Here is a 115,343-nt window from a genome sequence, read left to right on the forward strand (position 1 = left end):
AGCTTTCAACTTTTGCCAGTGTTGATCTGTTAACATGGTACGAGGCATAGCGAATAGTAGAATTGGGTTTGGCGATTTAATTTTACTACTTCGCTATTTTTTAATCTAAAAGTGTCAACACACCCTAGTTTTAAGCCCCAAACCGGATAAAAAACAGGACTATTCTCTTTTAAATCGGGTTGAATACACAACGTTCTGTTTTTAACACGCCATAAACCTATTTTTCTACTTGGTTTATTTTTTCATATCGCTCAAAATACCCGTTCAATTTAACAACGTGAGACGTTTATGACTGATGCTTTGGTGTTGAGCGATTTGTCCAAAACTTATCGTAATGGTTTTCAGGCGTTAAAAGGTATTAATTTAACCGTACCTGAGGGTGAATTTTATGCATTATTAGGCCCTAATGGTGCAGGAAAATCGACGACGATCAGTATCATTAGCTCTTTAGCCAAAAAAACATCTGGTTCAGTTGAGATTTTTGGACATAACTTAGATACCCATCCTTCTCAAGCAAAACAATGTCTTGGTGTTGTTCCTCAAGAATTTAACTTTGGTCAATTCGAAAAAACCTTCGATATTCTAGTGACCCAGGCCGGTTATTACGGCATTCCTAAAAAAGTGGCAGAACAACGTGCCGAACATTATTTAGAAAAGCTGGGCCTATGGGAAAAACGTAATATTCAATCACGTATGCTTTCAGGCGGTATGAAACGCCGTTTGATGATTGCACGCGCCATGATGCATGAGCCGAAGCTGCTGATTCTGGATGAGCCAACCGCAGGTGTTGATATTGAGCTGCGTCGTTCGATGTGGGACTTTCTTACCGAAATGAATGACAACGGTACCTCTATCATTCTGACCACGCACTATCTAGAAGAAGCAGAAATGTTGTGTCGTCGTATTGCAATTATCGATCGTGGTGTGATTAAAGAAGATACCACCATGAAAGGCTTCCTTAATCAGTTGAATGAAGAATCATTCATTTGTGATCTGGCTGAACCGATTAGTGGTTTTGATCTGAATATTATTGGCTTCAAATTTAATCTGATTGATCCTGTGACTCTCGAAGTCACCATGGATAAAGCACACAGCATGAATGACCTGTTCCTGTTATTGCAGTCTCAGAACATTCAAGTAAACAGTATGCGGAATAAATCCAATCGTCTGGAAGAGTTATTCGTGAAAATGGTCGAGAAAAATCTTGCAGGAGCGAATGAATGAACTTCAGTCAATTAAAAACAGCACTCTGGACTTTAGTTGTTAAAGAAATTCGTCGTTTCATGCGCATCTGGCCACAAACCTTGCTGCCACCAGCGATCACCATGAGTCTGTACTTTGTGATCTTCGGAAATCTGGTCGGTTCACGTATTGGTGAAATGGGTGGCTTTAGCTATATGCAGTTCATCGTGCCTGGTTTGATCATGATGGCTGTCATTACCAATAGTTATGCCAACGTTTCTTCGAGTTTCTTTAGTGCAAAATTCCAGAAAAGTATTGAAGAACTGATTATGAGTCCCGTGCCACTGCACTTAATCCTGTGGGGTTATGTGATTGGTGGTGTCAGCCGTGGCGTTCTGGTTGGCCTGATTGTAACCATCATGAGTTTGTTCTTTACACATTTAGAAATTTATAATTTATTTGTGACGATCTACACCGTCATTATTACTTCATTATTATTTTCTCTGGGTGGCTTTATTAATGCCGTGTATGCGAAGTCTTTTGATGATATTTCCATTATCCCGACTTTCGTATTGACCCCGCTCACCTATTTAGGTGGTGTGTTCTATGCCATCAGTGCATTAAGCCCTTTTTGGCAAAACGTCTCTTTAGTTAATCCGATTGTATATATGGTCAATGCCTTCCGTTACGGCATTTTAGGACACAGTGACGTCAATGTGGCCTTCTCTTTAGGTGTTGTGACCCTGTGCTGTGTTGTCCTCTATGCAATTGCCTATCATTTATTAGCTCGTGGTTCAGGAATGCGTGAATGAGTGTTGAACTTTCTTTATTGGGTAAAGACACCCAATACCCGACTCAATATCAACCGGAAGTTTTATTTCCAATTGCCCGTGCTGAGTCTCGTCAACAATATGCGCATATTGAAGGCATTACTCAAGGTAAAGACTGGTGGCATGTTTTTGAAATTTCATGGTTGAATCAGCTAGGTTTGCCTCAAGTGGCGATTGGCCGTTTAACCTTGCCAGCCAGCTCACCGAACTTAATTGAATCAAAGTCACTCAAGCTGTATTTCAATAGCATGAACTTTACACAATTTGATTCGAAACAAGCCTTTATTGCAACAGTTGAACAGGATCTGTCCAAAGCTGCGGGTGCTCAAGTTGAATTACAGCTATTTCAAGTTGATGACTTGGAGATTTCAAAACCGCAAGGCATTTGCATTGATGATTTGGTTCCTGAGCGTCTTTCAGAACATCCGGATTCAACCTTATTGCAATTCGATGCTACCGCCGAAGAAAACGTAGAAATTGAACTTTACTCTCATCTTTTAAGAAGTAATTGCCCGGTCACAGGTCAACCAGACTGGGGTACAGTTTTTATTCGCTTGCAAGGTAAAAAGCCTTGTTATCGCAGCGTTTTAGCTTATATTATCTCGTACCGTCAGCATAATGGTTTCCATGAGCAATGTGTCGAGCAAATCTTTGCCGATATCTGGCAACTTTTGCAACCTGAAAAACTGATGGTTTATGCAACTTATACTCGTCGCGGGGGCTTGGATATTAACCCATGCCGAGTATCAGATTTGTCATGGATGCCCGAGCCAATTCGCTTGGCACGACAATAAAACGAATAAATTTGATATATAGAGGACGTTCTTCAATGACCAGTTATTTCGGTATTCTTCCGTCAGCAAGTTTGAGTCAGGACATTCAGCTTGCACAAGCCAATCGTGACAGTAAAGAGCCTCAATACCCTTTACGTGACAAAATCTCTCTACAGCTTACTGATGAGTTAATTGACACCATGTTGGTTCACCTGGTTCAGCAGTTTCCACCAAGTGATAAACGGGATACGACCGAAGGTCTGGCGATTAAAATTCGCGGCATTGTTGAAACACTCATGAAACAGTTGTTAGGCAAAGCGTCAAATGATCAGGTGCGTGAATCTTTAGCCTTTATGGAAAAGAGCCTGTTCATTGACAATGACGGTAAACAACGCATCGGTACAGTATTACCAGATAGCCTTGTGACTGACATGAAAAAGAGCTTTGCCGAAGTGGCTGCCGGAAACGGTAAAGAGCAACGCGATGTATTAACACAACAGTTTAAGACTTTCGCTGATGCGCTGATTCATCACTTTATGACTGAATATAACAAGACTCTGGGTCTAGGTATGGTCAAACGTGGCGTTGCCAGTGTGGCAACCAGTGGGGTTGAAACCGCCGTGCATATCGTGATCAAGAAATTGATTCCAAGCTTAAGCCAGGTCGAACTTGAAGTCTTCACCAAGCACTTTGATCAATTATTGGTTCAAAAATAAGCTTTGTCTCTGAAGACAAGCGACGATTGCAAAATCGTCGCTTTTTTTATGCCGATTTTATGCAAAATTAAGCGCTTATAAATGTCACAAATTCTAAATTTGCATTGTCTAAATCGGCGATTATGTTAGCATGCGCGAAGCGTTGATTTACTTGATTTAGAATCGCATGTCTCCAAGCTCACAATACAAATTTTTGCGTCAAGCACCACGTGATGGCTTGAGCACAGCCAATCAACTTTCCCGTTGGCAACAACTTCACCTTGATCCCTGGCTCTGTCTGTTTTTAATTCTCAATGCCATACTCGGACTGACGGTTTTATATAGTGCATCTGCCCAAGACGTCGGGCTTGTTACCAAACAGGCGATGAGTTTCGGGATCGGCTTTGCCGTGATGTTTGGTTTGGCCCAGATTCCACCCAAAGTCTATCAGGCATTCTCACCTTACTTTTATGTATTCGGTGTCTTGTGCCTGATTGCAGTGATGGTCTTTGGTGAAGTGCGTATGGGTGCACAACGCTGGATTGACATTCCCGGCTTTGGTAGTGTGCAGCCGAGTGAGTTTATGAAGATCGGCATGCCAATGATGGTGGCCTGGTTCTTGTCACGCAAGGCCCTGCCGCCAAGCTTCTCTCAGGTTATTCTATCGTTAATGCTGATTGTGGTGCCTTTCCTCCTGATTGCAGAACAACCTGACTTAGGCACCTCCTTGCTGGTCCTTGCCAGCGGGATCTTTGTGCTTTTCCTCAGCGGCCTGTCATGGAAATTGATTGCGGCAGCCGCAGGTGCTGCAGGGATTGTTATTCCAATCGCTTGGGAATTCTTGCTGCATGACTATCAACGTCAACGGGTATTAACACTTTTTAATCCTGAGGCAGATGCCTTAGGCACAGGCTGGAACATTATCCAGTCCAAAACTGCGATTGGTTCTGGTGGTTTTTCGGGTAAAGGCTTCCTTGAAGGTACACAATCACATTTACACTTTTTACCAGAAGGTCATACTGACTTTATTATTGCAGCCTATTCAGAAGAGTTTGGCCTGATTGGTGTTACCCTGCTGATTCTTCTTTACTGTGCAATTATTTTCAGGACCTTCCAGATTGGCCTACAAAGCTTTCATAACTACGGTCGCTTAGTAGCGGGCGCCTTTGGTTTGTCATTTTTTGTTTATGTATTTGTAAACGCAGGCATGGTCAGTGGTATTTTACCTGTAGTAGGTGTGCCTTTGCCGTTCATGAGTTATGGCGGAACTGCAATTATTACCCTTATGTCAACTTTTGGACTGGTTATGTCTATTCATACACATCGATAATGAGGAATTTTATAAACTTATGTTTCTTCCTACTTTAAATAACACTTTTAAATTTTTAACTTTAAGTGCTGGTTTATTCTTGAGCAGTAATTGGGCACAAGCAAATGAATTTTATAATCACCCGAATTACTTTGCGTTTAAACAAAAAGCCATGACCACTTATGGCTTAAGCAGCGAACAAATTGACGCTGCCATGAGCGGTGCGCGCAACCTGCCTAATATTCTAAATATCATGACCCGCCCGGGTGAAAGCAAACCTTGGTATCAATACCGCTCGATGTTTTTAGTCGAAGGTACCATTCAACGTGGTGTCCGCTTCAAAAACGAGTATGAAGATGTGCTTAATCGCGCAGAACAGCAGTATGGCGTCCCTAAAGCGGTCATTTTAGGTATTCTCGGCGTAGAAACCGGTTACGGCGCAAATAAAGGCTCTTTCATCACACGTGATGCCCTTGCAACGCTCGCTTTTGGCTATCCACGTCGTGCCGACTATTTTAGTGATGAACTCGCAGCACTCATTTCCTGGACCTATAAAGAAGGTTATCCGACGAATAGCATCGTTGGCTCTTACGCAGGTGCAATTGGATATCCACAATTCATGCCAAGTAACATCCAGAAACTTGGGGTCGATTACGATGGCAATGGACACATTGATCTTAGAAATTCTGCTGCTGATGCGATTGGATCAATTGCAAACTATTTAGCTCAGTATGGCTGGGAACGTGATCGTCCAATTGGCTTCCCTGCACGCTACTCAGGCAATAATCCTGACAGCGTAATTGCCAAGGACCTTACCCAGCCAACGCCTTATGGTGAGCTGAAAAGACTGGGTATTACCCCCGTTAACCCATTGGTAAAAATTGATGATCTCGATCTGGTCAATGTGATTCAGTTACAAGATCAGTTTGGTCCGATTTACTATATTACTTATCCAAATTTTCAGGTGATCACCACCTACAATAAGAGCCGTATGTATGCGACAGCAGTATGGTTATTAGGTACAGAAGTAGCTAGCCGATAGGCTAGCTTTTTTACAAGATTATGGAAAGTCAATAATTTTTTAATAAAAAACGAACACAGAATCAGCAAAATTCATTTCTTGTTACAATATTGATTATTATTTAACCGCAAACTGTAAGTTTTTGCCCTTTTTGTAACTATTTATCGTTAAAGACTAGACACACTTCGTAAGCGATGAATATTATCGCCGCAAGTTAAAAGTAATTGCAAAAGTGAATAATTAGACATGTGCACTATATTTCAGGCAGTTTTGATGAAATAGAAAAGCATGTTCTCTAGGAGTTTATACAATGCAGTTTTCGCTAAAATATATTCTAGCGCTGACGGCAGGCTTAAGTTTAAGCCCGTTACATGCTGAAATGGTACAGTCTTCATCATTATCAAATGATGTGGATGGTTCTAATTTGGCTGCCCGCGTTCTAAGCAAAGATTCTCAAAATTTTAATTCTCGTTTCTCTAACGTTAATAGTCTTTCAATCACTGAGAGTTCAGGTGACAAAGTACGTCGCCAGACGATTGCTGCAAAGATCGATATCCCTGAAGAAGAGCCTTCAGTGATTGAAAAACTGAATACTGTTGCTTCGAACACAGTTCGTAAATTCAGCCAAAGCGGCGTTGCCTCATGGTATGGTCGTCAATTCCATGGCCGTAAAACAGCAAGCGGTGAAACATTCGATATGAATGCCATGACTGCTGCACACCGTAGCCTGCCTTTGAACTGTTACATCCGTGTAACTAACAAAGACAATGGCAAGAGTGTGGTTGTGAAGGTCAACGATCGTGGCCCATTCCATGGTAACCGTGTATTAGACTTATCTTATGGTGCTGCAAAGCAACTCGGTATGTCTAGCGCTGGTACGGGTAATGTCAGCATTGAACGTGTTGATGGTCCTAACTCTTAAGCGTTAAACCACAGCATTCAAAAAAAGTCGCTTCATGCGGCTTTTTTTTATTTTTATCGGCAATCTTTTTTAACGCTTTACGCCCTGTTCTTTTGTTCGGTATATTGAAGCCATAAAAATGAATATAGCGAGGAGCGCATTGTGAAATCAATTGAAGAGTGGTTTGATGAATATAGCGATAGCCATCAGAACCAGACCAACAAAAAAATTCACTGGGTTTGTGTTCCTGCCATCTTATTTTCGATTATTGGTATCCTTGCGCACTTTAGCATCTTACTCACCGCATTGTTGCTGGTTTTAACTTTAGTCTTTTATGCTCGTTTAGACCTGGTACTTGCAATTGCAATGGCAGCTTTATTGGCCATGATGGCATGGCTGATTGTGATCTTGCCAGTCGGTGTCGGATTCTATATCGGGGTATTTGTAATTGCCTGGATCGGTCAATTTTATGGTCATAAAGTTGAAGGCAAGAAGCCTTCTTTCTTTAAAGACTTACAATTCCTTCTGATTGGCCCTGTATGGTGCATGGACGCGTATTTAGCTAAAGTCCTACCTAAATGGAAAATTCGTCAAAAATTGGCGCTTACACGCTAATTTAGCGCCTATCTTGCAAGTAACCGATCAAGGAAAAATGTTATTGATAGATTTTTCCTTGATATTTTAGCCATCCATCCATGTGTTTTCCGCGTGGATCATGATGCGTCCAGTGAATTACGCCACCTTTCTGGCTATATTCATATTCACCATAGAACTCCACGACATCACCCTTTTTAAGCCCCTCAATTCTTGGCGCCAAATCAATATTGTGCGCAATCAGCACAGTTAATCCATTGTCCAACTTAAGAATCATTTTCTGATGTCTTGAGCCATCATTATCATCAGGCAAAATCGCTTTCACTACGCCCTGAGCTTGCACCTGAACATTACTGCGTTGCTGCTGATAAGCCTGCATGATCTTGTGCTGATCATCGACAGAAACCGTATTTCCTGTATTCGAAGTCTGAATACCAGCACCAGTATTTTGTTTTTGCTTAAAATCCAGACCAAAATAAGCCGCGACCAACAAGACGATGGCAACAATGATCAGATTATTTTTTTGATTTTTCATATTTCCCTTTTATTCAACTCAAGATAGCAAAATGCCAATCAAGGTGATTGGCATTTGCATCATACAAGGACTGACTGGCTTAGAACAAACGATTCATACCATTTAAAGACGCAACACGATAGGCTTCAGCCATGGTTGGATAGTTGAAAGTAGTCTCAACAAAATACTTCAAGGTATTGTTCGGACTATGCATCACCACTTGTCCAATGTGGATAATCTCTGCCGCATTATTCCCAAAGCAATGAATACCTAATACTTCTAAAGTATCACGGTGGAACAGAATCTTTAATTCACCCACCGTATCACCAGTAATCTGCGCACGCGCCAGATGACGGAAAGAAGCCTGCCCCACTTCATAAGGGACTTTCTCTTCCGTTAACTCCTGTTCGGTCTTACCAATCGAAGAAATCTCTGGAATGGTATAAATACCAGTTGGAACGTCACGGATTGGCTTGACATTTTTCTCGCCAACCATGTTCGCACCTGCGCAACGACCTTGGTCATATGCCGCTGATGCCAATGATGGCCAGCCAATCACATCACCCGCTGCATAAATATTTTCTGCTTCGGTCTGGTATTGATCATTGACCATCAACTGACCACGACCATTTGGTACTAAGCCTACATTTTCAAGACCTAAACCATCGGTATTGCCTGAACGGCCATTACACCACAAGATCGCATCTGCCTTGATCTTCTTGCCACTTAATAAATGCAGAACCACGTGATCATCAAACGTCTCTAAATGATCAATCTGCTCATTGTGACGGATCAATACGCCTTGCTCACGTAAGTGGTATGACAATGCATCGGCAATTTCATCATCCAGATAGCTTAAAAGCTTTTGCTGGGTATTGATCAGATCAACCTTATGATCTAATCCAATGAAAATTGACGCATATTCACAACCGATCACGCCTGCACCATAAATGATGATTTTCTGGATGGCGAAATCAAGATCGAGAATCTTGTCTGAATCAAATACACGTGGATGATTAAAATCCAGACCTTTTGGCTGATATGGACGGCTACCGGTTGCAATCACAATCTGCTTGCAAATAATGGTGTCTTTAATACCATCCTGACCAAAAATCAGAACCGTGTTCTTATCCTGAATATAAGCACGTCCATGAAAGACTTCGATTTTATTGCGATCATAGAAACGTGTATGCGTGTCAACTTGCTGTTGAATCACTTTATGCGCATTACGTAATACCTGTTTCATGGTGAATTGCTTCCATTCACCGACTTTCTGAAACATTGGATCACGTTGATAACGAATGATACTTGAAACTGTTTGACGCAAAGCTTTACTTGGAATTGTGCCTACATGTGCGCAGTTACCGCCGAGTTGATCACGAACATCAACGATTGCAACTTTTTTACCTGCTTTTGCAAGCTTCATTGCCGCGCCTTCGCCAGCTGGGCCAGAACCGAGAATTACTGCATCATATTTAACAATATTCCCACCAACGACCTCTTTCTTACGTGGCATTCAAAGCTCCTTTGTCTCTTAACCGTTTTTGCTCTCTATATGATAACCAATATGCAGCGAGATGATGTATTTCACAACTATATATTTTTATATATTTACATTTTCAAAATGAATACCACTTTTCCTGCTTTAATGCGGTAAATTTGACTATAATATTCACATATCTCAAATCAAAGGCTGTAGGAAGTATATGTCTGAACACCGTAAACCTGAACAGGGTATAAAACTTCGTGGCGCGGAAAAAGTCGCAAGAATTCCTGTAAAAGTTATCCCTACGGTTGAAGTACCTCGCAAACCTGACTGGATTCGAGTCAAGATGACCGCTCCAGAAGAAGTTCAGCGTATCAAAACAACCTTGCGTTCACAAAAACTGCATACCGTATGTGAAGAAGCTGCCTGCCCTAACCTGCCTGAATGCTTCGGTGGTGGTACAGCAACCTTCATGATCATGGGCGATATCTGTACCCGTCGCTGTCCTTTCTGTGATGTTGCACACGGTCGTCCAAATGCATTGGACCCGGATGAACCGCGTCACATGGCTGAAACCATTTCTAATCTTGGCTTAAAATATGCCGTGATTACCTCGGTTGACCGTGATGACCTGCTTGATGGTGGTGCTCAACACTTTGTTGACTGTATCAAGGAAGCACGTGCATTAAGTCCAAAAACCTTATTGGAAATTCTGGTACCTGACTTCCGTGGTCGTATGGATATCGCCTTACGCATCATGACTGAATGTCCGCCAGATGTATTCAACCACAATATTGAAACTGTACCTCGCCTTTATAAAGCGATGCGTCCAGGCTCTGACTATCAGCACTCTTTAAACCTGTTAAAAATGTTTAAAGAATACTGCCCTGATGTACCAACCAAATGTGGTTTGATGGTGGGTATTGGTGAAACTGAAGAAGAAGTGATTTCGTTACTGGATGATCTGCGTGCACACGATGTGGATTACGTGACCATTGGTCAATATCTGCAACCGTCTAAACAACATGCCCCAATTGACCGCTTTGTTACGCCAGAAGAATTCGAGCGTTATGCTGAACATGGCCGTAAACTCGGTTTCAGAAATATCTGGTCTGCGCCAATGGTTCGTTCAAGCTACTTTGCTGATCGCCAATATCATGGTGAGCCAGTGCCTGCGGTACGCCGTAAGGCAGATCCTGCCAAGAAAATTGCAGTTCAAGCGATTGAAGCTTAAAGTTTCATAAGGCATAAAAAACACCACAATCGTGGTGTTTTTTTATATTCTAGCCAAAAGCTTAAGCAATATGCTTTTGTACCACAATCGAACCGACTGAATAGCCCGCACCGAAAGAAGAAATTACAGCAAATTCGCCATTATCGACCTGTTCACCAGTACGATGCATCGCAATGATAACCCCTGCTGAGGAAGTATTGGCAAACTCATCCAGAATGATCGGTGCACGCTCAAGATCAGCGTCTTTACCAACAACCAATTTTAAAATCAGTTCATTCATGTTGGCATTGGCTTGATGCAACCAGAAACGCTTGATTTGTTCAGGCGTTAATTCAAGTTTTTCCAGCTGTGCAGTAATGATCTTCGCAACAAGCGGACAAACTTCTTTAAATACTTTACGACCGTCTTGACGGAACAGTTTGTCATCTACAACCGCATCTTCACTGCGATTCAAGAAACCAAAGTTATTACGGATATTATTTGAGAACTGGGTAAACAAATGAATATCTAAAATTTCGAAACCTGATTTGGTTTCAGTGTCTTCAATAATTGACGCTGTCGCCACATCACCAAAAATAAAGTGGGCATCACGGGTACGATAATCCAGATGGCCTGAGGTGATTTCAACATTGAGCAATAATACACGGCGAGCGCCACATTTCACCGCATCATAAGCTTGCTTCAAACCGAATGTTGCAGCAGAACATGCCACATTCATATCATAGGCATAGCCTTTAATCCCAAGAGCTGTCTGGATCTCAATCGCAACCGCAGGATAAGCACGTTGCATGTTTGAACATGCCAAAATCACTACATCGATGTCGTCAGCGGTTACACCTGCATTTTCCATCGCCTGTTTAGCCGCAATCACGCCCCACTCCGCTTGAAGTGAAAGCTCATCGTTGCTACGTTCCTGCAAACGCGGGCGCAAGCGGGTTGGATCTAAAATACCTGATTTTTCGACCACATAACGACGTTTAATTCCTGATGCTTTTTCAATAAATTCAGGGCTTGAACCACGTAAAGCCTCGATTTCGCCTGCTTCGATCTGAGCGGCGTTGTCTTGGTTATATTGTTCTACATAAGCATTTAAACTTTCAACCAACTCTTCATTGGAAATCGATTCGGTTGGGTGAAATAAACCTGTACCTGTTATACGGATGCCCATGTAAAACTCCTGTAAAGAATGCTTCTAACTTTCATATTTCTCAGTTTAACCGATTGCTAATCGATCCCATAGTTTTTGTAATCTAGTTGGTGAAATAGGCAGCTTTGTTTTCATCGGTTGAGAAAACAAGGAAATTCTGAGTTCTTCCAACATCAAATACAATTCTTTGATTTTAGGATCTTTTTTAAATTTAAATACTTTGTCCATCCATGGATCGACATCATCAATTGCAGCAAGATCACGTTGTAGATTATTTGGCAAACGGTCTAAACGCAATAGCAGTGCTTTCAAATAACGCGGGTATTCCTGCCAAATCTCGGGCGATTGGCTGTAAACAAAGTCTGCCAATGACATTAAATCAAGCTGATCTTCAATATCATCCACACTGCGACCAAAGATACTTTGGTCGAGTACCAGCAACTCACGGCGAATTTGCTGCCATTGGGTAAATATTTCAGTTAAATCAGCTAATGTCTGTTGACCATTTGCTAAAAACTGCTTTTTGGTTTCAGTCAATAACTGCTGAAATTCATCAGCATTTTTAGGCAATTGCTGGATCGACACCTGCAAAGTTGCATACACCAGCATCTGCTCCAGTTTAGCCCGCTCACCTAAAGGTGAATAAGCCAGTGCCAGCGGCTTGGAAATCTGCTTTTTGAGCTGACGGATTAAATCCCCCAACTGCATATGCACCAGCCGGATCACCCCTTCACGATGTTGCTTGATTGCTTCATCCTGATCATTAAAGGTTTGAATCACCACACCGGACTCATCCTTAGCATCCAGCTCGGCAAAAAGCTTGGTTGGCACCAACGCTTGATATTGCTTGACCACAACGCCCGTGACCTTCTGCGAAGCTTCGAAGATGAAATTTTCAGGGAAGGTCTTAAACTCACCTTTTTGCTGTTTCACTGGACGATGGGTTTCAACACGACAGCGTGCTTTTAGCTCATCCAGATCACGCCCTTGCGCAATCAATTTGCCTTTTTCATCCAGCACCTTAATAAAAGGCACCAGATACTGGTCAATCCGTTCAAAAGAAAAATCTTTTTCCGTGATTTGCTCACCACGCAAAGCAAATGCCAGATAACTAAACAGATGTTCACGTAAATGCGTTGCATCGACGCCTTGCATCAGTTTTCTCGCAGTATCAGGAATCGGCACCAGATTACGGCGCTTATCTTTCGGTAATGCTTTCAGTAATGCTTCGATCAGGTCTTGACGCCAGCCAGGGATTCCCCATGACCATTGCTTTTCATCCACTTGTGGTAGCGCCTGTACCGGAATCTTGACCGTTGCCCCATCTTCATCATGGCTTGGGTCAAATCGATAGCTGGCCGCCAAGCGCAATTGACCATTATGCAAATAGTCAGGAAATTGTTGCGTGGTCGGACGATCGTTCATCCATAATGCATCATCTTCGACAAACAGATAACGGGGCTGATCAGGTTCAATGGTTGCACGCCAATCTTCGAAACTACGACGGCTGGCAATTTCCTCAGGCACTTTCGCTGCATAAAACTGGTAAATGGTCTCTTCATCGACCACCAAGTCACGGCGACGCAACTTATCTTCAACGCGCTCCACTTCTTCAAGCTTTAACAAGTTATGCTTCAAGAACGGTGGTGTAATCCCCAGATTCCCGGTGGTCAGAGCATCGCGTAAAAAGATTTCATGGGCCGCAGGCTGATCCACCTTTTCAAAGTTAATCAAACGCTTCGGCTCAATGATTAAACCAAACAGAGAAATCTGCGCATAGGCATTCACAATACCCGCTTTCTTGGACCAGTGCGGTTCAAAATAGTGGTATTTCAATAAATCACGGGCAGCCAGCAAAATCCATTCAGGATCAATTTTGGCCAAAGTCCGTAAATACACCTGAGAGGTTTCCACCATTTCAAAGGCCATCACCCAAGCGGTATTGGTTTTATGCAAGGTACTGGCTGGGAACACTTTGGCTTTCTGCTGGCGTACTGCCATAAAGGTATTACGTTCATCGGTTTTATTGGCAATGAATGAAAGTAAACCAGTCAATAAAGCGCGGTGTAAATTTTCATAATTGGCGCCCTTTTCATTAAAACTCAGTTTTAATCCTTCTGCCAACTCAACCAGTTGCTGATGGGTCTGCTTCCATTCACGTAAACGCAACCAGCTTAAGAAATGCTGACGTGCAAATTGACGGCGCTTGTTCTCCGTCTGCGTATCCGGGCTGGTTTGCAGGGTATTCCAGAGCTTTAGGTAGAATAAAAAATCTGAATCCGCTTCTTTGAATAATGCGTGCTTCTGATCGGCCTGCATTTGTTTATCTGCAGGACGTTCACGCGGATCTTGAATCGCCAAGGCACTGACAATAATCAGGGTTTCTTTGAGCACACCAAAATGTGCCCCACCGATAATCATACGAGCTAAACGCGGATCAATCGGCATACGTGCCATCATCTGACCGACTTTGGTCAAATCATTCTTGCGCTCACTCAGTGCACCCAACTCGATCAGCAGTTTACGGCCATCATTGACCAGACGAAAATCAGGTGGCTCGATAAAATCAAAATCTTCAAGACTACCTAGTCCAAGGCTTTGCATTTGCAAAATCACAGAGGCCAAGTTGGTTCGTTTAATTTCTGGTTCGGTAAACTCAGGACGGCTTAAAAAGTCTTCTTCACTATATAAGCGAATACACACACCCGCCGCAATACGACCACAACGACCTTTACGCTGGTTGGCAGCAGCCTGTGAAATCGCTTCAATTGGAAGGCGTTGAACCCGCGAACGATAGTTATAACGCGAAATACGGGCAAAACCGCTATCAATCACATAGCGAATATTCGGAACTGTCAGTGCTGTTTCAGCCACGTTGGTCGCAATAATGATACGGCGACCTTTACCACCTGGACTGAAAATCTTTTGCTGTTCAGCCAGTGCCAAACGTGCATATAAAGGCAACACTTCGGTATGACGAGGGCCATACTTCTGTAAGGTTTCCTGTAACTCACGAATTTCCTGTTCGGTACTGGCGAAAACCAGAATATCGGCATGCTCAGGATGGCCCTTGCTCTCTGCATCGGCAAAACATTCTTCGACAGCCTGTACCACGGCACGCGGTAAATTTTCTTCGAAGTCATCAAACTCATCATCGTCACTGCCAACGATGCTCAGTTCTGAAATCGGACGATAACGCACTTCAACAGGGAAACTACGCCCTTCTACTTCAAAAATCGGTGCATCATAGAAATACTGGCTAAAGCGATTCACATCGAGCGTTGCCGAAGTAACAATGACTTTTAAATCAGGGCGCTTTGGTAAAAGCTGCTTGAGATAGCCCATAATAAAATCAATATTGAGAGAGCGTTCGTGCGCCTCATCAATAATAATGGTGTCGTATTTTGACAGGAACCGGTCATTGGTCAGTTCAGCTAACAAGATACCATCGGTCATCAAACGAACAATTGAGTCTTGTGAGCCCTGCTCGTTAAAACGGATTTTAAAACCGATTGATTCGCCGAGTTTCTCACCAACTTCTTCGGCGATACGCTGCGAAACACTACGTGCAGCCAGACGACGTGGCTGGGTGTGACCAATCATGCCCGTCAGTCCACGCCCTGCCAGCATAGCAATCTGCGGGAGCTGTGTGGTTTTACCGGAACCGGTTTCACCCGCCACAATAATGACCTGATGCTTTTGAATCGCTTCAATCAAACGATCTGCATACTGGGTAACAGGTAAATCCTGATTGAGTTTGATCTTTGGAAGGCGTGCAAGGCGTTGCTTAACCTTGTGGTTAGACTGTTCAAACAGTTTTTCGATATCTGCTGGTTGTGTTTTCTTATCCTTGCGCAGTCGATTTAAACGGTGACGGTCACGTGCCATAACCAATTGATCTACATTTAAATGACTCTGCACTGAACAGCTTTCCTGAAAAATAAACTAATCGGCTATTTTACGCCTTAAAGCCTTGCTATGCAAAGAAACTGCATCAATCTGTTCAGACTAAGCGGTAAAAATGAAGGAATGCTTCCATCATCTTGCTCTGTCACTGCTCTCATTCAAAGCCTTTATTGAATGAAGAAATTTTAATCGTATATCTTGGTTTTTTATATATTTTTAGATTTTTTCAATTTTACCCTTGAATTTTGATCACGTAGACTTCATGTTGTTATGCACATTAGTTTTCAGATGTTTTGTCATGTTGGCTTCATTTGTATGTCGTCAAATAGAGCAGATATCTTTGGGTGAAAGTCGTTTTTGATTGAGTTATTCAATTTTCCGATTTTAGTCATGTAAAAATACTATTTCCCCAATAACTAAAAATTATTTATTCTAGACCTCGTAAACAAGTAAGGCGTTAGCCTCTCAATAAAACCTCAATCATGGAGACAATGATGAGCTTAATTAATACTGAAGTTAAACCATTTAAAGCAACTGCGTACCACAACGGTCAATTTGTTGACGTATCTGAAGCAGATCTTAAAGGCAAATGGTCTGTTGTATTCTTCTACCCAGCTGACTTTACTTTCGTATGTCCAACTGAGTTAGGCGACCTTGCTGATAACTATGCTGAATTCCAAAAATTAGGCGTTGAAATCTATGGCGTGTCTACTGACACTCACTTCACGCACAAAGCTTGGCACGACACTTCAGACGTTATTGGTAAAATCCAATACCCATTGATCGGCGATCCAACTTGGACTCTTTCTAAAAACTTCGACGTATTAATCGAAGCTGCTGGTCTTGCTGACCGTGGTACTTTCGTTATCGATCCAGAAGGTAAAATCCAAATCGTTGAAATCAACGCTGGTGGTATCGGCCGTGACGCATCTGAACTTCTTCGTAAAGTAAAAGCTGCTCAATACGTTCACGCTCACCCAGGTGAAGTTTGCCCGGCTAAATGGAAAGAAGGCGAAGCAACGCTTGCTCCATCTATCGACTTAGTTGGTAAAATCTAATTATTTAGATTAGACCCAATGGTCCGAAACCACCCTTTTTAGGGTGGTTTCTTTTTGCCTGCATTATTTTAAAAATTTCCCATTTCTTGTAGCCAAATTTTATAGCTAATTTTTTACAATTCTTATACTTATAAATTTATAGCCAGCTTCATTTATCAATTGTCACAGGGGCTGAGTTGGAGTACTGTCAAAGAATGAAGGATAAAAGTTGTTCAAAAATGTACTAAAAGATCAAATCAATATGGGGACGAATCTATGGAAAAATCTGTTGTTGTAACCTCCTGGAAATATGATGTTTCTTCACGCTATTTAAAAATTTTCTATAGCAATGGCTCAGGCGAGCTTTACCATCCAGTTCCAGAGTTTATCTACAATAATTTACTTCGTACCCATGATAAAACGGCCTTTGTACATAAATATCTTGAGTTTGATCTGCACTTTAAACGACTGTGTATTTCAGCTTAAAGTATAAAAAAATCAGCCCGCTCGGGCTGATTTAAGCTATTTCACTTGCCTATTCAGGCAGCATCTCCTGCTGACTATATTTTTCTAACATCTTCTGTCTGGCTTCAGGATGGACATTAATTCTGTCTAAGTTACCTTGATAGTGTTGCACCACCCGATCATCCATAATTTTTGACCACCACGATGGAATAAATGCGGGCAGAATCATGGCCCCATAACCTGCAGGTAACTGCGGCGCATCTTCAAAGTGGCGTAAGGTCTGAAAGCTTCTGGTCGGATTGGCGTGATGATCAGAGTGGCGTTGTAATTGATACAAGAATAAATTGGTCACCACATTATTATTGTTCCAGCTATGCTCAGGCAACGTCCGTTCATACTGACCATTTTCTTTCTTTGCCCGCTTTAAACCATAGTGTTCAATATAATTGACCGACTCAAACAAGGTAATCGCATAAGCCGCTTGCGTGACTTGGAATGGGACTGAGCGCATACCAAACTTCGTAAACATGGCAGCATGGTACAGAGCCGACATGGCCCAACCATGGATCAACTCATTTTCCTTACATAAGAAAGGCAATTTCTTGCGTTGTAAACGATTCTTTTCAATCTCGATCGCCGATTTAAAGCTACCCATCACGGTACGCGGTAAAAACTTCCAGAAGCTTTCGCCAAATTGTGACGATGCCGGATCTTCAGGTGTGGCTACACGACGGTGGTGACCATAAGGATGCTCGATGCGAAAATGGTTATAACCCGATGGCGCCAAAGCCAGATGTGACAGATAATGTTCCAGTCGTCCTGATTTATGGCTCAATTCATGTGCGGTATTAATCGCAATACCATTGACCATCCCGACCAAGCTTCCCAATAACAGTTGATCCGCAAGCGAAGTATCTTTACGACTGGCTAAATACGCGCCATAGATATTGGTCACGTATTGCAAAGGAATAAAAAGTTTAACAATACGGGCATAATACGGATCGGCTTCTAAATCCGCGATTGCGTCTAATGGCGGGTTTTCCGTATCTTCACCAATCAATTTATCTAATGTTGGAATAACAGCATGAATAAATAAGGGACCAAATGAAGCGAAGAATTTTTTGGTTTTTTTAGGGCCAAACTGATATCCCGCCAAACCACTCATTGCAATGGTCGGTACAGCCAGACCCAATAACCATAAATGCCGTTTTTTATCCTTAAATATTGTTGCCGCTTGCTCGACATCCAGTTGAGTATGCATATTCATTAGAATCTCCTCAATCAAACACAAACTCTTTTGCTTGAGGTAATTGTGTAATTTTACAGCAGCACTATATTATCATTTTAAGACTTGCTATTATCATTTTAAGACTTTACTGAGTTTTTCTTGTGCAAAAGCAACAGATTCCGGTGATTCCAGCACGCTACTATTTGCGTCTGATTGAAATTTTAATCGGCACACATCAATACGATAATCATGTGTTGAGTGCATTGCAGCAGCAACTGGCACAAACAGAGCTATTGTCTCTTCAGCAGATAGAGCAATTTATTGAAATGGGTTTAAGCCTACCTAATACCCAGGATCTGGCCTTTGTACTTGGAAAAAATCTTAAACTTAGTTCGCATAGTCTGGTGGGTTATGCCCTGATGACCAGCCCGAATCTGGAACATGCGCTCAGACTCATTGCACAATACTTTAGGCTGATAATGCCAAGTTTCAAGCTCAGTATTCAGTTTCCAGCCCATCAACAAAAAGTTGAGCTGTTATTTGAGCCAATATTGCAAATGAATAAACAATGTCTGGCTTTTCATATCGAAGCCATTGCAGTCGCTTTTTACTACAGTCTGCTAGAACTTGCAGGTCAGCAATTACAACGTTATCAAATCTATTTAAGTATCCCCGAACCGACTTATCAGGAACGTTATCTATCCTTAGTCAAAGCCAGTTTCCAGTTTAACTATAGCTGGCTATCCGGTATACGGGTCGTGATTGACCAGCAACAATTGGCACTGCCCTTACCGTTGGCAGACGCGCATAGCTTAAAAGTGGTTGAGCAACGCTGCCAGGAACAAATCCAGAAGATCTACCATCAAGGTGAAATTGTGGAATGGGTCAGCATGATGTTGCGACAAGCCAATCAAGTGCCCACCTTAACCGAATGTGCCAGAGTCCTGAATATTTCGACAAAAACCCTGCAACGCTATTTGCAGCAACAAGGTGTCGAGTTTCAGGAATTAAAGCAACAGATCAGCACAGAACGCGCCATTGATTTATTAGAGAATTCTAGCCTTACCATTACAGCGATAGCGTATGAACTGGGTTATTCCAATCCTGCCAATTTTACCCGTGCCTTTAACAAGGTCATGGGTTGTAGTCCGCAAGCGTATCGCTTAAAACATCAGGATCAAATCCGTTCACTTTAACACCACCATACACAAGCCCGCGCCAATCGGTAAAATCGTAGTCATGTAATCGTCATCTTGCTTAATCAATTCCAGAAAGCTTTTCACTTCGGCGGCATGAGAAATCACATTATCGATTACCAAGGTGCTACCAGATGTTTGTAATAAACGCTTTAAATCGGCCCAGTAACTCACATAATTGCCACGCTCTGCATCCAGTAAAATAAAATCAAACGGTTGACTGGCCTGAGCTAGAAAATCCGCCGCATCTCCTATCCAGAAATCAATGTGCTGTGCCAGCTCAAACGCTTCCGCATATTTTTTCGCTTGGGCACTGCGTAAAGGATCAATTTCCAGCGTTTGAACTTTTCCGCCGACCGCTTGGGCAGCCTCAGCCAGCCACAAGGTTGAATAACCAGTCGAAGTGCCGATTTCCAGTATACGCTTTGATTGCTGACAACGAATCAGCATCGCCAATAACTTTGCCGACTCGGCTTCTATATTGCGGTAACGGCTCAGACGATCAGACTGTTGCGCATCGTGTTGCTTGAACTGATCATATAAATCAGCAATACGCTGTAAAAACACACTATTGGTCATCACTGCCCCTCCAGATGTTAAGTCGGCAATTCCGCTTAAGTCGCTTGAATCAATTTAAAACGGGGCTGGATTTGACCATCCGCCAGTTCAACCGTTTCAGTAAACATTGCCAATGGGCGTACCCACATTGAATAATCGCCATATAAGCATTGATACACGACCAGTTGCTCTTCAGTTTCACTATGACGGGCAACATGAAAGACCTGATAAAGTTGCCCTTTATAATGTTGATAGATGCCGCGCTGTAATGCCATATTGCTTACCCTTTCTTTATGTCATGCAATGATTGCAGTTGTATAACAAGTATGATTGTACTGATTTTTTTATCGAAAGATATATTTCAAAATTCAACTGATGAATTAAAAATTCAAAAAACCGATCAAAACAATAAAAACATACTGTTTTACCTATTTATCATTTTTACGTAATATAGCCTTATTGAATGAATTGACCGATTTAAAAGTCTTAGGGTTTGGAGAAATACATGTTAGATCAAAATATTAAAACTCAATTAAAAGCTTATTTAGAACGTTTAGAAAGTCCGATCGAACTGGTTGCTGCTTTAGATGTCTCAGACAAAGCAGAGAAAATCAAAGAACTGGTGACTGAAATCGCAGAACTTTCTGATCAGGTTACGGCGCGTTTTGACGGTTCAAACGCTCGCCGTCCTAGCTTCGGTGTCGCCAAAGCAGGAGAACAACCGCGTGTGTTCTTTGCTGGTTTGCCAATGGGCCATGAGTTTACTTCTTTGATTCTGGCATTATTGCAAGTATCGGGTTATGCGCCAAAAGTCTCTGATGAAGTCTTGGCTCAAATCAAAGGCCTCAACTTGACTGCCAACTTTGATGTGTTTGTGTCATTGAGCTGTCACAACTGTCCAGATGTGGTGCAGGCACTTAACCTGATTGCGATCAACAACCCGAACACCACGGCAACCATGATTGATGGTGCTTTCTTCCAGGATGAAGTGGAAGAGCGCAAAATCTTGGCCGTACCAATGGTGTTCCAAGACAATGAACATATCGGTCAAGGTCGTATGACTTTGGAAGAAATCGTGGCCAAGTTAGATACCCATTCTGCTGAGAAAGATGCAGCAGCAATCAATGCCAAAGATGCATTTGATGTGTTGGTGATTGGTGGTGGGCCTGCCGGTGGTACTGCGGCAATCTATGCAGCGCGTAAAGGCATCAAGACCGGTATTGTGGCTGAACGCTTTGGCGGTCAGGTGATGGATACCATGGACATTGAAAACTTCACCACAGTGCAAAAAACTGTCGGTCCGAAGTTTGCTCAGGATATGGAAGCACATGTCCGTGAATACGGCGTGGATATCATGAACTTGCAACGTGTCAGCAAGATCACAGGTGCAGATCAGACCGCCAACGGTCTGGTTGAAGTTGAACTGGAAAATGGTGCCAAGCTGGAATCCAAAACCATCATTCTTTCAACTGGCGCACGCTGGAGAGAGATGAATGTTCCGGGTGAAGCTGAATACCGTACCCGTGGTGTGGCTTACTGCCCGCACTGTGATGGCCCATTATTCAAAGGCAAACGTGTTGCAGTGATTGGTGGCGGTAACTCGGGTGTAGAAGCAGCGATTGACCTTGCCGGTATTGTTGAGCATGTCACACTGGTTGAATTCGATACCAAACTTCGTGCCGACCAAGTGTTGCAAGACAAGTTAAACAGCTTGCCAAATACCACCGTGATCATGAATGCATTGAGTACAGAAGTGGTCGGTGATGGCGCTCAGGTGACAGCACTGAAATATAAAGACCGTGCTACTGATGTTGAACATACGGTTGAGCTGGCAGGGATCTTTGTACAGATCGGCTTATTGCCAAACACTGACTTCTTAAAGAACAGTGCGGTTGAGTTGAGCAACCGTGGCGAGATCGTGATCAACGACCGTAACGAAACCAGTGTCAAGGGTGTATTTGCCGCAGGTGACTGTACCACCGTGCCGTACAAGCAAATTATCATTGCTACTGGTGAAGGTGCCAAAGCTTCACTCTCCGCCTTTGATTACATGATCCGTTCAGGCGTTTAAATGCTTTAAAAAATGAAACACGCACTTATGTTTTCCGATGTAAGTGCGTGTTTTTACAAATTTTCAACTTTATTCTTTATGCAGTTTATGGTTATATTTTTGCTATCCATTCCTATTGGATGCCACAAAGAAAAGGAAATAGACAATGAATAAATTACTTGTTGCATTAGGTCTTGCTGCTACTGTTGCGCTTGTAGGCTGTAATAAAGATAAAGCACCTGAAACTGGCGCGACCACAGGTGAACATTTAGAACACGCGGCTGATCAGGCTGGTGCTGATATTAAAGATGCTACTCAAAACGCAACTAGCGATGTTGCAACTGCGGTAGATACAGCGGGCGATCAAATTGATGCTGCTGCTGATCATACAGCAACTGCAACTGCTGAAGCTGCTGCAAAAACTGAAGCTGCTGCACGTGATGCGACAGCTAAAGTTGCGGGTGCAGTAGAGTCTGGTGCTGCTGACGTGAAAGAAAAAGCTCAACAATAATTGAGTTGACATAAAAAAGCCTCTGTTCACAGAGGCTTTTTTATTGGGTGTCCTAGCTCAACAGCCCTTCATCACGCATGGCAATCTGCACTGACTGACGTTCAGCCACTTTATTACGCAATGCAATCACATTGATATACGGGGTTAAATCATGCTCGATATGATTCGACCAGTTGGTGAGCACAAATAAATAGGCATCCGCCGGGCCAAAATTATCATCTACCAGATAATCACAGTCTGATTCAGCCAGATAGTTATCGATATATTTCAATAAACGGTCAACTTCAGCATAGGCCTTGGTCTTTTCATCATCGGTAAGTTTACCGGTAAAGAAAACCGCATAAGCATCATGCAATTCCGAGTTCAAATATCCCAACCATTCCAGAACTTTGGCACGTCCCATACCTGATGGTGGAATAAGGTCCTGCTTCGGATCGTGTTGCGCAAGAAACGGTAAAATCGCCACATTCTCGGTTAAAATCAAACCTGGATTAATTTCCAAAGCCGGTACATAACCCTTTGGATTAATCTCGTAATAATCTGCACCTTTTGAGGTTTTATGTGTTTTTAGATCAACTCGTTCTAAATCAAAATCTACATTGATTTCATTTAAAATAATGTGGGCTGCCAATGAGCATGCGCCAGGTGAATAATACAACTTCATAATTGATCCTTGTTATCTAACAACTTATGCTCTAGAACGTTCCTACGAAACTCGAGAACAGACAGAATTAAAATTTATAATCGCTTTCATGCTAAGAACATCTACACCACTACTATTAATAAATTTTTTTCGACCTTGCAAGTTATATTCCGTGACGATTGATTAATTTATGAAAAAACAACCAAACAATGCCACGGAAACCGGATTAGGCTCGACCAAAAAGCTTGCCTAACCATTCAAATAACGAATTTAGAAATTCCACGATCATGTGTTTCGGATGATCAGGTTCAAGTTGTGAATCTGCGGTTTTCATATCCAGATCAACAATCACAGGATCATGGTCTGAAGAACGGTAGGCATCGGCCGAAAAGAACATATCCTTTTGCGCATCGGTTTTATATTCCTCGTTATAATCCAATACCGTTGGCTCATCGGCATTGATATGCCAGGCAAAGGCTTTAATCACACGTTTATACAGATTGGCATCGGCAATAGCGTGATCAAGGTTACCTGCACCGCCATAGCCAGCTGCATCGCTCGATACACCAAAGACATAGCTATAAGCCTGATTGCCCTCACCGACCTTGCTGTCATTTAGCAAAACTTTATAGTTGGCTTTTTCAAAGCTCAGGATCGGATCTTCTTTGGCATAGCTGTTCATATCACCCAATAATAAAATATTCGGATTTTTGACCTGAGTTGGATTCTTGGCGATCCATTGCGTGAGTTGTTCAACTGCTTTCACGCGGGTTGGATTCCAGCATCCCTGTCCATCACGTTGATCCGCATCGAGAGAATTTTCATCGACACCTTTACAACCTTTCGATTTAAGATGGTTTGGAATCACCGTAAAGATTTGCCCACCTTGTACAGGCTTAAAGGATTGTGCAATGGTTGAACGGTTTTTATCACCCAGATCCAATACCGCAGCTTTATTCACGGGTTGAACACGTTTGCTGTTATAGATAATCGCAACCGCAATCACATCCGTACCCAGCTGATTAAGTCCTTCTGGAATGACATATTTCCAGTCTGGCCCTAAAGCCTTAGTTAAATTAGCAACTGCACTATCACTACCATAACCATTATTGGCAATCTCCATCAGGCCATATACATCAGCATTGATTGATTTTAATGCGCTCACAATTTTGGCATGCTGTTTGTCGAACTCAGCCTGACTGTTGGCGCCACGTTCGGTTGGGAAGCCAGTCTTGCCATTGTCATAGTTGAGTACATTAAATGCTGCAACACGAACATGTTTACTTTGCTTAGCCGCAATGGTTGGACGCGGATTGGTGCTGGTCACGACTTCCGGCAAGTTTGCCCCTGCAATCGGTTGTACACGCCAGGCATTAAAACGGTATTCCAAAATACCTTGTGCATTTTTTAACTGGTAGCCAGAGCGTAGTGTATTTAAAGCACTAAAGTTTTGTGGCAACCACGGCGCACGGTTTTGATTGTTATAGCCGTCATCAAAGATAATCTTGGACAGCAGATTTTGTTGTGCTAACGCCTTGGCTTCATTTGAAAGTGCCGGATACAGATTAGTTGGAATAAACAGGCGCCCCAGACTTAAAGACAACTCTCCATAACGACCGAAATTATAGTTTTCACTGACCGTCAACGTTTGCGGTAATTTTACCAACATACCCTGATAACGTTTCGGTGAGTTCCCCGTAGTATCGGTCAAGTTGCTAAAGGGTAAATTCAAATCCAGCGGTTGAATCAGCGATGCCATGTTCTGGTTACAGGTCTTAATATCCTGCTGCAATTGATCCAATTGAAGCTGGTTTTGATAACTGGTTAAACGACCACGCAAGATCACTTCATCGCCAACCTGTCCACCGTTTACGGCACTACTTGCAGGAATATAGACGAAGATGGCATTGCTGACATTTGGCGTGGCTTTGCTATCAAGTGTTTGCACATAGAAGCCGGAGAAACCGTTGCTATAACGATAGTCCGCTGTGATCACGCCACGAATGGTATAGTTTTGATTCTGAGCTGACTCGGCTAAACTGGCAATCGGTGTATCACGACTGCTACAGCTGATGGCATCGCTAACCGGCGGTGTGGTGGTTGAACCGCTTAAGTTCGAAAAGTCATTCCGGTCCGTCCAGGCCTGCCAGGATTGATCCAGGTCAAATGGACTGGTTGGGTCAACACTCACAACTGAATTGTCTGTTTGAATGCGTTTAAAGCTGTTACCCATACTCAGCACTGTGGTGCCCCAACCATTCGCTGGGCGCTCGCCAATGCGACCAAAACGATCTACAGGTGTCCCACGATACAGTAACACTACCGCATCATCACCATTAAAGGACAGACCAGCAACCTGATTGACCTTATTGCCTAATTGGACTTGTAATTCTGAACGGCCGATCAGATATTTCTGTTTGCTGGCTAAACTACCCTGTAAGGGAAATGCTGCGGTTTTAACGGTGCCGCCATTATTAAACTGCTGGATTTCATAATCTGCCAGATTGACCGTTGTGGCATCGGGGTTATAGATTTCCAGCCCCTTTTTATTGCTGCTGCCATCAACATACTGGCTAAACATCAGTTGTGCATGCGCCGCAGAAAAGATTGAAGATGCGCCTAATAGGCTTAAACAAATGGCGATCGAATGGTATTTAAAATTATGCATGGTTTTTTACTTAGTGTTTAAATTGCCATTAGGCTATGCAAGTTCTGTGACAGCACCATGAAGATTTTTTGACAAGTTTTCATCATTTTTAAAAATAAACGACTAAATAAAATCACTTAAAAGTTTGACTTGTCCACCTGAGCACTTAAAATACGGCATTTCTATATTTATATCTCCAGAATCATGTCAAACGATCAGTTAGAAACGCAAATTACGGAACTCGACAATTTGCCTGAGCACCGTGAAATTGTGACGTTTATGCGTCGTTCAGCTCCGCTCAATACTTCACAACGTACTGCTTTAGAAGATTATCGTGATTTAATTTTGGAATACCCTGTTGGTGATTTACGCCAGCATTTTGAACATCCTGAGCGTCCATTAACCGTTGAAATCGGTTTTGGTATGGGCCGTTCTTTGGTGTTAATGGCCAAAGCCAATCCTGAACGTAACTTTGTCGGTATCGAAGTGCATGTCCCTGGTATCGCACAGTGTGTCTATGAAGCAGGTATGGCAGGCTTAAAGAATCTGTTTGTACTGGATGCCGATGCCATTCAGGTATTACGTGAAATGCCAGACAACAGCATTAACTGTGTACAGCTTTACTTCCCTGATCCATGGCAGAAGAAACGTCACTTTAAACGCCGTTTTGTCATTCATGAGCGTATGCAACTGGTTGAACAAAAGCTTGAGCTGGGTGGGACTTTCCATGCAGCGACAGATTGGGAGCCGTATGCAGAATGGATGCTTGATATCCTAGATAACCGTCCTGATATGGAAAATCTGGCAGGTAAAGGCAATAGCTACCCTCGCCCAGACTGGCGTCCAGTCACCAAATTCGAGCGTCGTGGACTTGAATCTGGTCATAAGATTAATGACTTTATCTTTAAGAAAATTAAATAAGCCGATTTAGTTTTCGAAGGAAGCCACTCACTGTTTGTTGAGTGGCTTTTTTATTGCATAAACATTGACATGACTGAGATCAGGTTATGGCGAGTCATGCTCTAATTGTTTTAACACCTCTCCTGATTCTTTAACTCCATTTTCATAGGCTTTTTTAAACCAGTACTTGGCTTTTTCAAGGTTATGATATTCATTTATATAAAGGTAACCTAAATTATGCTGGGCCATAGAGAAATTCTGCTCGGCTGCACTTTCATATAGTTTTAAAGCCCTCTTCTCATTCTTGGGTACAAGCAGACCATCAGAATACATATTTGCCAGATTATATTGCGCTTCAGGCATATTCTGTTGGGCAGCCTTTTCATATAACTCCATGGCTAGACCAATATCTTTTTTCACCCCTCTCCCTGAAGAATAAGCATTTGCCAGATTATATTGAGCTTTAGCGTAGCCTTGATCTGCAGATAACCGATAAAAAGCTAAAGCCTTATTTCGGTCTTTTTTCACATAATGGCCATGGTCATACATAATGCCCAAATTATATTGTGCTTCCGGAAAATTTTTCTGTGCGGCTCGTTCATACCAGTAAAAAGCTTTTTCTTCGTTTTTCGCGGTCCCAAGTCCCTTGAAATACATACCGGCCAGATCATTTTGGGCAATCGCTGAGCCTTGCTGCGCTGCTTGTTCAAACAAAGCCTTAGCTTTTATATAATCTTGAGGTATATCTTGGCCCAAGAAGTATCGCCCGCCTTGCTGATAGAGCAATTCGGCTTGTACCTCCTGATTATCCCGAGTTACTTTTGTACAGGCACTGAATTGAAAAATGGTCAAAATAATCAAGATAACAATAAATTTTTCTTTCATTTCAATATCAATACCTTGTATAGATCAGACGAATGTATAGTCAGATTTTCATATCCATAGGAAAATTGAATGTACGATTACAACTTTAATTTCCTATAGTCTACCTATTTCTAGCAATAGATCGATTATTAAAAGAATATAAAACAAACTTTTGAGGAGATTTTACTTAATTTTTTAGAGAAATAATCAGGCCATAGCACCTTTTTTTTAAAATATGGATAAGAATAAAATGCTAAAAAAATTGGATTATATTGTTAAATACTAGAAATCAAATCCAAGGTCTAATATAGATCAATCGAAAATAATCAGCCTTATATATGGCTTTTGCACCAACAACATTATAATTGGTAAGAAGTTTTTAATTACCTCTTAATAGCAACTAACACAAATTAACTTCACTATTTTAATTAGATTGATTAAGATTTCTACCAATTAAATTTAAACAATTGATTTTTTATAATGAAAAAGCAGAAGCTATTCTTTATTTTATTCTCAGGGCTAGCATTAAGCGCTTGTGCCAAATCACCTGAAACCAATCAGAAAGTTGTAAAGAACTCCCCTGAACTGCAACAAAAAATCCAGCAATTAGTGGAAAAAACCAAAAAGAATATGATCTTTGTTGAAGGTGGGAGCTACCTGATGGGCGATTTTGGGCTAGTCACTCCTGAACTTGAAAAAACCGTACCTGACAGCATGGCGGTCAAGAATCCCAAAGGCAATACCGAAAAACCTGATCACCTGCCTTTCTCACCGGGAAATGACAATAAGGCTCTGCATAAAGTAACTCTGAGCAGCTTTAATATGAGTGCCTATAAAACTACATTAGAAGACTTTAATATTTTTACTGAGGCAACCGGACAACCTAAGAGCGATTACAATGAACTCTTTACTCCAGAGATCGCCCATGAAATTGCGGCAGGAATGGATTGGCAACAAGCCAAAGATTATTGCCAATGGCTGGGACAACAAGTAGGAACGCCTATGGACCTACCGACTGAAGCACAATGGGAATATGTTGCACGCAATAAAGGCCAATATACTGTCTTTGCAACCGATACAGGCAAAGTAGAGCCAGAAAAAAATCTATGGTCGAAAAAACAATATGATCAATATACTTTAAAATATAATCCAAACAGTTTAGTAAATATACCTGGGATTGGAAAAACACCTCCAAATCCGCTAGGTTTTTATGACCTTGTCACCAATAATTATGAATGGGTGAATGACTGGTACGATAAAGATTATTATAAATACTCACCTGTCGATAATCCTAAAGGGCCTAAGTCTGGAACTGAAAAAGTATTGCGTAGCACAGCTCCTATGGGTGCCGATAATTTAATAATGGCTGATGGTCTTAATATAGAAAGAGCACATGCCCGAACAAAATCAAATGAAGAAAATAAAATGACCTATCGTTTATATGGGGTACGTTGCGTCGCCAATCTTCCACATTCTTTTTAAGTCAGCATTCAATTTTAGGTTTTAAAAAATGATTAAACCCACCCTTATAGCTATTATATTTTCTAGTACAGCCTTAACCGCATGTGCAAAACCAGCTTCAGATTCTAGCCAAAAGACACAAACACCAGTTGCCCAGAAAAACCTGCCTGCCGAACAACAAAAGCAATTACAGCAACTCCTAGAAAAAACTAAAAAAAATCTCATTTTAGTCAAGGGTGGAACTTTTATGATGGGTGATTTCGGCCCTGAACATAGTGCCGATAAACTTCCTTACGATGGTAAAGGTGACAGCAAGCCCTTGCATAAAGTCACTTTAGATGACTTTCAATTAAGTGCTACCAAAGCCACTTATGCCGATTTTGATATCTATACCGATATCACAGGACAAAAAAAGGTTGGAGATTTTAAAGAACTTACACAAAAATATCGTATCCCAAGTTCTGCAGCTGGGATTAACTGGCAACAAGGCCGAGACTATTGCCAATGGCTTGGTCAGCAACTTAATTTAAAAATGGATTTACCTACAGAAGCCCAATGGGAATATGCTGCCCGTAATCGTGGCCAATATGTCCTTTTTGCAACCGACAATGGCAAAATCGATATTGGACGTAATATATGGAGCTTTGAACAAAGACAAGCATCTAAAAAACCATTTAAAGTAACTAAAAGTATTTCCTTATTACAAAAATTTCCACCAAGTCCTTTAGGTTTCTATGACATGCTTACCGACAACTATGAATGGATGCTGGACTGGTATGATCCTGAATATTACAGCAAGTCCCCTGAAAAGAATCCACAAGGCCCTGCTACAGGTACATTAAAAGTTGTACGTAGTTCTGCACCTGATGATGGCCAAAATATGCATATGGGTGGTAATGGCCTAACCATACAACGCTATGCTATGCATCCTGTAGCAGATCCAGAGTTAGTAAAAGAATCGAAAAATCAGAAGTATTATTTCGATTTTAATTTAAATAACTCAGTACGTTGTGCTGTAAATCCTTAATTCTCATACTTTCTAAGGTGTACCTTAAACATGGTGCACCTTAGCTCCATCTTCCTCCTACTTAAAACATCGAAGACCATCACATCAATTCAAGTAAAAATATGAGAAAATTTTAACTTCACATTTGGTTTTAATACTTAACACAATGTTTCTTTTCAATCCCGCAAAACTGTCTTAGAATTCTGACAATATCCGCAACCCAATGATTTTAAAAAAGATGATTAAACAAAACCTTGCGATTATTCTGCTTTCTAGCACTGCTTTAACCGCATGTGCAAAACCCACCTCAGATTCTAGCCAAAAGACACAAACACCAGTTGCCCAGAAAAATCTATCTGCCGAACAACAAAAGCAATTACAGCAGCTCCTAGAAAAAACTAAAAAAAATCTCATTTTTGTCAAGGGTGGAACTTTTATGATGGGTGATTTCGGCCCTGAACATAGTGCCGATAAACTTCCTTATGATGGTAAAGGTGACAGCAAGCCCTTGCATAAAGTCACTTTAGATGACTTTCAATTAAGTGCTACTAAAGCCACTTATGCTGATTTTGATATCTATACTGATGTCACAGGTCAAAAGAAGGTTGGAACGTTCGATGAATTTTCAATTCAAGAACGTGTTCCTACAGCCGCTGCAGGAATTAACTGGCAACAAGGCCGAGACTATTGCCAATGGCTTGGTCAACAACTTAACTTAAAAATGGATTTGCCTACAGAAGCCCAATGGGAATACGCCGCCCGTAATCGTGGCCAGTATGTTCTATATGCAACTGATAACGGCAAAATGGATATCGGCCGTAATATCTGGAGTTTTGAACAAAGAAAAGCAATTAATAAAAAATTTAAATCTCTTACTAATGTCCCAGTTTTACAACAATATCCTGCTAGTCCATTAGGTTTTTATGACATGATCACGGATAATTATGAATGGATGCTAGACTGGTATGATCCAGAATATTACAGTAAATCCCCTGAAAAAAATCCTCAAGGCCCTGCCTCAGGTACATTAAAAGTTGTACGTAGTTCAGAACCTGCTGGTGGACAAAACATATACATGGCCGCACAAGGTCTAACCATGCAACGCCATGCAATACATCCTGTGGAAGACCCTATAAAAGCAAAGGATCCTAGAACTAAGAAGTATAATATTGATTTAAACCAAAACAATTCAGTACGTTGCGCTGTAAATCCTTAATTTGCATACGTTCTAAGGTGTACCTTAAACATGGTACACCTTCTCTGATTCATCCTGCTCAAAAGGCGCTAAAATTTCAAGATTGCTGGCCATCAATACTTGCTCATCAAAACCTCTGGATATCCCTTGCTGTATCTTAAACTGTTCAAAACGCTGGTCATCCTGATTTCTTACTAACATATAATTCCAAGACGTACCAGTAACCGCTTTAGCACCCTTACGGTATTTTAAATAATCTCTTAACCATTGATTAATATTGGTTCCCGCATAATCAATACCCTGGTTAATACAACGAATGATATCTTCAGCATATTTAGGGTTTTCCCCATAATTTAAAAACCGAATCAGATCTCCTTCAACTTTACCGAATTGATCTCGGGTTAACTTTTCACCCATAGGATGAATATGTTGAATAGTATTTTGCCATTCTGCAATGGTAATACAGGTCTTCAGGATATTAATTACTGCAGTTTTGCGCGCAGGAAAAAACTTGATTTCTAAACTACTAAATGACACATGAATATCAAAAATTGGAGCCGTATGATCACTCCAATGAGTGACTGCATACAGCAAAATCCCCTTGGTTTCTGGTGGGGAAATGATTAGATCCTCTCGGCCTTTAGCAGAGTTCACATGATTCGCTGTTTTTAAACGACCTTGATCAACATCCAGCCTACGAACCCAGCCAGCATAATAACGTGCTACACCTTGAGCAACTTCAGTTATTGGATGATCATCGCCAATACAATAGGCCAATACTTGTGCCATTAATGAAAATGTCTCTGATTCAATATAGCGTAATGTTCTGAAACTGGCTTGTAACAATTGTAGTTTAATAAAACCTAGATAGTTAAGAATATGCTCGGTACCTACCGTAAAAGTTGCAACCCCCTTTGCCCCTACTCCCCAACATAAATGGGCAGCAACACGTACTTTAAAGCAACCATCGTGATAAATAATCTGAAACTGTCCTTGAGCCCCCGCCCCGATACTGACTGCGGCACCAGCAGTTGCGGCTGCAATAGTAACAAATTCGCCTTCACCGCCTTTATCTATATTCGGCTTAAACCATTCAATGCCACCTTTGAGCACACCTTGTATTTGAGCACCCACAAAGGCATTGATTCCAACCGTTGCTTGAGGCTTACCACTTTCCTGAGCAGCCGCAATTTCTTTTAAACTTCCTTTTTCTGGTTGAAACATGAGTTTACGCTCACGATTCAGCATATTTGACATCGATTGTTCAGGTTCTCGTACCACTGCAGATATCACCTGCGTTGTACCTTGATGACTAATATCTACTGATAAATTTCCAGCAATCCCAAGATTTGCCCCTGAAAAACCAGATAACTCTGCACCAATTAAAAAACGTATTGTGCCTAAATCATAGTTTCCATATTCAAGAGCCCAACCAGATTCACAAGGATAAAATTTACGCCACTCTTTTACACCTTCGAATAATGTCCATTTGGCGGATGCATCCCCGCTCAGTTTTGCTTTAACACCCTTTGGAGATGCACTGATCATGCCTTCGGCACTAGAACCGGCCACCATACGCATCCACTGAGCTTCCTGACTCACCGTTATATTACTACTACTAACATATTCTTCAGCGATTTCGCCCCCCAAACCACCAATCAGGTTATAAACGGCTTTATCCCCACCCACTGATTTTTTAGCAGTCAATAACTGTTTTGCGAGTTTATCAAATTCCTTTTTGATAAGACTTGGCGGAGCAACCTGACCATTTTCCTGCTTAATCTTGACTTCCTTTTCTTCATTTAAGCGCCTCTGGCTATAGCTCTTATAATCAGAAACACGCAGATAACGCCTTACCAAATTATATTTGGAAGCACTCTGATTCTTTTCACCAGTTGTCTCAACAATCCATACCTCTTTGAGGTCTGCAACTTGTTTAAATTCACCATTAATTTTTTCAATGGCTTTTTCCTGATTGATATTCAACCTTTTCTCGAGTTCCTTGATTTGCTCAAGATCTCTACTTTGAATTGCTCTTGTTAATTCACTATTAGAATGATGAACTTCCTTTATTGCATCAGATAAAATTTTTGTTTTTCGATCAAATTCCGCATAAAGTGCAGGAGGAAGTACCAAAACCTCATTGTCAGATGGATTGATGACAATGGGTGGTTTCTGATTCTCGCCTAAACTGGCTTTATTGTTAATATCTGGATTGGTATTCGCTGAGGCTGTTGGGAAAACAACCAACCTGATATCCTGCTTATCTACACAAGTAATTGGTTCATATAACTCACTTGTCTTTGATGTGCTTCCCATTTGATATTTAATTTGGCTTTTCAGATAAGTATCCGCTTGTTTGGTATAACCTTTTTGATCTGTTGGTGTTGGTCTAAAACCGACTAAGGGTTTACTTTGCCCCTCTCCAAAAATCTGATAGCTCATATTAGGAATACCTTTACCTCGGCTATCAACAAAGCGGTACAACACATACATTTTAAATTTCAAATATTTTCTGGACTTTATAATCGTAGTATTTTTCTTTTTATATTCCTCATAAGACATATCGAAACTTTGTTCAAGTTTTTGTACACCCTGATTAAATGTTGGTGGCATTTTAGATAAATTAAAAAAATTGCCTTTAGGATTTTTCTTCGCCTGCTCTTTTAGTTCAGCACGTAATTTTTTGGATTTTTCCTGCTGAAGCTCGAACTGCTCTTTTGTTATAAACTTGATATTGTTCTCTAAACGACTATCTTGAATTTCAATAACATTTGTCCCTTCAGCCAAAACAGGTTTAATCAGCTTTTTAGGGCTAAAAATGGTTTCATGACCCTGAACAAAAACATGTAACGTCCCATTTTCACTAATTTCAACTGGCTTAGTCTGCCCCTTATCATCGGTTACCCCAGTATAGGTAATACGACTCCCCTGTTTAGGAAAAAAAAAGAGTGTGTAATTCACATTTGGCAAGACTTTGTTTCTTTGGTTATAAAAAATAATCGTTTTTTCAATAACATTATATTTATTCATTATTTTCTAACCCTTTGTTACCAGCTTATATTTAGAAGCATTTTCATCATTAATATGAATCGAAATCTTCTCTGAACTCTCTGTTGTGAATCTTTGAGTTTGGCCTGCCGCATTTGTGCGACCAGTTTGCTGACTTCCGTCTGCTCTAAATGCAATATATTCTACATTTTTCGCAGGTTTACCTTCTAAATCCACAATCTCAAAAGTCAAATAACATGGAGAGCTATTAAATTTCCTTTCTGGGGCCTCAACCTTCGCTCCACCCATAAACAAATGCTGTCCCGCCTTGACCTCAAACTTGCCGCCTGTGGTTGGAAATATACCCGAACCATCCAACTTGATCTGGGAACCACCAGCGGTAATCACGATTTCTTTCGGACTGGTAATCTCAATGCGGTCTTCGGTTGAAATAATCTGAATACCTTGCTTGGCCAGTAAATCCATTCCCTCCGATTGTGCCTGAACTTCAAACTTACCTTTGGCAGCAACTTGTTTAATTCCATTCTGTACGGCAAACAGACTGGCTTTTCCACTGATGTGTGCCACCAAATTCTTCTGCGTGCTTAAGTTGATACTATCGCCTGCAAACTGGTTGATCTGCCCGTCCGCAGATAAATGAATATCTTCATTGGCGCTCAGGCCAATGCCTGCTGGCGAACTCAATAGCAGCATCGCCTTGTTAAACTTGGCAATATCCGCTTCAATTTCATCAGCAAACGCTTTCAGTTGATCAACTGATTCAATCTCATCGGTCTGCTGGTTCTTGGCCACTTCACTTAAGGCTTTGGCATTGCTTTGGTTACCTTCTAGCTGCTGCTTGGCAGGCTGTGCATCCAGATGTTCGCCTTGGGCTTGATCCTGTTTATGCGTGGAAACGAGTAAACCTTCTCCAGCTCGTACGGCTCCCCATTGATCGGTACGCAGTTCAAAACCTTCGCCCCGATCTTCACTTTCCGCTTTATCTTTCGGGTGGCTCAGTTTACCTAAGTTAAGTTGACTAGCAGCATGACTGCTCTGCAGTTGTGCGCTAATCTGTCCAGTGGTGTCATCAAAGCGTAACTGGTTAAAGCCTTCGCCCTGATATTCTTTCGATTTGATCCCTGCCAGTTTTTTGGTGTCTGGTAGCTTGCCTGCATTGTCGAATTTGCTTGGACTACGATGGGCTTCGTGGATACGTCCCACTACAAATGGACGGTCAATGTTGCCATCAAAGAAGTCGATGACTACGATTTCATCGATACGCGGCAGGAAGCGTGCGCCATAGCCTTCTCCAGCCCACGGGGTCAGCACATCGACCCAGGCTGAATCGGTATCGTTGTCATTGGCACCTGCACCGCCATCATGGCTATGATCTTCATTACGGGTAAACAGGAAACGGACTTTGATACGGCCCCATTCATCCACGTGAATTTCTTCGCCGCTTGGGCCAACTACTTTGGCCCGTTGCGGTGAAGCGGCTGGACGGTGTTGTAATGGGTTAAATTCAGGAACGGTTTTGATGCTACGTCGTTGCAGCGTCAGCTGATTGGCTTGGCGTTCTTCTGTATTGCTTTGTTGGCTTGGCTGCCAATTACTTTGGGCCAATAGCTGATGAATCTGCTGGTGCAAATCTTTAGGCAAGTTGTTCTGGTTATAAAAGTTTTTGCCTGTGATCAGGAATTCTTTATCATTGCCATCGTGTTGATCGATTTCAGGGTGTTCGGCCAGTTCAAACCAGTAACCGACATGGGTGTCACGGACGGTGGTCTTCGCCACGAACTGTTTGGATTGCAGATCGTAGTATTGTCCGAGGTTCTGATTGAGCTTTTCTATCTGGGCATTGCCGGACTGGGTTGCACCATCTTCACCATTCAGGTCTTGCATCCAGGCAGGTGAAAAATGCCAGACCTGTTCCAGCCCCAGACTGGCATTGTCATATTGTTCACTGTGTTTATGGGTGCTTTGTACACTGCCTGCACCGTCTTCCTGTTCCAGTGCATCAGCTTGCCAGCGTTGCACATGTACGCTGCTCGGTTGTAATGAGCGTTGTCCGACCAGACTGGTCATGCTATCGTATTGTTCGGTGGCACTGCTGCGGTGATAACGGATCTGGCGACGTTCCAGGGCCTGATACTGACTATTGTCATCAATCAGACGCAGTTTTTGCGGCTGAATCGCAGCACTACTTTGTGGAACGATTCGTTCTGCTTCATCCACCAGCCAGTTGATGCCTTCACTACGCAGTTAACGGGTAAGAAAGTCATAGTCGCTCTCATTGGACGGCATTATGAATGGGCGGACATCGTAGTCCTGACTGAGTCCACTGAGGTCCAGCGTTAGGCTGGAGGCAAATAAGGGGCTTTTTTGTTGCCATTCTTTAAAGACGACTTCCACTACATCGCGTACGCTTTTATTCATAAACACGCGGCTGTTACGGCGTTGTTTCCACAGTGCGGTTGGGTCTTCTAAAGTGAGTTTATAGAGGGTTAAACTACCGTCCGACTGGCCTTGCAAGGCTTGGGTGATAATGCCCGTGACACGGCTGAGTTGTCCCTGATCGGTGACGGTATCAATGGCGGCCTGGCTGCCGATGAACTGTTTCAGGGGAATGGTTGCATTGGTCGACAAACAGATCAGCTCAGCCTTAAAACCGGCATTCAGCGCATGCTGGCCATCAATGCGTTGCAGGAAAACTTGGGTATTTAAATTTTGATTCGAAAACTGAATATGAATGGCACGTTTTGGTGCTGTAAGGCCGAGACTCTCTAAAGCTTGAAATATATTAGCCAACATCTTTTTATAAAATATAAAATAAAATTTTATTAATATTATACAAAACAGACTGATTTGTCTATTTTGTATACTTATTGTTAAAAGGTGCTATTGATGCCGTTTTAATATCGCTTCACTCATTAAAGTATAGATATTCTGCAAGTCAGAACGATTAGAATCTCCCAATAACTGCTGATGCATATTTAATATATTGTGGTCTCCTCGCATTGCGGGGCCAGTCTGCATATCCTTGGGATCATTAGTCGTAGCTTTGTTTGCAGTCTCTAAAATCAGTGGATGGAGTAAGCTAAAATCCACCTGCTCGGCATCGACAATCTGCTTTGCCATGTCATAACAGTAATTACTGAAATTGCAAGCAAATACTGCTGCCAAGTGTAAAGTTTGACGTTGAGTAGAGCTATATTGATAGACACGATGGCTTAAACTGTTTGCTAATTCCGTCAAAGAGGTTAAATCCTGTGGCTCAACAGCTTCAACAAACACCGGCGTTTCTGCCCAGTTTACGTCCCTGTCAAAACTAAAAGTTTGCAAGGGATAAAACACACCTGCCCGATGATGACTATTTTGCAGAACCGACACACTGGTACTGCCCGAGGTATGCACAATCAGGTTGTCTGGTAGATAAGGTGTAATCGACTCAATTACACTGGAAATTGCCTGATCACTGACCGCAATAATCACCAAGTCTGTTTGCGGATCAAGCTGCCTCACATCATCAATTGCCTGAGCACTAACAAGATTAGCCAGGGTCTGGGCACGCTGTAAGTCTCGACTAAAGATCTGAACAATCTGGTTCTGTAACTGTAAGACTTTAGCTAAATGTGTGGCAACACGACCTGCACCGATCAATGTAATTTTCATAAACTTTATCTAAACACGTGATTTGCTTAAGCATGCCAATAAAAAAAGGACGAATCAATTCGTCCTTTTCTGCTTGTTCACTTAATTGACATTATTTAAGTAAACAACGCGTTCAATCGTGCGCTGAATAAAGCATTTGGTATATTGCATGTCCTGATCTTGCTTATGCATCGCGTCGTTCCAGTAACCCGCCTGCTTCTGATAGGTTTCACGGTCTTTCTCAGGCGTATCATAGACACTTTTCTGTGAGAGTACTTTACAATCCACATCGCGTTTCTCAAACCAGTCTGACTGGTCCTGCTGCAATTGTGTCTTCTGCTCGGCACTGAACTTGTCCCAGGTCTGGTTTAAACGCTCAACCTGCTTGCTCTTTTCCGCATCTAGCTCTTTTTTACGGATATCCATTGCTTTTTGCGCCAGCTCCATTTGAGCGGATGAATTTGCATCATACTCCTGCTGCGCCTTTTCGCTATTCTGTTCAATCAGGCGGTTTTCTTTGAGATAGGCCATGTAATGGACTGCTTTGGTTGCCATAAACACCACCCCATCAATCACGGCATTTTGATCCGGAATATTCAATACCACACCGTCTTTATCCGTCTTGGTCAGGTTATAAGTAAAGTCACCACGCAACTGGTCATCTTCAAGCTTTAATGGATAGTCGCTATCTGAGAAATAATCACCCAAGGTATAGGTTGACTGTCCTTCATCCTCGCCATCTCTTTGATATTTCTGCTCTTCCAGATAAGCATTTTCAGCACGTTTCTGTAAGCCTTTAGGGAATGAAATCACCAGCTGACTATCACAATCTAATAATGTTTTTGAAGCTTGCTCAGTGTCCGTATTATCTAAAGTACGCACATTTTTGATTTCAAATTTCAGACCTTTGTTAATCTTATCCAGCACATCATAATCTGCCTGATATTCACTTTCACGCAAGCTACGATCAATCTGCTTTAAATATGCCTTTTTTAATGCAGCCTGAATATTATTCAGGTTATCCTGATTGGTACAACTCCATTCGGACACTGCGGCTTCAACATTTTCAACTTTATCTTTAGGTTTGAATTTATCGCATCCTGTCAATAAAACTGCTGCGGTTAAAGAGGTGAATATAAAAAACTTATTCATATTAATTACCCTGTTATCTTGTTTTTTTCGGGCGTATTCTACTCAATTTAACTCGACTTATTCGAGTCTTTTCTTATATTTGATTTAAATAAATTAAGTGATCGGGTTTTTAATTCATTTATTAGATAAAATTAAAGGAGCTATCGACTGAATAGCTCCTTCATATTATGTTTTAACGCTGATTTTATGGCGTAACTGAGAACTCAATACGGCGGTTTTTAAAACGCCCTTCTTCAGTGGTATTATCAGCTACCGGATTATCTGCGCCATGACCTACCGCTGTAAGCTGATCAGCAGCGACACCCTGACTGACCAAATAATCCACCACAGCTTGAGCACGTTTTTGCGATAGGGTTTTATTGCTATTGGCATTACCGGTTGAGTCGGTATAGCCCGCTACCGTTAATTTTGCATCTTTGGTATTTTTCATTAAAGCTGCAGCTTTATCCAGAATGGCTTTATTTTCATCTGGAATCTGGTTTGATGCAGTTGCAAAATTGATAATCTGTAAATTTAAAGCCTTGATCACATCATTAATATCCACCTGACTGGCATCAATATTTGCCAAAGCATCCTGTGCGGCATTTAAACTATGGCTCACAGAGTCTGCCGCAGTCATAGGTGCTTCAACCACCACTTCGGTATTAGGTACAAGCCCTTTAATTTTCCCAAGTAGATCGTTCAGTTGATTCGCATCTCCACCTTTCAGGGTGATCTTGTCACCAATCCAGTCCAGAGAAACATTCGGTACACCTTTAAGCAGACCTAAAACACCAGCAAGGCCCGCCTGATCCATAAATGTTCCAGCATGCTTGGTTGTTGTATCAACGCTACATTGCTGATTTGCAGAAAATACTTCTTTCACTTTGGCCTGTATGGTTGCCAAAAACCCTTGATCACCTACGCCCACCTGACATTGCGCCAAGTTACCTGAAGCATCTGTGGTTAAGGATAAGCTTGCTGGTGCCGCATCTGTAGCCACTTGTGAAGCCGAATTCGCCTCATCATTTACCGGAGCAGTGGTTTGTTTATGCTGGCATGACTTCCACAACCAGGCCACCAGTAAACCGAGAATGATAATAGCTACAATCGGCAACCAGGCACGTGATTTGGTCGCTGGTGCTGCCGAGCCTTGGGCGAAATTTGATGTTGATGCAGAGGCGCTGGAGACCAGACCCAGAGGTGCTAACAGACCGACCGCCCATGCGGGTAACAGAGCGCGGATCGAATCCATATGCTGTTTTAAATAATTCACAATACTTTGTGTATCATTTCCCGCTTCATTGGTTAAAGCCGCCAGACTTTTTGGAATCGCCTGATTTAACGTCTGCTCTGTTTCGGCACTGGAAAGTTGCCCGTTACTTAAATTGGTCAGAAGTGCGTTCTTGACTTGTTCATTATGGCCTAATAAATCTGATAATGACGGTGAAATCGAATCTTTTAATTTCTGAATAAGTTCAGGCCTTGCCGCCAAGATAGAAAGTAAAATGGGATAAAACCTGGATAAAAGAGCACTTTTTTCATTTGCCAGACCGTCTTGATCATTTACGATCAACGAAGTCACTTTCTGCTTTAACAGTTCCATTGGGTTTATTGACATTGTTATTCACTCCAACACATTAAATTTATAATATTCAGAACACTCAAGAAATGCTAAAAAATTAAGCTCAAGTGGACTGCTGCTTTTTCATTCTAATCTTTTGTATTTTTTTTATTCGTTTTGATATCATTTAAATACAATACTTACATCACAATTTACAAATAAAAATATGAAATCTGCATGTTTATTTAACAGTTCAGGCCCTCGCGTTGGTATCACCAAGCACATCTACAACTACTTAATTTCTTTATTTTTACTTTAAAAATCAAAATAATATAAAATCTGATATTAATCGCATCCGACCTCATTTACTGAGATGGTATAAAAAGATCAGGGAAAAACCAAAAAGCAGCGTAAGAAACGGAAAAACCTTGTTGGTTTTTTTCGCATCGGGAACACTCGGAATTGCAGGAATGACATCGAGCACTTGCTCTTGTAGAGCACTTTCATTTAATTGCGACAAGACTTCAGTGGTCCAGCACGGTAATAAAGAATAAATAGAGGCCTTATGATCTCTTAAATAATAAATGATCCTGATCGCATCATTACCCACTTCATTGGAAAGAACGGCCAAACTTTTAGGAATTGCCCGATTTAAGGTAATTTCAACCTCAGCCACAGAAACTTTTCCGGCCGCCAGTCTTAACAGCAATGCATTTTTGACCCGTTCATTGTCTTCCAGCAGGTCTAAAATTGAAGGGGTTAATTTCTCTCTTAATTTATCGACCAGTTCCGGCTTTTCCAGAAAACGATATAATAAGACAGGGTAAAATCTTGATAAAACATCATTTTTTTCATTCACAAGACTGGTTTGATCATTCACAATCACAGATGAAACTTTTTGTTTAAGCAACTCCATCGGATGTATAGACATTGTTTAAGCTCCAATTATTAGAATGGATTATTTCTCTTTTTTATAATTTTATGTAAGACATCTCTCATTTATATCATCACTTTAAGCTGTTTTTCTTGTTTTTCATCAATTCTATAAAATTTAAATACAATATCTACATCACAGTTTACAAAGCGGAACAAGACTTAGCTCCTGTTCCGCTTGATATAAAAAAGACTTAATTTGTTATGCGAAGGTCTTCACAACCTTGCCGGTCAATTGCTGACCGATAAGTGGAGTATTCTTGCCTTGTGAAAGGATGGTCTCTTTAGACACCGTCCATTGCAGTTCCGGGTCAACCAATACCCAGCCTGCTTCCTGCATCCAGCGTTCTGTCATATTGGCAACTTGTGCTGGCGTCGAGGTTACTTTTGCGACCCATTCCAACGGCTCGAACAGTCCTTCCTGAATCAGTTGTACGCCTAGAGCGACATAGGTATCGAATGCCGTAATCCCCGGTTGGGTTTCTGCAAACGGTGCCATTTTCGCTGAGCTGCTCAAAGGTTCATGATGGGTACAGATGGCATCAATGACACCTTCTTTTACACCTTGACGTAATAATTGCTTATCCTGTTCCGAACGTAATGGCGGGCGCACATGTGCAAGCGCGTTAAAGCCGTCAGTCAATTGCTCGGTAAGATGCAATTGATGCATAGCCACATCTGCGGTTACCGGTAAGCCTTTGGCCTTTGCTGCACGGATTAAATCCACCGATGCACCGCAAGACAACAAACCAAAGTGTGCTCTTACCCCAGTTGCTTCAATCATCAGAAGATATTTGGCAATCGCAACGGTTTCTGCAATCGCAGGAATCATCGGTAAACCTTGGCGAGAAGCGATAAAACCTTCATGTGCACAACCGTCTTTGGCAATTTGTGGTTCTTCGGCATAGAACACTACGGTTAAACCCAAGCCAGCAGCATATTCAAGGGTACGGATCACCACATCATCATTTTCAAATGCCGCATTGGCATTTGAAACTGCGGTACAACCACCCTTCTTCAAACTGGCCATATTGGCAGGTTGCTTGCCATTTAAACCTTGGGTTTGTGCGCCAATGATATGCAAGTAGATGCCGCCGTCCAGTTGCGCTTTTTCAATCAGGCCATGAATCAGGGCACCATTGTCCTGCACAATCGGTTTTGAGTCTGGCGGTGTGATGACATGCAAAATACCGTTGGCACGTGCAGCCTTTCCTTCCGATTTCAAGGTGCCATGCTGTTGCTGGCCTGGCTCACGTAAACGTGCACACAAATCTACCATGGTCGGCATCAACCATTTGCCTTGACCATTGAGTGTTTCATCAACCTGGTCAACGGCATCAATGCGCTTACCATTTTTAATATAAACCGTTTGCACCTGATCAGTCTGTTGGATCGGATCGAGCACACGGACATTTTCAATTTTTACAATACTCATGTGATCTATCCCTTACAGTGCAATCGCTTCAATTAAACCTTGTTCTTGTAACTGCCCTTGCATCGCAAGTGCCAGTACTGCCATACGAACGGCAATACCGTTGGTGACCTGTTTTAAAATCACCGACTGATCGCCATCTGCCACGCTCGAGTCAATTTCCACACCACGGTTCATTGGTCCAGGATGCATCACGATACAATCCGGCTTCGCCAGTGCCAGACGCTCTTTGTTTAAGCCGTACATTTTGTAGAATTCAGCCTGTGATGATAAGGCTGGTGAGTCGATCCGTTCATTTTGAATACGTAAGGCAATAATCACATCACAATCTTTCACACCTTCATCCATTTTATTAAACAGGCGAACATGCTCACCATATTCATTAAAGCCGACGGGCAATAAGGTATTGGGTGCAATCACACGGATATCTTTACAACCCAATGTTTGCAATGCAGCGACATTCGAACGTGCCACACGTGAATGCTTGATGTCACCAATAATGGCAACTGTCAGCTCTTCAAAGGGTTTCTTGGTTTCACGGCGAATGGTCAGCATATCCAGCATGGCCTGAGTTGGATGCGCATGGCGACCATCCCCCGCATTGATAATCGCGACCTTTGGACAGACATCTTTGGCAATAAAATGTGCTGCCCCTGATGAGGAGTGACGTACCACGAAAATATCTGCCGCCATGGCTTCCAGATTCCACAAGGTATCGCGTAGCGTTTCACCTTTTGATGTACTTGAACGCGCAATATCGATATTCAAGACATTGGCAGACAGACGTTTTGCTGCCGCTTCAAAGGTGGTACGGGTACGGGTGGAGTTTTCAAAGAACAGATTCATGACCGTCAGTCCTTCAAGTAACGGACGGTTGATCAAATTATTATTTTCATCTAAAAAGCTTTGCGCTGTATCTAAAATCTTGGTCAAGGTTTCTTTAGAAAGACCCTCAATTGTTAAAAAGTGTTTTAGATTTCCTTGTTGGTTGAGCTGGATCTGACTCAAAGTATGCAATGCCGCCAAGTGCATAAGAGATTCCTAACACGTTAAGTTAAGGCATTATACAGACTTTAGTTTTGCTGCGTCGTTGAAGTTTTCAGCACTTAAGTAAAAAAGGATGTACTTCCCCTTACATCCTTTTTATTTTCTCTACTTTAAATGACTTACAACTTAGCGTAATGCACCAATATAGTGATGATGCACCTGAGCCTGATAAATTTCTTCCTCGGTCACTTCCATTGAGTAGGAATCTGAAACCATATTTTTTTCAACATTTAATTTATGCTCCAGTACAGGTGAAGAACAAGCTTCAGGATATAACGCAATCAATGGACTCAGGCGTGCCACAAAGCGCTGCAACTCTGGATCTTGCGTATCGAGAGCAATATCCAGTACATGTTTGGCATACTCCTGATTATTGACCAGATACATCACATCGATGACACGCCCACAAACACGTCTTAAGCGGACATACATTTGAGTTGCAATCGTAAAAGCTTCGGCATTGACCAGTACTTCATTGTTCATGCTTTCTTTCATAACATCCCCACAGCCTAAAATTAAAATTCTTAATTTTCATCAGCTTTAAGTAAAATTGCTCACTGATGTAGTGCTGATTTAGAAAGCAAAACATGTACCAACTTTTTAACAAGTCAATTCTCAGCACGACATCAACTGACATTAAAAAAGTTGAGGCCGACAACTTTTCGTCAAAAAAGTAGGATGAATTGCTGATAAAGCTAACAATCACACAAATATGCACCGACAGAACAAACAAAAATCAGTTAAAATAGCCGATTGCTGAACTGCTTTTTTGGAAATGTGCATGAATTCTACACAACGTCTGACAAACTATTGGGTGACCTGTGCGGATGGACTTGAAACCTTATTACAACAAGAACTCGAAGATTTAGGGATTCAGAACATTCAACGCTTCGCTGGACGTTTGGTTTTTAAAGGCACACTCGAAAATGCATATCGCATTTGTATGTGGTCGCGTCTTGCCTCTCGCGTACTGTTACCGATTCATACCCATGAACTTGAACATACCCATGACGCACGTGATGTTGCTGAAGAACTCTATGAAGGTGCGATCAGCTTTGACTGGTCTTTGATTTTCGCACCACAAAGTACTTTTGCCATTCGTTTGCATGTTGAACGTGAAATTAAGGTCAATACCCAGTTTGCGACACTCCGTGTTAAAGATGGTGTAGTCGACTCCTTTATGGAAGCTGTGGGCAAACGTCCAAGTATTGATATCAAGCAACCGGAAATCACACTCTATGTATTGGCGGGTAAGACCGAACATACCTATTGTCTGGACTTATCTGGTGATTCTTTACATAAACGTGGCTATCGCCGTTTTATGACCGATGCCCCAATTAAAGAAAATCTGGCTGCGGCAATTTTACAGAAAGCACAACTGGCACAATATCAACCCGATATTATCCTCGATCCAATGTGTGGTTCAGGTACCTTTATTATTGAATCACTTTTGATTCTGACGGATCGTGCACCTGGTCTGGTTCGCCGTTTTGGTTTTAATGGCTGGCATGGACATGACCATGAATTATGGATGACCCTCAAAGCCGAAGCCGCCGAGCGTCATGAAAAAGCCTTACAGCAACCCTTACCCCAATTCTATGCTTATGATGCCGACTGGGAAGCAGTTAAAGCGACACGCCAAAACATTATCGCTGCCGGTTTTGAAAAATTACTGGATCAGATCCAGATTGAAGAACGTACTTTGGCCGACTGGGATGATTTCCATGCCGAAGGTAAAAAAGCCTTCATCGTCACCAACCCTCCGTATGGTGAACGTTTAGGTGACAAAGCATCGAATCGTTCTTTATATCTCGGTTTATCAGCCTTACTGCAAAAAAACTTCCCAAATCAGCACGCAGCGATCATCGCCGCTCAAATTGAACAGGCAGACGTACTGGCATTTAACGACCCACAAACCTTGCGTTTGATGAACGGTAAATTACCGATCTATACCCGTTTTGGTACAGTCAAACCTGCGACTGTAACCCAGCCCTTCCTTGCCAATTGGCAACCACAACAATTTGAACCGATTGAAGGTGCCGAAGACTTTACCAACCGTTTGCAAAAGAATATGCAAACTTTGAAAAAGTGGGCAGTGAAAGAAAATATCTATTGCTTACGTTTATATGATGCTGATTTACCAGACTTTAATATTGCCGTTGATTTGTATGGTGACAAATTGCATGTACAAGAATATGCACCACCAAAGAAAATTGACCCAGAGAAAGCCAAAAAACGTTTTAACCTTGGTCTTGCTGCAATCCGAGCGGTCACAGGACTCAATCGTGATGCCATCTTTATTAAAACCCGTGCTCGCCAAGCCGGAACAAATCAGTACACCAAACAGAGTACGGCCTCTAAACGCTTTATCGTTCAGGAAGGCAATGCGCGTATTCTAGTGAATCTGACCGATTATCTGGATACGGGTTTATTCCTGGATCACCGCCAGATGCGTTTGCGTATTGCCAAAGAAGCACGCGGCAAGCATTTCCTGAATCTGTATAGCTACACGTCTACGGCCAGCTTACATGCTGCTTTAGGTGGCGCAGCCAGTACCACCAGTGTCGATTTATCTAATACTTATTTAAGCTGGTCAAAAGAGAACTTTGTTCTGAATGGTTTAACCGTAGATCATGCCGATGAACAACATATGTTCTTCGCCAGCGACTGCTTTGAATGGCTTAAAGAAGGTCATGAGCAATATGATCTGATCTTCATTGATCCACCAACCTTCTCTAACTCGAAGAAATTCTATGGTACCTTTGACGTACAGCGTGACCATGTTTCATTGCTTAAACGTGCCATGAACCGCCTAACCAGTGACGGTACGCTTTACTTCTCAAATAACTATCGTGGTTTTGAGCTAGATGAAGAGATTGAGGCCATGTATCAGGTCGAAGAAATCACTTCTGAAACCATTGGTCTGGATTTTAAACGCAATCAGAAAATCCATCGTGCCTGGAAAATTCAACATCCAGCTATTTAACTACGAGTTCTGCTTTAACGTCATCATTATAAGTTACGTGAACATTGCCTGATTCAAACTCATAAATCATGTAGCGATCAGGTGGCTGTTCATGTGGTTTAATTGTGGCTGTTCTCTTATCTCTAGGATCAACAGCCATGACTTTTTTCTGTTCTTCGTGTGGTGATAACACGCCATTTAAAATGGTACTGACACGGATTTCACTTAAATATTGATCACTAAGAGTACGTTGCGAACGCCAGCGTTCTTCTTCGGGTTTAAGAGCATCGTTTTGCGCTTTAATGATAATGCTGGGTAATGCGTTATTCAGCACGCCTGTTTGTAAAGCCAACGTTCCTTCACTTAAAGGCTGTGCGGCATTCACCATGGAAGAGAAGATCGTCATCAACAAAACTACACCTAGATGCGTGTAATGATGTCTATTTTTTTGCATTTTAATTCATCCTGAATCTTGTTCTTATTTATTTTGAAGCTATCAAGTTTTTATAGCAGTGGCAATGTCATTGGTAATATTCCTGTAAAAATCTGACCAGATGCACCAATACAAAAAAAGATGGTGATTTTCATCACCATCTTTGGGTCATACTCTCAGCTAGGTTTAGCTCAGTTTTAACTTATCAAACACCAGATGACCACTGTCACCTTTGATCAGGATATTATCGCCAGGCTGGAACTCACCAGACAGGATTTTCTGAGCCAGGCTGTTTTCCACCTGTTGCTGAATCGCCCGTTTCAATGGACGTGCACCATAGACAGGATCGAAACCAGCATCAATCAATAAATCAAAAGCAGTATCATCCACCGTTAAGCCCATATCACGTTCACTCAAACGTGTACGTAAACGATCTAACTGAATATCTGCAATACCACGAATCTGTGCTTTTTGCAGCGAATGGAAGATGACCAGCTCATCAATACGGTTGATAAACTCTGGGCGGAAATGTTGCGTAACCGCACTCATCACCACGGCCCGTACTTCATCATCGGTTGCACCTTCTCCAAGTTCACGTACATCTTGCGAACCCAGATTCGAGGTCATTACAATCACCGTATTCTTAAAGTCAACCACACGACCTTGAGAATCGGTTAGGCGTCCATCATCCAGGACTTGCAACAAGATATTGAAGACATCCGGATGCGCTTTTTCCACTTCATCGAATAACACCACACTATATGGCTTACGACGCACAGCTTCAGTTAAGACACCGCCTTCCTCATAACCGACATAGCCTGGAGGTGCACCGACCAAACGGCTCACGGAATGTTTTTCCATAAATTCGGACATATCAATACGAATCATGGCGTCATCGCTGTCAAACAGGAAGTTAGCCAATGCTTTGGTTAACTCGGTTTTACCTACCCCTGTCGGACCAAGGAACAGGAATGAGCCACTTGGACGATTCGGATCGGATAAGCCTGCACGTGAACGACGTACCGCATTGGAAACCGCGACCACAGCTTCATCCTGCCCAACCACACGGTTATGCAAAAACGCTTCCATATTGAGAAGTTTTTCACGTTCACCTTGTAGCATTTTCGCCACAGGAATGCCTGTTGCCGCACTCACGACTTCAGCAATTTCATTTTCAGTGACCTTGGTACGAATCAGCTTCGGCTCTTCATTTTCCTCAGCAACTTCAGCTTGTTCCAGACGTTTTTGCAACTCTGGAATGACACCATATTGCAAGCGTGCTGCTTCAGCCAGATCACCTTCACGTTTGGCCTTTTCCAAAGCGCTACGTGCCTGATCAAGTTCAACCTGTGCCTTCTTATCACCTTCTACCAGTGTTTTTTCAGCTTTCCAGATCTCTTCCAGATCATTGTACTCTTTTTGCTTTTCCGCAATCTGCTGCTCAAGATGATTCACTTCGGCTTTACTGCCCGCGTCTTCATCTTTTTTCACTGCTTCCAATTGCATTTTCAACTGGATTAAGCGGCGATCAAGTTTGTCCAGCGCTTCTGGCTTGGAATCGATTTCCATTTTGATGCGCGACGCAGCCTCATCAATCAGGTCAATCGCCTTATCGGGTAACTGGCGATCCGTGATATAACGATGCGACATCTTCGCCGCAGCGATAATGGCTGAGTCCAGAATCTGCACGCCGTGATGGGTTGCATATTTTTCTTTAAGACCACGCAAAATCGCAATGGTATCTTCGACACTCGGTTCATCCACCAACACTTTCTGGAAACGACGCTCAAGCGCAGCATCTTTCTCGATATATTGACGATACTCATCTAAAGTGGTCGCACCCACACAACGCAATTCACCACGTGCCAAAGCAGGTTTTAACATATTACCCGCATCCATCGCGCCATCACCTTTACCTGCGCCAACCAGCGTATGCAACTCGTCGATAAACAGGATGATCTCACCTTCGTGCTTGGCAAGGTCTTTGAGGACTGCTTTTAAACGCTCCTCAAATTCGCCACGATATTTTGCACCCGCAAGTAATGAACCCAAGTCAAGTGAAAGCACACGCTTGTTTTTTAAGCTCTCTGGAACTTCACCATTGACAATACGTTGCGCCAGACCTTCTACAATCGCGGTTTTACCGACCCCTGGCTCACCAATCAACACAGGGTTATTTTTGGTACGGCGTGATAATACCTGAATGGTACGGCGAATCTCGTCATCACGACCAATCACAGGATCCAGCTTGCCCGCCAAGGCACGCTCGGTTAAATCAATGGTATATTTATTCAGTGAGTCACGTTGATCTTCATGATTATTGCTCATGACTTTGTCATTTCCTCGAATATTTTCAATTACTTTACGTAAACTTTCAGGTGTAACCCCTACACTATTTAAAATGGTTTTGGTTTCACCGGTTTCTGCCAGACCAAGTAATACCCAGTCGGTTGATAAAAATTCATCGCCTGCTTTCTGTGCATAACGGTCAGCTAAATTCAGCGCCTTTACCGCTTCAGGATTGAGATTGATATCACCGGTAGGATTTGCCAAGGTTGGTGCATTTTGCACGGCTTGTTCCAGCTTTTGCTTTAACTCTGGTAAACGCGCGCCCGCTTGTTGCAACAAACTCAAATTGGCAGGTTCTTCCAATAAAGTAGCAAGAATATGAATACCTGCAATCGAGGTATGGTCTTTACCCATTGCCAATGATTGTGCATCTGAGAGTGCTTGCTGTAATCGGTTTGTAAATTTTTCAAAACGCATTCTTGTTATTCCTCACAACAAATTTCTAACTTATCACTTAGATGGGAACACTTTTTTAAATTTCAAATAGAAAATTATATATTTTTCAATATTTTATAAAACACAAAATGAATAAAACTCAGTAATAATATGGGTATATAAATAATCTATTTCAAGTATATTTTGTATAATTTTTCTGTCTGTTCCGTTCTAAACACAATTATGATTGTGATTTTTCACTGAACGATTTAGCTTAACCCTTTAGTTGATTCAAAATGACGCTCATGTACTTAAAAAAAATTTTATTGGGTGCAGCTTGCCTGCTGCCTCTTCATTCGGCATTTGCCCAACTTCCACAAGATTCACGTCGTGCTGGTGGGATTGCAGTCATTCCCTTAAGCGCAAATACCACTCAGGTCTTTTATGAGCAAAAGCCCGTAGTCATTACTCAGGAAGGCACACAGCGATATGCCGTGTTTGGTATTCCACTTTTTGCGCCATTAGGCAGTTTGAGCTTAACTACCAATACCACGCCGATTCAGATCGAAGTAACGCCATACCGTTATGCTGAGCAGCGTTTAAACGTCAAGAATCAGGACTATGTCAATCCGAATCAGGACCAGCTTGATCGCTATGCACGTGAAGCAAAAGAGCAAAATGATATTTATAATTCATTTACGCCGAGTAGCTGGCACAGCTTTCCTGCTTTCATCCGCCCTACCGCCGGTAAATTTAGCAACTCTTTTGGCAGAAAACGCTTTTTCAATGGTGAAGAACGTGCTCCGCATTCTGGCCTCGATATTCCCGCGCCAGTGGGACAAAAAGTCGTTGCGCCTGCAGAGGGAGTGGTTGTCGGGACAGGCAACTATTTTTTTAATGGCAATACCGTACTGATTGATCATGGGCAAGGACTGATCAGTATGTTCTGCCATCTCAGCAAAATTAATGTAGAAAAAGGTCAACACATCCAGCAAGGCGAAGTACTCGGACTGGTCGGTAAGACAGGACGAGTCACAGGTCCACATTTACATTGGGGAATGAGCCTGAACAATGCTCGGGTAGATCCACAATTATTTTTAAAATAAACAGTGCAACAAATAAAAAATGATCGGTGCAAAACCGATCATTTTTTAGCAAAACTTAATAGTTTAAGCCTTAAGCCGCTTCAATAATTTCGAAGTCGTGGGTAATTTCTACGCCACCATCAGACAGCATTTTACTGGCTGAACAATATTTCTCGGCAGACAATTCGACTGCTTTTTCTACCTGTTTAGATTTTACCGCTTTACCGGTAACGATAAAGTGCAAATGAATTTTGGTAAACACCGCTGGAATGCTATCCGCTCTTTCCGCTTTAAGCTGACATACGACATCGGTCACATCTTGACGAGATTTCTTTAAAATGGTCACAATATCAAACGAAGCACACCCACCAAGTCCCATTAAAATCAATTCCATAGGACGTGGACCACGGTTTTCACCGCCATATTCGGCAGAACCATCCATCACCACACTGTGGCCACTTTCTGATTTTGCTTCAAAAGCAACATTCTCTAACCAATGTACACTTGTTTGCATTGCAACTACCCGAAAAACGTTATAAATTTACTCTGTTCTTGTACACTAACATAAAATGAGTTGATAAGGAATTTCATCTCTTCTGTGTAGAAAAGGCTCTTCCAAGGGTCTGTGCGATCGGTTTTATCCAAATTCGGAAATTTTAAGCATGACTTCAAATTTTTCACAACTTAGCACTGATGCTTTATCACCAGGTCAACTCCCTGAATCAGTTAAAGCGCTGCTAAAACGTGCTCATATTAATAGATATCCTAAACGCACCACGATTGTTGACGCTGGAACGGAATCAAAATCACTGTATTTAATATTAAAAGGTTCAGTGTCAATTATCTTACGTGAAGATGACGAACGAGAAATCGTAGTTGCCTATCTAAACCCGGGCGACTTCTTTGGCGAAATGGGGCTTTTTGAAAAGAACCCTCAGCGTACCGCAGAAGTACGTACACGCGATGTCTGCGAAATCGCAGAAATCACTTACGACAATTTCCACGAGTTAAGCAAGCAATATCCAGATTTAAGCTATGCTGTGTTTGCTCAACTGGTTCGCCGTCTTAAAAATACCACACGTAAAGTAACCGATCTGGCATTTATTGATGTGTCTGGTCGTATTGCGCGTTGTTTGATTGACTTATCTGCTCAACCAGAGGCAATGATTTTACCGAATGGCCGTCAGATTCGTATTACCCGTCAAGAGATTGGTCGTATTGTCGGTTGTTCTCGTGAAATGGTTGGCCGTGTCCTCAAGACACTTGAAGATCAGGGCATGATTCAAACTGATGGTAAGGCTATCTTAATCTTTGATGCTTCTTTAGAAGAAAATGCCTTCCCTGAAGATGAGTATGATGACGAAGATTAATTTAATGCTCAACTAAATTGATCTATTTTAAAGCCAGTGCAATGCCACTGGCTTTTATTTGCTTAAATATAAATTATAAGCAATGCCGATTACATAATTACAATGATTATAGAGCTATTCAGAATGTTAACTGCTGTAAACATTTTTTATAATCCACCGTGATCATGACTATATTCATAAGATACTGATTTGGAGAGAATAAGTATGAAGAAATTAGCTTTAAGCCTATGTGCTGTAACTGTGATGACCATTTCTGGCTGTGCTTCGTTCGCAGATATGGCGGGTGCGGACAGCGCGACATTAAATGCGCAATCAGCACAAAGTTTCTCAAAAATGACGCAGGAAGCACGTGCTAAAAATCAGTTGGATAGCAGCTCAAGTACTTATCAACGTATTAATACCGTGTTTAACCGCTTAAAGCCTTATGCGGATCAGATGAACCAGACTGGTCAACGTTTTGACTGGCAGCTTGCGGTATTAAAATCTGACACGGTCAACGCTTATGTCGCGCCTGGCGGTAAAGTGGTGTTCTATACCGGTATTGTCAACAAACTTAACCTGACCAATGATGAAATTGCGGCGGTAATGGGCCATGAAATGACCCATGCCCTAGAAGAGCATGCAAAAAGCAAAATCGGTGCACAGGCTTTAACTAACCTTGCAATTGGTATTGGTAAATCATATGCAGGTAGCAGCATTGGCGATCTAGGTAGCGCTGCGATCGATCTAGGCAGCCAGGTTGGTATCGGTCTGCCTTATTCACGTAATCTGGAAAGTCGTGCCGATTACGGCGGTTTAATGTTAATGGCAAAAGCAGGTTATAACCCGAATGCAGCCATCAGCTTATGGGAAAAAATGAACCGTCTTGATGGCGCTGGTGGTGGATCATTCCTGTCTACTCACCCGTCAAACACTCAACGTATTGGCGACATGCGTAAGAACTTACCGGCAGCAATGGCGGTTTATAATAAACGCCGCTAATTCATAGTATCTGCATCAGCCCTTAAATACCTCTAGGTCTTTAAGGGCTTTTTTATGCATGCCGCTGAATACTCATGCCTGAGCTAAGCATAAATGCAGCATATGCGTTGCAATAGTATGCCGGATATGATCTGGTCGAGCATGAAAATAACGCTCACTTAAACCATCACCAGATAAATCCTCAATGACCTTATACCCCATGTGCTCAACAGCCTGATGCAGCATCTTAGGTCTAAATTGCCCCTTTAACGGTTCTTTTAGAAATCGGGTAAATTGGGAGACAAATAAGCTTCCGAAACGCTCTATCCCGTTCAGCTCCCGATAATCAATCGAATAGTCCAGAACCACTTCACTTCCCTGCGCAGCAATCTGTGCAATGCTGTGCAAAGTCTTTAAGGTTGTTTCTGGTTCCAGATAATGGGTTGTACCCAGCCACGAGAAAAAAGCGGCCTGATCCTGCTGAAAGGAACTACGTGCTAAAGCCTCTGCAATAGATTCTTTTTCAAAATCGATTGCAACAAACTCTACATTCGCTGGAAGCTCTCCCCATTGGCGTAATTTTTTTTGTTTAATCGCCTGGGTATCGGGATGATCCACCTCATAAATCTTGAGCTGTGGGAATCGCTGCGCCTGTCTCAAGGTAAATGAATCCAGACCTGCACCCACCAGTACATATTGCGCTACACCCCGTTCAATGGCGGCGTAGAGCTGATCTTCTGCATAGCGTGAGCGTCCCACCACCTGCCCGGTTAATAAACCCAAGGTGCGGTTAAATACCGAAGAATTCATCAGCTTGACGGTTAATGGCGTACTCAGCAACGTCTTCCAGCCTTGACTGGTCAGTTCGAATGCAAAGGGATCAGCAAACACCGGTTCTGCGGCATTGTTAAAATGATTGGCACGCAATGCGGCAGCGGCTTCTGCCGTTCGGCTTGATTGTCCTTCTTTCATTATTTTTCCCCATCTTTATTTCTATCTTGCAAAAAATAAGCAGCAAATTCCATCCTTAGATAAAATTTACTGCTGTTTTTATGACTACTCTAAACTCAGTTGGTTTTTTCAGTCTGATAGGTCACTTGATAATCATTGAGATCCATATGTTTTAAACGTTGCTTCAACTTTTTCAAAGACCACGGCCACGCAGCAAAGTTACGACCATTGGCATCTAAATAGTAGCTCTTGCATCCACCGGCATTAAACACGGTGGTTTTAAGATGTTTCTGTACCAGTTCATTATGCTGTTTAATCACTTCCGGTTTAATGTTCAGTTTGGCAATGCCTTGGTCTCTGATTTTAAGTAGACCATCAACGATATAATCCAGCTGAGCTTCAGCCAGACCGATAAATGAATCATAAACCAGTACGTTAGGCCCCAATACCAAGAATGCATTCGGCACATTTTCAATGCTGGTACCTAAATAAGCTTCTGGCGAACTGCTTTTCCAGAGATCATTGAGTATCTGGCCTTTTTCATTGGTCACACGTTTGCCAATTGGCGGGTGCGAGACTTCAAAGCCTGTGCCCCAAATGATTACATCCACTTCATGACGTTCACCATTTGCTGAAACCACGGTATTGCCCTCGACCTTCACCAATCCATGTGGAATCAGTTTGGTATTCGGTTGCTGTAAAGCAGGATAATAGTTGTTGGCGAACAATAAACGTTTACAGCCAATGGTAAAGTTCGGCGTCACATTTTTACGGAGTTCAGGATCTTCAATCTGGAAACGTAAAATCAGTTTGGCCAATTCGCCTACCGGTTTTAACACCGCTGGATTACGTAAACCAAAGTTAATCGCATTCAGAGACTGGGCGACTGTTTGACGCCAGGTTTTTTGGATCAGAGGAAACTTTTCAATCAGTGCTTTGCTGACATCACCCAAGTCAGTATCAGGTTTTGGTACCACCCACGGTGCTGTACGCTGGTAAACATACAGCTCTTTCGCCAAAGGTTGAATCTGCGGTACAAACTGAATCGCGGAGGCACCCGTGCCAATTACTGCAATACGTTTACCAGTCAAATCATAATCATGGTTCCATTTGGCGGAATGGAACATTTCACCTTTGAAGGTTTCCAGTCCTTCGAGTTTTGGAATTTGTGCTTCGGTAATCGGGCCTGTGGCAAAAACCACAGTTTTAGACAGGTACTGGCCTTTATTGGTGTCCATCACCCATAAATTACGTTCCTTGTCCCATGCAGCATTCACTAGTTCCGTACCAAACTCGATTTTCGGCTTTACGCCAAAGTTTTCACTGACTTCTTCTAAATAGTTCAAAATTTCAGGTTGGCGAGCAAATAAATGACTCCATTTGGCACTGGGCGCAAATGAATAGGAATATAGAGCCGATGGCACATCACAGCCGCAACCCGGATAGGTATTCTCACGCCAGGTTCCACCGACACGTGTCGCTTTTTCAATGATCTTGTAGTTGGTATAACCCACCTGATCCAGACGAATGGCTGTCGCAATCCCTGAAATACCTGCACCCACAATAAAGGTGTCATAAATATGTTGTGGGAGTGCCTTTCCTTCAGCTGAGTTTAATTTTTTTGCTTGAGCTGTCATTTAAAATGTCCTTTGTATCATGTAGCTGAAATAAATGATTACCCACAGGTTCTCTCTTCATTTCATTCATTCAGTTCTTTTGCCTAATCAGGGTTATTTCATAAACCGGTATGATGTACCTAAAAATTTTGCATATAAATTCGGTGCAGTACGTTTCATCAGCCAGAATAACTTGGCATCGATTTGTGGAATGGTATAAAGCTCGTTTTTATCCAGACGGTCCAGCGTCAGCTTTGCAACCTTGTCACTGGTGGTAAACGCCAGATTGGTCAATGCATAGTCCAGAATGCCTTTATGTGGTACTTTGCCATTCTTGATAATATTGGTTGGTACTAGCGTTGGACAGAGCACATTGACTTTAATGTTATGTTTACGAAGCTCGGCAGAAAGCGTTTCCGATAAGGCACGCACCCCCGCTTTAGTCACGTTATAGGCTGTCATTTCTGGTGCTGCGGTATACGATGCAGCAGATGCCACATTAATAATCGCGCCACGTCCTAGCTGTTTAAACTTCGGCACAAAATAATGGCAGCCATGAATTACGCCCCACAAGTTAATATCAGAAACCCACTTCCAGTCTTCCAGTGAGGTTTCATCAAACTTGCCGCCTAAACCCACGCCAGCATTATTGATGACCAGTGTGGTGGGATGTTGCATCAACTGCTCGGCCTGCTCTGCCAGCTTTTCTACTTGCTTGGCATTACCAACATCACATTTTACCGCAAACGCTTTCGCGCCTATGGCTTCAATCAGCGCGACCGTTTCTTTGGCCGCATCTAAATTGATATCTGAACACACCACAGTACCGCCACGTTTCGCCAGTTCGAGCGCAAAACTACGACCAATCCCGCTTCCTGCGCCTGTCACCACAGCAAATGCCTGTTGGCTTGGCTTGGCTTTCTTTGCAAATAATTTCATCATTGTTTTTCCAGCAATCTCGTATGAACTTGAACCAGGTTATGCAGAAGCTGTACGCACAGGCGGTACAAACTCTTTAAGGAAATAAGGACTTAATAAACCCGTTTCAGGATTCAAGAGACGCTCTTTGTAGTATTCCATATACGCGGTCGTATCATGATCATTTGGATGAAAGCTTGGACGCAGATATTCCAGAATATGCATAAAGCTACTTCCGAATACGCCACGTTCGCTACCAAATAACAGTGCAGTACTTTCGACAATATCTTTCATATAACGTGGATTAACCAAATTGCTCGGTTTACGTATAAATGGCATCAGATAACCACCCAGTGAAACACCGCCTAAAATCGTCAAGCTGGCCAACAGGAAACCTGTGATCCGTAGCCAGTAATCACCTGACAATTCCAGGAACACATCATAGGCAATATCTTTATGCTCTGACTCTTCCAGCATGTGCCACATCCACATGGCCCGTTGTCTTTCATCTTGTGACCCTAGCAAATACTCTTCATGCTGCATCATAAATTCAGCTAATACAGCCGTATAATGCTCAATACCAGCCATCAACGATAATTGTAAAGACTGTGGTAGTTTATAGATGCCATAATCAAAAACCTTGCCAGCAATGGCACGTAGCAATTCGACCGGATAGCCATTTTCTTTCAGCACTTCATCATTAAATTGATTATGGATTTTTGAATGAATCGCCTCTTGCCCAATCAGTGAGGTAAGTCTTTGTTTCAAGACAGGATCTTCAATAAAATCACGGTGATGACGTGCTGTTTCGATTACCACATCTTCACCAAAGGTCAAGAAAATAGACAAGGCATGAAAGTAAGATGTTGCAAGTTCTTTATTTAAGAAAAACCGCTCATCAAGTTCAGAAGGGTTAAACTTAAAATCAAAATGACGAATCGGAATCGGTGATTTACTCGCCAGATTTTGAATAATCCCTTGATATTTGGTACTGAATTTATCTGAAAAAACATGACGAAGAACTTGAGCGACCATATCTCGATCCCCTAAAACTGCATTACAACTTAAAAGGCTTAGCCAATTTGTATATCTCTACATACAGCGACTGGATAAGAGGGTTTATTTGCATAGTGCATGACGGCAATGTAGGCAACAAGAACCAAACTGCTCATCACACGCTGAGCTTTTTTGCCAACTCAGCAGGCAATGACTTACCTGCTGTGCCTGCTTTATTGCGCATTAAGCGGCCTGAACTTTAGGCGTAAACTCTTTTACAAAGAACGGATATAAGGCACCACCCTCTGAAAGAAGTTTCTTTTCGTAATATTCGAAATACGCAGATGCATCGTGATCGTTGGGATGGAAATCAGTACGTAAATAATCGAAGATTCGGCCTTGCGTACTTCCAAAAACACCATCTTTAGGACTAAAAATCAGCTTCACGCCACGACGTGCATCTTTCCAGAATTTTGCTGTCAGCATTTCTTGTGGCCTACGTAACACCGGCACCAATGTAGCTGAAAATGGAATCAGACCGAGAATGGTAAAGTACGCGAGGAAGAAACCTGAAATACGCAATGCATAGTTGCCATTCAAGGTTTGATACACATCGTAGGCGACATCTTTATGCTCAGATTCTTCCAGCATATGCCACATCCACAAAGCACGGGTTTTGGCATCATCGGAGAAATAAAAATTCTGCTCATGCGCCATCATGTATTCTGCTAACACCGCGGTAAAATGCTCGATTCCGGCCATCAGCGAAAGTTTTAGCGGTTGTGGAAATTTCAGGAAGATATATTCAAAGAATTGCTCGCCCAGAAAACGGTACAGTTTTACCGGATAATCAAGCTCAACAATTGCATCATTAAATTCATTATGTAATTTTGAATGAATCGCCTCTTGTCCAATCAACGAGGTAACACGTTGTTTTAAAATTGGATCTTTCAACTGATCACGATGATGGCGTGCTGTTTCAATCACCAGATCTTCGCCATAAGTTAAAAAGACTGACAGGGTGGCGAAAAAAATTGTGGCAAACTGATTATTCATATAGAAGGATAAATCAACTTCCTTCCCTTCAAATCCGATTGCCAAATGACGAATTGGAATCGTTTTTTTACTCGCAAAATCAATTTGCTCAGTGATGGGATTGGATTTAAACAAGCTTAAACCTTTTCTTAATGTGTTGCTAATCATGGCTACACCTATCTGGTTACTTGAGCGTCATTTGCCCTTTTACATTCTTTTCGTCTGGTTCATCTCTTTTCAACATTCCCAACTGCTCGGGAAGTGTGAAAAAATATTCGGGAGATTTTTTTAAACCTGATCCTGGTACAAAACAACTGTAAACCGATCTTATGTTCGGATTCAATTCGGGTATTTTTAATCATTATTTATCGAAAATTCGCACAGCATTATCAAAGATAAATTTGCACTAATAAGATTATTAGTTTTTATAAAATTATTATTTTTAATTTAAATATTAATAACTTAAATAAAATATATAAATTAATTTTTTCTAAAAAATGTATACCCATTTTTTAAAAATAATAATTCATTACAGCCTAACCAATAAATATTAAAAAGTCGTAATTTTATTTGTTCGGATTAGAGGGCTGGCTCTTTCATGCTATTCCAGCTCATGTTAATCTGACGTTATGTTCGGATTTTAATAATAATACTTTATGGCTACACGTAAACCCCGTCAGTCTCGTTCCAAAGTGACTGTCGATACGATTATTGAAGCAGGTTTTATTGCAGTTGCCACTAACGGTACCAGCGGCACCACCACACGACACATTGCCGACATTGCAGGTGTCAGCGTCGGTTCACTGTATGAATATTTCAAGAATAAAGAAGAAATCTATGATGCCATGGCCAAAACCTTTGTCAAAGAGGTTCTGGATATGGTCAAAGAGCTGACGCCTATCATTATCGAGCAAGAGCTGGAACCTTTATTCGAGATGATTTTTTATACTTTCCGGGATCTGCTCACCCGTGATGATGACCGTTATCTGATTTGCCTGCGCTATGCGACAGAGCTCAAATACGAAAAATATATCGGCCAGATCGAGATGGCGTTGATGGAAGTGCTAATGAAATACATGATTCGGCATCCGCGCTATTTAAAAGTGAACAATCTTAGTGTGACAGCGTATATCAGCATTAATAGCAGTATCTTTAATGTGGCACGCCACCTGATCTTGCCGAATCCACAAATCAGCTTTGATGAAATGGTCAAAGGTTTAAGTACCATGATTATTAGCTATATTGAAGCAGAACTGGCAAAAGCAGGAAATTAAAAGCCAGCTTTCGCTGGCTTAGTTTAACTTTAGAATGGTCTTGCACCCGCCAAACTAACACGTTTCAATAAACGACGTTGCTCGGCAGGAAAGGCTGTACGCGAATGTAAGGTCAGTTGGTTATCCCAATAGACAATATCTCCAATTTCCCACTGATGTTCATAACGATATTGTGGTTGCACAATGTGCGCTCTTAAGCGTTCAATCAATGCAGCACCTTTTTTGTCGTCGTAGCCCACAACCTCAACTTCTGTCTGTGCATCCAGATAAATACCACGGCGACCACTCTCAGAATGCGTACGCACCAATGGATGGGGAAATGCAGCGCCTAATACAGGTTGATCAGAGAAGCGATATTTGGGAATCGGGCTTTTATCCTTTAAGCGTAAAAATGGATTATAAGTAATCAGTTGCAGCCCCTCGATTTCATCTTTGGTTTCCTGATCAAGGTCTTCATAGGCCTGTACCGTATTATACCAACTGGTTGCGCCGCCATCTTTTGGCAGTTCAATTGCGTAAAGCAAGGATCCACTAGAAGGCTGTGGCGTCCAGTGATGGTCACTATGCGGGGTGAGTTCGCCATGACCGGTATAATCACCTTCTCCAACCGCATTGGATACGGGCACGATATCAGGTGGTGCATTGGTATCGTTGCGCGTTGCCAATACAGGTACATCTGTTGGCGGACGGAAAATACCGCCAAAATAACTCGCAAAGGCCAGTAGGTCATTGTCTTCTAGATCTTGCGCCTTGAAAACCAGAATTAAATGTTCATGCAATGCTTTTTTCAGCTTAAGAATCACTTCTCCACTTTGTGGCTTGCTGGCATCTAATCCAGTCACAATCGCTCCCAATGCGCCTTCGATTGGTGTGATTTGCACAGTATCTAAACTATGTTTCTTGTATTCATGCCAACGCGGTGCATTTTCGATCGCGGCTGAAAGCTGTGTGAGTACGGTCATTTTGTTTCCTATAGATCATTCATTATATTTTTCAAAGCATCGAGCTTTATTCATGATTCCCCAATCACAAAAATTAGTGATTCAGTTAAATATATGCAAACCGTGAAATATAAGAACCAATATTTTTATATTAATTTATTTATTTTTATGATGATAAAATTCAGCTTACCTGGGATTACCAAGCAAACTGAAACTGATTAAAATCGTTAACAACAGGGATAACTAAATGATCTTCGACTGCATGACTAAAATCAGTCAAAATATCATTTCTAATCGCAGCAAGTCGGACATCTTCACGAACACGTGGGTGTGGCAAATGAACAGGAACAATCCGCTTGATTCGACCTGGATTCGGTTGCATCACCACAACACGATCACCGAGGAAAACAGCCTCTTCCACATCATGCGTCACGATAATCATGGTAATTTTTTCGGTTTGCCAAATCCGTTGCAACTCCTTTTGTAGATTGGCGCGAGTCAGTGCATCCAATGCGCCAAAAGGTTCATCTAGCAACAATATTTTGGGTCGATTAATCAGACTTCGCGCAATCGCAACCCGTTGACTCATACCCCCTGAAAGCTGTGCGGGATAAGCGTCTTTAAACTTAGTCAAACCGACCAATTCAATATGCTCATCAATCAACTGATTTTGTTCAGCGACCGTTAATTTACGATTTAACAATGCAACCCGAATGTTATCTTGTACATTCAACCAAGGAAATAATCGATGATCTTGAAAGACAATGCCTCGCTCTAGACTGGTACCTTGAATCGGTTGTCCATCGACTAGAATCTTACCTTCAAATTGATCATCCAAACCGACCAGTAAACGTAATAAAGTTGATTTTCCACAGCCACTACTGCCAACGATACTGACAAATTCCCCCGATTTAATCTCCAAAGAAATATCATCCAATACAGTTAAGGCATGCTCTTGATAGTGTCCATACGATTTATTGAGATGATTAATTTTTACTGAACCAACATTTAATAATGTCATTTTAGCCCCCTAAAATAGAAATCAAAAATATAATAAGATCAATCTTTACTATATTTTTGATATGACTTTCTATAGTTTTGCCAAAGCAACTTCTGTAGACTTAATTAAAACAATGACTTCACTACCTAATTCTAAATTTAGATTTTTAACTGATCGTGTAGTAATCACTGAAGTAAAAACTCCCGCAGGTGTTTCTACATCTACCTCAGAAACTACACTTCCTTCAATAATTTCTTTAACCACACCACGAAATTGATTACGCACATTAATTTGAGGAATACTCATCTTTCACCACTTTGCATCTGTTTATTAAATTGTGTACCCCCATATTAGGAAAATTACGAATATTTAAAACTATTATTTTTGAATATTTTTCGATTAAAAAATTATATTTATTTTCAATCATTGATTATTATTTTTTTAGCAAAGTGATTTCCGATCAATAAAAAGGTGAACTTATGTCACCTAATTATTTAATATAATTAACCCAATAATTCTTCCAACATAATATTGACTACTTTATCGTTTCCCACTAAGCCATATTTGACCAATCGTGCACGCACAATGTTACGACTAATCCCTAAAAGCTTTGCTGTTTGCACCTGATTGCGATGGCAATATTCATAAGCGATACGAATCGTGGCTTCCTCAATCAAGCGATCAAGATTTTCATTTTTCAAGGCATGGGAGGACTCAAATAAATTCAGAAGCGCATGCTGCAACATTTGTTTAGGCAATAAATCTGTTCGTGGAATGGTTTGCGTACTTTTTTCCAAGTCAGAAATTTGCCGTAAATTCAGGCTACTGGACAAGGAGGCAAAGCAAAAATCTGTAGGTTGAATTTGATGATTCTTACAGACCAATAAAGCATGATGAATGGCATTTTCCAATTCTCGAATATTACCAGGATAGCCATAGGTCAATAATTTCTGAACTGCGCTTGGGCTCAGTGTCGCAATGGGATAACCCAAACGCTTGCAGTATTGGGCAATAAAAAAATTAGCCAACGGCAAAATATCGCCCGGACGTTCGGCCAATGGTGAAACCTTAAGCAGTGCCACATTCAGTCTATAAAATAAATCTTCTCTAAACTTGCCTGCTTGAACTGCCTCATCCAGATGGACATTGGTTGCAGCAATGACACGGACGTTCAGCTTAATTGGCTTGAGTGAACCGACGCGAACAATCTCACGCTCTTGCAAAACCCGTAATAATTTCACCTGCATCGCAGGAGATAAATCACCGACTTCATCCAAGAATAAAGTACCGTGATTGGCCGCTTCAAACCAACCCGCCTTGCTATTGATTGCACCAGTAAATGCACCTTTTTCATGTCCGAAAAGTTCACTTTCCGCCAATGATTCTGTAAACGCACCACAATTTACTGCCACAAAAGGACCTCGACTACGCTGGCTCATCATATGTACCTGACGGGCAACCAGTTCTTTCCCCGTCCCAGTATTGCCAATAATCAGGACGCTGGCCTCACTAGGTGCAATCTGTTCGATACGATCCAGTAAATCTCTTGATTTTTGATCTTCAAAAACCATTGCTGTGGCACGCTCAGTTCGCGTTAAAGTCTGATTTTGTGGATAAGTAATGAATGACATGCATTTACTTCCCTATTGTTCTAAAAGAGAAGTTATCTTGCATGACTATTTGCTTAAATAGAAATCAGTAATTCACCTTTGTTATTTCTATTTATTAAAATAGAAATAAACGCCAGTTAATCAAACCACAAAGATGATTTAATTTTGACTATATTCATTATATTGATTGCTATATATCTTTTTATAATCAATCTGATTTTGTTTTAACTGACCCTCTTCAATTAAATTATCTACCCATATTTTAAAATCATCATTTTTAAATTTTCCAGCAGTGCTTGGAATTCCCCACTGTGTCCAATATTTTAACATGGCATTATTTTCAGGACGTTTACGCTTTGCTAAAATCTGCTCGAAGCGTGCAATCACCTGATCTCTCGGTTGTTGTCTAGACCATTCAATCGCTTTGGCAATGCCTGTGACCACTTTACGTGTGGTATTCGGATGTTCAGCTATATAGCGATTTGCCATGACATAAGTTCCAGTTGTCAGATCGCCAACGAGATCATAATCACGATAAAGACGACGTACACCACCCCGTTCGATTGATGGGCCTGTCAATGGTGCTAAATCCACATGACCATTTCTTAGTGCTTGCTCTGAAGAACCTGGTGGCAAGACCACAAGCGTGACCTGATTGATTTCCTCAGGGCTGAGTCCTGCTTTTTTTAAGTACGTCTTGAGCATATATTCCACTTGTGCGCCCAGAATATTGGTGCCGACCTTTTTACCAATTAAGTCTCTGGCTGACTGAATAGGACTATTTTCAAGGACATAATAGCCAGCAAAAGGATCATCGAAAGTACCATAGGCAGCAATCACAACAGTGCCGGGTACGCCACTGGCGACCATTTTCACGGCGGAACCTGCAAAACTTGGACTACTAATATCACTATCACCGGACAAAGCAGATTGAATGCCCTGCGGCCCGCCTGTAGAAACACCCTGATAGCTCAATTTAATTGGCGCAAGATAACCCAAATCTTCGGCCAGTTCTAAGGGAGTAACGATGCCTGGCGAACCGAGGTATTTAAATTCTAAAGATTCCAGTCCATCCACTGTGTCCAGTCTCGATTCTTGTTTCACACATCCCAACAAGATCAGCGACATTGTCACCATACAACTCAGATCAAATAAATGCTTTCCCCAGCCTTGCTTAAACATGTCAATCTACTCCTGACTAGCGTTCGATTTTCCAAGCGGTCAAACGCTTTTCGATCGCAAGCAGACTGTAGTTAAACAGCAAGCCAATGGTGGTAATACTAATAATGCCAAAGAACATTTCGGGAATCTGAAAGTTATATTGTGCATAGTTAATCAAATAACCCAGACCTGCTTTTGCTCCAACCATTTCAGCAGCAATTAGCATCAATACTGAAAAAGACCCTGCCAAACGCACCCCCACAAAAATCGTTGGAATCGCTGCGGGTAAAATCACTTTACGAAAGAGTTGAATTGAGCTCAGTCCCATGGTTCGTGCAGACTTGATCAACAATGGATCGACATTACGAACACCACTAATCGTGTTCAGCAAAATTGGCCATGTGCAGGCATAGGTCACCAATGCAATTTTCGAACTTTCACCAATCCCAAGAAAAAGAATAAACACAGGCAATAAAGCTAAGGCAGCCGTGTTGCGGAACACTTCTAATAAAGGACTCAAAAACTCGGAAAAGCGTGTGTACCAACCAATCGCCAAACCTAAAGGAATCGCGACAATGATCGCAAAAATAAAACCACTGAGAGAACGGATCAAACTGGCCTGCAAATGCGTCAATAGTTGTCCATTTTGAATCAAGCCCCAACCACTGAGCAACACGGTAGAAAATGCTGGCAAGAAAGCGGAATCGACCAAACCAATCCGCGGTACGATTTCCCAGATGGCTAAAAAGAGTAAAATCGCGGCTGATCGTTTAAAACTTGTAGATAGCCAGCTTAGGTTGAGATCAGACCTAAAGGAACTCATCTTTGGCGGAGAAGAAATTGAACTGGACTGGATTGTTTTTGGAAACGTTAATGTCTCTTTTGTACTCGACATAATCACCTCTACTTCTTGTTAATCTTTAAAATACATTGTGCTTAAGCAACCAACTGCTTCTGTTTTTCCTGCTCTTGGGCTTTTAATACTTCTTCACGTAACAAGCTCCAGATCTGATGACGCAGTTGGCTGAATTCTGGGCTGGAACGTACATCCTCCTGATCGCTTCGTAGCTCAGCAGGAACTTCAATCACCTGTTTGATTCGCCCTGGACGTGAGGTCATGATGGCAATGCGCTGCCCCAAATAAATGGCTTCATCAATACTATGGGTGATAAAAATGATGGTTTTCTGGGTCTGTTGCCAGATTTTGACCAATTCCGCCTGTAAGGTTTCACGGGTCTGTGCATCGAGTGCAGCAAAAGGTTCATCCATCAATAGGATGTCTGGGTCATAGGCCAGACTCCGTGCAATTGCGACTCGCTGTTTCATGCCACCTGAAAGTTCATTGGGATAATGATGTTCAAACTCCGCAAGCCCCACTAAATTTAAGAAGTACTTTGCCGTTTGATACCGCTGTTGTTTCTCAACACCTTTTGCATCCAAGCCAAACTCTATGTTTTCTAGGGCCGTTAACCACGGAAATAAAGCATATTGCTGAAAGACGATACCGCGATCCAACCCCGGTTTTTTAATCGCATGCCCATCAATAGTGATTTGGCCTGAGCTTGGTATGGTTAAACCAGCCAGAAGATCCAGCAAGGTTGATTTGCCGCATCCACTCGGACCAACAATGGCGACAAACTCACCCGCCTTGACGTCTAAAGACAGATTTTCAACCGCTACAAAATCTTCTGCTTGGACTTTTGCTCCTTTGACTTTTTTGGCAGCAAAAGACTTATAAACATTTTCAATTTTTAATTTTGTACTCATTGGCTATGCTCCTTACTGCGCTGATCGTCAGCTAGATTTTTATTTTCACTTGCGTAGGGATTAAATTGGTTGGTGAATAAAGTATCTGCCTTGACCTGATTGGGTTTGAAGTCACCACGTTTTTCAAAGAGGTCAATCCAGCGTTGATATTGTGCTGCGTTTAACAACCCACCTTGGCTTACCACACCATAGCTGCGCCAGTACTGCATCAATACATCGCTTTCATTGCGTTTTCTTTTTTCAATAATGCTTTTAAAGCGGGCCAAGACTTGTTCTCGTGGCGTTTGTTTAGTCCACTCCACAGCTTTGGCAACACCTGTGACAAATTGCTTGACCACTTCTGGATGCTGCTGAATAAATTTCTCGGTAAAGACATAGCTGCCTGCGGTAAAACTGCCATACAGATCCGTATCTGAGACCAGTTTTCTTAGACCACCGCGTTCTAAGGCCTTGTCTTGGAAAATAGAAACCAGTGCGGCAGCATCTACCTGCCCAGCACGTAAAGCTTGTTCGGTATTGGTAGGCGGCAATACCACGAATTCAACCTGATTGATTTCATCATTACTTAAACCTTGGCGAGCTAAATAGTCTTTTAAGACAAATTCGTAATGTGCACCCAAAGTGTTTACTGCCACTTTTTTGCCAATCAAATCACGCGCTGAATGAATCTGACTATTATTCGGGACGTAATAGCCGACCCAGCTTTTATCGTCACTGCCATAAGAGGCAATCACTGCTTTGATCTTAATCCCTGCCGCAGCAAGCTTAATGATTGCACCGTCAAAAGCAGTTGCCACATCTACATCGCCCGTAGTTAATGCTTGTAAGTCCTGCGGCCCACCTTGCACACTCCCCACATATTTCAACTTTAAATCACCTAAATAACCCAAGTCTTCAGCCAGTTCTGGTAATGACACCACACTGGTCAAGGATTGATAGCGGAGTTCATGGACCTGATTGGCTGGAGTGTCAGCTTGTTTACTACATGCAATAAGACTGAGCGCCATTAAACTTAATACACTGAGCTGCCCAAGCGCTTTAAAACGACGTTTGAAAAACTGCCGAAAATTCTGTTGTTTCATTTTATTATTCTCCTAACGTCGCCAAACCAAAATACGACGCTCAGCTAAATTAGCTAAGCTATTCCACGCCACACCGATAAAACCAATCACGATTAAACCAAATACAATCAGACCAACATCTAAAGCAGCCCGTCCACGAATCACAATATTGCCCAGTCCAACACCATAGTTAGCCAACAGGAACTCTGCCCCGATGGTCGCCACCCAAGCGAAAATCAAACCCAGTTGTAAACCCAGAAAGATTTGACTGGCTGCCGCAGGTAAAATCAGTCTGCTCAAGGTCTGCCAAGCATTGAATTGATAGACTTTGGCAACTTCGTATTGATGCAATGGAATTTGTCTTACCCCATCGATGGTATGTAAGGCCACGGGATAAAAGACGGAAAGCACGATAAATAAGATTTTTGCACTATTGCCATAATCCAAAAAGGTGGTGATTAACGGTAACCAAGCAAACAAAGAAATTTGCCGCAACACATTAAAACTAGGTAAAAATAAATAATTGGCCCAGCGTGAGACGCCCACGACAATGCCAAAAGTAATGGCTAGAATGCTGCCCAAGACAAAACCCGTCAGATCACGGAACAAGCTTGCACCGAGACCTGTCCAAAACTCTTGCTGCTGAAATTGTTGAATTGCAATCTGCACCACCTCAAATGGTGCTGGAATGAGTTTAGGATTGACCCAATTCAACTTCGATGCGATCGCCCAAAACATAATGAAAGCAATCGGGAGCACCAAGCCGTAAACGTTTAAATAACTTAAATTAAATCTTGGTTTTGATGTAGACCTAATAGACATATTCAATCCCCCTTTAAAATGCACTGCGTTGCCAATGGCTAAACCAGCGTTCAACCCAGCCCAAGATATGATCTAAAACAAAACCAACAATCCCGATCACAATGACAGCCATAAAAATAATGTCGGGTTGGATCAGTTGCCGTCCCCATACGATGAGGTAACCAATCCCTTCACTACTGGCTAACAGTTCGACAAAAACCAGTGACAGCCACGCTTGCATAATCCCTTGGCGTAAACCACTAACAATATTTGGCAAAGCAGAAGGCAAAATGACACGGCGAAATCGCTGCCACGCACTAAAGCGATACACCTGCGAGACTTCTAATAAATGCGGAGGCACATTCAAAACACTGCGATAGGTCGCAACGAGCACAGGAACAAATACCGCCAGTGAAATCGCTGCAATTTTTAGGCTTTCATCGATGCCCAAAAAAATCATTAGTAATGGAATCCAGCCAATCACTGGAAATTGCGCAATCAGATTAAAAGTTGGATAAATAAACTTGTGTGCGATACGTGATAATCCAATCAGGAAACCCAAGAACAACCCGACGCTGCCCCCGACCAAGACACTCCAAGCAACCCGTTTTAAGCTGATCCATAAATTATCCTGTAACTCATGCGTATCTATGAGCTCCAAGGTGGTTTGCCAAACCAAGGCAGGACTTGGCAAAATTTGTTCAGGTAACCATTGCTTCTGAAAAGCATAATGCCAAACCGCCAATGCAATCGCAGGTAAAACCAAAGCCAATACAATACGAACTGCCCATATGCCGATTTGCTTGAAATAAGGGGCTAAATTGATTCGCTGCCATGTGTGTTCATTTTCTAATTGAGTTTCGATACTACTCATTTTATTGACCCTCTATTTCTGAATACATTTCAATCTCTACAGGCTGTGCTGTAAAAACTTGCGTAAGTTGCTGAGAAAAACCGATCAGCCCGCCAAATAAAACTGCTGAAATAAGGAACATCGACTGTAAACCCCAGTAGTGACCTAACCAGCCTCCTACAATACTTCCCAATAACGCCCCTGCAGGTCCTGCCATCGCGGTTAATCCAGACACCTTTGCCATTCCCAAGCGCTCACCCACATTGGCAAACATGGTAAAATTGACGATATGCAGCATCGCGAGACCCAAGCCCAGAATCACAGCACCCACCCAAAGCAGCACGGAAATTTTAGGTATGCCCAGCATCACAGATGCCACCGCAACAAAAGCAAAACCCGTTTGATAAAAGCGCTTTATTCCCCATCGTGTCAGCAAAGCTCCCGTCGTAAATAAGGCTATGACAAACACAGCTCCCTGTAGCGTCACCAAACTGGCAGCAATCGTTTCACTCAAACCAAAATCCTTGATTGCAATAACAATAATAAAAAAGCCGTAGTACGCCATCACCGCATTACTCGCCATTTCAATCAAACTGGTGCGGCGTAAAGCCTGATCTTGCTTTAATAAAACCAATTGCTTGGCAATTACAGCAAGGCTAAATGCCCCGTCCCGCTCTGCCTGATTAATTTCAGTTGGGCCTGCGCCAAAGGCCAAGGGTGCAAACAATATCGGTAAAACAAAAAGTCCAGCAATCCACCAAAACGCACCTGAGAATCCCACCGCACTTACCAAGCTCACTGCCAATAAAGGGCCAACCAGAAAGAACCCCATCATATGTGTGCCTCTAAACCATCCCGCCCGAGCCGCACCTATGCTTTTTAAATGCTGCATATAGACTGTATTGAGTGAAACAAACCGCATCGGCATGCATAACCCAACCAAGAAAGTAGCTAAAATCAGAGACCAAACCGCTGGATAAAATGGCACCGTGACATACACCACCGCTGCGAGAAAACTTCCTAATACAAACATTGTCTTAGGTCCATAGCGTTGTACTAACAAGCCAATTGGCAATCCGATCAACAAAATACCTAAACTCTGTACTGCGGCAATCAGTCCCATTTCAAATTCATTTGCGGCTAACTGCACTGCATATAAAGAAGTGACGATTTTCGCAATCCCAATGCCCAAGCCTGCACACAATGCCAAGCCAATAAAGCCCAATACAAAGTGCCCTTGACCCAATTCAACCTGAGCAACCGATTCCTGACGCATAGGTCATTCCTAAAATGATGAACAAATAAACTAGCTAGCCAAAGGCATACATGCCCTTGGCCTAACCCAAATCACAATTACTTTTTACGGTTGCCATTTACATCAAATTTTGGCCAGAAGTTTTCTAGTTTGAGTTCTTGAATCGCGGTATTCAGATATTTCGGTTCAATCCAAGAATCCACATCCACTGGACGGCGAATCAGTCTGTAATCAATTGATTGCTGAACCGATTTCTTTAAAGAATTCACCGCATAATCATCAAAATATGGTGAGTTACGGTCTTTCAGCGAGTAATCATCCCAGTCTTTTTTATAGTCTAGGTAAGGCACACCACTTTGAGCCCAGAGCTTATATTGGGTATCACGATTCTTTTCATCGGAGCTCCACACGTTATCTTTAATAAACGTGGTCACAACGCGTTGCACAATTTGTGGGTATTTCTTCTCAAAATCTTCGCTGACCCATGCCACCAATGGGCCATTCAGATTTGGATCTTTACGTACTTCTAAAATACGCTTTGCCACACCACGTGCTTCTAATGTCCATGGACTGGTAATCAAACCATCAATATCACCTGTAGACAGTGAGGTTTGAGCTGAATAAAAGTCCTGACTAATCACACGGAAATCTTTTTCAGTAAAACCATATTTCCGTAATAAGCGACCGAGGATTAACTGTTGGTTAGTCCCTTTAAACACAGAAATGGTTTTGCCTTTTAAATCCGCCAGGCTTTTCGCACCTGAATCTGATGGCACTGCAAAATACACAGGTCCAAAACGCCCAGTCACAAATAAAAGTTTGGATTTCAAACCCGTTGAACGTCCAACAATCGAAGGTAGATCACCATGCCCGATACCAAAATCAACCTTTTTATTGGCTAAAGCTTCATTTAGCGCGGGTCCCGCACCCGGGAAAAATGACCATTTCACCTTGATGCCATCTTTGGCAAATTCTTTTTCCAAAATGCCGCGTAGATTGGCACTGGCATAAGCACTCCCCCCAACTTTGGGTTTTCCGCCTACGCCTGCACCGGGAACCCCCAGTCGAATTTCGGTGGGGTTGGTTTCAGCAAAAACTGTGAAACTGGTAGCAACCAGCAAACCTGCCGCTACCCCGATAAATAAATGTTTGGTCAAAAATTTCATTGTGTCATTACTCATATTGGAAAATTAAAAGGTGTATTGGAATTGCGCTTGTACTTCCGAAAAGTCTTTTTGCGCAGCTGTCTCGTGGTCATAGCTCCAGCGATTCAGCCCTAATTGGAATTTGGTGGTTTGGGCGAAGAAGAAATTTAGACCTAAGGTATGAATATCGACTTTGCCTAGACCATGACCTGCAATGCCAACGACATCTCCACCTTTGTTCGGGTTGTAACTGTCATAGCGATAGAAGCTCTGAATGGATTTCGGCCAGAAGTCATCAAACTTCGCGACGGATTTCACACTGTTATAAAATTGATCGCCAAAGGTATAAAATAGCGTTGCGGTATGCCCTTCAGACTTTACTTCTGAGGTTGAACCTGTCGCAGTTGCATAATCACTGAGTCCTTTGACATATTCATAAGTCACGCCAAACGGTGCATGGTTATAGTAGATATCGAAGCCCAGACGATCATTGCGACCGTTACCATCGAGAACATTGCTGCCTGCGATGACGTTTTTACTGCCTTTGAGATACGAAGCACCAAATTTCAACTCACGGAACCAGCTGGCATAATCAACAGGTAAAGTGAAAGCCACCCGTCCGATATAATCTTTCTTGTCATTGTCATCGACTTTATTGGTGCCATTGCCATTGACCACACCCAAAGCATACTCAAATAACGGTGCTCGATAGTTTGATGAATAATCAACAAAGGGTTTTACATCACCACGAACTATCAGACCGGTCTGGCGATTGAATAGGCCCAATTGCGCCAGTCCTGTTGCAACATTAATGGTTGGTCGTAAATCCTCTGGAGATTGTGGGTCTAAGCCAAAGGGAATCAATTGTTGCCCCAGCGTCACGTTTAAACGTGGGACTTCAGGGCCACCATTGGTTGAAGTAAAGTTATAGCGCAAAAAAGCATCAGCCAAGTTCAAATCACTGGCACTGCCTGCTGTACCCGTACGCTTGCCGTAGCTAAAAGACAATTGGTAATCTAAGTTTTTACCTTCCTTATAATCTCGATATAAATTTCCTCGTACGCCAAATAAAGCCGTAGGGATATCAAACGTATTACGACGTGGTGTAACAGGTGCAGGATTCCCAGCAGAGGTATCTTGACTTTGTGTTTGTGCGCGAACTTGTACCGTGCCATACAAGGTTGTATCTCGGGTTGATTTCACCGAAGTACGCTCATATTGGCGTGATTGATCATATTTATAGTTTTCTAAATCACTTCGGAAACCCGCCAGCTCACTTTGAGTAGCAAAACTATGCTCCGTACTTTCTTCCTGAGACTCTGCCGATGCATCGTCTTGGGCTGCAAGTTGCGTTGTCTCACTCAGCTCCGTTGACGCTTGCTTCTTTTGCTTTAATGCATTGACCTGCTGCTGTAGAGCAGTCAATTGCGCCTGTAATTGCGCTAACGTGGTATCAATATCTTCTGCTGCTTGAGCTGTGCCGCTTCCCAACAGTGTTGCAATGCTCAAAGCAATCGATAAAGAGAGATAATGTTTTTTCACCAATAAAACCCCTAAAACTAAAACCATAAAATTTGAGTAAAAAAATCCTGTGTGTGACTGAATAAGCAATCACACCGAAAAAGATTCGAACTAAATGAATTAAAAAATGAGAGAGAAATTAACTTTCCATACAACAACACAACATCTTCATCCTGTGCTCCTCAGCCTGCATAAAATCAATCTTTGATTTATATACTTTGATCTTTGCAAGCAGCATGCCAACTATTAAACAATTGTTTTATATTAATATTTATAAAAACACACCTGCTTCTCTCTGTTGAAGCACTGTTGATTTTCCAACACCCTGCTTATACCAAAACAGCACATTTCAAGTTTTCTATTTCTTATTTTTTGATATACAGACTCAGTGGCTTTGTTCTGAAAATAAAAAAGACAGTTGGATTGACTCAACTGTCTTGAACAAAACGAAAATTAAATTGTAGGAGATGATCTATGCCTTAAGGTGCAGGATTAGGATGGGTTTGATGGATTTGCTCAATTCCCTGAATGACCTCATCAGCTAACTGTAGGTCAATACTCTCAATATTGGTTTTGAGCTGATTGAGATTGGTCGCCCCAATAATATTACTGGTGACAAAACGGCGACTGTTCACATAAGCCAAAGCCAATTGGGCAGGATCTAAATCATATTGTTTAGCCAAGGCCACATAACGACGAATTGCATCTTCAGAGGCTTGACCTTTATACCGCGCAAAGCGTTCCCATAAGGTTAAACGTGCGCCGGCTGGTTGTGCACCATCTAAGTATTTACCAGTCAAAGCACCAAAAGCCAAAGGTGAATAAGCCAATAATCCCACCTGCTCACGGATCGCAATTTCAGCATTGCCAATTTCAAAACTACGGTTCAATAAGTTATATGGATTTTGGATAGAAACGACCCGCGCTAAGCCCAATGATTCGGAATACTTTAAAAACTGACTCACGCCCCATGGTGTTTCATTGGATAAACCAATATGTCGGATCTTTCCTGCTTGGATCAGATCAGACAAAACGGTCAAGGTTTCTAAAATTGGCACCGTGTCTTCATTTTCGACATGGGTATAGCCCAATTCACCAAAATGATTGGTACTGCGATCAGGCCAATGAAGCTGATATAGATCAACATAGTCCGTCTGTAAACGTTTCAGACTATCATGTAACGCAGTTTCAATATTGGCTCGGTCTAACTTGGTTTGACCTGAACGAAAATGCGAGGCTTGGGTTAATTTCCCTGAACGACCTACCACTTTGGTTGCAATCAATATTTGGTCTCGTTTCTGTGACTGCTTTAACCATGTGCCAATATATTGTTCAGTTAAGCCTTGGGTCTCTGGTTTCGGTGGTACGGGGTACATTTCAGCCGTATCAATCAGATTTACGCCATGCTCCACTGCATAATCCAACTGCACATGCGCTTCGGATTCAGAATTCTGCTCACCCCAAGTCATGGTACCTAGGGCGATAACACTAACATCAATATCAGTTTGACCTAATTTTCTATATTGCATTTTTCACTCAATTCAATTGTGATGACACAAGAGTGACGCTTAAAAGTCACCCTTGTTACTTTGATTCATGATTTAGTTTTAACATGATTTTAACTGGCTTTGTTTTTTTCAGCCTGTCGAGCAAGGACATATTGATTTTCTGGACGTGCCAAACCTAGGTTTTCACGTAAGGTCGTTCCTTCATATTCGGTACGGAACAGGCCACGACGTTGTAGTTCTGGCACAATCAATTCAACAAAATCGTTTAACCCAGCAGGTGTACTTGGCGGCAAAATATTAAAACCATCCGCGGCTTCATTTTCAAACCATTGTTGTAATTGATCGACAATCTGCTCAGGTGTACCGATCAATTGCCAATGTCCACGTGCACCCGCTACCCATTCATACAACTGGCGGATACTGAAATTATTTTTCTTGGCAATATCTGCAATTAGAGCAGGACGACTCACCATGCCTTGGCCTTCACCCAATTCTGGGAATGGACCATCCAAATCATAGTCTGAAAAATCAAAGCCGCCACTTAATCCACTCAACAACGCAAGCCCCGCTTCTGGGTGAATCAAATCCGTAAGCTGTTGGTATTTGGCACGCGCTTCTTCTTCAGTACGACCCACAAAGGCAGAAACGCCCGGTAAAATTAAAAGCTCATCGGCTGAACGCCCATATTTGGCCAGACGACTTTTTACATCACGATAAAATTCTTGTGCATCTTCCAGCTTTTGATTGGCGGTAAAAATGACTTCGGCATAACGCGCTGCTAGATCACGTCCTGGCCCCGACTGTCCCGCTTGTACAATCACAGGATAACCTTGTGGTGTACGCGGCACATTCAAGGCACCTTTTACCGCATAGTATTTACCTTTGTGATTCGGATTATGAACTTTCTCTGGATCATAAAACACACCTGATGCCTTATCATGAATAAAAGCATCATCTTCCCAGCTGTCCCACAGTTTTTTAATCAGATCGACATATTCCTGCGCGCGCTCATAACGCTCTGCATGTGGGATCTGTTGCTCATAACCAAAATTGGCCGCAGCGGCTTCCGAAGCAGAAGTCACCACATTCCACCCTGCTCGACCATGGCTGAGATGGTCCAAAGAAGCAAACTTACGCGCCAATAAATACGGTTCTTCATAGGTAGTCGATGCCGTTGCAATAAATCCAATATGTTTGGTCACCGTTGATAACGCCGCGAATAGCGTGACAGGTTCAAAGCCTGCTACTTTATCACTAAAGCCTGTTTTCTCGGCTTGCCCGAAATTAACTGCGAGGCCATCTGCCAAAAAATAAGCATCAAATAAGCCTTTTTCAGCAAGTTGTACCTGCTCTTTAATAAAATCAAAATCCACTGCTTTGGTCGGTTGCGATTCAGGATGTCGCCATGCAGCGACATGTTGTCCAGTAGCTGGAATAAATGCACCTAATCGAATTTTTCTACTCATGTTCTGCTCCAAATTTGTTGTTAAACACAATTTATCTTTCACTGTGGTTAATACAAATTGAATGCCATATTTTTTATTTATAAATATCAATCAATTAAAAATTATTAATTTTATCAATGTTTCAGCAACAGCACGATTCTGTTGAGGGGGTGGTGCTAAATCAACACCTCTTCTTTTATTCATAGCAGATCTTTATGAGCATAGTCGAACACTAACAATCGGCTAAATCACTTAGATTAAACGTGAACAGGCAGATAAATCGTAAACACACTATTGTGATTCGGGTTGCTATATTCGATTGCACCTTTATGCGCAATGACAATCGCATGTACAACCGCCAAACCTAAGCCAGTCCCACCAAACTCTTTATTTCTAGACTGTTCCAATCTAAAGAAAGGATTGAATAAATCCTGTTGATATTCTTCAACAATACCTGGGCCTTCATCCTCGATTTGTAAGATCCATTCATCCGAGACTTGCTTTGAGGAAATTTTTAATGTGCCTGCATTGGCATAGCGAATTGCATTTTCAATCAAGGCAATCAGAACCTGCTCGATACGCCGACGATCACAATTTATAAATGTGGCGCTGACCTCCAATACAGGAATAAGTTGCGCTTTTGCCAAGCGATCTTCGAACAGTTTTAAAACTTTCTCCGCATGCAATTTAAAATCAATCTTTTCATAATTTAATCTCAGCTGCTGATTTTCCACCAAACTGAGTGTCCGCAGGTCTTCAACCAAATGTGATAAGCCTTCTACCTGATTGAGTAGGCTTTTAAATAATGCTTCGTCAGGTTGGAATACCCCATCTAAAACGCCTTGTAAACGCCCCTGCAAAATCGTGATTGGTGTTCTCAATTCATGTGCAATTGCGGCATTCCAGACCTGTGCATTTTCAACCGAGCTTTCTAGTTGCTGCGCCATATGATTAAAATTCTGCATCAACTCAGCTATTTCAGTGGAATGAATTTGACGGTCATCTGCCCGTGCGGAAAGATCACCTTGACTAATTTTTTTTGCTGCATCCGCCAAGAAATTAATCGGCTTAATAAAACGCTGGGCCAAATGCATCCCAATAATAATGGAAATGACACCCCCACAAAAAATCACTGTAGATAGCCAAATCCAGTCGACAAAATGAAATTCGGTCCAATCTTCCTGCAAGGAACTTAAAGTGATCCAACCCACATCAATCGCATAGTTATAAATAAAATAGCCAAGCAAAATAGAAAACAACGTCACACTTAAGTTGACAATACTTAAGGCAATAAATAGCTGCTTGCTAATCCCCGATTTATTTCTCATGCCGACTTTCCCGGTTCACCCGCTTTGTTGCTGTGTCATGATACGCTGATTTTTTTAGTGATTTACACACTTTTTCCACACTTTAAAGATCATTCCTCCTCAAACCTTTCCAAAAATAGCAGAGTCAAAATTTTATTGATGTGACCCAAATGCTTAAATCAAAACTCAATCTACGAAAGAAAATAGGCTTCTTTCTTTTGGCAATTGTAGGAGTTTACTGGATTGCCTTTCCGATTGTCCCTTTTCTGGATATTCCGCACAAAGCACTGGTCATGACCACAATGGCAATTGGTGGTGAAATCCTGTTATTGATCGTTATTGCACTATTAGGCAAAGAATATTGGGACAGAATCAAGACTGGATTTAAACGACTGTTTTCATCGTTTAAATCGCATAAGAAGAAATCTGATGATTTGAATTAAAAAAACCGTACACAATCAAAATATGCTCACTGCGCAGGGTGGTCCAGTCTATAGCCGACTCCGCGCACATTGATCAGCATATTTTGCAAACCTTGTTCTTCCAGTTTCTTCCTTAATTTACTGACATGACTGTCCACCGTCCGTTCCAGCGCATCGCTGTCAGGCAAGCAATGATTCATCAGTTCCCCGCGGGTAAAGACTTTATAGGGCTGATCGATCATCAGCAGCAAGATCTTATACTCGGTCAAGGTGAGATTGAGCATGATTTTTTTATCCTGCTGACGGATATAGACGCTGTGTAAATCCGAGTGAATCTCAATATTCTTATAAAGCAGATTTCTATTTTGTGCCTGCTGATTTTGTTGAGCCCTTCTCAGCACGGCTTGCACACGTGCCACCACCTCATTCGGATTGAACGGTTTGACCACAAAATCATCTGCACCAATGCGCAGGGCCATGACTTTATCAATATCCTGATCCAATGCGGTCAGCATAATGACGGGCGTTTGGGCTTTCTGGCGGATTTTGCTCAGCACTTCCCAGCCATTGAGCTCAGGTAATTTAATATCCAGCAAGATCAGGTCAATCGGCTGCGATGCATGGATTTCAATGGCTTGCTTGCCATTCATGGCGCGGAGTACGTGCATACCTTCGCGTTTTAAGTAATGCTCAATAATATCGCCAATATCATACTCATCTTCTACGACGAGAATCTGCTTATCACGGCAATCAAAAGAAAATGAGGCTTCAAACATGAATCAGTCATCGGATAATTTCAATCTCTTTCAATGATACGCCGATTTATCTCCGGATCTCCACACTTTTTCCACACTTCACCGATGGTCGTTACACACAGCGCGAAAATAATAGCAGCATCAAAAACTCCCAAGGTTTGGACAGCATGCAAAAGCAGCTCTTACTTCCATTATTTTTATCCATCGGACTTGTACTGCAAGGTTGTGGTTCCGAGCAGGCAAAACCCGCTGAAACACCGCCTGCCAAAGTCAGCATTTTAAATATCCAACCGCAATCGGTGAGCTTTAGCGAGAACCTGCCGGCACGTGTCCAGGCGTTCCGGACGGCAGAAATCCGTCCTCAGGTGGGCGGCATTATTGAAAAAGTCTTGTTCCGACAAGGCAGTGAAGTCAAAGCAGGACAAGCACTTTATAAAATTAATGCCGAAACCTTTCAGGCCGATGTAAACAACAACAAAGCCTCGCTGAACAAGGCCGAAGCTGAGGTCACACGTTTAAAAGTGCAGCTGGAACGCTATGAACAGTTATTGCCAAGCAACGCGATCAGTAAGCAGGAAGTCAGTAACGCCCAAGCTGAATACCGTCAGGCCTTGGCTGATGTCGCCCAGATGAAAGCGCTCCTCACCCGTCAGAATCTGAACCTACAATATGCCACAGTGCGTGCCCCGATTTCGGGACGTATTGGTCAATCTTTTGTGACCGAAGGTGCATTGGTCAGCCAAGGTGATGCCAATACCATGGCAACCGTACAGCAGATTGACAAGGTGTATGTCGATGTAAAACAGTCGATTGGTGAATACGAACGTTTGCAGGCCGCGCTACAAAGTGGCGAGTTGTCTGCCAATAATGAAAAAACTGTACGTATCTCCAATAGCCACGGACAAGCATATAACGTCACGGCGAAAATGCTATTTGAAGACATCAATGTGGATCCTGAAACCGGAGATGTGACCATCCGGATCGAGGTTCAGAATCCTGAAAGAAAATTGCTACCCGGCATGTATGTCCGTGTCAATATTGACCGTGCTTCTATCCCGCAAGCATTATTAATCCCGGCACAAGCGTTACAACGCAATATCAATGGTGAACCGCAAGTCTATGTACTTAATAACAAAGGTGCAGCAGAGATACGCCCAATTGAACTGGGACAACCCTATGACCAGTTTTATATCGCCAATAAAGGTTTAAAAGCCGGTGATAAAGTAATTGTAGAAGGTATTGACCGTATCCAGCCGAATCAAAAACTTGAGATTAGCAACTGGACAGTCCCAGCAGCACAGGGAGCTCAATGATGATGTCACAATTCTTCATTCGCCGTCCTGTATTTGCATGGGTGATTGCGATTTTTATTATATTGTTTGGGCTCCTGAGTATTCCGAAACTCCCGATTGCCCGCTTTCCAAGCGTGGCGCCGCCTCAGGTCAATATTAGTGCCACTTATCCGGGTGCAACACCCAAGACCATCAATGACAGTGTGGTCACCCTGATTGAGCGGGAATTATCCGGCGTAAAGAACCTGCTGTATTACAGCTCAACCACAGATACCTCGGGTACCGCAGAGATTTCGGCGACCTTTAAACCCGGTACAGATGTTGAAATGGCACAGGTGGATGTTCAGAACAAGATCAAGGCCGTTGAAGCACGTCTTCCCCAAGTGGTTCGCCAACAGGGTTTACAGGTCGAAGCCTCTTCATCAGGCTTCCTGATGCTGGTCGGAATCAACTCACCCAAAGGACAATATTCAGAAGTTGACCTGAGTGATTATCTGGTCCGTAACGTGGTGGAAGAACTGAAACGCGTTGAAGGCGTGGGTAAGGTTCAATCCTTCGGTGCTGAAAAAGCCATGCGTATTTGGGTTGACCCAAACAAACTGGTGTCTTATGGTCTGTCCATCAGTGATGTCAACAATGCGATTCGCGAGAACAATGTCGAGATTGCCCCTGGCCGACTCGGTGATCTCCCTGCGTTAAAAGGCCAATTGATTACCGTGCCCTTGTCTGCTGAAGGCCAGCTCGGTGACGTTGAACAATTTAAGAATATCAGTCTTAAAAGTAAAACCAGCGGCAGTGTCATCAGACTGTCGGATGTTGCCAAGGTAGAGATGGGATCGCAGGCCTATAACTTTGCAATTTTAGAAAATGGTCAACCCGCAACAGCGGCTGCAATCCAGCTCAGTCCGGGTGCCAATGCAGTGAAAACAGCCGAAGGGGTCAGAGCCAAGATTGAAGAATTAAAACTCAACCTGCCTGAAGGCATGCAGTTCAGTATTCCTTATGACACGGCGCCTTTTGTTAAAATTTCAATCGAAAAAGTGATTCATACCTTACTGGAAGCCATGGTACTGGTTTTCATCGTGATGTATCTGTTCTTGCACAATGTGCGTTATACCCTGATTCCGGCAATTGTTGCCCCCATTGCCCTGCTGGGTACCTTTGCAGTCATGCTCATGGCTGGCTTCTCGATTAACGTACTGACCATGTTTGGTATGGTGTTGGCCATTGGTATTATTGTCGATGATGCAATTGTGGTAGTGGAAAACGTCGAACGGATCATGGCAACTGAAGGGCTTCCACCCAAAGAAGCCACATCCAAGGCCATGAAGGAAATCACCAGTCCGATTATCGGGATTACCCTGGTCTTGGCTGCAGTATTCTTGCCCATGGCCTTTGCCAGTGGTTCGGTCGGCATCATCTATCAACAATTTACCCTGACCATGTCCGTATCGATTCTGTTCTCGGCATTATTGGCATTGATCCTGACCCCTGCGCTCTGTGCCACCATCCTGAAACCGATTGATGGGCATCATCAAAAGAAAGGTTTCTTTGCCTGGTTTGACCGTAGCTTCGATAAAGTCACCAAGAAGTATGAATTGATCCTGCTGAAAGTGATCAAGCATAGTCTTCCAATGATGGCGATCTTTGTGGTCATTACCGGTCTTACCTTTGCAGGCATGAAGTACTGGCCAACTGCCTTTATGCCAGAAGAAGATCAGGGCTGGTTTCTGACCACCTTCCAGTTACCTTCCGATGCCACAGCTGAAAGAACCCGAGCTGTAGTCAACGAATTTGAAAACAGTTTGAAAGACAACCCGAACGTGGAAAGCAATACCACCATTATGGGTTGGGGCTTTAGTGGCGCAGGCCAAAACGTGGGAATGGCGTTTACCACACTCAAAGATTTTAAAGAGCGGACTTCAAGTGCCAGCGAAATGACCAACGGCGTCAATGAAACCATGGCACACAGTAAAGAAGGTGCAACCATGGCGGTGCTTCCACCGGCTATTGATGAGTTGGGGACTTTTGCCGGTTTCAGCTTACGCTTACAAGACCGTGCCAACTTGGGTATGCCTGCACTTTTAGCTGCACAAGACCAGCTCATGGAAATGGCGGCAAAAAATAAAAAGTTCTATATGGTCTGGAATGAAGGCTTACCACAGGGCGACAATATTTCTTTAAAAATTGACCGTGCAAAATTGAATGTTCTCGGTGTGAAGTTCTCCGATGTTTCCGACATCATTTCAACGTCAATGGGATCAATGTATATCAATGACTTCCCCAATCAGGGACGTATGCAACAAGTGATTGTACAGGTTGAAGCCAAATCACGGATGCAATTAAAAGATATTTTAAACCTGAAAGTGATGGGCTCAAATGGACAGTTGGTATCTCTCTCTGAAGTGGTCACACCACAATGGAATAAAGCACCACAGCAATATAACCGCTATAACGGTCGTCCATCGTTGAGTATTGCCGGTATTCCGAACTTTGATACCTCATCGGGCGATGCCATGCGTGAAATGGAAAACCTGATTGCCAAATTACCGAAAGGCATTGGCTATGAATGGACCGGTATATCCTTACAGGAAAAGCAATCTGAATCTCAGATGGCATTCTTGCTGGCCCTCTCCATGCTGGTGGTATTTCTGGTACTTGCAGCACTTTATGAAAGTTGGGCCATTCCGCTTTCAGTGATGCTGGTGGTGCCTTTGGGTATCTTTGGTGCCGTGATTGCGATCATGTCCCGCGGACTGATGAACGATGTGTTCTTTAAAATTGGCCTGATTACCATTATTGGTTTATCCGCCAAGAACGCCATTTTGATCGTCGAATTTGCCAAGATGCTGAAAGAAGAAGGCTTGAGTTTAATTGAGGCCACAGTTGCCGCAGCCAAACTGCGTTTACGTCCGATTTTGATGACATCACTGGCCTTTACCTGTGGGGTGATTCCCTTGGTGATCGCTTCAGGGGCAAGTTCAGAAACCCAACATGCCTTAGGTACAGGTGTATTTGGCGGCATGATTTCCGCGACGATTCTGGCGATCTTCTTTGTACCCGTGTTCTTCATTTTTATTCTGGGCGCAGTTGAAAAGCTATTTTCTCCGAAACAGAAAAATCCATCTTAAATAACATTTAGCAGAGGGAATCAACGGATTGCCTCTGACTCCTCCTCTGTATTTATCCTCATCTTATTTGGAGAAGACCATGTCTAAAGCGACTGTCTTATCTCGTGGCTTACTAGTGTCTACGCTTTCGATTGCCCTAACGGCATGTATGAATCTGCAGGCACCCCAACCTGTAATTCAATCCGATATTCCACAAAATTTTTCTCAAACCACAACTGGAAATTCAATTGCCAATCAGGGTTATCAACAATTTTTTTCTGATTCACGTTTGTTACAAGTGATTGAAATCAGTTTAAATCATAACCGTGATTTACGTACTGCAACACTTAATATTCAGCGTGCGCAACAGCAATATCAGATCAGTAAAAATGAGCAGCTGTCTACCATTGGAGCAAATGGTAGTGCGGTACGACAGGTGAATCCATCTGTAAATCCAAACAATCCCTATTCAACTTTTCAAGTCGGACTAGGGATGACGGCTTATGAGCTGGATTTTTGGGGCCGTGTACAAAGTTTAAAAGATGCAGCACTGAATCATTACCTTGCCACCCAGAGTGCCAGAGATGCGACTCAGATTAGTCTGGTGAGTCAAGTCAGCCAAGCTTGGTTGAATTATGCCTTTGCCCAGGCCAATTTAAATCTTGCAGAGCAGACCTTAAAAGCCCAGCTTGATTCCTTTAACCTCAACAAAAAACGTTTTGATGTCGGAATTGATAGTGAAGTTCCGTTACGACAGGCACAGATATCGGTTGAAACAGCTCGTAATGATGTCGCGACGTATAAGACGCAGGTTGCACAGGCACAAAACTTACTGAACCTATTGGCTGGTCAAACGCTTCCTCAAAATCTTCTGCCCTATCAAGCCGTAAAAACCATTAGTGCTGAAAGTCGCTTTGCAACAGGCTTAAGCAGTGACTTACTGAATAACCGTCCGGACCTAAAAGCTGCTGAATATCAACTCCGTGCTGCTGGAGCAAATATCAGTGCAGCCAAAGCACGTATGTTCCCGACCATTAGCCTGACAGGTTCAGCCGGATATGCATCGACAGATCTCAAAGATTTATTTAAATCAGGAGGTTTCTCTTGGTCAGTTGGACCAAGTATTGATCTTCCAATCTTTGACTGGGGAACGCGTAAAGCCAATATTAAAATTTTAGAAACTGAGCAAAAAATTGCTGTTTCCGACTATGAAAAAGCCATTCAATCCGCTTTTCGTGAAGTGAATGATGCTCTTGCCGCCCGTGCTCATATTGATGAGCGTTTGAGTGCACAACGCCGTTTGGTTGCTGCAACTGAGACCACCTATAAATTATCCACGGCTCGCTTTAGAGCAGGCATTGACAGTTATCTGACCGTGCTGGATGCGCAACGTTCTGCTTATGCCGCCCAACAAGGCTTACTGATGCTGGAACAAACCAAGTTGAATAACCAGATCGAGCTCTATAAAGCCTTAGGCGGCGGATTGTCTCAACCAGCAGCGTAGATTTCCACTTTTTTGCACTCGATCTTTAGTTAAGGTATCTCACTTTTTTGTCTGAAATGAACAACCTGATGTTAACTAGAGATCGATTCTCGTAAATTGCGATATTGCTTTGGGGTCTGATTTGTCCAACGCTTAAATGCACGGGTGAAATGGGTAACATCAGAGTAGCCTAACTTCTCTGAAATAAAGGAAATACTATATTCATGATGATTCAGTAATTTTTTAGCATATCGCTCTCGGACTTGATCCATGAGCATCTGAAAAGTGGTTCCCTCTTTTGCCAATTGACGCTGTAACGTTCGCTCAGTCAGATGCAGCTTATCTGCAACCTCTTTCATTTTGAAAAAACCTTCCACCTCATCAAAAAGCAATTCACGCACCAAAGCCGTGAGTGGATGTTTCTCACCTCGTTTAGCCACCAACTTATTCAAATCATGTTTACATTGTTCTCGTGCCAAACGTGCAGCTAAAGGATCCGCCATAATCAGCGGCAGTGCCAAGTAACTTTCAGGGAAAATCAGTCGGTTATGGTCTTGATTAAAACTGATCTCACAAGGCAATAACTCTTGAACTTGCGCTAAAAATACAGGTTCAACATAATTCAGTTCGGCCTTAATCTTTAATTTAGTTCCAGTGATGGCATTCGACATCTGCGCAAAACCCACCATCAAAAAGGTCATGCCGACAATCCCCATCTTAAAATTTGTCATCGGCTGGTCTAAATAAAGTGAAGCCAGCCCATTTTCAACTTCAAGACGCGGTTTTAATGCAGGACAACGCAGACCAATAAACTGCTCCATGACATTCAGTGCTTCACCAAGATTTTGTGAAACCATGGCGGCCAGACCAACTGAGCCATGGCATGACACGGTCATTTGTAATCCGAGATAAACGCCCAACGCAGGTTCATGGGTGAGTTCAACCGCTCGATTCAATAAATTATTGAAAATATCGAAATCTAAATACCAAAACGGTTCTGAAAGTTGCTCGACGCCAACGCCACTTCCTTCCAGTAATTGCTCTGCAGAAATATTTAATTTTTGTACTACATCCGCCATCAGACTGACGTAGGTTCCAGGTAAAGATGGATTCACAAGCGTTATCTCATCAATGTTTTATACAGAATGTCGTAAAATGGTCAAAACTGTCATTTCAAGAACTATGACACATATCGGTGATTCGGCATAGTACCAACAACAAAATTGTCGCATTTTTATCCAGCTCGATTCTGGATACTAATTGAAGGAAGTTGGTGAAATATGAAAGCTCTGGTTACCGGTGGTGCTGGTTTTATTGGTTCGCATATTGTACGAACACTGCTCAATCAAAATTATGAAGTTCGCGTATTACATCTGCCTCAGGAAAAACTAAGCAATCTTGAGGGGCTGGATGTTGAACTGATTGCAGGCGATATTACCGACCCAATCAAAATGGATAAAGCTGTTGAAGGCTGTGATTTAGTCTTTCATACCGCTGCGATCTACGCCTTATGGCTGCCAAAACCAGAGTTGATGCGCAAGGTCAATGTGGAAGGCACGCGTATTGTGCTCAATGCCGCGAAAAAAGCCGGGATTAAACGGGTGGTTTATACCAGTACAGGTGCATGTTTTGCAGGCCAACCCAAAGGCATTCAGGCCACAGAACAAAGCCCTTTTGCTTTAGGTGCAACAGGTGATGCTTATGTATTGACCAAATTTGAAGCACACCAAATCGTCTTACAGTTTGCAGCAGGCGGTCTAGATGTGGTGATCGTTTGTCCAACAGGGCCAATTGGTCCCCAAGATATCGCGCCAACGCCAACAGGAAAATTACTGTTAACGATTGCCCAGATGCCAGCGCTCGCTGTGCCAGCTGCGATCAACAATATGATTGATGTCAGAGATGTTGCCAAAGGCCATGTGCTGGCTGCAGAAAAAGGCCTAGCAGGTGAAACCTATATTCTGGGAAATAGAGATCTGGATGGTGTTGCCATGGCGAAAACTGTTCATCATTTATTGGGCATTTGGCGACCGGTGATCACCATTCCCCACCTGATTGAAGGTGTTTCCTCCCAACTAGCAGGACATGCCGCGTTATGGGTGACCCAGCATATTACCCATAAAGCACCGTTGGTCACCCCATCAGCAGCAAAAATCGGGCAATTAGGCACCTCTTTTAATTGCGCCAAAGCGGTACAGGAATTGGGTTTACCACAAACTCCTGTCGAGATTGCTGTCCGAGATGCACTGCAATGGTTTGCTGCCAATGGTTATATCCAGTCCCGCAGCTTAATCAAAAAAATTGAAGCGATTTCAATCTGAGCCAAACAGACAGGAGTCGAACGATGAATAAGTTTATTGATCATCAGATTATTGCCCGTAAAGTACATTTTGATTTTTCCCAAACACCTCGCCATTGGGTTCCCGATGATGTATTGGCCACTCATGTACTCAACAGCATGCATGTGTTATTGCCTGCTGTTGAGCACTGGTTCTGTCGTCTTGCCAATAAAACCTTGCCCTATGTCAACGACAAAAATCTGAAAGCCGATATCCGTGGATTTATTGCTCAGGAAGCAGCCCATGCCAATGCACACAAGGGCGCTGAAATTTATTTCCAGACCCATGGTATCGACCCGACACCTTTTAAACATTTTTTAGAGTGGATGTTTAAAGATGGTTTTATGGGCGATACCCCCTTTGGAATTTATGGACCTTTTAAACGCTATTCGAAACAGTGGCTTGCCTTTCGTATGGGCATCATTGCCGGTTTGGAACATTATTTTTGCTTCTTCGGCACTTGGGTGCTAGATGCCGAAGGTCTCGAACATGCCGACCCTGCGATGCTGGATATTGTACGTTGGCATGGTGCCGAAGAAGTTGAACATCGTACTGTTGGTTATGATGCTTATCGTGCACTGGCTGGTGATCATCTCAAAGGCTATTTAGGTCGTCAGCTCAGTATGAGCTTCGCCTTTATTGCAATGGTCGGGTTCTGGTTAGGTGCATCTGTCTATCTGTGTAAGTTGGACAATACCCCTGAAGCAAAACGAATTTCCCGCAAGAATCCATTGGCGTTGATCTGGGCGTTTCAGCAAACCGCAAAGCAGAAAAAAAGCCTCCCCGATCTAGTGATGATTCTGACCGCACTGAAAGGCTGGAGTAAATTTAACTATCATCCGGAACATGATGGTGATGTGAAAAAGGCGCTGGCTTATATCGCTAATTCCCCTGCTGCCCAACAAGTTGCCGAAGCCTATGCTCAAGCGCTTGCAGCCAAAATGAATCGCTGAGGCCGTTATGAAAAGTGATCAACTCATTCTGCAACGTGACGGATTAAGCTTGCAGGCCAATCTGTATGGTCACCCTGATCATCCTCTAGTGGTGTTGCTACATGGCTTTCCAGATACACCGCATTGCTGGGACAAGCTTTACCCGATCCTGGTCGATGCAGGCTATCAAGTTCTCATCCCTTGGTTACGGGGTTATACACTCGATTCAGTAAGCAGCAATGCTCACTATGGCTTGGCCTCTGCAACTGCTGACTTAAAAGCTTGGTTAGAAATACTTGGTGCTCAAAAATTTCATCTGGTGGGACATGACTGGGGAGCAGCCATCGCCATGTGCTATGCCAATCAATATACGGCCTCGCTGTATAGTATGAGCTTGCTGGCCGTTCCTCCGATTCCTGCCATGCAGAATATTTTGACCAATTTAAAATATTTTCCAAAGCAACTCTATTTATCTTCTTATATGTTGCTGATGCAATCGCATTTTGCCACAACCTTGCTATCGCAAAATCAGGCTGAGTTTGTTGCAAAAATCTGGAGAAAATGGTCACCCACATGGCAATTTACACAAGCAGATTTTGCAGCCACGCGTGAGGCTTTTAGCCAGCCGCAAATCGCATGGGCAGCCACGCGCTACTACCGTAGCTTATTTGCAGTTCATCATCCTATCAACTTAAAGGCCAACCGAGATTTACTCTGCCCAATCCAGCTTCCCACATTGGCTTTGGCTGGATTAGATGATGGCTGCATGAGTATTCCATTACATCGAGCTTTGGCCCAATCCAGACATTTTCCTCAAGGCTTACGCAGTATTCATTTACCCAATTGTGGGCATTTCTTACAGGCAGAGCAACCGCAGCGTGTTGCTGAGTTACTGCTTGAGCATTTTCAACAGACCGCCGTCTAAATACTAATTTGAACCTTTTTGTTTAGGTATATATCTATTTCATACCAGGATTTTCCAATGAATAAAGCAGTTAAACCATCCAAACCCACCCAACTGGTTGATGTATTGATTATTGGTGCAGGACCCTCTGGACTGAGTACCTGTATAAAGTTAAAGGAGCAAGGCATTCACAATGTCGTGATTCTGGATATGGCCAACCGTATTGGGGGTACATGGGCACTGAATGATTACCCAAGCCTGTTTTGTGATGTTCCAAGTGAAATGTATTCGCTGGGCTTTGCACCCAATCCTAATTGGTCACGCACATATGCCCCTCAGGCTGAAATTCGCCAATATTTAGAAGATGTGGCACATCAGTTTAATATTGTTTCCCAGATTCAGTTGAGCACTGAAGTGACCGAAGCCCGATGGGACAAAGGATTGAATCGCTGGATAATCAGCACAGCGGATGGTAAAAGCTACAGTGCGAAATTTTTTGTTCCGGCAACGGGCTTCATTGGTGAAGCCAAAATGCCCAGCTTTCCAGGACAAGAGCAATTCAAAGGCACCATGTTTCATTCCGGCAAATGGAACCACGAATACGATTTAACAGGTAAACGTGTTGCCGTGATCGGTAGCGGTGCATCAGCAATTCAATTCTTACCCGCAATTCAGCCAAAAGTTGGGCATTTATACAGTTTTCAACGTACCCCATCTTGGGTACTACCTAAACCTGATTTTGCTGTACCAAATATTGTGAAAACGGTTTTCAAAAAAGCACCATTGTTAGAGAAAATCATTCGTGAAGGCGCTTTGTGGAGTTTAGAGCCCTCACTTCCTGTATTTATGAACATCAAGATCATGGAAAAGCTGCAAGCTCTGGGTAAACTCAATATCAATCTGAATATCAAAGACCCTGAAATGCGTCAAGCAGTTACTCCTACACATACCTTGGGATGCAAACGCCCGATGTTTTCCAATAACTGGTATGCTGCGCTGGTGAAACCCAATGTATCTGTGCTGTTCCAAGGCCTTTCACATATCACTGAGCGAGGTGTTGTCGGTGAAGATGGCAAAGAAATTCAGGTAGATGCGATTATTTTTGGTACAGGTTATGCGGTCGCTGAGCCTGCGATTTATAAAATAATTAAAGGGGTTGAAGGTCGCAGCCTGAGTGATACATGGCAACGTCAACCACGCGCCTACATGGGGATGTCGATTTATGGTTTTCCGAATATGTTTATGATGCTCGGTCCTAATTCGCAAAATACAGTCGGCTCAGTGATGTGGACGGCAGAACAACAATCCGTCTATATTTCCAAAGCCATTAAACTCATGCAACAACGGCGTATCGATTACATTGAAGTGAAAGAATCCGTGCAAAAACAATTTAATGCCCGCATCGATAAACGTCTGGCGAAAATGCCCGTCAGAGCTGATATCTGTAAGAGTTATTATTTAGATGACGCCGGTCGTAATCATATCATCTGGCCTGAATTTGGTTTTGTGATTAAACACAAACTGCACCATGTGAATCTGAAGGACTACCGTATCGAAAGTAAAGTGATTAAAGTAGTCGCCTAAGTCTGTTATCAGGGCTGACGTATGCAAGCGTCAGCCTTTATAGTAGATGGGTTTAAATGAGAAAATAATTACTTCACTATGTTCACACTTTCGATTACCCCAAGATTCTATGAAACCGATGCTTTCGGGCATATCAACAATACCGTGATCACTGGCTGGTTTGAAACCGCACGCGAACCTGTTTTCCGTCTGTTTAACCCGGGTATGGAAATTAAAAATCTGCCTTTGATTCTGGCGCGTGTTGAAGTCGATTTTGTTGCCCAGATCTATTACGGTGCTGACATCGAAATCAAAACATGGATCGAGCATATCGGTAACTCTTCATTCGTAGTTGCCCATGAAGCTTGGCAAAATGATCATTGCGTTGCCCGTGGCAAGGCTGTTCAGGTGTATTTTGATTTCAGCACACAAAAATCAGGGCGTATTCCTGATCAATTCCGTGAACAGTTACAACAATATCTGATAAGCCCATAAAACATTTACCGCTGAAATAAGCTGATTTATTTCAGCGGATTCAACTTATTCGCCTAAATCTTCGAGAAAATCAAAGGTCGGGACAAAGAACAAGCTGCCTGAAACAGGTGTACTGAAATCCAGTAAGCGGTCGACATGTCCGGTTTCTTTACCCAAGAACATATTTTCAAGCATGGTTTTGGTGATATTAAAAGAGCGTGAATAGCCTATAAAGAAAGTGCCATATTCCCCTTCAGTTGGATTGGAAAATGGCATATTGGCTCTTAAAATTTTAAGTTCGTTGCCGTCCGCATCATGGGCCTTACTCGCGACATTATGTGCACTTTGCGGTTTGACATCATCACCAAGTTCAACATCGTCATATTTCTTTCGACCAATCACTTTTTCCTGTTCTTCGGTGCTTAGACCCTTCCACATTTCCATGTTATGTAGGTACTTTTGAATAAACACATAACTGCCACCTAGGAACTCGGTATCTTCTGAACCGACATAAGCAATCTCTTTGGCAATTTCATGCTCAGGATTTTCAGTCCCATCTACAAAACCAATAATCGCGCGACCATCAAAGTATCTAAAACCTTTGGTCTCGCTAATTGGATAGGTATCCTCTTTGAGTTGCTCATGCAAAATTGAGGCAAGTTCATAGCAAATCGCCATCTGGTTGGCACGGATATGAAAGAATAAATCGCCTGTTGTCGCTACCGCGGTATGTCTTGGCCCTTTGATCTCTTGAAATGGTGCCAGCTCTTTCGGTTTATTTAAATCAGGGAACAGCAAATCCCAGGCATTTGAACCAATTCCCACCGAAGCACTGAAATTACTATTCGGAAAACGATTGGTCAGACTGCGGACCAATGCGGAAAAATTAGCAAGGAAATCAATTACACCGGAATGATCTGGATTGGTATTGATGCCAAGTACGATAAATAAAGCATTTTCACCTGAAAGATTATTAATTACAGGCTGAGGTCTTAAAGGTATATTCATAATATCGGGGAATAAAAAAACTTAATGTTGATATCCTACACATTTTTTTAGATTTATTCTGTATATAACACAAAGCTCTCACCCCGACAAAAACTAGCCAAGCTAAGGTTTAATTGCTTGGCCATTTCAATCGCCATACTGGTTGGCGCAGAAATGGTCGCCAATAAGGCAATATTGTATTGTGCGCATTTGCGAATCAGCTCATAACTGGCGCGACTGGTCATCACCACAAAGCCCTCGGCAACATTCAGTTTTTGCTCAGCCAAATGACCAAGTAGTTTATCCAAGGCATTATGCCTGCCGACATCTTCAAAGAGTGCCACGATTTGCCCTTGGACCACCCATGCCGCAGCATGCGCGCCACCAGTGAGTTCAGTAATTTTTTGTCGGGCTTTCAGTTGAGCAATGGCATTTGGAATTTGCTTGAGCCACAAGGACGAAACCTTGCTGCTCACCAATGGCAGATCAGCATAAAATTGCTTTAAGCTTTCAATCCCGCACAAACCGCAGCCAGTCCGACCCACCATCATTCGGCGATGTTGCTTAAGCGCCATAAATGCACGAGAAGAAATCGTCATATCGACCTCAACCCCTAATGCATTGTGACGAATTTCAAGCGAATACAACTCGTTTAGACTGTGCAATATTCCTTCCGAGAGACTAAAACCCTTGGCAAATACCTCAAGGTCTGACGGCGTTGCCATCATCACGGCATGCGAGATGCCATTATAAATCAGCGCTACAGGATACTCCTGAACAATATAATCCATTTCATTTTCAGAATGATCCTGATGGAAACGATGCACTGGCACCGTTTCATAGCCGCGTGTTTTGGTATCCACAATTGACCTCTTAACTTCAGTGCAACTAGACGCCACCGACGCGCTCATTGGCGTGTTCAGGATCGACTGCAACCGCCAAGTTAAAATGCTCAGGCGCCTGACCTGCATGCAGGATTACAGGGATACTTTTTGATGCTGGAATTTTGGCATATTTATCATGACTGCCTAAGGCCACCAATGGATTGGTCTCTGGATAATAGGCGGCCAGACTGCCTTGTGGAATGTTATAAGGTACGATGCGGAAACTATGCACGACTCGTTTAACCCCATCCGAGAAGACACTTTCGATATCAACCCATTGATCAGCTACAAAGCCTGCTGCATCAATATCCGCCTGATTCATAAACAGTACACGGCGTTGCCCGAATACACCGCGATAACGGTCATCCAGGCCATATAAGGTAGTATTGTACTGGTCATGCGAACGTGTGGTCATCAAGGTATAGACCTGCTGCTCGCTATAGGCAGCAGCATACTGATTTTCTTTATCTTCATACACTTCGGACAATGGTGTAATCAAGAACTGTGCTTTGCCACTTGGGGTATTCCAGACATGCTGATTGGCTGGATGCTCTAAATGGAAACCACTCGGTTGATAAACCCGCTGGTTAAAATCATGGAATTCGTCAAATACCTCGGCAATCGAATCACGAATACGGTCATAACTTTCAATATACCAGCGCCATTTCACCTTACTGTCGGGTAACGCGGCTTCCGCCATACGCGCCACAATATCGGGTTCAGACAAGATATTTTCAGAGATCGGTGGATTACGCCCTGCCGAAAGATGCACGTTCGACATTGAATCTTCTACCGAAATCGCTTGAGGGCCATGCACCTGCATATCCACTTCAGTACGCCCCAGACATGGCAACATCAGGGCATCCTGACCACACACCAGATGGCTACGGTTCAGCTTGGTGGTAATGTTGACGGTTAAATTACAACGGCGTAAAGCTTCTTGGGTATAAGGTGTATCTGGTGTTGCGACCGCAAAGTTACCGCCCAGACCAATAAAGACTTTGACATCACCTTCATACATTGCCTTGATGGTATCGACCACGCCAAAACCATGTTTACGCGGCGATTTGATACCAAATACACGATCAATACTATCGAGTAGCTTATCACTTGGGTTTTCATTGATGCCCATGGTGCGGTCGCCTTGCACATTACTATGCCCACGCACTGGACACAGCCCCGAACCTGGTCGTCCGATATGTCCGCGTGCCAGCATCAGATTCGCCAGCATATGAATATTGGCAGTGCCGTGACGATGCTGGGTAATCCCCATGCCCCAACAGAAAATAGCCGTTTTTGCATCCAGATACATCTGGGCAATGGATTGTAAATGTTCAGGTGAAAGTCCTGTGTGCTTGTGAATTTCTGACCATCCAGTCCGGTCAATTTCCGCCAGCATCTCATCGAAACCGATGGTATTCATTTCAATGAAACTGCGGTCAAAAACGCTATGCTTCCCTTTGGCAAGGGCTTGTTTATCCCATTCCAGTAAATGCTTCATCACCCCGAACATCAGCGCGTAATCACCGCCAATTTTGGGCTGGAAGTAATAGCGACTGATCGGGGTACTGCCATTGGTCATCATTTCCAGAGGAGTTTGCGGATCTTGAAAGCGCTCCAAACCACGTTCTTTAATCGGATTAATCGCAACGATGTTACCTCCGCGTCTTGACACCTCTCTCAGGGTGGCAAGCATCCGCGGATGATTGGTGCCGGGGTTATGCCCAAAACTAAAGATGGCATCTGCCTGATCAAAGTCATCCAGAATAACCGTCCCTTTACCTAAGCCAATGGCATCTTTCAAGCCCACACTGGTGGTTTCATGACACATATTGGAACAGTCTGGAAAGTTATTGGTACCAAAGCTTCTGACGAACAGCTGATATAAAAAAGCCGCTTCATTACTGGCTCGTCCCGAGGTATAGAATGCCGCCTGGTCAGGATGGTCTAAAGCTTGTAAATGTTTGGCAATCAGCTGAAAGGCATCATCCCAAGAAATCGGTACATATTTATCCGTGACAGGATCATAGCGCATCGGGTCGGTTAAACGCCCTAAGTCTTCCAGATAGAAATCACTCTGTTCGGCTAACCAGCTGACCGTATGCTGAGCAAAAAACTCTGGTGTCACCGTTTTACTGGTGGCTTCAAAGGCAACGGCTTTGGCACCGTTCTCACAAAAGTTAAAGGCATGGGCATCTTTTTTCTCAGGCCATGCACAACCGGGACAATCAAAACCGGTCGGCTGATTGATATTGAGTAAAGTGATCGAACCTTTTTTGAGGATATCTTGGCGTTTAAGATTACGTGCCACACTCAACAATGCTCCCCATCCACCTGCGGGCTGGGTATATGGCTCAATTCTCGCATAGCCATTATTTTCTTGTTTATGAACCGTTTGTTCTGAATTATCCATTGCATCGCCCTCAGCTGAGCTATTTTCATTTCTTAATGAACTAGGATTATCATGAATCCAGTGATTTTTCTATTCCTGATTTGTCCCATTCTCTTAACATGAAACTTAAAATTTGAAACCATTGAATGTATAAATCAAAAAAAAGCTGACGAACAAATCCTTGCCAGTCAGCCACATAAACAGCTACATCAACTATTGACCAGTCTGGTTGGGATGCTGTGTCTGGGTCGAATTTTGCTTTTGTTGCGAAGGCATGTAATCAGGTTGATTGCTCACCGCCAAAAAGAAAAACACCAGAAATAAACAGCCGAGCAAAATACTGATACCCACTGCTAAATAGGGAAATTTGGATTGCTGTTGCGACATGAGGTCTGCTCCTATTCAAAGATTAAGAAATGTTTAACCTTGTTTATATCGTGGACAAAACTTTAAAACTGGCACCATTTTGAATCCGGGTCTGCATATATTCAGCATAGACCGACAACTTCTCGAAAATGTGTTCGGAATAAAACATATCTTCAATCAGATGCGCAGCCTGCTGTTCGGTAAACTGGCCAATATTTGCCACCAATCCGGCATTCAGACTGGAAAATAAGGTACAAATTCCTTTATGGAATTCATCTTTATTTTTAAACAACAGTTGGCGCATATTGATCATCTCATGATTCACTTGAGGTACATCCTGACCGCTATCAATCACCGTAATTCTGACCTGTAGATAATCTTGCAATATTTTGAGCTGATGCATATCGATCGGCAGATGAGTCACCAGAAAAATATGGGAAATATCTGTTCTGCACAGGGCTTTCACCAAACTCCGAAAAAGAAAATCCTGCTCATTTTTCGGATCATGTACCAGCTCAATATAGAGTCTCAGACTATCAAGCACTTCTTCGATCTTGAGATGAATGCTTTTCTCTGCCTGATAATACGGATTCAAAATGGATAACACTGATGTTGTAATCGGCGTGATATAGATCACCGGCTGATTTAAATTGGCAATAATAAATGGCGCAAACACATAAGCCAGATACCCTTCATTTTCTGCAATCGGGGCTTGGGCAATGTAGGTGACTTTTTCTTTAGAAAAATCTCTAAGCACCTTGCCTCTTAACAACGTTGCTTCAAGATTGACATATTCAAGTTGTAACTGTTCTTGTACTGATCGCGATGGTGCCTTGCCCTGAAAAAGCTGGGTCAATGCATTAAGCTCTGGGGTTATAAACATAATTAAACGCCATTCAGTCCGAAGTATTGTCATTTAAACGACTTACAATGCTTGATCATTATTTAACACACTGTATCGTTGTGTATGCTATTTTGAATGAGCATCTTGATACTGAATAGCTACAGAATTTTGCTAAAAAAATATAACAGATTACTTAGCTCAAGCTTATCTGTTATAAAAAAACAAGAAGAAATTGTACCTACTCATATACAGCAGAACACGGGATGATGGATAAAACTTAAAAGGCTTTTAAATCCTACCAGAACAGTCACAAGGTTCTATGTATTTTCAGTCGTTTAAGTCCGTTCTTTCACATTTTCCTAGCGACTGCTTTACTCGTCTGTTATAGGAGAGGATATATGGATCTCGGTTTTACTGCCTTAGAATTAGCCCGAATACAGTTCGCCTTTACTGTTTCATTTCACATTATCTTTCCTGCCACCTCGATTGGTCTGGCCTGTTTTCTGGCCATGCTGGAGTGGAAATGGCTTCGCACCCAAAATCCGATTTATAAGGATCTGTTCAAGTTCTGGATCAAGATCTTTGCAGTTGCCTTCGGTATGGGCGTGGTTTCCGGTGTGGTGATGAGCTATCAGTTCGGAACCAACTGGAGTGAATTTTCCCGAATCGCAGGGAGCGTAACCGGCCCCTTACTGACCTATGAAGTACTGAGTGCTTTCTTCCTCGAAGCGGGCTTCCTCGGCATCATGCTGTTCGGTTGGGGACGGGTCAGTCCCAAGGCACACTTTTTTGCCACCTTGATGGTTGCCATCGGCACCTGTATTTCCATGTTCTGGATCCTGTCCTCCAATAGCTGGATGCAAACCCCGCAAGGATTTAGCATTGAAAACGGGATCGTGATTCCTACCGACTGGTGGGCGATTGTTTTCAATCCATCCTTCCCTTATCGCTTGGCGCATATGGCGGCGGCGGCATTTTTAGTCTCGTCACTTCTCGTGGTGGGTACTGCTGCATGGCATTTAATTAAAGGCCGTCGCGATGAACTGGTCAAAAAATCATTTTCAATGGGCCTATGGATGGTTCTGGTCACGTCATGTCTGCAAGTGGTGATTGGTGACAATCATGGTTTAAATACCTTAAAGCATCAGCCCGCCAAACTGGCAGCCATTGAAGGACACTGGGAAACCAACCATAACGAATCCATGCCGCTCTTGCTTTTCGCCATTCCGGACATGGACAAAGAGGAAAATCTGTATGAAATCGGAATTCCGCATCTCGGCAGCCTGATCCTGACCCACTCGCTGGATGGAAAAGTCACAGGTTTAAAAGACTTTGCAGCTGAAGATCGTCCCAATGCCACCATTGTGTTCTGGAGTTTCCGCGTCATGGTCGGTCTGGGCATGCTGATGGTACTGCTTTCACTGGTTGCTTTATGGCTGCGTAAAACAGGCAAACTGTATGGCACTTCATGGTTTCACAAATTTGCTTTCGTCATGGGACCGGCAGGTTATATCGCCCTGCTTGCAGGCTGGGTCACCACTGAAGTCGGACGCCAGCCCTGGGTGATTTATGGAGTGATGCGCACCAAAGATGGTCTGTCGCAGACCGTTACCGCCGATCAGGTCGGCATCAGTCTGATTATCTTTGTCGGGGTCTATACCATCGTTTTTGGTAGCGGTATTTACTATATGCTGAAACTGCTGAAAAAAGGTCCTGAATTTATTGATGCCATTGAACATGAACCCGTAGGTCCGGGACATTTCAAAACACCGATGCGCCCACTGAGTGCTGTTGATGAAAGTATTGACGGGCAAGATCAAAGTAAGGAGAAACGCCATGATTGATTTATCTCTGATCTGGGTCGGTATTATTGGTCTGGGTGTACTAATCTATGTGGTGCTGGACGGTTTTGATCTCGGCATTGGCATCCTGTTCCCCTTTATTAAAAACCGTGAAGAGCGCGATGTGATGATGAATACCGTCGCGCCGGTCTGGGATGGCAATGAAACCTGGATGGTACTTGGTGGTGCAGGCTTATTTGCTGCTTTTCCACTGGTCTATTCCACCGTACTTTCTGCCCTGTATATGCCAATTACCTTGATGGTAATTGCATTGATTTTCCGTGGTGTGGCCTTCGAATTCCGCTTTAAGGCCAATCGTACCAAGCATTTATGGGATCTGGCCTTTATCTGGGGCTCGGTCTTGTCCAGCTTCTTTCAGGGCGTGATTCTCGGGGCGTATATTCAGGGAATCCAGACGACCAACGGGATTTTCTCAGGCTCGGGTCTGGACTGGCTAACCCCTTTCGCACTGTTTACCGGACTGGGTGTGGTGGCCATGTATGCAGCACTGGGTTGTGGCTGGCTAATTATGAAAACAGATCATGAATTACAGGACCAGATGTATCGGTTAATGCCGAAGCTGATCATCTTGTTATTTGTGGTGTTTGCCGGGGTCAGTCTTTATACCCCGCTGACTCACCCTGAAATTGCAGCACGTTGGTTTGCCTTGCCAAATCTGCTGTATTTTAGTCCTGTACCGGTTTTGGTGTTGCTCTTTACTGCCTTGATTTTAAAAGCCTGTCAAAAGCGTCAGGATTTAAAGCCATTTATCTACACCCTGGCACTGGTATTTTTGGCCTTCACCGGTTTTGTCATTAGTTTATGGCCGCATATTATTCCGCCATCGGTTACGATCTGGGAGGCAGCAGCCCCTGCTTCCAGTCAGAAATTTGCGCTGGTCGGTGCGGTAATTCTTATTCCGATTATCATTGCCTATACCATCCTTTCCTACTGGGTGTTTAGAGATAAGGTCCGTGTCGGTGATGCAGGTTATCACTAAGGAGGAAGGTTGCATGAAAATAAAATCTCAGCATTTAAGTTCAACGCAATGGTTTATAATCTTATGGTTACTTGGATTTTTTGCACTCGCCATAATTGCTGGTCTATTTAGACTGCTATTGATGTTTGCTTATTAGAACTAGGAATGGAGCAGCCTTTTTAACAAGGCTGCTCCGTTTATTCGGATCAGCCCTATTTTATGTATAAATCAGAACAGTTAGCGCATAACCTGAAACTTCTCATTGAAAACGGGACATGGAAACCGCATACCAAACTGCCATCTTTACGTGAACAGGTCCAGCGCTCAGGCTTTAGTCTCATTACTGTCATGAATGCCTATCAGGAACTGGAAGCACAAGGCCTGATTTATTCCAAAGAAAAATCGGGATATTTTGTCGCTGAGCACAATCATATCCAGATTCCGCAAGCCTATTCAGTGGTGTCTTTAAATCCGAAGATTGAAATTAACTCGCTGGTTTTTAAATATCTTAAATCGATTCAATCCAAACACGTCAGTCCATTAGGCTCTGCTTTTCCGGACAGCCAGTTGCTCTATCCACCCAAACTGATTCAGATCATGGGGCAACTTTCCCGTAATCGGCAGAGTTATGATCAAACCACCAATCTGCCGCCAGGCAATTTAGCGCTCAGAAAGCTGATCGCGCAACGCTACTGTATGCAAGGCATCCCCACGGATGCAGATGACATTGTGATTACATCTGGCGGCTTAGAAGCCCTGAATCTTTCACTGCAAGCGATTACGCAACCAGGCGATTATATTTTGTTGCAGCAAACCATTTTTTATGGAGCCTGGCAGGCTGCAGAGCGTTTAGGACTCAAGGTGATCACCATTCCTGAGCATCCGCAACATGGCTTTGATATAGAAGCTTTTGAACAGGTCATTAAAAATTATCCGATTAAAGTGTGTTGGTTTATGCTCAATGCACATAACCCGATCGGATTTACGGTCAGCGAGGAAATTAAATATAAGATTGCCAAACTATTGCATGAGCATCAAATCCATTTAATCGAAGATGATGTCTATGAAGAACTGTTTTATGGCAATCAAAAACCTTTGCCGATGAAGTATTTTGACCAGAAAAATCTGGTGCTGCACTGCTCTTCTTTTTCCAAAACCCTAGGTTCAGGTTTCCGGATGGGCTGGGTTTATGCAGGCAAATTTTCCGAGCATATTCAGCATCTACAGTTGATGAGCACCATTTCAGCCAATGCGCTGATTCAGAATGCACTGGTTGAGTTTCTCTCTCATCATCATTATGAAAAGCACCTCAGAACGCTCAGACGGGCTTTGGAAAAGAATAAAAAGCAGTTCTTTCAATATCTCAAACAGCATTTACCCAAAGGCTGTAAGGTCTACAATTATCCGAGTGGCTATTTTCTCTGGATTCAATTGCCCGATAAAGTCAGCAGTATGAAAATCTATGAACAATTGATCCAGCAACAGGTCGGCGTTGCCCCCAGCCCTTTATTTAATGTATTGCCTTCACATCAACATTTTATCCGTATGAATTGTTCTTTTGAATGGACGGAACAGATTCAGCATTCACTGGAACTTTTTATTGTAACGGTTCAGTTGGAGATGTCGGATGAATCGGCCTTGGACAAATAGCTTTTCCGATACTGACTGGGTGTTGCCCCCAACATCTTTTTAAAAGCGCGAATAAAATTAGTGGCTTCTTCATACCCCACCAGAGCTGCAACATCCTGAATAGTATATTGTGGCTGTTGCAGTAACTTCTTGGCTTGATTAAACCGAACATCCGCCAGAATCTGTAAGAACGTCGTTCCTTGTGCCTGTAAATGCCGCTTGATGGTTCGTTCAGACATATTCAAACGCTGTGCAATTAAAGGCAAGCTTGGATAAGCACTGCCGCCCTTGTACAACAATTCGGAGCGAATGCTTTTCTGTAGATCTCGGCTGTTGTGTTTGGATAATTTCAGCTTGTCATTTTCGCAATAGGATAGTGCCTGCTGAAAAGCAACCTGATCTGCATTCGGGTTTTTACATTGCAGATATTGCTTGGGAAAACGTAAACCATTACGCTGCTGATTAAAATGCATCCTGATCTGAGCAAGATCAATCGTTTTATAATTCTGTGCATCGGTCCAGTCAACAAAGACTTCACAGCTTGCAGCAAGCTTTTCGGAAAATAGACCAAGAAAATGAATCGCACCAAAAAGTAGACTCTCGATTAAAAAAGATCTTAATTGATTTGATTGCTGCTGATCGCCAAACTTAACAGGGTGTACATCATTCAAATGCACATAGACAACATCCCCATCAATATTCCATTCAGGAATAAAATTTTGGATCCGTGTACAGAAATACTGCTGGCAAAGACTTAGGGCCGTCTCAACGTCTGGACAACTCAGGAACGCAAAACCTAAGGCTCCATGCGACGTCGGACGTAATTTAAAGCCATATTCAATGCCCAGACGTGGATTGCCCGTCAGTCGTAACGCATTGACCACCAGTTTTGACCATTGATGCGCACTCATTTTGGCATCGGCTTGTTGCATTTCTGCAAGCGCTAATCCTGTACCGGTCAACACTGTTTCAGCATCAACAGCATAATCATGCACAATTTCTAATAACAGGTGTGCATAAGACACCGAGATGGTTTCCTGAAACAATCCAAACGGATCTCGCATGACATATCCATTGTCCTAAAATGATCATCAATATGGCATAGTCTCCCCTATGGCGCGAGTCCTTAATTCGAAATAATAAGTCGAAAATAGATCACGAATATAAAAAGGAGTCACTTAAATGGTCACCATGAGACTTGATCAGCAACAGTCCATTAATGTCTTGACCTTGATCAATGGCGAACAGGACAACGTCTTAAATCAAGACGTGCTGAATGAATATATCGAGGTCTTTGATGAAATTGAACGTCATTCAGATAATGCCTGTCTGGTGATCCAAAGTGACCATCCCAAAACGTTTTGCAATGGTTTGGATCTTGCATGGCTCATGCAGCAATCCATGCAAGATAAAAAAGCCTTTACCTTACAACTGGAAAATATGTTGTTGCGTCTGGCCTTGCTCAACCTGCCTGTCATTACAGAAATTAATGGTAATGCCTATGCTGGTGGCGCAATTCTGGCATCGGCTTGTGATTTTCGGTTTATGCGCGCAGATAAAGGGCGGTTTTGCTTTCCCGAGGTCAAACTGACCATTCCCTTTACTGATTGCATTGCTGAAATTGTGCAACTCCTTCCCAATCAACATGCGATTTGGGAAATGTCGTTAACAGGTCAAGCAATGACTGGACCCGAATGTTTAAATGCACAAGTTGTTCATCAGATTCATCCTGCCGAGACATTAAATGCAGAAGTATTTAAATTTGCCGAAGAGATGTCAAAAAAGCATCGACCAACCTATGCCGTAATGAAACGTCAGTTACGTCATCGTATTGTTGAGATAGCCAAACAACGACAACTCTACAATCCAGAAAAATTTGCACACCCGTTTATGATTTAAATCAGTTTTTATAATAATGCGAGCATAGGACAATTACATGAACAACATGCAAGGAAAAACCATTTTTATTACAGGCGGCAGCCGCGGAATTGGCAGAGCGATTGCACTGAAAGCTGCACAAGCTGGGGCAAATGTTGTGATTGCAGCCAAAACTGAAGTTGAAACAGCAAAGTTAACAGGTACCATTTATAGTGTCGCCGAAGAGATTGAAGCCGCAGGTGGTCAGGCGCTGCCCTTACTTTTAGACGTGCGCGATGAGCAGCAGATTTATACAGCCATGCAACAAGCGGCCAAGAACTTTGGTGGTATTGATATACTGATTAACAATGCAGGTGCGATTGCATTGACAGGTGTGGAAGCCACTTCCTTGAAACAATATGACCTGATCCAAACCATTAACCACCGTGCGACCTTTATTTGTGCCCAAGCAGCGCTCCCATTTTTAAAGCAGGCCCCACATCCACATATTCTGAGCTTATCCCCGCCTGTGAACATGTCTCCCAAATGGTTGGGGATGCTCTCGCCTTATGCACTATCCAAGTATGGAATGACGATTCTGACTTTAGGTATGGCAGAAGAGTTCCGTCACTATGGTATTTCCTGTAATACCCTGTGGCCCGAGACCTATATTGCCACAGCAGCGGTTTCAAAAAATCTGGGGGAGGAAAATACGCGACAACTCAGCCGCAAACCCGAGATCATGGCCGATGCAGCTTTTGCGATTTATACAACGCAAAAAGGAGAACTCACTGGACAAAGCCTGACCGATGAACAAGCGTTGGCACGTATCGGAATGACTGATTTTACGCAATATGCCTGTGTCAGTGGCAATACCCAGCTACAGAAAGACTTTTTTCTGGATTAATTCAACCATAAAAAACGACCTTAAAACATGCGTCTTAAGGTCGTTTCAAAAACAGCTAAATTAGCCTGGGAAAATACCACGCTCTTTACGTGCTTTTAAGATACGCTCACAACCCAAGATAAAGGCCGCTGTACGTAAGGTACATTCTTTTTCGCTTGATTTATGCCATACATCGTTAATGGCTTGAATCATTAACTTGTCGAGTCTTTCGTTAATTTCTTCTTCAGACCAGAAGTAGCTCGACATATCCTGAACCCATTCGAAGTAAGATACGGTTACACCACCCGCATTACAGATTACGTCAGGAACAACCGTGATACCACGTTCAACCAGGATGTCATCTGCTTCTGGATAAGTCGGGCCGTTCGCACCTTCAAGAACCAGTTTTGCCGATAAGTTTTTCGCACGTTCAACCGTGATCTGGCTTTCTAAAGCAGCAGGGATCAGGATATCCATGTCTACTGTCCAGAACTCTTCATCGCTGATCGCTTGAGCACCTTCAAAACCACCCACACCTTGATGAGTTTCCATGTAGGTTTTTAATGCAGCTAGATCAATCCCTTCAGGATTATAAATCGTACCGGTATGATCCTGAATGGTCACGATTTTAGATTTTGAATCACCGAATAGATATGCAGCTTCACTACCCACGTTACCAAAACCTTGAACCGCAATTTTAGCGCCTTCTAAAGGTAATTTGATTTTTTCAGCAACTTGCTGACCTGTGATAAATACACCACGGCCTGTTGCCTTGATACGACCCAGCGAACCGCCTAGGTGAACCGGTTTACCCGTTACCACACCTGTTACGGTATGACCTTGACCAGATGAATAAGTATCCATGATCCAGCCCATTACATTTGGATTCGTTCCTACGTCAGGTGCAGGAATATCTTTTTGTGGGCCAATAATATGGCTGATTTCACTGGTATAACGGCGTGTTAAGCGTTCTAATTCACGTGGAGAAAGCTGACGCGGATCAACACGGATACCACCTTTTGCACCGCCGAATGGCAAATTCACCACCGCAGTCTTAATTGTCATCCATGCTGAAAGAGCCATTACTTCATTTAAATCTACATCTGGGTGATAGCGAATACCGCCTTTACCCGGACCACGTGACAAGTTGTGTTGTACACGATAACCTTCAAAATGACGGATAGTGCCATCGTCCATAACAATTGGCACGTCAACGATCAAAGCACGTTTTGGGCGCTTTAATGTATCCACATAACCTTCTAGACCTTCTAGATATGGAGCAACACGCTCGATCTGTTCAAGATAGGTTGCCCATGGACCGTCATTTTGAGAGACATAAGATAAATTAGACATGTTTTAACCTTTTGATGAATTCACATGATCCATCAATCAAATATGTAGTTAAAAATTATATAAGCGGCTAATTTGGCAGTTCTACTGTCCAAATCAAACCGTGGATTACATTCCGCCACATCAAAAACTTTAATCTTTCCGGTTTCCTTAATGGCCTCTAGTAATGGGTCAAAGACTGATAAATCAATTCCTTTTACCGCAGGTGCACTTACACCTGGAGCAATGCTAGCACTAAATACATCAAGATCAACTGTAATATACAAATAGTCAACTTTTCCGATAAAAGCATTGATTTTTTCGAGTAAAATTTCAACGTTTTTCGGTTGTAATTCAAAGTCGTAGATATAACTGCAATTTAGTCGGTCTGCCGTTTCAAAAAGGACTCGAGTATTTGAGTGTTTTGCCACCCCGATACACAGATAATGAAATTCTTGCTGATGCTGTTCAGACAGTCTTGCTGCATTTAGAAAAGGCGTACCTGAGGTGACATGTTCCGCTTCACGCAAGTCAAAATGGGCATCAAAATTGATAATACCGATTTTCTTATCTGGCTCATGATTTTGCAGGTATTGAAACAGACCTGAAAAGCTACCAAAAGCCACTTCATGACCACCGCCTAAAACAATCGGTTTCATGCCCTGTTTTAGACTACGTTCTACCTGATCGGCCAGTTCAGCCTGTGCCTGTTCCAGTTTGCCATTGTCACATAGCACTGTACCCAGATCTGCAATTGTTACCGCTTGATGGACAGACAAGTTTGCCAATTGTGCCCGAATCATATCAGGGGCATCGGCTGCACCTAAACGGCCTTTATTGCGTTTCACCCCTTCATCGGAACTAAAACCGATCAAAGCGAATGATGCGTGCTGCTGCGTATTGACCACCTGATGGAGACGTAAATGTGCTTCACCGTCACCATCGTGTCGTCCTTGCCATTTAAATGAGTGATTCATTATCAATACCACGCTTTAAAAATAAGCCTAGGCTTAGATCGAAATTTCATTGCCATGCTGAATGATACGTTTTGGCAAATCGCCACCTAACCAGTAAACGATTTCTGACGGATGCTCGATGTCCCAAGCCACAAAATCTGCCACTTTGCCCTGCTCCAGACTGCCATGCGTGTCTTGCAAGCCCAATGCATGTGCTGCATGAAGCGTTACCGCAGCTAAAGTCTGTTCAGGGGTTAAACGGAATAAGGTACTGCCCATATTCATCATTAAACGCAAAGATAAAGCTGGCGATGTACCCGGATTTAAATCACTGGACAAGGCAATCCGCACACCATGTTGCTGCAAACTCTGCAACGGCGGATACTGGGTTTCTCTCAAGAAATAAAATGCGCCTGGCAATAACACTGCAACCGTCCCCGCAGCAGCCATGGCTTTCACATCCTCTTCTGTCATGAATTCCAGATGATCTGCCGACAAAGCCAGATAACGCGCAGCCAGACTTGAGCCACCGAGCGAAGAAAGCTGTTCTGCATGCAGCTTGATGGGTAGATTTAAAGACTGGGCTGTTTTAAAGACGCGCTCAACCTGAGCAGGTGAAAATGCCAGATATTCACAAAAGGCATCCACTGCATCAACCAGACCTTCCTGATGGAGTTTTGGCAGCATGTCATTACAGATATGCTCAATATAGGCATCGCTTTGATCCTGATATTCAGGCGGCAAAGCATGCGCTGCCAAGCAGGTACTGCGAACCGTCATTGGCAAAGTTTCTGCAATCTGACGAATCACACGCAGCATTTTACGTTCGTTGGCGTAATCCAGACCGTAACCTGATTTAATCTCAATGGTGGTGACCCCATCTTTGAGCAGGCAACGAACGCGCTTCAGTGCTGATGCAAGCAACTGTTGTTCACTTGCTTCACGCGTGGCACGAACCGTACTGGCAATTCCACCACCACTCGCCGCGATCTCGGCATAACTGACACCTTGTAAGCGTTTTTCAAACTCAACACTACGGTTGCCGCCAAATACACTATGGGTATGACAATCAATTAAGCCGGGAGTCACCCAAGCGCCATTCAAATCAATGGTTTCGGAATAAGCATCGGCAGGAACATCGTCAAAGGTTCCAATCCAGTGGATGTGCTGCCCCGAAGTGACCATTGCAGCATGTTCTATACTGGAATATTGCCCATTTTGCATGGTGGCAATATGACAGTTTTTCCAAAGCTTTTTCATTCACATTTCCTCTCACTGCTCAGGTAGGATAAGTACCTGAGCAGTTTGATCTTTAGCTTTCCATTTCGATATTTTGTTGCAAGCTTGCGCTTTCTTTTACCGTATCTTTCTTCGGCTTCACCCAGATGCTATACGCAATCCAGAGTAGAACTAACCAGGTTGCACCGACATAAATTGCAGGTCGTGAGTCTGGGAAATATCCCATCATGGCTAAAATAAACAGCATGAACGCAATTGCAAATGCAGGGGCATACGGCCAGCCAATGACTGGGAAATCCAGTGCCTTGATTTCTTCTTTCGATAATTTACGACGCATCGCAACCTGAGAAAGTAGAATCATCAGCCAGACCCAAACGGTTGCAAAAGTCGCGATTGAAGCAATGATGATGAAGACATTTTCTGGAATCAGATAGTTCAGCAAGACACCGATCAACAACACGCCTGCCATCACCACCACAGTCATCCAAGGCACACCGTTTTTTGAAATTTTCTGGAATACTTTTGGCGCTTGTCCACGGTTTGACATCCCGTACAGCATACGTCCTGCACCAAACACATCACTATTGATGGCAGATACAGCCGCTGTAATAACCACAATATTCAGAACGGTTGCCGCTGATCCAATGCCCAGATTTTCAAAAATCTGTACGAATGGACTGCCCTGACTCCCAATCTGGTTCCACGGGAAAATCGACATCAATACAAAAATCGTCAGGACATAGAACAACAGGATACGTACCGGCACGGCATTAATCGCTTTTGGAATCGAAGTTTTTGGATCTTGCGATTCACCCGCAGTGATCCCGATAATTTCAATCCCGCCAAAAGCAAATACCACCACGGACAAACAGGCAACCAAACCTGCAATGCCATTTGGCATAAAGCCTTCATGAATCCATAGATTTTGAATGCCTGTGGTAAAGCCACTGTGGTCCGCATGGAAACCGTAGAACATTAGCCCCAAACCACCAACAATCATGGCCACAATGGCAGTGACTTTGACGATGGAAAGCCAGAACTCAAGCTCGCCAAAGACCTTGACGTGAATCAGGTTGATTGCACCCAAGAACATGATCAGTGACAAAATCCAGATCCAGCGTGGCACATCGGGATACCAGAATCCCATATAAATTCCGAATGCTGTCACATCGGCAAGTGCAACGATGATCATTTCGAAAACGTAGGTCCAGCCGGTGGTAAAACCTGCAAGCGGGCCAATATATTGAGAAGCATAATGACTGAATGAACCTGATACCGGGTTGTGTACCGCCATTTCACCGAGTGCGCGCATCACGATATAAATTGCAATCCCTGCAACAATATATGCGAGTAATACGGACGGGCCTGCCATTTTGATGGCAGTGGCCGAACCGTAAAAGAGTCCTGTCCCAATGGCTGAACCCAATGCCAAAAAACGAATATGGCGGGTGTTTAGCCCCCGCTGTAATGTGGAGTGCTGTGACATTATAATCTCCAATCCTTGAGGAAATTTAGTTAGATTCGGCCACTCCATGTGACCGATTTATTGATCACACTTCAGACAAACTCGGTAATAGCTTCGGAATGAGTAATTCGTTCAGGCAACCACTCGCGAGCAATTCACTTGCCTGCTCGATATCTGGCGCAAAGAAACGATCTTCACTGTAGTAAGGCACTTGATCACGCAACACTTTACGCGCACGCTCAAGTTTTGGAGAACTCTTCAATCCTTCACGGAAATCAAGGCCCTGACATGCACCTAGCCATTCAACTGCAAGGATGCCGCGAACGTTGTCAGCCATATACCACAAGCGTTTCCCAGCATTCGGCGCCATGGAAACATGGTCTTCCTGATTTGCAGAAGTCGGTAAACTATCAACACTGGCAGGATGTGCAAGTGCTTTATTGTCACTTGCTAACGCAGCGGCTGTTACTTGAGCAATCATGAAGCCAGAATTGACTCCACCATTGGCAACCAGGAACGGCGGCAACTGTGACATGTGACGGTCCATCATCATGGAAATACGACGTTCAGACAATGAACCGATTTCTGCAATCGCCAATGCCAGATTATCCGCTGCCATGGCAACAGGTTCCGCATGGAAGTTACCACCCGAAATCACATCGCCTTCAGCAGCAAAGACCAATGGGTTATCCGATACCGCATTTGCTTCGATTTCCAGTACTTCTGCCGCTTGACGGATCTGGGTCAAACACGCCCCCATCACCTGTGGTTGGCAACGTAGTGAGTACGGATCTTGAACCTTGCTGCAATCTTCATGTGAATGAGAAATTTCACTTGATTCAGTCAACAAGTCACGATAAGCCGCAGCCACATCAATTTGACCACGTTGACCACGCACTTCATGAATACGTGCATCGAATGGCGCACGCGAACCCAGCATGGCTTCAACGCTTAAACCACCGCACACTGTTGCCGCAGCAAATAAATCTTCTGCTTCAAACAGACCACGTAAAGCATAAGCGGTTGAAACTTGCGTACCGTTTAACAGTGCCAAACCTTCTTTCGCCGCTAAAGAAATTGGCTCTAGTCCTGCAATTTTAAGTGCTTCAACTGCCGGCAACCATTCACCTTTATAGCGTGCTTTACTTTCGCCTAATAATACCAAAGACATATGTGCCAGTGGCGCCAAGTCACCTGAAGCACCAACAGAACCTTTGAGTGGAATATGCGGATAAACTTCAGCATTGATTAAAGCCAGAATGGCATCAATCACTTTACGGCGAATCCCCGAAAAACCACGTGCCAAGCTATTTGCTTTAAGCAACATAATCAGACGTACCATCGCATCATCAAGCGGCTCACCCACACCAGCAGCGTGTGATAGGACCAATGAACGCTGTAATTGCTCTAGGTCTTCTGGTGCAATTTTAGTTGATGCAAGTAAACCAAAACCGGTATTGATCCCGTAGGCAGTACGGCCTTCATTCACGATTTTCTCGACACAAGCAACACTTGCATTAATGCCAGCAGAAGCGCTGTCATCGAGTTTCACTTTGATTGGATTTAAATAAGCGTGGCGCAGATCTGCTAAGCTAAGTTTGCCGGGTTGAATTAGAAGTTCCATTGTTGGCGTCCTGTTTTGCACTCTATTGTTCGCTTACGATGCTGTTTACACAATTGCAAAAAGCATCGTAATGTCCTTGTCTGTTTATTGCGTGATCATCGGCAAGTTCAAGCCTTGCTCTTTGGCACAGTCAATTGCAATGTCATAACCCGCATCGGCATGACGCATCACCCCTGTTGCAGGGTCATTGGTCAGTACACGTGCAATACGTGCTGCTGCTTCATCTGTACCATCACACACAATCACCACACCTGAGTGTTGCGAGAAGCCCATACCTACACCACCGCCATGGTGCAATGACACCCAAGTCGCACCGCCAGCAGTATTCAATAAGGCATTCAATAATGGCCAGTCAGATACGGCATCAGAACCATCTTTCATTGATTCAGTTTCACGGTTCGGACTAGACACTGAACCTGAATCGAGATGATCACGACCAATCACGATTGGTGCTGACAACTCACCACTACGCACCATTTCATTAAATGCCAAACCCAGTTTTGCACGTAAGCCTAAGCCCACCCAGCAAATACGTGCTGGCAAACCTTGGAAGCTAATACGTTCACGCGCCATATCTAACCAGCGATGTAAATGTTCATCATCTGGAATGAGTTCTTTTACTTTGGCATCTGTCTTATAGATATCTTCCGGGTCACCTGACAGCGCAGCCCAACGGAACGGACCAATACCACGGCAGAACAATGGACGGATATAGGCAGGAACGAAGCCCGGGAAATCAAAGGCATTTTCTACGCCTTCATCTTGTGCCATTTGACGGATGTTGTTGCCGTAGTCAAAAGTTGGTACACCCATTTTCTGGAAGTCCAGCATGGCTTGAACATGTTGCGCCATCGATTGTTTAGCCGCTTTCACCACCACTTCTGGCTCAGTTTTAGCACGCTGACGGTATTCTTCCCATGTCCAGCCAATTGGCAAATAACCATTCAATGGATCATGGGCGCTGGTTTGGTCAGTGACCATATCTGGATGCACACCACGACGAACCAATTCAGGTAAAATTTCAGCAGCATTGCCATGCAGTGCAATCGAAACCGCCTTACCTTCTTTGGTATATTTTTCAATACGCGCCAAAGCATCATCCAGATCAGTGGCTTGCTCATCGACATAACGGGTACGTAAACGGAAATCGATACTAGTTTGTTGGCATTCGATATTAAGTGAACATGCACCAGCAAGTGTTGCAGCTAAAGGTTGTGCACCGCCCATACCGCCTAAACCAGCCGTTAATACCCAGCGACCTTTCAAGTCACCGTTATAATGCTGACGACCTGCTTCGACAAAGGTTTCATAAGTGCCTTGTACAATGCCTTGGCTACCAATATAAATCCAAGAACCTGCTGTCATCTGGCCATACATTGCCAAACCTTTCGCATCCAGTTCATTGAAATGTTCCCAGTTGCCCCAATGTGGCACCAGATTCGAGTTGGCAATCAAAACACGTGGCGCATCTTTATGGGTTTTAAATACGCCTACCGGCTTACCGGATTGAACCAATAAAGTTTCATCTGTTTCTAAATTCTTTAACGTTTCAACGATCTTGTCGAAACATTCCCAGTTACGTGCAGCACGACCGATACCACCGTAAACCACCAGTTCTTTTGGATTTTCTGCGACATCTGGATCTAGGTTATTCATCAACATACGCAGTGGCGCTTCTGTTAACCAGCTTTTGGCATTGAGCTGTGTACCACGCGGTGCGCGAATTTCTACATCACGAAATTTTGTTGTCGTTGTTGTCACAATCGGACTCCTTCCATTGAGTTTGAACCAGCAAATTAATCTGCTTTTACTGTATAGCAATGTATTAACTTGTATATACATCCATATACTACACAAAACTTTTATATTGAAAAGATGCTTTTCAATTCTTTTATGAAAATAAATCACAAGCTAATGAAATAAATAGATTTATTTTTTGATCGGCAATAAAAAACACATACAACCTGTGGTCATATGTGTTTTTTAAAAAGTCTAAAAATTAGATTTTTGTGAGTTCAATGAGACAAGTCTGCTTTAAAAACTGTGACTTTATAAGCAACTTTTTTAATGTTTTTTGCTGCTCAATCTTGAGACTTTGCTGGTGTGCCAAATGAAAAACCTGCTGATCAACTTCAATTTCCAAGGGTTCTGGACTCTGATTAAAAATAAAAATCAGATCGGCTGGACTGAACAGCTCAGTGCTGGCTGACTCAAACAGCCATTGGTAGCGAGAACGCCATTTTTCAGGATTATAGATCAGATTAAAATCCCGAATTGGTCCATCAATCAGTTCACAGCTGGTCTTTCGATCGCCACTAAATTGCGCAGATTGTAAAGTTTTCAGATGTTCGGAATCATCGTCAATATTCAATACAATGCCAGCACCTTCCAGTACCGTGAGGATACGCTGCATGCCCTTAAACTTGGAAAAATCACCCGAAGTTTTGACATCTGCCATGGAAATACGCCAATCAAACGTATCCAGACTGTCACCGTCACTTCGGGCAAGTTCAATGGTATAACCCGCCCCATTTTTCCATAGCATCTGCTGATAATCAGCCGTGTCTAAGAGCTGAATCATTGGGTAAATTTACCTTCCAGATAATAACGACTACCCGGATAAATCAATCGGGCACTGGAAATCAGCTGTTTATTCGACCAGGTACGGCGACGAATCAACAGACAAGGTTCAGTCTTATTGATTTTTAGCCATTTGCACTCTTGTGCTGAGGCTAAAATTGCGGTGACCACATGCTCACCTTCAGTCACCGGCGCTTTCGACATTAAATACGCATTGGGTGTAATGCTTTTAAAGTCTTGTGCCAAATAATCTGGAATCAACACCGGATCGACCAGTCGATCTTCAATCTGAACAGGTACATCATTTTCATAATGCACGATGATCGAGTGAAAGAGCTTTTGCCCTTCCCGAATCTGCATCAGCATACTTTGTTCGGCATTGGCCTGAATCTGTTCCAGCACCAAGACTTCAGCATGATGTTTGTGGTTTCGGGCAATAATTTCTTCGGCAATATTATTGACATGAAATAAGGCAGTACGCCCTTGCCCCTCAGCAACAAAAGAACCGACACCTTGGATACGCACCAATAAACCTTCGCTGGTCAGTTCGCGCAAGGCACGATTCACCGTCATACGGCTACAGCCTAGTAAATTGACCAATTCACTTTCGGAAGGAATCTTTTTATTAACAGTCCAGCTTCCCTCATAAATCTTTTGTGAAATCATTTGTTTCACACGTAGATACAAAGGAACCGGACTATCTTCTTCTAAGGACAAATCTAAATCGTTTTGCTTTGTCGCTCTTGACATTGGCTAAAACTCATACTAAATATTCTAAGTCATTGTATATTGAATTGAGACAAATTGTATATACAAGCCTATACAAATAAACAATTTAGACGAAATAGTATCCAAATCACCGTTTGAACCACCAAATTGATTCAGCCCTACACCGTATAGCGTTTGCTTAAGCCCCATTCAGCCAAGATACGGCGATACATGGCCGAAGAACGGTCTGCTTCAAAATGTGCTTCCATACTCATATCTAAAGGTAATTCTTCTGGCTTTTGCGCCTCCACCATCTCCTGATCCTCCGCAAAAATCTGTGCATTAAAATCATAGACAGCCTGTAAATCACCCGTGGTATCGAAATTACGGGTCAAGGGTACAAATAAACGGGTCTTGTTATGTGAGACGGGACAACAGGCATTTAAAATCTTCAACACCCCGTCATTCGGAAAGTGAATGGTCAGTACGGCTGAAAATGGTGGATAAACATCAAAGAGCCGTTCCCATAAAAAATCATCAGGGGCTAAATGCTGCATCCCATGCGGATAGTTACTGACATTACTGGTGTAATTGGTATGTAAGCCATAATCGGTACGTCGGGTCAAATATTTAGGTACCACGGGATTGTCTCGATCAGCAAAGGCTTGATGATGCACCCAAGCAAAGTGTGCCACATCAATAAAGCCTTCCAGTTGACGACCACTTGAGCCAGCAATATCCACAGAAGGCGGTAAAATGGCTTGATGTGTCTCACTCTCCCATGTGTCTAATACAGGAAAATTCGCCAAACTTTCATCTCTGCCCAAAATGCTAGTCCAGACCAATCCATATTTTAAAACCACAGGAAACTTGGTCAGAGAAAAGCGCTCTGAGATATGAGTTAAATCCGGCTGGGCGGGGATTTTAGAGCATTTGCCATCTTCATTAAAATGAAGTCCATGATAAGGACAAATCAAAGTGTCTCCTTCAACCCAGCCTTTACTCAAAGGCACACCGCGATGCGGGCAAATATCCCGAGCCAAGTGAATCTGCCCTGTTTCGGTCTTATACAAAGCTAGATTCATATCCAGTAAGGTCACTTGCTGCGGTTTGCTGCTCACATCTTCGATACGTGCCACGGGATACCAATGCTGCGCAAGAATCTGCCAGTCCTGATCATCAAATTGGCTATGGCATGGTTTATTGGGAAGATTGATGAATGGAATTGCGTTCATATCCTGTGCTCATTTTTAAGTTTTTTCTCTTCATGAGCAGTGTGGAATAGATCAATATTTCCGTCTATTAGAATGATTTATATGCATCATTCTAAAAATTAGAACAGGCTGGGCACTAAAATTGCTTTTGTATTAAAACCTGCTTTATTTCAAGTGAGTTTACAATGGCATTGCCATTTTCACGTTTTGCTGATTATTTTATTGCCGTTGCCAAAACAGGTAGTTTAAGAAAAGCGGCCGATCAACTTTTTATTTCTGTCTCCGCCGTACATCGACAAATCGTTTTGGCAGAAGAAGAACTCGGTGTGGCTTTATTTGAACGTTTGCCCAATGGACTCAAGCTGACCTTGGCTGGTGAATTACTCTATGCCGATCTACGCAGTTGGCAAAAAGAGTTTCAAGCTACGCAAAAGCGTTTAAATGAAATCCAGGGTTTACAGCGCGGTTCCATTGATTTTGGA

Annotated in this window: 97 protein-coding genes and 1 pseudogene (1 of these 98 running past the window's edge); 38 read left to right on the forward strand and 60 right to left on the reverse strand. The window is 42.8% G+C overall.

Annotated elements, in window-relative coordinates:
* Positions 1 to 288: 288 nt before the first annotated feature.
* The 8 genes from MSG93_RS12945 to MSG93_RS12980 all read left to right on the forward strand — a co-directional run bounded on the left by MSG93_RS12945 (position 289) and on the right by MSG93_RS12980 (position 7,326).
* Positions 289 to 1,224: an ABC transporter ATP-binding protein gene (locus MSG93_RS12945; protein ID WP_005230992.1), complete on the forward strand. Its 936-nt coding sequence runs from the start codon at positions 289 to 291 to the stop codon at positions 1,222 to 1,224.
* Positions 1,221 to 1,994 (forward strand): ABC transporter permease, encoded by a 774-nt coding sequence (locus MSG93_RS12950; RefSeq protein ID WP_004772656.1) that lies wholly within the window; start codon positions 1,221 to 1,223, stop codon positions 1,992 to 1,994. The genes MSG93_RS12945 and MSG93_RS12950 overlap by 4 nt, the downstream gene beginning before the upstream one ends.
* The gene (gene queF, locus MSG93_RS12955; protein ID WP_032873097.1) at positions 1,991 to 2,806 is read left to right on the forward strand and encodes an NADPH-dependent 7-cyano-7-deazaguanine reductase QueF; all 816 of its coding nucleotides are present in this window, start codon (positions 1,991 to 1,993) and stop codon (positions 2,804 to 2,806) included. Before MSG93_RS12950 ends, queF begins: the two co-directional genes overlap by 4 nt.
* Before the next feature lie 35 nt (positions 2,807 to 2,841).
* Positions 2,842 to 3,501, forward strand: a complete 660-nt coding sequence (locus MSG93_RS12960; RefSeq protein ID WP_005230994.1) for a hypothetical protein — start codon at positions 2,842 to 2,844, stop codon at positions 3,499 to 3,501.
* A gap of 166 nt (positions 3,502 to 3,667) precedes the next feature.
* Entirely contained in the window at positions 3,668 to 4,810 is a 1,143-nt protein-coding gene (gene rodA / locus MSG93_RS12965) for a rod shape-determining protein RodA (RefSeq protein ID WP_005230995.1), read from the forward strand.
* 19 nt (positions 4,811 to 4,829) lie between these two features.
* Positions 4,830 to 5,831 (forward strand): lytic murein transglycosylase B, encoded by a 1,002-nt coding sequence (gene mltB, locus MSG93_RS12970; RefSeq protein WP_005230996.1) that lies wholly within the window; start codon positions 4,830 to 4,832, stop codon positions 5,829 to 5,831.
* Between the two features lie 289 nt (positions 5,832 to 6,120).
* Positions 6,121 to 6,732, forward strand: a complete 612-nt coding sequence (locus MSG93_RS12975; protein WP_004772666.1) for a septal ring lytic transglycosylase RlpA family protein — start codon at positions 6,121 to 6,123, stop codon at positions 6,730 to 6,732.
* Between the two features lie 141 nt (positions 6,733 to 6,873).
* Positions 6,874 to 7,326: a DUF962 domain-containing protein gene (locus MSG93_RS12980; RefSeq protein WP_324622112.1), complete on the forward strand. Its 453-nt coding sequence runs from the start codon at positions 6,874 to 6,876 to the stop codon at positions 7,324 to 7,326.
* Positions 7,327 to 7,366: 40 nt separating this feature from the next.
* Here the strand turns inward: MSG93_RS12980 and MSG93_RS12985 are convergent, their stop codons facing one another.
* Both MSG93_RS12985 and sthA read right to left on the reverse strand, forming a co-directional pair.
* On the reverse strand, positions 7,367 to 7,840 hold the full coding sequence (locus tag MSG93_RS12985) for a DUF3465 domain-containing protein (protein WP_324622113.1): 474 nt from the start codon (positions 7,838 to 7,840) through the stop codon (positions 7,367 to 7,369).
* A gap of 79 nt (positions 7,841 to 7,919) precedes the next feature.
* Positions 7,920 to 9,335 (reverse strand): Si-specific NAD(P)(+) transhydrogenase, encoded by a 1,416-nt coding sequence (gene sthA / locus MSG93_RS12990; protein ID WP_005231000.1) that lies wholly within the window; start codon positions 9,333 to 9,335, stop codon positions 7,920 to 7,922.
* Between the two features lie 190 nt (positions 9,336 to 9,525).
* On the opposite strand from sthA, the gene lipA reads away from it, so the two are divergent.
* Complete coding sequence (gene lipA / locus MSG93_RS12995) at positions 9,526 to 10,539, forward strand: lipoyl synthase (RefSeq protein WP_004772671.1); 1,014 nt, start codon at positions 9,526 to 9,528, stop codon at positions 10,537 to 10,539.
* Positions 10,540 to 10,600: 61 nt separating this feature from the next.
* Here the strand turns inward: lipA and MSG93_RS13000 are convergent, their stop codons facing one another.
* Positions 10,601 to 11,707 carry a beta-ketoacyl-ACP synthase III gene (locus tag MSG93_RS13000; protein WP_009509568.1) on the reverse strand — a complete coding sequence of 369 codons (1,107 nt, stop codon included), beginning with the start codon at positions 11,705 to 11,707 and terminating at the stop codon, positions 10,601 to 10,603.
* Positions 11,708 to 11,752: 45 nt separating this feature from the next.
* Complete coding sequence (hrpA, locus tag MSG93_RS13005) at positions 11,753 to 15,607, reverse strand: ATP-dependent RNA helicase HrpA (protein ID WP_324622114.1); 3,855 nt, start codon at positions 15,605 to 15,607, stop codon at positions 11,753 to 11,755.
* 479 nt (positions 15,608 to 16,086) lie between these two features.
* Here hrpA and ahpC point away from each other — a divergent pair, with 479 nt between their 5' ends.
* On the forward strand, positions 16,087 to 16,650 hold the full coding sequence (gene ahpC, locus MSG93_RS13010) for an alkyl hydroperoxide reductase subunit C (protein WP_004772679.1): 564 nt from the start codon (positions 16,087 to 16,089) through the stop codon (positions 16,648 to 16,650).
* A 255-nt stretch (positions 16,651 to 16,905) separates the two neighbouring features.
* The gene (locus MSG93_RS13015) at positions 16,906 to 17,115 is read left to right on the forward strand and encodes a KTSC domain-containing protein (RefSeq protein WP_005231004.1); all 210 of its coding nucleotides are present in this window, start codon (positions 16,906 to 16,908) and stop codon (positions 17,113 to 17,115) included.
* Positions 17,116 to 17,164: 49 nt separating this feature from the next.
* On the opposite strand, the gene MSG93_RS13020 is transcribed toward MSG93_RS13015, so the two are convergent.
* The gene (locus tag MSG93_RS13020) at positions 17,165 to 18,361 is read right to left on the reverse strand and encodes an alkane 1-monooxygenase (RefSeq protein WP_324622115.1); all 1,197 of its coding nucleotides are present in this window, start codon (positions 18,359 to 18,361) and stop codon (positions 17,165 to 17,167) included.
* A gap of 122 nt (positions 18,362 to 18,483) precedes the next feature.
* Here MSG93_RS13020 and MSG93_RS13025 point away from each other — a divergent pair, with 122 nt between their 5' ends.
* The gene (locus MSG93_RS13025) at positions 18,484 to 19,518 is read left to right on the forward strand and encodes an AraC family transcriptional regulator (RefSeq protein ID WP_324622116.1); all 1,035 of its coding nucleotides are present in this window, start codon (positions 18,484 to 18,486) and stop codon (positions 19,516 to 19,518) included.
* On the opposite strand, the gene MSG93_RS13030 is transcribed toward MSG93_RS13025, so the two are convergent.
* Both MSG93_RS13030 and MSG93_RS13035 read right to left on the reverse strand, forming a co-directional pair.
* Entirely contained in the window at positions 19,510 to 20,097 is a 588-nt protein-coding gene (locus MSG93_RS13030; RefSeq protein ID WP_009509563.1) for an O-methyltransferase, read from the reverse strand. The genes MSG93_RS13025 and MSG93_RS13030 overlap by 9 nt on opposite strands.
* Positions 20,098 to 20,132: 35 nt before the next feature.
* Positions 20,133 to 20,351 (reverse strand): DUF1653 domain-containing protein, encoded by a 219-nt coding sequence (locus MSG93_RS13035; RefSeq protein WP_005286569.1) that lies wholly within the window; start codon positions 20,349 to 20,351, stop codon positions 20,133 to 20,135.
* A 230-nt stretch (positions 20,352 to 20,581) separates the two neighbouring features.
* On the opposite strand from MSG93_RS13035, the gene ahpF reads away from it, so the two are divergent.
* Both ahpF and MSG93_RS13045 read left to right on the forward strand, forming a co-directional pair.
* Positions 20,582 to 22,147, forward strand: a complete 1,566-nt coding sequence (ahpF, locus tag MSG93_RS13040; RefSeq protein WP_324622117.1) for an alkyl hydroperoxide reductase subunit F — start codon at positions 20,582 to 20,584, stop codon at positions 22,145 to 22,147.
* Between the two features lie 145 nt (positions 22,148 to 22,292).
* Positions 22,293 to 22,637, forward strand: a complete 345-nt coding sequence (locus tag MSG93_RS13045) for a hypothetical protein (protein WP_005231011.1) — start codon at positions 22,293 to 22,295, stop codon at positions 22,635 to 22,637.
* A gap of 52 nt (positions 22,638 to 22,689) precedes the next feature.
* Here MSG93_RS13045 and MSG93_RS13050 read toward each other — a convergent pair whose 3' ends face one another.
* Positions 22,690 to 23,301, reverse strand: a complete 612-nt coding sequence (locus MSG93_RS13050) for a glutathione binding-like protein (RefSeq protein ID WP_005231012.1) — start codon at positions 23,299 to 23,301, stop codon at positions 22,690 to 22,692.
* 205 nt (positions 23,302 to 23,506) lie between these two features.
* Entirely contained in the window at positions 23,507 to 25,948 is a 2,442-nt protein-coding gene (locus MSG93_RS13055; RefSeq protein WP_324622118.1) for an ExeM/NucH family extracellular endonuclease, read from the reverse strand.
* Between the two features lie 183 nt (positions 25,949 to 26,131).
* On the opposite strand from MSG93_RS13055, the gene trmB reads away from it, so the two are divergent.
* A complete protein-coding gene (trmB, locus tag MSG93_RS13060) occupies positions 26,132 to 26,848 on the forward strand; it encodes a tRNA (guanosine(46)-N7)-methyltransferase TrmB (RefSeq protein WP_005231014.1) in 717 nt (238 codons plus the stop codon).
* 84 nt (positions 26,849 to 26,932) lie between these two features.
* On the opposite strand, the gene MSG93_RS13065 is transcribed toward trmB, so the two are convergent.
* A complete protein-coding gene (locus tag MSG93_RS13065) occupies positions 26,933 to 27,712 on the reverse strand; it encodes a tetratricopeptide repeat protein (protein ID WP_324622119.1) in 780 nt (259 codons plus the stop codon).
* Between the two features lie 459 nt (positions 27,713 to 28,171).
* Between MSG93_RS13065 and MSG93_RS13070 the strand changes: the two genes are divergently transcribed.
* The 3 genes from MSG93_RS13070 (at position 28,172) to MSG93_RS13080 (ending at position 31,374) form a co-directional block, all read left to right on the forward strand.
* On the forward strand, positions 28,172 to 29,173 hold the full coding sequence (locus MSG93_RS13070; protein ID WP_324622120.1) for a formylglycine-generating enzyme family protein: 1,002 nt from the start codon (positions 28,172 to 28,174) through the stop codon (positions 29,171 to 29,173).
* A gap of 28 nt (positions 29,174 to 29,201) precedes the next feature.
* On the forward strand, positions 29,202 to 30,179 hold the full coding sequence (locus MSG93_RS13075; protein ID WP_324622121.1) for a formylglycine-generating enzyme family protein: 978 nt from the start codon (positions 29,202 to 29,204) through the stop codon (positions 30,177 to 30,179).
* A gap of 202 nt (positions 30,180 to 30,381) precedes the next feature.
* Entirely contained in the window at positions 30,382 to 31,374 is a 993-nt protein-coding gene (locus MSG93_RS13080; RefSeq protein ID WP_324622122.1) for a formylglycine-generating enzyme family protein, read from the forward strand.
* A 24-nt stretch (positions 31,375 to 31,398) separates the two neighbouring features.
* On the opposite strand, the gene MSG93_RS13085 is transcribed toward MSG93_RS13080, so the two are convergent.
* The 9 genes and pseudogenes from MSG93_RS13085 to MSG93_RS13125 form a co-directional block, all read right to left on the reverse strand.
* Entirely contained in the window at positions 31,399 to 34,386 is a 2,988-nt protein-coding gene (locus tag MSG93_RS13085; protein WP_324622123.1) for a hypothetical protein, read from the reverse strand.
* A gap of 6 nt (positions 34,387 to 34,392) precedes the next feature.
* Positions 34,393 to 37,158, reverse strand: a pseudogene (locus tag MSG93_RS13090) (type VI secretion system Vgr family protein).
* Between the two features lie 87 nt (positions 37,159 to 37,245).
* Positions 37,246 to 38,019 (reverse strand): Rossmann-like and DUF2520 domain-containing protein, encoded by a 774-nt coding sequence (locus MSG93_RS13095; protein WP_324622124.1) that lies wholly within the window; start codon positions 38,017 to 38,019, stop codon positions 37,246 to 37,248.
* A gap of 81 nt (positions 38,020 to 38,100) precedes the next feature.
* Positions 38,101 to 39,150 (reverse strand): DUF1311 domain-containing protein, encoded by a 1,050-nt coding sequence (locus MSG93_RS13100; protein ID WP_324622125.1) that lies wholly within the window; start codon positions 39,148 to 39,150, stop codon positions 38,101 to 38,103.
* Positions 39,151 to 39,334: 184 nt separating this feature from the next.
* The gene (locus tag MSG93_RS13105) at positions 39,335 to 40,750 is read right to left on the reverse strand and encodes an OmpA family protein (protein WP_005286601.1); all 1,416 of its coding nucleotides are present in this window, start codon (positions 40,748 to 40,750) and stop codon (positions 39,335 to 39,337) included.
* Between the two features lie 304 nt (positions 40,751 to 41,054).
* Positions 41,055 to 41,624 carry a hypothetical protein gene (locus tag MSG93_RS13110; RefSeq protein ID WP_324622126.1) on the reverse strand — a complete coding sequence of 190 codons (570 nt, stop codon included), beginning with the start codon at positions 41,622 to 41,624 and terminating at the stop codon, positions 41,055 to 41,057.
* Positions 41,625 to 41,828: 204 nt separating this feature from the next.
* A complete protein-coding gene (locus MSG93_RS13115; protein ID WP_324622127.1) occupies positions 41,829 to 43,061 on the reverse strand; it encodes a dihydroorotase in 1,233 nt (410 codons plus the stop codon).
* Positions 43,062 to 43,073: 12 nt separating this feature from the next.
* Positions 43,074 to 44,090: an aspartate carbamoyltransferase catalytic subunit gene (locus tag MSG93_RS13120; RefSeq protein WP_005286615.1), complete on the reverse strand. Its 1,017-nt coding sequence runs from the start codon at positions 44,088 to 44,090 to the stop codon at positions 43,074 to 43,076.
* Positions 44,091 to 44,231: 141 nt separating this feature from the next.
* Positions 44,232 to 44,600 carry a hypothetical protein gene (locus MSG93_RS13125; protein ID WP_324622128.1) on the reverse strand — a complete coding sequence of 123 codons (369 nt, stop codon included), beginning with the start codon at positions 44,598 to 44,600 and terminating at the stop codon, positions 44,232 to 44,234.
* 286 nt (positions 44,601 to 44,886) lie between these two features.
* On the opposite strand from MSG93_RS13125, the gene rlmKL reads away from it, so the two are divergent.
* Positions 44,887 to 47,091, forward strand: coding sequence for a bifunctional 23S rRNA (guanine(2069)-N(7))-methyltransferase RlmK/23S rRNA (guanine(2445)-N(2))-methyltransferase RlmL (rlmKL, locus tag MSG93_RS13130; RefSeq protein ID WP_324622129.1), 2,205 nt, complete (start codon positions 44,887 to 44,889; stop codon positions 47,089 to 47,091).
* Here the strand turns inward: rlmKL and MSG93_RS13135 are convergent.
* Positions 47,084 to 47,524, reverse strand: a complete 441-nt coding sequence (locus MSG93_RS13135) for a hypothetical protein (protein WP_324622130.1) — start codon at positions 47,522 to 47,524, stop codon at positions 47,084 to 47,086. The two genes, rlmKL and MSG93_RS13135, sit on opposite strands and share 8 nt — an antisense overlap.
* 165 nt (positions 47,525 to 47,689) lie before the next feature.
* The gene (clpB, locus tag MSG93_RS13140; protein ID WP_032867154.1) at positions 47,690 to 50,269 is read right to left on the reverse strand and encodes an ATP-dependent chaperone ClpB; all 2,580 of its coding nucleotides are present in this window, start codon (positions 50,267 to 50,269) and stop codon (positions 47,690 to 47,692) included.
* A 263-nt stretch (positions 50,270 to 50,532) separates the two neighbouring features.
* Here clpB and MSG93_RS13145 point away from each other — a divergent pair, with 263 nt between their 5' ends.
* Positions 50,533 to 51,333: a peptidoglycan DD-metalloendopeptidase family protein gene (locus MSG93_RS13145; RefSeq protein WP_324622131.1), complete on the forward strand. Its 801-nt coding sequence runs from the start codon at positions 50,533 to 50,535 to the stop codon at positions 51,331 to 51,333.
* A 70-nt stretch (positions 51,334 to 51,403) separates the two neighbouring features.
* Here the strand turns inward: MSG93_RS13145 and MSG93_RS13150 are convergent, their stop codons facing one another.
* The gene (locus tag MSG93_RS13150) at positions 51,404 to 51,826 is read right to left on the reverse strand and encodes an OsmC family protein (RefSeq protein ID WP_005231034.1); all 423 of its coding nucleotides are present in this window, start codon (positions 51,824 to 51,826) and stop codon (positions 51,404 to 51,406) included.
* 148 nt (positions 51,827 to 51,974) lie between these two features.
* Here MSG93_RS13150 and crp point away from each other — a divergent pair, with 148 nt between their 5' ends.
* Complete coding sequence (crp, locus tag MSG93_RS13155) at positions 51,975 to 52,682, forward strand: cAMP-activated global transcriptional regulator CRP (protein ID WP_004772727.1); 708 nt, start codon at positions 51,975 to 51,977, stop codon at positions 52,680 to 52,682.
* A 204-nt stretch (positions 52,683 to 52,886) separates the two neighbouring features.
* On the forward strand, positions 52,887 to 53,663 hold the full coding sequence (locus MSG93_RS13160) for a M48 family metallopeptidase (protein ID WP_005231035.1): 777 nt from the start codon (positions 52,887 to 52,889) through the stop codon (positions 53,661 to 53,663).
* A 72-nt stretch (positions 53,664 to 53,735) separates the two neighbouring features.
* On the opposite strand, the gene MSG93_RS13165 is transcribed toward MSG93_RS13160, so the two are convergent.
* From MSG93_RS13165 to MSG93_RS13185, 5 genes are all read right to left on the reverse strand, one after another.
* Positions 53,736 to 54,614: a class I SAM-dependent methyltransferase gene (locus MSG93_RS13165; protein WP_324622132.1), complete on the reverse strand. Its 879-nt coding sequence runs from the start codon at positions 54,612 to 54,614 to the stop codon at positions 53,736 to 53,738.
* A 95-nt stretch (positions 54,615 to 54,709) separates the two neighbouring features.
* Positions 54,710 to 56,230 (reverse strand): NAD(P)/FAD-dependent oxidoreductase, encoded by a 1,521-nt coding sequence (locus tag MSG93_RS13170; protein WP_324622133.1) that lies wholly within the window; start codon positions 56,228 to 56,230, stop codon positions 54,710 to 54,712.
* A gap of 93 nt (positions 56,231 to 56,323) precedes the next feature.
* Positions 56,324 to 57,148, reverse strand: a complete 825-nt coding sequence (locus tag MSG93_RS13175) for an SDR family NAD(P)-dependent oxidoreductase (RefSeq protein ID WP_324622287.1) — start codon at positions 57,146 to 57,148, stop codon at positions 56,324 to 56,326.
* Positions 57,149 to 57,187: 39 nt separating this feature from the next.
* On the reverse strand, positions 57,188 to 58,162 hold the full coding sequence (locus MSG93_RS13180) for a metal-dependent hydrolase (RefSeq protein WP_032867144.1): 975 nt from the start codon (positions 58,160 to 58,162) through the stop codon (positions 57,188 to 57,190).
* Between the two features lie 204 nt (positions 58,163 to 58,366).
* Positions 58,367 to 59,326, reverse strand: a complete 960-nt coding sequence (locus MSG93_RS13185; RefSeq protein ID WP_005231041.1) for a metal-dependent hydrolase — start codon at positions 59,324 to 59,326, stop codon at positions 58,367 to 58,369.
* Positions 59,327 to 59,814: 488 nt separating this feature from the next.
* On the opposite strand from MSG93_RS13185, the gene MSG93_RS13190 reads away from it, so the two are divergent.
* Positions 59,815 to 60,432 carry a TetR/AcrR family transcriptional regulator gene (locus tag MSG93_RS13190; RefSeq protein WP_004772738.1) on the forward strand — a complete coding sequence of 206 codons (618 nt, stop codon included), beginning with the start codon at positions 59,815 to 59,817 and terminating at the stop codon, positions 60,430 to 60,432.
* Between the two features lie 29 nt (positions 60,433 to 60,461).
* On the opposite strand, the gene MSG93_RS13195 is transcribed toward MSG93_RS13190, so the two are convergent.
* From MSG93_RS13195 to adeS, 16 genes are all read right to left on the reverse strand, one after another.
* Positions 60,462 to 61,394, reverse strand: a complete 933-nt coding sequence (locus MSG93_RS13195) for a TauD/TfdA family dioxygenase (protein WP_324622134.1) — start codon at positions 61,392 to 61,394, stop codon at positions 60,462 to 60,464.
* Between the two features lie 175 nt (positions 61,395 to 61,569).
* The gene (locus MSG93_RS13200) at positions 61,570 to 62,394 is read right to left on the reverse strand and encodes an ABC transporter ATP-binding protein (RefSeq protein ID WP_324622135.1); all 825 of its coding nucleotides are present in this window, start codon (positions 62,392 to 62,394) and stop codon (positions 61,570 to 61,572) included.
* Positions 62,395 to 62,463: 69 nt separating this feature from the next.
* Entirely contained in the window at positions 62,464 to 62,679 is a 216-nt protein-coding gene (locus MSG93_RS13205) for a TOBE domain-containing protein (RefSeq protein WP_004654121.1), read from the reverse strand.
* A 197-nt stretch (positions 62,680 to 62,876) separates the two neighbouring features.
* On the reverse strand, positions 62,877 to 64,004 hold the full coding sequence (locus MSG93_RS13210; protein ID WP_005187522.1) for a sigma-54 interaction domain-containing protein: 1,128 nt from the start codon (positions 64,002 to 64,004) through the stop codon (positions 62,877 to 62,879).
* Positions 64,005 to 64,142: 138 nt separating this feature from the next.
* The gene (locus MSG93_RS13215) at positions 64,143 to 65,165 is read right to left on the reverse strand and encodes an ABC transporter substrate-binding protein (RefSeq protein WP_324622136.1); all 1,023 of its coding nucleotides are present in this window, start codon (positions 65,163 to 65,165) and stop codon (positions 64,143 to 64,145) included.
* Positions 65,166 to 65,181: 16 nt separating this feature from the next.
* Positions 65,182 to 66,039: an ABC transporter permease gene (locus tag MSG93_RS13220; protein ID WP_005187514.1), complete on the reverse strand. Its 858-nt coding sequence runs from the start codon at positions 66,037 to 66,039 to the stop codon at positions 65,182 to 65,184.
* 41 nt (positions 66,040 to 66,080) lie between these two features.
* Positions 66,081 to 66,911: an ABC transporter ATP-binding protein gene (locus MSG93_RS13225; protein ID WP_324622137.1), complete on the reverse strand. Its 831-nt coding sequence runs from the start codon at positions 66,909 to 66,911 to the stop codon at positions 66,081 to 66,083.
* Positions 66,908 to 67,993, reverse strand: coding sequence for an ABC transporter substrate-binding protein (locus MSG93_RS13230; RefSeq protein ID WP_324622138.1), 1,086 nt, complete (start codon positions 67,991 to 67,993; stop codon positions 66,908 to 66,910). The genes MSG93_RS13225 and MSG93_RS13230 overlap by 4 nt, the downstream gene beginning before the upstream one ends.
* Positions 67,994 to 68,005: 12 nt before the next feature.
* Complete coding sequence (locus tag MSG93_RS13235; protein WP_324622139.1) at positions 68,006 to 68,794, reverse strand: ABC transporter permease; 789 nt, start codon at positions 68,792 to 68,794, stop codon at positions 68,006 to 68,008.
* A 13-nt stretch (positions 68,795 to 68,807) separates the two neighbouring features.
* Positions 68,808 to 69,647: an ABC transporter permease gene (locus tag MSG93_RS13240; RefSeq protein ID WP_302923053.1), complete on the reverse strand. Its 840-nt coding sequence runs from the start codon at positions 69,645 to 69,647 to the stop codon at positions 68,808 to 68,810.
* 1 nt (position 69,648) lies between these two features.
* Positions 69,649 to 70,902, reverse strand: coding sequence for an MFS transporter (locus MSG93_RS13245; RefSeq protein ID WP_324622140.1), 1,254 nt, complete (start codon positions 70,900 to 70,902; stop codon positions 69,649 to 69,651).
* 77 nt (positions 70,903 to 70,979) lie between these two features.
* The gene (locus tag MSG93_RS13250; protein WP_324622141.1) at positions 70,980 to 72,047 is read right to left on the reverse strand and encodes an ABC transporter substrate-binding protein; all 1,068 of its coding nucleotides are present in this window, start codon (positions 72,045 to 72,047) and stop codon (positions 70,980 to 70,982) included.
* 24 nt (positions 72,048 to 72,071) lie between these two features.
* On the reverse strand, positions 72,072 to 73,595 hold the full coding sequence (locus tag MSG93_RS13255) for a DUF3138 domain-containing protein (protein WP_324622142.1): 1,524 nt from the start codon (positions 73,593 to 73,595) through the stop codon (positions 72,072 to 72,074).
* 431 nt (positions 73,596 to 74,026) lie between these two features.
* Positions 74,027 to 75,076 (reverse strand): NADP(H)-dependent aldo-keto reductase, encoded by a 1,050-nt coding sequence (locus MSG93_RS13260; protein ID WP_324622143.1) that lies wholly within the window; start codon positions 75,074 to 75,076, stop codon positions 74,027 to 74,029.
* 89 nt (positions 75,077 to 75,165) lie between these two features.
* Positions 75,166 to 76,521 (reverse strand): LLM class flavin-dependent oxidoreductase, encoded by a 1,356-nt coding sequence (locus MSG93_RS13265; protein ID WP_324622144.1) that lies wholly within the window; start codon positions 76,519 to 76,521, stop codon positions 75,166 to 75,168.
* Positions 76,522 to 76,757: 236 nt separating this feature from the next.
* Positions 76,758 to 77,828, reverse strand: a complete 1,071-nt coding sequence (gene adeS, locus MSG93_RS13270; protein WP_324622145.1) for a two-component sensor histidine kinase AdeS — start codon at positions 77,826 to 77,828, stop codon at positions 76,758 to 76,760.
* A gap of 149 nt (positions 77,829 to 77,977) precedes the next feature.
* Between adeS and MSG93_RS13275 the strand changes: the two genes are divergently transcribed.
* Positions 77,978 to 78,250 carry a transporter suffix domain-containing protein gene (locus MSG93_RS13275; protein WP_324622146.1) on the forward strand — a complete coding sequence of 91 codons (273 nt, stop codon included), beginning with the start codon at positions 77,978 to 77,980 and terminating at the stop codon, positions 78,248 to 78,250.
* Positions 78,251 to 78,276: 26 nt separating this feature from the next.
* Here the strand turns inward: MSG93_RS13275 and adeR are convergent, their stop codons facing one another.
* The gene (gene adeR, locus MSG93_RS13280; protein ID WP_324622147.1) at positions 78,277 to 79,005 is read right to left on the reverse strand and encodes an efflux system response regulator transcription factor AdeR; all 729 of its coding nucleotides are present in this window, start codon (positions 79,003 to 79,005) and stop codon (positions 78,277 to 78,279) included.
* A 146-nt stretch (positions 79,006 to 79,151) separates the two neighbouring features.
* Here adeR and MSG93_RS13285 point away from each other — a divergent pair, with 146 nt between their 5' ends.
* The 3 genes from MSG93_RS13285 to adeC all read left to right on the forward strand — a co-directional run bounded on the left by MSG93_RS13285 (position 79,152) and on the right by adeC (position 84,890).
* Complete coding sequence (locus tag MSG93_RS13285; RefSeq protein WP_324622148.1) at positions 79,152 to 80,297, forward strand: AdeA/AdeI family multidrug efflux RND transporter periplasmic adaptor subunit; 1,146 nt, start codon at positions 79,152 to 79,154, stop codon at positions 80,295 to 80,297.
* Positions 80,297 to 83,407, forward strand: a complete 3,111-nt coding sequence (locus MSG93_RS13290; protein ID WP_324622149.1) for an efflux RND transporter permease subunit — start codon at positions 80,297 to 80,299, stop codon at positions 83,405 to 83,407. Before MSG93_RS13285 ends, MSG93_RS13290 begins: the two co-directional genes overlap by 1 nt.
* Before the next feature lie 79 nt (positions 83,408 to 83,486).
* Positions 83,487 to 84,890 carry an AdeC/AdeK/OprM family multidrug efflux complex outer membrane factor gene (gene adeC, locus MSG93_RS13295; RefSeq protein ID WP_324622150.1) on the forward strand — a complete coding sequence of 468 codons (1,404 nt, stop codon included), beginning with the start codon at positions 83,487 to 83,489 and terminating at the stop codon, positions 84,888 to 84,890.
* Positions 84,891 to 84,961: 71 nt separating this feature from the next.
* Here the strand turns inward: adeC and MSG93_RS13300 are convergent, their stop codons facing one another.
* A complete protein-coding gene (locus MSG93_RS13300; protein WP_262755620.1) occupies positions 84,962 to 85,984 on the reverse strand; it encodes an AraC family transcriptional regulator in 1,023 nt (340 codons plus the stop codon).
* Positions 85,985 to 86,149: 165 nt separating this feature from the next.
* On the opposite strand from MSG93_RS13300, the gene MSG93_RS13305 reads away from it, so the two are divergent.
* From MSG93_RS13305 to MSG93_RS13325, 5 genes are all read left to right on the forward strand, one after another.
* Positions 86,150 to 87,190 carry an NAD-dependent epimerase/dehydratase family protein gene (locus MSG93_RS13305; RefSeq protein WP_324622151.1) on the forward strand — a complete coding sequence of 347 codons (1,041 nt, stop codon included), beginning with the start codon at positions 86,150 to 86,152 and terminating at the stop codon, positions 87,188 to 87,190.
* A 23-nt stretch (positions 87,191 to 87,213) separates the two neighbouring features.
* The gene (locus MSG93_RS13310; RefSeq protein WP_324622152.1) at positions 87,214 to 88,161 is read left to right on the forward strand and encodes a metal-dependent hydrolase; all 948 of its coding nucleotides are present in this window, start codon (positions 87,214 to 87,216) and stop codon (positions 88,159 to 88,161) included.
* 7 nt (positions 88,162 to 88,168) lie between these two features.
* Entirely contained in the window at positions 88,169 to 89,065 is an 897-nt protein-coding gene (locus MSG93_RS13315) for an alpha/beta hydrolase (protein ID WP_324622153.1), read from the forward strand.
* 57 nt (positions 89,066 to 89,122) lie between these two features.
* A complete protein-coding gene (locus MSG93_RS13320) occupies positions 89,123 to 90,628 on the forward strand; it encodes an NAD(P)/FAD-dependent oxidoreductase (protein ID WP_324622154.1) in 1,506 nt (501 codons plus the stop codon).
* Positions 90,629 to 90,706: 78 nt separating this feature from the next.
* Complete coding sequence (locus tag MSG93_RS13325) at positions 90,707 to 91,102, forward strand: acyl-CoA thioesterase (protein WP_009509680.1); 396 nt, start codon at positions 90,707 to 90,709, stop codon at positions 91,100 to 91,102.
* A 45-nt stretch (positions 91,103 to 91,147) separates the two neighbouring features.
* Here the strand turns inward: MSG93_RS13325 and MSG93_RS13330 are convergent, their stop codons facing one another.
* From MSG93_RS13330 to MSG93_RS13350, 5 genes are all read right to left on the reverse strand, one after another.
* Positions 91,148 to 92,089 carry a Dyp-type peroxidase gene (locus MSG93_RS13330; protein WP_324622155.1) on the reverse strand — a complete coding sequence of 314 codons (942 nt, stop codon included), beginning with the start codon at positions 92,087 to 92,089 and terminating at the stop codon, positions 91,148 to 91,150.
* Positions 92,090 to 92,142: 53 nt separating this feature from the next.
* On the reverse strand, positions 92,143 to 92,931 hold the full coding sequence (gene fdhD, locus MSG93_RS13335; RefSeq protein ID WP_324622156.1) for a formate dehydrogenase accessory sulfurtransferase FdhD: 789 nt from the start codon (positions 92,929 to 92,931) through the stop codon (positions 92,143 to 92,145).
* A gap of 25 nt (positions 92,932 to 92,956) precedes the next feature.
* A complete protein-coding gene (locus tag MSG93_RS13340) occupies positions 92,957 to 95,365 on the reverse strand; it encodes an FdhF/YdeP family oxidoreductase (RefSeq protein ID WP_324622157.1) in 2,409 nt (802 codons plus the stop codon).
* Positions 95,366 to 95,557: 192 nt separating this feature from the next.
* A complete protein-coding gene (locus MSG93_RS13345) occupies positions 95,558 to 95,731 on the reverse strand; it encodes a hypothetical protein (protein WP_324622158.1) in 174 nt (57 codons plus the stop codon).
* Positions 95,732 to 95,774: 43 nt separating this feature from the next.
* Entirely contained in the window at positions 95,775 to 96,593 is an 819-nt protein-coding gene (locus tag MSG93_RS13350) for a hypothetical protein (protein WP_324622159.1), read from the reverse strand.
* A 359-nt stretch (positions 96,594 to 96,952) separates the two neighbouring features.
* Here MSG93_RS13350 and MSG93_RS13355 point away from each other — a divergent pair, with 359 nt between their 5' ends.
* The 3 genes from MSG93_RS13355 to MSG93_RS13365 all read left to right on the forward strand — a co-directional run bounded on the left by MSG93_RS13355 (position 96,953) and on the right by MSG93_RS13365 (position 101,024).
* Complete coding sequence (locus MSG93_RS13355; RefSeq protein WP_324622160.1) at positions 96,953 to 98,398, forward strand: cytochrome ubiquinol oxidase subunit I; 1,446 nt, start codon at positions 96,953 to 96,955, stop codon at positions 98,396 to 98,398.
* Entirely contained in the window at positions 98,391 to 99,395 is a 1,005-nt protein-coding gene (cydB, locus tag MSG93_RS13360) for a cytochrome d ubiquinol oxidase subunit II (protein ID WP_005286769.1), read from the forward strand. Before MSG93_RS13355 ends, cydB begins: the two co-directional genes overlap by 8 nt.
* A 198-nt stretch (positions 99,396 to 99,593) precedes the next feature.
* The gene (locus MSG93_RS13365; protein WP_324622161.1) at positions 99,594 to 101,024 is read left to right on the forward strand and encodes a PLP-dependent aminotransferase family protein; all 1,431 of its coding nucleotides are present in this window, start codon (positions 99,594 to 99,596) and stop codon (positions 101,022 to 101,024) included.
* On the opposite strand, the gene MSG93_RS13370 is transcribed toward MSG93_RS13365, so the two are convergent.
* A complete protein-coding gene (locus tag MSG93_RS13370) occupies positions 100,985 to 102,067 on the reverse strand; it encodes an AraC family transcriptional regulator (RefSeq protein ID WP_324622162.1) in 1,083 nt (360 codons plus the stop codon). The genes MSG93_RS13365 and MSG93_RS13370 overlap by 40 nt on opposite strands.
* A gap of 118 nt (positions 102,068 to 102,185) precedes the next feature.
* On the opposite strand from MSG93_RS13370, the gene MSG93_RS13375 reads away from it, so the two are divergent.
* Complete coding sequence (locus MSG93_RS13375; RefSeq protein WP_324622163.1) at positions 102,186 to 102,902, forward strand: enoyl-CoA hydratase/isomerase family protein; 717 nt, start codon at positions 102,186 to 102,188, stop codon at positions 102,900 to 102,902.
* 37 nt (positions 102,903 to 102,939) lie between these two features.
* Positions 102,940 to 103,767, forward strand: coding sequence for an NAD(P)-dependent oxidoreductase (locus MSG93_RS13380; RefSeq protein WP_324622164.1), 828 nt, complete (start codon positions 102,940 to 102,942; stop codon positions 103,765 to 103,767).
* 60 nt (positions 103,768 to 103,827) lie between these two features.
* Here the strand turns inward: MSG93_RS13380 and MSG93_RS13385 are convergent, their stop codons facing one another.
* The 9 genes from MSG93_RS13385 to MSG93_RS13425 form a co-directional block, all read right to left on the reverse strand.
* The gene (locus MSG93_RS13385; RefSeq protein WP_005231067.1) at positions 103,828 to 105,099 is read right to left on the reverse strand and encodes a Glu/Leu/Phe/Val family dehydrogenase; all 1,272 of its coding nucleotides are present in this window, start codon (positions 105,097 to 105,099) and stop codon (positions 103,828 to 103,830) included.
* A 32-nt stretch (positions 105,100 to 105,131) separates the two neighbouring features.
* Positions 105,132 to 106,052, reverse strand: a complete 921-nt coding sequence (gene hutG, locus MSG93_RS13390) for a formimidoylglutamase (protein ID WP_324622165.1) — start codon at positions 106,050 to 106,052, stop codon at positions 105,132 to 105,134.
* 33 nt (positions 106,053 to 106,085) lie between these two features.
* Positions 106,086 to 107,291: an imidazolonepropionase gene (hutI, locus tag MSG93_RS13395; RefSeq protein WP_202741002.1), complete on the reverse strand. Its 1,206-nt coding sequence runs from the start codon at positions 107,289 to 107,291 to the stop codon at positions 106,086 to 106,088.
* Positions 107,292 to 107,343: 52 nt separating this feature from the next.
* Entirely contained in the window at positions 107,344 to 108,756 is a 1,413-nt protein-coding gene (locus tag MSG93_RS13400) for an amino acid permease (RefSeq protein ID WP_005231071.1), read from the reverse strand.
* A gap of 64 nt (positions 108,757 to 108,820) precedes the next feature.
* Positions 108,821 to 110,359, reverse strand: coding sequence for a histidine ammonia-lyase (gene hutH, locus MSG93_RS13405; RefSeq protein ID WP_005231073.1), 1,539 nt, complete (start codon positions 110,357 to 110,359; stop codon positions 108,821 to 108,823).
* An 84-nt stretch (positions 110,360 to 110,443) separates the two neighbouring features.
* On the reverse strand, positions 110,444 to 112,120 hold the full coding sequence (hutU, locus tag MSG93_RS13410) for a urocanate hydratase (RefSeq protein ID WP_005231074.1): 1,677 nt from the start codon (positions 112,118 to 112,120) through the stop codon (positions 110,444 to 110,446).
* Between the two features lie 238 nt (positions 112,121 to 112,358).
* Complete coding sequence (locus MSG93_RS13415) at positions 112,359 to 112,940, reverse strand: HutD family protein (protein WP_324622166.1); 582 nt, start codon at positions 112,938 to 112,940, stop codon at positions 112,359 to 112,361.
* A complete protein-coding gene (gene hutC, locus MSG93_RS13420; protein ID WP_032867079.1) occupies positions 112,937 to 113,689 on the reverse strand; it encodes a histidine utilization repressor in 753 nt (250 codons plus the stop codon). The genes MSG93_RS13415 and hutC overlap by 4 nt, the downstream gene beginning before the upstream one ends.
* A gap of 137 nt (positions 113,690 to 113,826) precedes the next feature.
* Positions 113,827 to 114,882, reverse strand: a complete 1,056-nt coding sequence (locus MSG93_RS13425) for an aromatic ring-hydroxylating dioxygenase subunit alpha (RefSeq protein WP_324622167.1) — start codon at positions 114,880 to 114,882, stop codon at positions 113,827 to 113,829.
* Positions 114,883 to 115,046: 164 nt separating this feature from the next.
* On the opposite strand from MSG93_RS13425, the gene MSG93_RS13430 reads away from it, so the two are divergent.
* Positions 115,047 to 115,343: the 5' end (the start) of a LysR family transcriptional regulator gene (locus MSG93_RS13430; protein WP_324622168.1), read on the forward strand. 636 nt of this gene lie beyond the right edge of the window; the window shows 297 of its 933 coding nt (coding positions 1–297); it begins with the start codon at positions 115,047 to 115,049; the stop codon falls past the right edge of the window.

This window comes from Acinetobacter sp. IK40, from assembly GCF_035615075.1.
In the GTDB taxonomy this organism is placed as follows: Bacteria; Pseudomonadota; Gammaproteobacteria; order Pseudomonadales; family Moraxellaceae; genus Acinetobacter; species Acinetobacter courvalinii.

Bases quoted from the DNA above. Each gene is read 5' to 3' on its own strand.
- MSG93_RS12945 (WP_005230992.1), top strand. From the start codon at position 289: ATGACTGATGCTTTGGTGTTGAGCGATTTGTCCAAAACTTATCGTAAT.
- MSG93_RS12950 (WP_004772656.1), top strand. From the start codon at position 1,221: ATGAACTTCAGTCAATTAAAAACAGCACTCTGGACTTTAGTTGTTAAA.
- queF (WP_032873097.1), top strand. From the start codon at position 1,991: ATGAGTGTTGAACTTTCTTTATTGGGTAAAGACACCCAATACCCGACT.
- MSG93_RS12960 (WP_005230994.1), top strand. From the start codon at position 2,842: ATGACCAGTTATTTCGGTATTCTTCCGTCAGCAAGTTTGAGTCAGGAC.
- rodA (WP_005230995.1), top strand. From the start codon at position 3,668: ATGTCTCCAAGCTCACAATACAAATTTTTGCGTCAAGCACCACGTGAT.
- mltB (WP_005230996.1), top strand. From the start codon at position 4,830: ATGTTTCTTCCTACTTTAAATAACACTTTTAAATTTTTAACTTTAAGT.
- MSG93_RS12975 (WP_004772666.1), top strand. From the start codon at position 6,121: ATGCAGTTTTCGCTAAAATATATTCTAGCGCTGACGGCAGGCTTAAGT.
- MSG93_RS12985 (WP_324622113.1), bottom strand. From the start codon at position 7,840: ATGAAAAATCAAAAAAATAATCTGATCATTGTTGCCATCGTCTTGTTG.
- sthA (WP_005231000.1), bottom strand. From the start codon at position 9,335: ATGCCACGTAAGAAAGAGGTCGTTGGTGGGAATATTGTTAAATATGAT.
- lipA (WP_004772671.1), top strand. From the start codon at position 9,526: ATGTCTGAACACCGTAAACCTGAACAGGGTATAAAACTTCGTGGCGCG.
- MSG93_RS13000 (WP_009509568.1), bottom strand. From the start codon at position 11,707: ATGGGCATCCGTATAACAGGTACAGGTTTATTTCACCCAACCGAATCG.
- ahpC (WP_004772679.1), top strand. From the start codon at position 16,087: ATGAGCTTAATTAATACTGAAGTTAAACCATTTAAAGCAACTGCGTAC.
- MSG93_RS13015 (WP_005231004.1), top strand. From the start codon at position 16,906: ATGGAAAAATCTGTTGTTGTAACCTCCTGGAAATATGATGTTTCTTCA.
- MSG93_RS13020 (WP_324622115.1), bottom strand. From the start codon at position 18,361: ATGAATATGCATACTCAACTGGATGTCGAGCAAGCGGCAACAATATTT.
- MSG93_RS13030 (WP_009509563.1), bottom strand. From the start codon at position 20,097: ATGACCAATAGTGTGTTTTTACAGCGTATTGCTGATTTATATGATCAG.
- MSG93_RS13035 (WP_005286569.1), bottom strand. From the start codon at position 20,351: ATGGCATTACAGCGCGGCATCTATCAACATTATAAAGGGCAACTTTAT.
- ahpF (WP_324622117.1), top strand. From the start codon at position 20,582: ATGTTAGATCAAAATATTAAAACTCAATTAAAAGCTTATTTAGAACGT.
- MSG93_RS13045 (WP_005231011.1), top strand. From the start codon at position 22,293: ATGAATAAATTACTTGTTGCATTAGGTCTTGCTGCTACTGTTGCGCTT.
- MSG93_RS13050 (WP_005231012.1), bottom strand. From the start codon at position 23,301: ATGAAGTTGTATTATTCACCTGGCGCATGCTCATTGGCAGCCCACATT.
- MSG93_RS13055 (WP_324622118.1), bottom strand. From the start codon at position 25,948: ATGCATAATTTTAAATACCATTCGATCGCCATTTGTTTAAGCCTATTA.
- trmB (WP_005231014.1), top strand. From the start codon at position 26,132: ATGTCAAACGATCAGTTAGAAACGCAAATTACGGAACTCGACAATTTG.
- MSG93_RS13065 (WP_324622119.1), bottom strand. From the start codon at position 27,712: ATGAAAGAAAAATTTATTGTTATCTTGATTATTTTGACCATTTTTCAA.
- MSG93_RS13070 (WP_324622120.1), top strand. From the start codon at position 28,172: ATGAAAAAGCAGAAGCTATTCTTTATTTTATTCTCAGGGCTAGCATTA.
- MSG93_RS13075 (WP_324622121.1), top strand. From the start codon at position 29,202: ATGATTAAACCCACCCTTATAGCTATTATATTTTCTAGTACAGCCTTA.
- MSG93_RS13080 (WP_324622122.1), top strand. From the start codon at position 30,382: ATGATTTTAAAAAAGATGATTAAACAAAACCTTGCGATTATTCTGCTT.
- MSG93_RS13085 (WP_324622123.1), bottom strand. From the start codon at position 34,386: ATGAATAAATATAATGTTATTGAAAAAACGATTATTTTTTATAACCAA.
- MSG93_RS13095 (WP_324622124.1), bottom strand. From the start codon at position 38,019: ATGAAAATTACATTGATCGGTGCAGGTCGTGTTGCCACACATTTAGCT.
- MSG93_RS13100 (WP_324622125.1), bottom strand. From the start codon at position 39,150: ATGAATAAGTTTTTTATATTCACCTCTTTAACCGCAGCAGTTTTATTG.
- MSG93_RS13105 (WP_005286601.1), bottom strand. From the start codon at position 40,750: ATGTCAATAAACCCAATGGAACTGTTAAAGCAGAAAGTGACTTCGTTG.
- MSG93_RS13110 (WP_324622126.1), bottom strand. From the start codon at position 41,624: ATGTCTATACATCCGATGGAGTTGCTTAAACAAAAAGTTTCATCTGTG.
- MSG93_RS13115 (WP_324622127.1), bottom strand. From the start codon at position 43,061: ATGAGTATTGTAAAAATTGAAAATGTCCGTGTGCTCGATCCGATCCAA.
- MSG93_RS13120 (WP_005286615.1), bottom strand. From the start codon at position 44,090: ATGCACTTGGCGGCATTGCATACTTTGAGTCAGATCCAGCTCAACCAA.
- MSG93_RS13125 (WP_324622128.1), bottom strand. From the start codon at position 44,600: ATGAAAGAAAGCATGAACAATGAAGTACTGGTCAATGCCGAAGCTTTT.
- rlmKL (WP_324622129.1), top strand. From the start codon at position 44,887: ATGAATTCTACACAACGTCTGACAAACTATTGGGTGACCTGTGCGGAT.
- MSG93_RS13135 (WP_324622130.1), bottom strand. From the start codon at position 47,524: ATGCAAAAAAATAGACATCATTACACGCATCTAGGTGTAGTTTTGTTG.
- clpB (WP_032867154.1), bottom strand. From the start codon at position 50,269: ATGCGTTTTGAAAAATTTACAAACCGATTACAGCAAGCACTCTCAGAT.
- MSG93_RS13145 (WP_324622131.1), top strand. From the start codon at position 50,533: ATGTACTTAAAAAAAATTTTATTGGGTGCAGCTTGCCTGCTGCCTCTT.
- MSG93_RS13150 (WP_005231034.1), bottom strand. From the start codon at position 51,826: ATGCAAACAAGTGTACATTGGTTAGAGAATGTTGCTTTTGAAGCAAAA.
- crp (WP_004772727.1), top strand. From the start codon at position 51,975: ATGACTTCAAATTTTTCACAACTTAGCACTGATGCTTTATCACCAGGT.
- MSG93_RS13160 (WP_005231035.1), top strand. From the start codon at position 52,887: ATGAAGAAATTAGCTTTAAGCCTATGTGCTGTAACTGTGATGACCATT.
- MSG93_RS13165 (WP_324622132.1), bottom strand. From the start codon at position 54,614: ATGAAAGAAGGACAATCAAGCCGAACGGCAGAAGCCGCTGCCGCATTG.
- MSG93_RS13170 (WP_324622133.1), bottom strand. From the start codon at position 56,230: ATGACAGCTCAAGCAAAAAAATTAAACTCAGCTGAAGGAAAGGCACTC.
- MSG93_RS13175 (WP_324622287.1), bottom strand. From the start codon at position 57,148: ATGAAATTATTTGCAAAGAAAGCCAAGCCAAGCCAACAGGCATTTGCT.
- MSG93_RS13180 (WP_032867144.1), bottom strand. From the start codon at position 58,162: ATGGTCGCTCAAGTTCTTCGTCATGTTTTTTCAGATAAATTCAGTACC.
- MSG93_RS13185 (WP_005231041.1), bottom strand. From the start codon at position 59,326: ATGATTAGCAACACATTAAGAAAAGGTTTAAGCTTGTTTAAATCCAAT.
- MSG93_RS13190 (WP_004772738.1), top strand. From the start codon at position 59,815: ATGGCTACACGTAAACCCCGTCAGTCTCGTTCCAAAGTGACTGTCGAT.
- MSG93_RS13195 (WP_324622134.1), bottom strand. From the start codon at position 61,394: ATGACCGTACTCACACAGCTTTCAGCCGCGATCGAAAATGCACCGCGT.
- MSG93_RS13200 (WP_324622135.1), bottom strand. From the start codon at position 62,394: ATGACATTATTAAATGTTGGTTCAGTAAAAATTAATCATCTCAATAAA.
- MSG93_RS13205 (WP_004654121.1), bottom strand. From the start codon at position 62,679: ATGAGTATTCCTCAAATTAATGTGCGTAATCAATTTCGTGGTGTGGTT.
- MSG93_RS13210 (WP_005187522.1), bottom strand. From the start codon at position 64,004: ATGTCATTCATTACTTATCCACAAAATCAGACTTTAACGCGAACTGAG.
- MSG93_RS13215 (WP_324622136.1), bottom strand. From the start codon at position 65,165: ATGTTTAAGCAAGGCTGGGGAAAGCATTTATTTGATCTGAGTTGTATG.
- MSG93_RS13220 (WP_005187514.1), bottom strand. From the start codon at position 66,039: ATGTCGAGTACAAAAGAGACATTAACGTTTCCAAAAACAATCCAGTCC.
- MSG93_RS13225 (WP_324622137.1), bottom strand. From the start codon at position 66,911: ATGAGTACAAAATTAAAAATTGAAAATGTTTATAAGTCTTTTGCTGCC.
- MSG93_RS13230 (WP_324622138.1), bottom strand. From the start codon at position 67,993: ATGAAACAACAGAATTTTCGGCAGTTTTTCAAACGTCGTTTTAAAGCG.
- MSG93_RS13235 (WP_324622139.1), bottom strand. From the start codon at position 68,794: ATGTCTATTAGGTCTACATCAAAACCAAGATTTAATTTAAGTTATTTA.
- MSG93_RS13240 (WP_302923053.1), bottom strand. From the start codon at position 69,647: ATGAGTAGTATCGAAACTCAATTAGAAAATGAACACACATGGCAGCGA.
- MSG93_RS13245 (WP_324622140.1), bottom strand. From the start codon at position 70,902: ATGCGTCAGGAATCGGTTGCTCAGGTTGAATTGGGTCAAGGGCACTTT.
- MSG93_RS13250 (WP_324622141.1), bottom strand. From the start codon at position 72,047: ATGAAATTTTTGACCAAACATTTATTTATCGGGGTAGCGGCAGGTTTG.
- MSG93_RS13255 (WP_324622142.1), bottom strand. From the start codon at position 73,595: ATGGTTTTAGTTTTAGGGGTTTTATTGGTGAAAAAACATTATCTCTCT.
- MSG93_RS13260 (WP_324622143.1), bottom strand. From the start codon at position 75,076: ATGCAATATAGAAAATTAGGTCAAACTGATATTGATGTTAGTGTTATC.
- MSG93_RS13265 (WP_324622144.1), bottom strand. From the start codon at position 76,521: ATGAGTAGAAAAATTCGATTAGGTGCATTTATTCCAGCTACTGGACAA.
- adeS (WP_324622145.1), bottom strand. From the start codon at position 77,828: ATGAGAAATAAATCGGGGATTAGCAAGCAGCTATTTATTGCCTTAAGT.
- MSG93_RS13275 (WP_324622146.1), top strand. From the start codon at position 77,978: ATGCTTAAATCAAAACTCAATCTACGAAAGAAAATAGGCTTCTTTCTT.
- adeR (WP_324622147.1), bottom strand. From the start codon at position 79,005: ATGTTTGAAGCCTCATTTTCTTTTGATTGCCGTGATAAGCAGATTCTC.
- MSG93_RS13285 (WP_324622148.1), top strand. From the start codon at position 79,152: ATGCAAAAGCAGCTCTTACTTCCATTATTTTTATCCATCGGACTTGTA.
- MSG93_RS13290 (WP_324622149.1), top strand. From the start codon at position 80,297: ATGATGTCACAATTCTTCATTCGCCGTCCTGTATTTGCATGGGTGATT.
- adeC (WP_324622150.1), top strand. From the start codon at position 83,487: ATGTCTAAAGCGACTGTCTTATCTCGTGGCTTACTAGTGTCTACGCTT.
- MSG93_RS13305 (WP_324622151.1), top strand. From the start codon at position 86,150: ATGAAAGCTCTGGTTACCGGTGGTGCTGGTTTTATTGGTTCGCATATT.
- MSG93_RS13310 (WP_324622152.1), top strand. From the start codon at position 87,214: ATGAATAAGTTTATTGATCATCAGATTATTGCCCGTAAAGTACATTTT.
- MSG93_RS13315 (WP_324622153.1), top strand. From the start codon at position 88,169: ATGAAAAGTGATCAACTCATTCTGCAACGTGACGGATTAAGCTTGCAG.
- MSG93_RS13320 (WP_324622154.1), top strand. From the start codon at position 89,123: ATGAATAAAGCAGTTAAACCATCCAAACCCACCCAACTGGTTGATGTA.
- MSG93_RS13325 (WP_009509680.1), top strand. From the start codon at position 90,707: ATGTTCACACTTTCGATTACCCCAAGATTCTATGAAACCGATGCTTTC.
- MSG93_RS13330 (WP_324622155.1), bottom strand. From the start codon at position 92,089: ATGAATATACCTTTAAGACCTCAGCCTGTAATTAATAATCTTTCAGGT.
- MSG93_RS13340 (WP_324622157.1), bottom strand. From the start codon at position 95,365: ATGGATAATTCAGAACAAACGGTTCATAAACAAGAAAATAATGGCTAT.
- MSG93_RS13345 (WP_324622158.1), bottom strand. From the start codon at position 95,731: ATGTCGCAACAGCAATCCAAATTTCCCTATTTAGCAGTGGGTATCAGT.
- MSG93_RS13350 (WP_324622159.1), bottom strand. From the start codon at position 96,593: ATGTTTATAACCCCAGAGCTTAATGCATTGACCCAGCTTTTTCAGGGC.
- MSG93_RS13355 (WP_324622160.1), top strand. From the start codon at position 96,953: ATGGATCTCGGTTTTACTGCCTTAGAATTAGCCCGAATACAGTTCGCC.
- cydB (WP_005286769.1), top strand. From the start codon at position 98,391: ATGATTGATTTATCTCTGATCTGGGTCGGTATTATTGGTCTGGGTGTA.
- MSG93_RS13365 (WP_324622161.1), top strand. From the start codon at position 99,594: ATGTATAAATCAGAACAGTTAGCGCATAACCTGAAACTTCTCATTGAA.
- MSG93_RS13370 (WP_324622162.1), bottom strand. From the start codon at position 102,067: ATGCGAGATCCGTTTGGATTGTTTCAGGAAACCATCTCGGTGTCTTAT.
- MSG93_RS13375 (WP_324622163.1), top strand. From the start codon at position 102,186: ATGGTCACCATGAGACTTGATCAGCAACAGTCCATTAATGTCTTGACC.
- MSG93_RS13380 (WP_324622164.1), top strand. From the start codon at position 102,940: ATGAACAACATGCAAGGAAAAACCATTTTTATTACAGGCGGCAGCCGC.
- MSG93_RS13385 (WP_005231067.1), bottom strand. From the start codon at position 105,099: ATGTCTAATTTATCTTATGTCTCTCAAAATGACGGTCCATGGGCAACC.
- hutG (WP_324622165.1), bottom strand. From the start codon at position 106,052: ATGAATCACTCATTTAAATGGCAAGGACGACACGATGGTGACGGTGAA.
- hutI (WP_202741002.1), bottom strand. From the start codon at position 107,291: ATGAAAAAGCTTTGGAAAAACTGTCATATTGCCACCATGCAAAATGGG.
- MSG93_RS13400 (WP_005231071.1), bottom strand. From the start codon at position 108,756: ATGTCACAGCACTCCACATTACAGCGGGGGCTAAACACCCGCCATATT.
- hutH (WP_005231073.1), bottom strand. From the start codon at position 110,359: ATGGAACTTCTAATTCAACCCGGCAAACTTAGCTTAGCAGATCTGCGC.
- MSG93_RS13415 (WP_324622166.1), bottom strand. From the start codon at position 112,940: ATGATTCAGCTCTTAGACACGGCTGATTATCAGCAGATGCTATGGAAA.
- hutC (WP_032867079.1), bottom strand. From the start codon at position 113,689: ATGTCAAGAGCGACAAAGCAAAACGATTTAGATTTGTCCTTAGAAGAA.
- MSG93_RS13425 (WP_324622167.1), bottom strand. From the start codon at position 114,882: ATGAACGCAATTCCATTCATCAATCTTCCCAATAAACCATGCCATAGC.